General features: G+C 63.7%; 102 protein-coding genes and 1 other RNA gene (1 of these 103 only partly in view). 40 read left to right on the top strand and 63 right to left on the bottom strand.

All coding sequences use genetic code 11. The annotated features are described in order from the left end of the window. Together NR193_RS12880 and NR193_RS12875 are read right to left on the bottom strand one after the other, a co-directional pair. Positions 1-1,472, bottom strand: a 1,472-nt coding sequence (locus NR193_RS12880) for a potassium transporter Kup (RefSeq protein ID WP_256751206.1), incomplete at its 3' end; no start/stop codon positions are given. Between the two features lie 99 nt (positions 1,473-1,571). Continuing rightward, positions 1,572-2,312 (bottom strand): pyridoxine 5'-phosphate synthase, encoded by a 741-nt coding sequence (locus NR193_RS12875; protein WP_256751205.1) that lies wholly within the window; start codon positions 2,310-2,312, stop codon positions 1,572-1,574. Positions 2,313-2,424: 112 nt separating this feature from the next. Between NR193_RS12875 and NR193_RS12870 the strand changes: the two genes are divergently transcribed. Continuing rightward, a complete protein-coding gene (locus tag NR193_RS12870) occupies positions 2,425-2,829 on the top strand; it encodes an STAS/SEC14 domain-containing protein (protein ID WP_256751204.1) in 405 nt (134 codons plus the stop codon). Positions 2,830-2,888: 59 nt separating this feature from the next. On the opposite strand, the gene NR193_RS12865 is transcribed toward NR193_RS12870, so the two are convergent. The 9 genes from NR193_RS12865 to NR193_RS12825 all read right to left on the bottom strand — a co-directional run bounded on the left by NR193_RS12865 (position 2,889) and on the right by NR193_RS12825 (position 13,635). Continuing rightward, a complete protein-coding gene (locus tag NR193_RS12865; RefSeq protein ID WP_256751316.1) occupies positions 2,889-4,016 on the bottom strand; it encodes an ATP-dependent RecD-like DNA helicase in 1,128 nt (375 codons plus the stop codon). A 141-nt stretch (positions 4,017-4,157) separates the two neighbouring features. Beyond that, complete coding sequence (locus NR193_RS12860) at positions 4,158-4,523, bottom strand: nitrile hydratase accessory protein (RefSeq protein WP_256751203.1); 366 nt, start codon at positions 4,521-4,523, stop codon at positions 4,158-4,160. Continuing rightward, positions 4,510-5,169 (bottom strand): nitrile hydratase subunit beta, encoded by a 660-nt coding sequence (gene nthB, locus NR193_RS12855; RefSeq protein ID WP_256751202.1) that lies wholly within the window; start codon positions 5,167-5,169, stop codon positions 4,510-4,512. The genes NR193_RS12860 and nthB overlap by 14 nt, the downstream gene beginning before the upstream one ends. Beyond that, positions 5,166-5,771: a nitrile hydratase subunit alpha gene (gene nthA, locus NR193_RS12850; protein ID WP_256751201.1), complete on the bottom strand. Its 606-nt coding sequence runs from the start codon at positions 5,769-5,771 to the stop codon at positions 5,166-5,168. The genes nthB and nthA overlap by 4 nt, the downstream gene beginning before the upstream one ends. Before the next feature lie 76 nt (positions 5,772-5,847). After that, positions 5,848-9,012, bottom strand: a complete 3,165-nt coding sequence (locus NR193_RS12845) for an efflux RND transporter permease subunit (RefSeq protein WP_256751200.1) — start codon at positions 9,010-9,012, stop codon at positions 5,848-5,850. Next, entirely contained in the window at positions 9,009-10,274 is a 1,266-nt protein-coding gene (locus NR193_RS12840; RefSeq protein ID WP_256751199.1) for an efflux RND transporter periplasmic adaptor subunit, read from the bottom strand. Before NR193_RS12840 ends, NR193_RS12845 begins: the two co-directional genes overlap by 4 nt. Positions 10,275-10,477: 203 nt before the next feature. Further along, positions 10,478-11,074: a LysE family translocator gene (locus NR193_RS12835; protein ID WP_256751198.1), complete on the bottom strand. Its 597-nt coding sequence runs from the start codon at positions 11,072-11,074 to the stop codon at positions 10,478-10,480. A 121-nt stretch (positions 11,075-11,195) separates the two neighbouring features. Continuing rightward, positions 11,196-11,768, bottom strand: coding sequence for an acetolactate synthase small subunit (gene ilvN, locus NR193_RS12830; RefSeq protein WP_091580555.1), 573 nt, complete (start codon positions 11,766-11,768; stop codon positions 11,196-11,198). Between the two features lie 85 nt (positions 11,769-11,853). Next, positions 11,854-13,635: an acetolactate synthase 3 large subunit gene (locus tag NR193_RS12825; protein ID WP_256751197.1), complete on the bottom strand. Its 1,782-nt coding sequence runs from the start codon at positions 13,633-13,635 to the stop codon at positions 11,854-11,856. A gap of 547 nt (positions 13,636-14,182) precedes the next feature. Here NR193_RS12825 and NR193_RS12820 point away from each other — a divergent pair. Next, positions 14,183-15,985, top strand: coding sequence for an NAD(P)/FAD-dependent oxidoreductase (locus NR193_RS12820; protein ID WP_256751196.1), 1,803 nt, complete (start codon positions 14,183-14,185; stop codon positions 15,983-15,985). An 82-nt stretch (positions 15,986-16,067) separates the two neighbouring features. Here the strand turns inward: NR193_RS12820 and NR193_RS12815 are convergent, their stop codons facing one another. Then, complete coding sequence (locus NR193_RS12815) at positions 16,068-16,658, bottom strand: HD domain-containing protein (RefSeq protein ID WP_256751195.1); 591 nt, start codon at positions 16,656-16,658, stop codon at positions 16,068-16,070. Then, positions 16,655-17,806: a gamma-butyrobetaine dioxygenase gene (locus NR193_RS12810; RefSeq protein ID WP_256751194.1), complete on the bottom strand. Its 1,152-nt coding sequence runs from the start codon at positions 17,804-17,806 to the stop codon at positions 16,655-16,657. Before NR193_RS12810 ends, NR193_RS12815 begins: the two co-directional genes overlap by 4 nt. A gap of 121 nt (positions 17,807-17,927) precedes the next feature. On the opposite strand from NR193_RS12810, the gene NR193_RS12805 reads away from it, so the two are divergent. Further along, positions 17,928-18,815, top strand: coding sequence for a LysR family transcriptional regulator (locus NR193_RS12805; protein ID WP_256751193.1), 888 nt, complete (start codon positions 17,928-17,930; stop codon positions 18,813-18,815). 14 nt (positions 18,816-18,829) lie between these two features. Here NR193_RS12805 and NR193_RS12800 read toward each other — a convergent pair whose 3' ends face one another. The 3 genes from NR193_RS12800 to NR193_RS12790 are packed head-to-tail and all read right to left on the bottom strand — an operon-like array spanning position 18,830 to position 20,287. After that, positions 18,830-19,360, bottom strand: a complete 531-nt coding sequence (locus tag NR193_RS12800) for a GNAT family N-acetyltransferase (RefSeq protein ID WP_256751192.1) — start codon at positions 19,358-19,360, stop codon at positions 18,830-18,832. Between the two features lie 50 nt (positions 19,361-19,410). Then, on the bottom strand, positions 19,411-19,719 hold the full coding sequence (locus NR193_RS12795) for a hypothetical protein (RefSeq protein WP_256751191.1): 309 nt from the start codon (positions 19,717-19,719) through the stop codon (positions 19,411-19,413). A gap of 4 nt (positions 19,720-19,723) precedes the next feature. Then, positions 19,724-20,287: a helix-turn-helix domain-containing protein gene (locus NR193_RS12790; protein WP_256751190.1), complete on the bottom strand. Its 564-nt coding sequence runs from the start codon at positions 20,285-20,287 to the stop codon at positions 19,724-19,726. 153 nt (positions 20,288-20,440) lie between these two features. Between NR193_RS12790 and NR193_RS12785 the strand changes: the two genes are divergently transcribed. Further along, positions 20,441-22,273, top strand: coding sequence for an ATP-binding protein (locus tag NR193_RS12785; protein ID WP_256751189.1), 1,833 nt, complete (start codon positions 20,441-20,443; stop codon positions 22,271-22,273). 227 nt (positions 22,274-22,500) lie between these two features. On the opposite strand, the gene NR193_RS12780 is transcribed toward NR193_RS12785, so the two are convergent. Both NR193_RS12780 and miaA read right to left on the bottom strand, forming a co-directional pair. Continuing rightward, on the bottom strand, positions 22,501-23,292 hold the full coding sequence (locus NR193_RS12780; RefSeq protein ID WP_256751188.1) for a GGDEF domain-containing protein: 792 nt from the start codon (positions 23,290-23,292) through the stop codon (positions 22,501-22,503). Positions 23,293-23,397: 105 nt separating this feature from the next. Further along, a complete protein-coding gene (miaA, locus tag NR193_RS12775; RefSeq protein WP_256751187.1) occupies positions 23,398-24,381 on the bottom strand; it encodes a tRNA (adenosine(37)-N6)-dimethylallyltransferase MiaA in 984 nt (327 codons plus the stop codon). On the opposite strand from miaA, the gene serB reads away from it, so the two are divergent. Next, on the top strand, positions 24,380-25,267 hold the full coding sequence (gene serB, locus NR193_RS12770; protein WP_256751186.1) for a phosphoserine phosphatase SerB: 888 nt from the start codon (positions 24,380-24,382) through the stop codon (positions 25,265-25,267). The genes miaA and serB overlap by 2 nt on opposite strands. Further along, positions 25,264-25,842 carry a GNAT family N-acetyltransferase gene (locus tag NR193_RS12765; RefSeq protein ID WP_256751185.1) on the top strand — a complete coding sequence of 193 codons (579 nt, stop codon included), beginning with the start codon at positions 25,264-25,266 and terminating at the stop codon, positions 25,840-25,842. The genes serB and NR193_RS12765 overlap by 4 nt, the downstream gene beginning before the upstream one ends. Positions 25,843-25,888: 46 nt before the next feature. Here NR193_RS12765 and NR193_RS12760 read toward each other — a convergent pair whose 3' ends face one another. The 6 genes from NR193_RS12760 to NR193_RS12735 all read right to left on the bottom strand — a co-directional run bounded on the left by NR193_RS12760 (position 25,889) and on the right by NR193_RS12735 (position 31,562). Continuing rightward, the gene (locus NR193_RS12760; protein ID WP_256751184.1) at positions 25,889-27,406 is read right to left on the bottom strand and encodes a DegQ family serine endoprotease; all 1,518 of its coding nucleotides are present in this window, start codon (positions 27,404-27,406) and stop codon (positions 25,889-25,891) included. A 212-nt stretch (positions 27,407-27,618) separates the two neighbouring features. After that, positions 27,619-27,807, bottom strand: coding sequence for a DUF2065 domain-containing protein (locus tag NR193_RS12755; protein ID WP_256751183.1), 189 nt, complete (start codon positions 27,805-27,807; stop codon positions 27,619-27,621). 6 nt (positions 27,808-27,813) lie between these two features. Further along, entirely contained in the window at positions 27,814-28,767 is a 954-nt protein-coding gene (gene hflC / locus NR193_RS12750) for a protease modulator HflC (RefSeq protein WP_256751182.1), read from the bottom strand. Then, a complete protein-coding gene (gene hflK, locus NR193_RS12745) occupies positions 28,767-29,879 on the bottom strand; it encodes an FtsH protease activity modulator HflK (RefSeq protein ID WP_256751181.1) in 1,113 nt (370 codons plus the stop codon). The genes hflC and hflK overlap by 1 nt, the downstream gene beginning before the upstream one ends. A gap of 151 nt (positions 29,880-30,030) precedes the next feature. Then, complete coding sequence (locus NR193_RS12740; RefSeq protein ID WP_256751180.1) at positions 30,031-30,549, bottom strand: dihydrofolate reductase; 519 nt, start codon at positions 30,547-30,549, stop codon at positions 30,031-30,033. Then, complete coding sequence (locus NR193_RS12735) at positions 30,549-31,562, bottom strand: DUF4424 domain-containing protein (protein ID WP_256751179.1); 1,014 nt, start codon at positions 31,560-31,562, stop codon at positions 30,549-30,551. The genes NR193_RS12740 and NR193_RS12735 overlap by 1 nt, the downstream gene beginning before the upstream one ends. 142 nt (positions 31,563-31,704) lie before the next feature. Between NR193_RS12735 and cobF the strand changes: the two genes are divergently transcribed. Further along, complete coding sequence (gene cobF, locus NR193_RS12730) at positions 31,705-32,481, top strand: precorrin-6A synthase (deacetylating) (protein ID WP_256751178.1); 777 nt, start codon at positions 31,705-31,707, stop codon at positions 32,479-32,481. Positions 32,482-32,655: 174 nt separating this feature from the next. On the opposite strand, the gene NR193_RS12725 is transcribed toward cobF, so the two are convergent. The 4 genes from NR193_RS12725 to modA form a co-directional block, all read right to left on the bottom strand. Continuing rightward, a complete protein-coding gene (locus NR193_RS12725; RefSeq protein ID WP_256751177.1) occupies positions 32,656-32,997 on the bottom strand; it encodes a winged helix-turn-helix domain-containing protein in 342 nt (113 codons plus the stop codon). 81 nt (positions 32,998-33,078) lie between these two features. Next, on the bottom strand, positions 33,079-34,191 hold the full coding sequence (gene modC / locus NR193_RS12720) for a molybdenum ABC transporter ATP-binding protein (protein WP_256751176.1): 1,113 nt from the start codon (positions 34,189-34,191) through the stop codon (positions 33,079-33,081). Then, positions 34,188-34,892: a molybdate ABC transporter permease subunit gene (modB, locus tag NR193_RS12715; RefSeq protein ID WP_256751175.1), complete on the bottom strand. Its 705-nt coding sequence runs from the start codon at positions 34,890-34,892 to the stop codon at positions 34,188-34,190. The genes modC and modB overlap by 4 nt, the downstream gene beginning before the upstream one ends. Before the next feature lie 26 nt (positions 34,893-34,918). Then, a complete protein-coding gene (modA, locus tag NR193_RS12710; RefSeq protein ID WP_256751174.1) occupies positions 34,919-35,716 on the bottom strand; it encodes a molybdate ABC transporter substrate-binding protein in 798 nt (265 codons plus the stop codon). 169 nt (positions 35,717-35,885) lie between these two features. Here modA and NR193_RS12705 point away from each other — a divergent pair, with 169 nt between their 5' ends. Further along, the gene (locus NR193_RS12705; RefSeq protein WP_256751173.1) at positions 35,886-36,092 is read left to right on the top strand and encodes a molybdopterin-binding protein; all 207 of its coding nucleotides are present in this window, start codon (positions 35,886-35,888) and stop codon (positions 36,090-36,092) included. Positions 36,093-36,131: 39 nt separating this feature from the next. Here NR193_RS12705 and NR193_RS12700 read toward each other — a convergent pair whose 3' ends face one another. Together NR193_RS12700 and NR193_RS12695 are read right to left on the bottom strand one after the other, a co-directional pair. After that, on the bottom strand, positions 36,132-36,926 hold the full coding sequence (locus NR193_RS12700) for a thymidylate synthase (RefSeq protein ID WP_256751172.1): 795 nt from the start codon (positions 36,924-36,926) through the stop codon (positions 36,132-36,134). 158 nt (positions 36,927-37,084) lie between these two features. After that, positions 37,085-37,396, bottom strand: coding sequence for a DUF2853 family protein (locus tag NR193_RS12695; protein ID WP_256751171.1), 312 nt, complete (start codon positions 37,394-37,396; stop codon positions 37,085-37,087). A 170-nt stretch (positions 37,397-37,566) separates the two neighbouring features. Between NR193_RS12695 and ssrA the strand changes: the two genes are divergently transcribed. Both ssrA and NR193_RS12685 read left to right on the top strand, forming a co-directional pair. After that, positions 37,567-37,926: a transfer-messenger RNA gene (ssrA, locus tag NR193_RS12690) on the top strand. Positions 37,927-38,039: 113 nt separating this feature from the next. After that, complete coding sequence (locus NR193_RS12685; RefSeq protein ID WP_256751170.1) at positions 38,040-38,597, top strand: AAA family ATPase; 558 nt, start codon at positions 38,040-38,042, stop codon at positions 38,595-38,597. A gap of 46 nt (positions 38,598-38,643) precedes the next feature. Here the strand turns inward: NR193_RS12685 and NR193_RS12680 are convergent, their stop codons facing one another. Continuing rightward, positions 38,644-39,849, bottom strand: a complete 1,206-nt coding sequence (locus tag NR193_RS12680; RefSeq protein WP_256751169.1) for a multidrug effflux MFS transporter — start codon at positions 39,847-39,849, stop codon at positions 38,644-38,646. 189 nt (positions 39,850-40,038) lie between these two features. Here NR193_RS12680 and NR193_RS12675 point away from each other — a divergent pair, with 189 nt between their 5' ends. The 4 genes from NR193_RS12675 (at position 40,039) to NR193_RS12660 (ending at position 41,829) form a co-directional block, all read left to right on the top strand. Beyond that, positions 40,039-40,728 (top strand): TetR/AcrR family transcriptional regulator, encoded by a 690-nt coding sequence (locus NR193_RS12675; RefSeq protein ID WP_256751168.1) that lies wholly within the window; start codon positions 40,039-40,041, stop codon positions 40,726-40,728. A gap of 119 nt (positions 40,729-40,847) precedes the next feature. Further along, positions 40,848-41,387 (top strand): SspB family protein, encoded by a 540-nt coding sequence (locus NR193_RS12670; protein WP_256751167.1) that lies wholly within the window; start codon positions 40,848-40,850, stop codon positions 41,385-41,387. A gap of 17 nt (positions 41,388-41,404) precedes the next feature. Beyond that, positions 41,405-41,602: a DUF4169 family protein gene (locus NR193_RS12665; RefSeq protein WP_256751166.1), complete on the top strand. Its 198-nt coding sequence runs from the start codon at positions 41,405-41,407 to the stop codon at positions 41,600-41,602. Beyond that, on the top strand, positions 41,599-41,829 hold the full coding sequence (locus tag NR193_RS12660) for a ribbon-helix-helix domain-containing protein (protein ID WP_256751165.1): 231 nt from the start codon (positions 41,599-41,601) through the stop codon (positions 41,827-41,829). Before NR193_RS12665 ends, NR193_RS12660 begins: the two co-directional genes overlap by 4 nt. A 97-nt stretch (positions 41,830-41,926) precedes the next feature. Here the strand turns inward: NR193_RS12660 and NR193_RS12655 are convergent, their stop codons facing one another. Then, positions 41,927-43,729 (bottom strand): chloride channel protein, encoded by a 1,803-nt coding sequence (locus NR193_RS12655; protein ID WP_256751164.1) that lies wholly within the window; start codon positions 43,727-43,729, stop codon positions 41,927-41,929. Between the two features lie 152 nt (positions 43,730-43,881). On the opposite strand from NR193_RS12655, the gene NR193_RS12650 reads away from it, so the two are divergent. The 3 genes from NR193_RS12650 (at position 43,882) to NR193_RS12640 (ending at position 45,634) form a co-directional block, all read left to right on the top strand. Continuing rightward, the gene (locus tag NR193_RS12650) at positions 43,882-44,313 is read left to right on the top strand and encodes a MarR family winged helix-turn-helix transcriptional regulator (RefSeq protein WP_256751163.1); all 432 of its coding nucleotides are present in this window, start codon (positions 43,882-43,884) and stop codon (positions 44,311-44,313) included. 98 nt (positions 44,314-44,411) lie between these two features. Continuing rightward, positions 44,412-44,717, top strand: a complete 306-nt coding sequence (locus NR193_RS12645) for a hypothetical protein (protein WP_256751162.1) — start codon at positions 44,412-44,414, stop codon at positions 44,715-44,717. Positions 44,718-44,752: 35 nt separating this feature from the next. Then, positions 44,753-45,634 (top strand): sigma-70 family RNA polymerase sigma factor, encoded by an 882-nt coding sequence (locus tag NR193_RS12640; RefSeq protein WP_256751161.1) that lies wholly within the window; start codon positions 44,753-44,755, stop codon positions 45,632-45,634. 29 nt (positions 45,635-45,663) lie between these two features. Here the strand turns inward: NR193_RS12640 and NR193_RS12635 are convergent, their stop codons facing one another. Beyond that, entirely contained in the window at positions 45,664-49,620 is a 3,957-nt protein-coding gene (locus NR193_RS12635) for an AsmA-like C-terminal region-containing protein (protein WP_256751160.1), read from the bottom strand. A 133-nt stretch (positions 49,621-49,753) separates the two neighbouring features. On the opposite strand from NR193_RS12635, the gene NR193_RS12630 reads away from it, so the two are divergent. Next, entirely contained in the window at positions 49,754-50,740 is a 987-nt protein-coding gene (locus tag NR193_RS12630; protein ID WP_256751159.1) for a Dyp-type peroxidase, read from the top strand. 76 nt (positions 50,741-50,816) lie between these two features. Here NR193_RS12630 and NR193_RS12625 read toward each other — a convergent pair whose 3' ends face one another. Further along, positions 50,817-52,232: an FAD-binding oxidoreductase gene (locus NR193_RS12625; RefSeq protein WP_256751158.1), complete on the bottom strand. Its 1,416-nt coding sequence runs from the start codon at positions 52,230-52,232 to the stop codon at positions 50,817-50,819. Positions 52,233-52,421: 189 nt separating this feature from the next. Here NR193_RS12625 and NR193_RS12620 point away from each other — a divergent pair, with 189 nt between their 5' ends. Continuing rightward, positions 52,422-52,901, top strand: coding sequence for a thioesterase family protein (locus NR193_RS12620; RefSeq protein WP_256751157.1), 480 nt, complete (start codon positions 52,422-52,424; stop codon positions 52,899-52,901). Between the two features lie 252 nt (positions 52,902-53,153). Beyond that, positions 53,154-53,351: a hypothetical protein gene (locus tag NR193_RS12615; RefSeq protein WP_256751156.1), complete on the top strand. Its 198-nt coding sequence runs from the start codon at positions 53,154-53,156 to the stop codon at positions 53,349-53,351. An 85-nt stretch (positions 53,352-53,436) separates the two neighbouring features. On the opposite strand, the gene NR193_RS12610 is transcribed toward NR193_RS12615, so the two are convergent. Next, positions 53,437-53,916, bottom strand: coding sequence for an Lrp/AsnC family transcriptional regulator (locus tag NR193_RS12610; RefSeq protein ID WP_256751155.1), 480 nt, complete (start codon positions 53,914-53,916; stop codon positions 53,437-53,439). An 89-nt stretch (positions 53,917-54,005) separates the two neighbouring features. On the opposite strand from NR193_RS12610, the gene NR193_RS12605 reads away from it, so the two are divergent. The 3 genes from NR193_RS12605 to NR193_RS12595 all read left to right on the top strand — a co-directional run bounded on the left by NR193_RS12605 (position 54,006) and on the right by NR193_RS12595 (position 56,648). Then, positions 54,006-54,914, top strand: coding sequence for a DMT family transporter (locus NR193_RS12605; RefSeq protein ID WP_256751154.1), 909 nt, complete (start codon positions 54,006-54,008; stop codon positions 54,912-54,914). 142 nt (positions 54,915-55,056) lie between these two features. Beyond that, positions 55,057-56,205, top strand: coding sequence for a histidine kinase dimerization/phosphoacceptor domain -containing protein (locus NR193_RS12600; protein ID WP_306280058.1), 1,149 nt, complete (start codon positions 55,057-55,059; stop codon positions 56,203-56,205). Further along, complete coding sequence (locus tag NR193_RS12595; protein WP_256751153.1) at positions 56,202-56,648, top strand: response regulator; 447 nt, start codon at positions 56,202-56,204, stop codon at positions 56,646-56,648. The genes NR193_RS12600 and NR193_RS12595 overlap by 4 nt, the downstream gene beginning before the upstream one ends. Before the next feature lie 9 nt (positions 56,649-56,657). Here NR193_RS12595 and NR193_RS12590 read toward each other — a convergent pair whose 3' ends face one another. Then, positions 56,658-57,557, bottom strand: a complete 900-nt coding sequence (locus NR193_RS12590) for a dienelactone hydrolase family protein (protein WP_256751152.1) — start codon at positions 57,555-57,557, stop codon at positions 56,658-56,660. Between the two features lie 278 nt (positions 57,558-57,835). Here NR193_RS12590 and NR193_RS12585 point away from each other — a divergent pair, with 278 nt between their 5' ends. Both NR193_RS12585 and NR193_RS12580 read left to right on the top strand, forming a co-directional pair. Beyond that, positions 57,836-57,991, top strand: a complete 156-nt coding sequence (locus NR193_RS12585; RefSeq protein WP_256751151.1) for a hypothetical protein — start codon at positions 57,836-57,838, stop codon at positions 57,989-57,991. Between the two features lie 9 nt (positions 57,992-58,000). Further along, positions 58,001-58,435, top strand: coding sequence for a hypothetical protein (locus NR193_RS12580; protein WP_256751150.1), 435 nt, complete (start codon positions 58,001-58,003; stop codon positions 58,433-58,435). A 302-nt stretch (positions 58,436-58,737) separates the two neighbouring features. On the opposite strand, the gene NR193_RS12575 is transcribed toward NR193_RS12580, so the two are convergent. After that, positions 58,738-61,056 carry a glucose/quinate/shikimate family membrane-bound PQQ-dependent dehydrogenase gene (locus NR193_RS12575; protein WP_256751149.1) on the bottom strand — a complete coding sequence of 773 codons (2,319 nt, stop codon included), beginning with the start codon at positions 61,054-61,056 and terminating at the stop codon, positions 58,738-58,740. Positions 61,057-61,311: 255 nt separating this feature from the next. Here NR193_RS12575 and NR193_RS33465 point away from each other — a divergent pair, with 255 nt between their 5' ends. The 4 genes from NR193_RS33465 (at position 61,312) to NR193_RS12555 (ending at position 68,245) form a co-directional block, all read left to right on the top strand. Next, complete coding sequence (locus NR193_RS33465) at positions 61,312-62,952, top strand: helix-turn-helix transcriptional regulator (protein WP_306280067.1); 1,641 nt, start codon at positions 61,312-61,314, stop codon at positions 62,950-62,952. Between the two features lie 125 nt (positions 62,953-63,077). Then, positions 63,078-64,364: an NAD(P)/FAD-dependent oxidoreductase gene (locus NR193_RS12565; RefSeq protein WP_256751148.1), complete on the top strand. Its 1,287-nt coding sequence runs from the start codon at positions 63,078-63,080 to the stop codon at positions 64,362-64,364. 141 nt (positions 64,365-64,505) lie between these two features. Beyond that, positions 64,506-67,181 (top strand): ATP-dependent helicase, encoded by a 2,676-nt coding sequence (locus NR193_RS12560; protein WP_256751147.1) that lies wholly within the window; start codon positions 64,506-64,508, stop codon positions 67,179-67,181. Positions 67,182-67,273: 92 nt separating this feature from the next. Next, a complete protein-coding gene (locus tag NR193_RS12555; RefSeq protein WP_256751146.1) occupies positions 67,274-68,245 on the top strand; it encodes an endo-1,4-beta-xylanase in 972 nt (323 codons plus the stop codon). A gap of 122 nt (positions 68,246-68,367) precedes the next feature. Here NR193_RS12555 and NR193_RS12550 read toward each other — a convergent pair whose 3' ends face one another. Then, the gene (locus tag NR193_RS12550) at positions 68,368-69,717 is read right to left on the bottom strand and encodes a nucleotide sugar dehydrogenase (protein WP_256751145.1); all 1,350 of its coding nucleotides are present in this window, start codon (positions 69,715-69,717) and stop codon (positions 68,368-68,370) included. Positions 69,718-70,163: 446 nt separating this feature from the next. Here NR193_RS12550 and NR193_RS12545 point away from each other — a divergent pair, with 446 nt between their 5' ends. Genes NR193_RS12545 through NR193_RS12535 form a run of 3 tightly spaced genes read left to right on the top strand, consistent with a single transcriptional unit; the run spans position 70,164 to position 75,306 of the window. Continuing rightward, positions 70,164-71,222, top strand: coding sequence for an NAD-dependent epimerase/dehydratase family protein (locus NR193_RS12545; protein WP_256751144.1), 1,059 nt, complete (start codon positions 70,164-70,166; stop codon positions 71,220-71,222). Continuing rightward, positions 71,219-72,490: a glycosyltransferase family 2 protein gene (locus tag NR193_RS12540; RefSeq protein WP_256751143.1), complete on the top strand. Its 1,272-nt coding sequence runs from the start codon at positions 71,219-71,221 to the stop codon at positions 72,488-72,490. The genes NR193_RS12545 and NR193_RS12540 overlap by 4 nt, the downstream gene beginning before the upstream one ends. Positions 72,491-72,492: 2 nt before the next feature. Beyond that, on the top strand, positions 72,493-75,306 hold the full coding sequence (locus NR193_RS12535) for a DUF3131 domain-containing protein (protein WP_256751142.1): 2,814 nt from the start codon (positions 72,493-72,495) through the stop codon (positions 75,304-75,306). A 25-nt stretch (positions 75,307-75,331) separates the two neighbouring features. Here the strand turns inward: NR193_RS12535 and NR193_RS12530 are convergent, their stop codons facing one another. The 5 genes from NR193_RS12530 to NR193_RS12510 all read right to left on the bottom strand — a co-directional run bounded on the left by NR193_RS12530 (position 75,332) and on the right by NR193_RS12510 (position 80,313). Next, entirely contained in the window at positions 75,332-76,381 is a 1,050-nt protein-coding gene (locus tag NR193_RS12530; protein WP_256751141.1) for an ABC transporter permease, read from the bottom strand. Continuing rightward, positions 76,378-77,175 (bottom strand): ATP-binding cassette domain-containing protein, encoded by a 798-nt coding sequence (locus tag NR193_RS12525; protein WP_256751140.1) that lies wholly within the window; start codon positions 77,173-77,175, stop codon positions 76,378-76,380. Before NR193_RS12525 ends, NR193_RS12530 begins: the two co-directional genes overlap by 4 nt. Positions 77,176-77,263: 88 nt before the next feature. Further along, complete coding sequence (locus NR193_RS12520; protein ID WP_306280057.1) at positions 77,264-78,271, bottom strand: substrate-binding domain-containing protein; 1,008 nt, start codon at positions 78,269-78,271, stop codon at positions 77,264-77,266. A 102-nt stretch (positions 78,272-78,373) separates the two neighbouring features. Next, entirely contained in the window at positions 78,374-79,279 is a 906-nt protein-coding gene (locus NR193_RS12515; RefSeq protein WP_256751138.1) for a sugar phosphate isomerase/epimerase, read from the bottom strand. Next, positions 79,279-80,313, bottom strand: coding sequence for a Gfo/Idh/MocA family protein (locus NR193_RS12510; RefSeq protein ID WP_256751137.1), 1,035 nt, complete (start codon positions 80,311-80,313; stop codon positions 79,279-79,281). Before NR193_RS12510 ends, NR193_RS12515 begins: the two co-directional genes overlap by 1 nt. A 195-nt stretch (positions 80,314-80,508) precedes the next feature. Between NR193_RS12510 and NR193_RS12505 the strand changes: the two genes are divergently transcribed. Then, positions 80,509-81,534 (top strand): LacI family DNA-binding transcriptional regulator, encoded by a 1,026-nt coding sequence (locus NR193_RS12505; protein ID WP_091580602.1) that lies wholly within the window; start codon positions 80,509-80,511, stop codon positions 81,532-81,534. 26 nt (positions 81,535-81,560) lie between these two features. On the opposite strand, the gene NR193_RS12500 is transcribed toward NR193_RS12505, so the two are convergent. The 4 genes from NR193_RS12500 to NR193_RS12485 all read right to left on the bottom strand — a co-directional run bounded on the left by NR193_RS12500 (position 81,561) and on the right by NR193_RS12485 (position 86,769). After that, entirely contained in the window at positions 81,561-81,875 is a 315-nt protein-coding gene (locus NR193_RS12500) for a hypothetical protein (RefSeq protein WP_256751136.1), read from the bottom strand. Between the two features lie 55 nt (positions 81,876-81,930). After that, positions 81,931-82,686 (bottom strand): hypothetical protein, encoded by a 756-nt coding sequence (locus NR193_RS12495; RefSeq protein WP_375162701.1) that lies wholly within the window; start codon positions 82,684-82,686, stop codon positions 81,931-81,933. Between the two features lie 102 nt (positions 82,687-82,788). Beyond that, complete coding sequence (locus NR193_RS12490; RefSeq protein ID WP_256751134.1) at positions 82,789-84,342, bottom strand: trimethylamine methyltransferase family protein; 1,554 nt, start codon at positions 84,340-84,342, stop codon at positions 82,789-82,791. Between the two features lie 12 nt (positions 84,343-84,354). Beyond that, positions 84,355-86,769 (bottom strand): FAD-dependent oxidoreductase, encoded by a 2,415-nt coding sequence (locus NR193_RS12485; protein ID WP_256751133.1) that lies wholly within the window; start codon positions 86,767-86,769, stop codon positions 84,355-84,357. A gap of 302 nt (positions 86,770-87,071) precedes the next feature. Between NR193_RS12485 and NR193_RS12480 the strand changes: the two genes are divergently transcribed. After that, positions 87,072-88,544, top strand: coding sequence for an esterase-like activity of phytase family protein (locus tag NR193_RS12480; RefSeq protein WP_256751132.1), 1,473 nt, complete (start codon positions 87,072-87,074; stop codon positions 88,542-88,544). Between the two features lie 53 nt (positions 88,545-88,597). On the opposite strand, the gene NR193_RS12475 is transcribed toward NR193_RS12480, so the two are convergent. Next, complete coding sequence (locus NR193_RS12475) at positions 88,598-89,389, bottom strand: L,D-transpeptidase (protein ID WP_256751131.1); 792 nt, start codon at positions 89,387-89,389, stop codon at positions 88,598-88,600. A 263-nt stretch (positions 89,390-89,652) separates the two neighbouring features. Here NR193_RS12475 and NR193_RS12470 point away from each other — a divergent pair, with 263 nt between their 5' ends. Together NR193_RS12470 and NR193_RS12465 are read left to right on the top strand one after the other, a co-directional pair. Beyond that, a complete protein-coding gene (locus tag NR193_RS12470; RefSeq protein WP_375162700.1) occupies positions 89,653-91,125 on the top strand; it encodes an MATE family efflux transporter in 1,473 nt (490 codons plus the stop codon). A gap of 74 nt (positions 91,126-91,199) precedes the next feature. Further along, positions 91,200-91,775: a TMEM175 family protein gene (locus NR193_RS12465; protein WP_256751129.1), complete on the top strand. Its 576-nt coding sequence runs from the start codon at positions 91,200-91,202 to the stop codon at positions 91,773-91,775. A gap of 82 nt (positions 91,776-91,857) precedes the next feature. Here the strand turns inward: NR193_RS12465 and NR193_RS12460 are convergent, their stop codons facing one another. Further along, complete coding sequence (locus NR193_RS12460; protein WP_091580374.1) at positions 91,858-92,139, bottom strand: hypothetical protein; 282 nt, start codon at positions 92,137-92,139, stop codon at positions 91,858-91,860. A gap of 156 nt (positions 92,140-92,295) precedes the next feature. On the opposite strand from NR193_RS12460, the gene NR193_RS12455 reads away from it, so the two are divergent. Continuing rightward, a complete protein-coding gene (locus tag NR193_RS12455) occupies positions 92,296-93,162 on the top strand; it encodes an SDR family NAD(P)-dependent oxidoreductase (RefSeq protein ID WP_256751128.1) in 867 nt (288 codons plus the stop codon). 86 nt (positions 93,163-93,248) lie between these two features. Here the strand turns inward: NR193_RS12455 and NR193_RS12450 are convergent, their stop codons facing one another. The 3 genes from NR193_RS12450 to NR193_RS12440 form a co-directional block, all read right to left on the bottom strand. After that, on the bottom strand, positions 93,249-93,674 hold the full coding sequence (locus tag NR193_RS12450; protein WP_256751127.1) for a low affinity iron permease family protein: 426 nt from the start codon (positions 93,672-93,674) through the stop codon (positions 93,249-93,251). A gap of 303 nt (positions 93,675-93,977) precedes the next feature. After that, positions 93,978-94,619, bottom strand: a complete 642-nt coding sequence (locus tag NR193_RS12445; protein ID WP_256751126.1) for a DapH/DapD/GlmU-related protein — start codon at positions 94,617-94,619, stop codon at positions 93,978-93,980. Positions 94,620-94,704: 85 nt separating this feature from the next. Beyond that, positions 94,705-95,193, bottom strand: a complete 489-nt coding sequence (locus NR193_RS12440) for a CreA family protein (protein WP_256751125.1) — start codon at positions 95,191-95,193, stop codon at positions 94,705-94,707. Positions 95,194-95,387: 194 nt separating this feature from the next. On the opposite strand from NR193_RS12440, the gene NR193_RS12435 reads away from it, so the two are divergent. The 3 genes from NR193_RS12435 (at position 95,388) to NR193_RS12425 (ending at position 98,900) form a co-directional block, all read left to right on the top strand. Further along, positions 95,388-95,966: an SCO family protein gene (locus NR193_RS12435; protein ID WP_256751124.1), complete on the top strand. Its 579-nt coding sequence runs from the start codon at positions 95,388-95,390 to the stop codon at positions 95,964-95,966. 86 nt (positions 95,967-96,052) lie between these two features. Then, positions 96,053-96,925, top strand: coding sequence for a 50S ribosomal protein L11 methyltransferase (locus NR193_RS12430; RefSeq protein WP_256751123.1), 873 nt, complete (start codon positions 96,053-96,055; stop codon positions 96,923-96,925). A 130-nt stretch (positions 96,926-97,055) separates the two neighbouring features. Beyond that, positions 97,056-98,900: an aminopeptidase P family protein gene (locus NR193_RS12425; protein WP_256751122.1), complete on the top strand. Its 1,845-nt coding sequence runs from the start codon at positions 97,056-97,058 to the stop codon at positions 98,898-98,900. A gap of 171 nt (positions 98,901-99,071) precedes the next feature. On the opposite strand, the gene NR193_RS12420 is transcribed toward NR193_RS12425, so the two are convergent. From NR193_RS12420 to NR193_RS12370, 11 genes are all read right to left on the bottom strand, one after another. Next, positions 99,072-99,368 carry an AzlD family protein gene (locus tag NR193_RS12420; protein ID WP_256751121.1) on the bottom strand — a complete coding sequence of 99 codons (297 nt, stop codon included), beginning with the start codon at positions 99,366-99,368 and terminating at the stop codon, positions 99,072-99,074. Beyond that, positions 99,365-100,093 (bottom strand): AzlC family ABC transporter permease, encoded by a 729-nt coding sequence (locus NR193_RS12415; protein ID WP_256751120.1) that lies wholly within the window; start codon positions 100,091-100,093, stop codon positions 99,365-99,367. The genes NR193_RS12420 and NR193_RS12415 overlap by 4 nt, the downstream gene beginning before the upstream one ends. A 112-nt stretch (positions 100,094-100,205) precedes the next feature. Further along, positions 100,206-100,898 (bottom strand): DUF2461 domain-containing protein, encoded by a 693-nt coding sequence (locus NR193_RS12410; RefSeq protein ID WP_256751119.1) that lies wholly within the window; start codon positions 100,896-100,898, stop codon positions 100,206-100,208. Further along, positions 100,898-103,102: an NAD-dependent DNA ligase LigA gene (ligA, locus tag NR193_RS12405; protein WP_256751118.1), complete on the bottom strand. Its 2,205-nt coding sequence runs from the start codon at positions 103,100-103,102 to the stop codon at positions 100,898-100,900. The genes NR193_RS12410 and ligA overlap by 1 nt, the downstream gene beginning before the upstream one ends. Positions 103,103-103,359: 257 nt before the next feature. Next, a complete protein-coding gene (gene recN, locus NR193_RS12400) occupies positions 103,360-105,033 on the bottom strand; it encodes a DNA repair protein RecN (protein ID WP_256751117.1) in 1,674 nt (557 codons plus the stop codon). Between the two features lie 120 nt (positions 105,034-105,153). Then, on the bottom strand, positions 105,154-106,023 hold the full coding sequence (locus NR193_RS12395; RefSeq protein WP_256751116.1) for an outer membrane protein assembly factor BamD: 870 nt from the start codon (positions 106,021-106,023) through the stop codon (positions 105,154-105,156). Between the two features lie 262 nt (positions 106,024-106,285). Further along, complete coding sequence (gene lpxC / locus NR193_RS12390; RefSeq protein WP_256751115.1) at positions 106,286-107,236, bottom strand: UDP-3-O-acyl-N-acetylglucosamine deacetylase; 951 nt, start codon at positions 107,234-107,236, stop codon at positions 106,286-106,288. 282 nt (positions 107,237-107,518) lie between these two features. Beyond that, on the bottom strand, positions 107,519-109,198 hold the full coding sequence (gene ftsZ / locus NR193_RS12385; RefSeq protein ID WP_256751114.1) for a cell division protein FtsZ: 1,680 nt from the start codon (positions 109,196-109,198) through the stop codon (positions 107,519-107,521). Between the two features lie 67 nt (positions 109,199-109,265). Beyond that, positions 109,266-110,573, bottom strand: a complete 1,308-nt coding sequence (gene ftsA / locus NR193_RS12380) for a cell division protein FtsA (RefSeq protein WP_256751113.1) — start codon at positions 110,571-110,573, stop codon at positions 109,266-109,268. Next, the gene (locus NR193_RS12375; RefSeq protein WP_256751112.1) at positions 110,570-111,511 is read right to left on the bottom strand and encodes a cell division protein FtsQ/DivIB; all 942 of its coding nucleotides are present in this window, start codon (positions 111,509-111,511) and stop codon (positions 110,570-110,572) included. Before NR193_RS12375 ends, ftsA begins: the two co-directional genes overlap by 4 nt. After that, positions 111,499-112,083: the 3' portion of a D-alanine--D-alanine ligase gene (locus NR193_RS12370; protein WP_256751111.1), read on the bottom strand. The gene runs 342 nt beyond the window's last position; 585 of the gene's 927 nt are visible here — the last part of the coding sequence; the start codon falls outside the window, past its right edge — the gene reads right to left on this strand; the stop codon is at positions 111,499-111,501. Before NR193_RS12370 ends, NR193_RS12375 begins: the two co-directional genes overlap by 13 nt.

Below are 112,083 nucleotides of genomic sequence, written 5' to 3'. Positions count from 1 at the left end.
GTGCCCGACACCAGCTGCGGCTTCTTCTTCAACAGATTGCCGGCGAGGAAATCGAGCGGGATCTCGTTGCGGCGGGTCTTGTCGAACAGATAGCGGCTGCCGCGGATCCATGTCGACATGATCAGTCCCATGAGGCAGGCAACTGTGATCGAGACCCATCCGCCTTCGACGATCTTCACGACATTGGCCAGGAAGAAGCCGCTGTCGATGGTCCCAAACAGCAGGGCCAGGGCCAGTGCGAGCGCCAGCTTCCATTTCCACAGCTTGCGCATCACCACGAACAGCAGGATCGTCGTCATCAGCATTTCGCCGGTCACGGAAATTCCGTAGGCGGAAGCCAGCGAACTCGAGCTGCCGAAACCGACAACCAGCACCATCACCCCCATCGCGATAAGCAGGTTGACACGCGGCATGTAGATCTGACCGAGCTGCATTTCGGACGTATGCTGCACCTCGATGCGCGGCAAAAGGTTGAGTTGCACCGCCTGGCGGGTCAACGAAAAAGCGCCTGAGATAACAGCCTGGCTGGCGATAACGGTCGCTGCCGTTGCCAGGCCCACCATCGGCATGAGCGCCCAGTCCGGCAGCATCTGAAAGAATGGATTGGTCGGTCTGCCGCCATTGGCAAGGACAAAGGCGCCCTGCCCGAAATAGTTGAGCAGCAGGCACGGAAATACCACGGAAAACCACGCCAACACGATTGGCTTGCGCCCAAAATGGCCGAGGTCGACATAGAGCGCTTCGGCACCTGTCACGGCCAAGAACACGGCGCCGACGGTGACGAAAGCAGCGGTCGGCGTGCTGACAAGATAGGCGACGGCATAATAGGGATTGATCGCCAGCAGGACCGAAGGATCGTCCATCAGGTGATAGAGTCCGGCGACGCCGATCGCCAGGAACCACAGAGCCGTCACCGGTCCGAATACGGCCGCCACCTTGCCGGTGCCGAAGCGCTGCACCGAGAACAAAAAGGCAAGGATGATCAGCGTGATGGGGACGACAAAGGCGTCCAATGTTGGCGTCACCACCTCAAGGCCTTCGACCGCGGAAAGCACGGAGATGGCCGGGGTTATGATCGCATCGCCGAAGAACAATGCCGCGCCGCACAGCCCGATCGCCAGGATCAGGGGGGCGCCTTTGGGATAGGCGGTGCGTGCAAGCGACATCAGCGACAGCGTGCCGCCCTCGCCCTTGTTGTCGGCACGAAGCACGAAGGCAACATACTTTATGGTCACGATGATCGTCAGCGCCCAGACGATCAGCGACAACACGCCCAGCACATCGGTGCGCGTATCGGTGCCGGGCGAAGCATGAAGCGCCTCGCGGAAGGCGTAGATCGGACTGGTGCCGATATCGCCATAGACGACGCCAAGTGCACCGAGCATCAGGACCTTGATGCTGTGCTGTTCGACGGCTGAATGACTCGATGGTTCGACGGTTTCAGCCTCGCTACCGCTGCTGGCAAGGGCCATCGACCAATCCCCGATAAGCGAGCGACGCTTTATACATGCTGCGATACGATATCAATTGCACACGACGGCTGCCATACCTGCAACGCGAGGCGTCTCACTCTACCACCCGGAAGCCTTCAGAAATCGCCCCACCGTGCCGGCCATGCCATACTCCAACGCGTCGGCTGTCAACCCATGTCCGATCGACACTTCGGCCAATGCCGGAATGCGTTTGACCAGCGCGGGTAGATTGCTGACCACCAGGTCGTGTCCGGCATTGACCTGAAGGCCGGCAGCGATGGCGGCGTCGGCGGTTTTTCCCAGTCTTTCCAGTTCCTTGGCCGCCCTGGCTGGATCGGAATGATAGCTGCCATAGGGACCCGTATAGAGCTCGATACGGTCGGCGCCGGTGTCACGCGCGGCGGTCACACAATCGGGGTCCGGATCGGAAAACAACGACACGCGGAAGCCCCCCTTTTTCAGGCGTTTGACGATCGGTGTCAGGAACGCGGCTTCGGCGGCAAAGTTCCAGCCATGGTCGGAGGTCGCCTGGGCGGGGTCGTCGGGCACCAGCGTCACCTGTTCGGGCTGATGCTTTTCCACAAGCACCAGGAAATCCTCGGTCGGATAGCCCTCGATGTTGAATTCCGCGCGCGGGAACTCGTCATCGATCAGGGACCGTATCTCGGGCAGATCTGAGTGTCTTGTGTGCCGCTCGTCGGGGCGCGGATGCACGGTCAAGCCGTGCGCCCCGGCTGCGAGCGCGATGCGGCCGAGACCGGTCACGCTCGGCCACGGCAGGTCGCGCCGGTTGCGCAGCATGGCGATGGCGTTGAGATTGACGGAGAGCTTTGCGGGCATGGAGCGGCCTCGGAATTCATTCGACGCGCCACCTATAATGCCTTTGGCGGGAACAGACAGGGGGTTTCGGGTGTTCCAGGAAGACGAACTGGTCCCGCGAAAGGAAGCGTCCATGAATTTTCTCGACACAGTCCCGGCGATCCGCCGCATCGACACCGATCGCGACGACCTTTTTGCCATCGATGTCGTCGGCTATGTTTCAGCCGCGGACGCCGAAAACCTGTTCGGCCTGCTGGAGGCGGCCTATGCCCTCCACCCGCGAATCGATGTGGCCGTGCGCCTGATCGACCACGAGGGCGTCGACTGGGCCGACATTTCGGACGACACGCTGAAACAGGGCACGATCCGTGCGCTGGAGCATGTCGGCCGTTGCGCGGCGATCGGCGAACCGGACTGGACGGCGGACGCACGGCGTTTGATGCCGGTTCCAGCTCCTGTCGAACTCAGGCACTTCAGCGCCGAAGAGGAACCCATGGCCTGGCAATGGCTCGCCGCCGAACCGATCGGGGAGCAATAGCGCAGGGCGGAAAAGGCTGACCGTCGAACGGAACACTGTCCGAAAGTCCCGGCGGACACTTACCTGACGATCGTCAGCCGTTCGGCCGCGCGGGTGATCGCGGTATAGAGCCAGCGCTGGCGGGTTTCCTTGAAGGCCCAGCTTTCGTCGAACAGCACGATCTCGTTCCACTGCGAGCCCTGCGCCTTGTGCACGGTCAGCGCGTAGCCATAGTCGAAATCATCGAAGCGTTTCTTCTGCTGCCAGGGAATATCGGCGTCCGGATCCTCGAATGCCGCCTTGAGCAGCTTGATCTTGGCGACGCCGCGATCAGGATCGTCCTCTTCCGGCGAGACCAGGAGGTTGATGCCCGGCTTCACCGTCTCGCGCGACGCGGTCATCACCTTCCACAGCGAGCCGTTGAGCAGCCCCTTGGCCGGATCGTTGCGCAGGCAGACCAGCTTGTCGCCCGCCTGCGGGTAGTCGGCATTGAACCCTTTCAGCTCGCGCAGACGCTGGTTGTAGCGGCGCCTTGTACGGTTGGTGCCGACCAGCACCTGATCCGCCTTCAGCACCAGCTCCTGGGTGACGTCTTCCTTGCCGATCACCTGCGCCGTGCCGTAATCGCCACGCATGAATTCGCGGCCCTCGCGCACATCGAGCGCCAGCCGCAGGATCGGATTGTCGCGCGCCTGCCGATGGATTTCGGTCAGCAGGAAATCCGGCTCGTGGTCGGTGAAGAAGCCGCCGCCCGAGATCGGCGGCAGCTGGCCGGGGTCGCCGAGCACCAGGATCGGCGTGCCGAAGCTCATCAGGTCGCGGCCAAGCTGCTCGTCGACCATCGAGCATTCGTCGATGACGACGAGCTTGGCGCGCGAGATCGGGCTCTGCCGGTTGAGCGAAAAGGTCGGCGACATCGAGGTCTTGCCGGTGACCTCGTCGGCAACCGATTCCTCGCCCTTTGGCCGGTAGATCAGCGAATGGATGGTGCGGGCGTTGACCGCGCCCTTCGAGCGCAGCACCTGCGCGGCCTTGCCGGTAAAGGCGGCGAACTGAACCTGGCCGTCGACATGCTCGGCGAAATAGCGCGCCAGCGTCGTCTTGCCGGTGCCGGCATAACCGAACAGCCGGAACAGCTGCGGCTTGCCGGTCTTTAGCCAGCGGGCGACCGCTTGCAGCGCCTCGTCCTGTTGGGGGGAGAATTCCATCAGTGCGACAGACCGGATTCGCGAGGGAAAGACAAGCTCGGCGACCGCCACGATCAATCCTTGGCGGCAAGGCTCAGACTATCAGGCCCAACCCGGAACGTAAAGTGAACACGCGGAACAGGTGGGCCAAGCCGCCATGACTTATTCGGTTCGCCCGGGATCGTTCTCCAGCAGGATCGGCTTGCCATGTGGCGTAGCGTGTGCCGCGCGCTCCCAGGCCTCAGCCATCGCGTCAACATCGGACTTTCCGGCCAGCCCCTTGGACGCAAGCAAGCCTTCCAGCGCCGCCAGCCAATGCTCATAATAATCATGGCCGTCAGCCGCGGCGCCCGGCTTCTTCACTTGGTCCGACAGCGCCTCCGCCCACTCGCTCCACGAAAACAGACCCTTGTCGTGCAGCGCGACCGTCATCGCGAAGGCTTGCGCCTGCCAAGGCTCGGCAAAGATCGGCGCCTCGACCCCCGCCGGCAGATCGGCGGCGTGTTCGTTTGCCTCATGCCAGTTCAAGATAGCTCTCCCAGGCGTCGATCGACACGGTTAGCGTCGGGTCGGCCCCCTCGCCCCAAATCTCGGCCCCTTCGAAAGCCACGGTATAGACCCATTGCGGGTTCTCACCCTGGCCATGCGCGTTGCTGTCGGGAAACACGAAGCCGTCGCGCACAGCCTCGATCGTTCCATGCTTGCCGCGTGCGTAGCGCGGCAGCCGCGTGTGGCCGGTCGGGTTGAAGTTCCTGGTCCGCACGAGGTCGCCCGCCTTGAACCGCGCCGGCGTGGCAACCGGCCGGTCGCAGGGACCGCCCTTGGCCAGCACCGCCGGCACGTTCTCAGCCTTCAGCACTCTTTTGGGGGTTGCAGCCGGATCAACCGCCGTGCCTGCCGCCAGATCGCGCTCGCTGACGAAGCCATGCCGCTTGAGCAGCACCTCCAGCGCCTTGATCCAGATCTGGTAATAGCTGGAGGCATAATAGTCCGCCGGATGCAGCGATTCCCGCGCATGCCGGCTCTCGTCTATAGTCCAGGCACCCATGGCTCCGGCGCATAAGGTCACGCCAAGCGCCCGCTTTTCCCATTCGGCATGAAAATACGGTTCGTCTGTTTCCGGCGCCACCGGCCCGAAGCCCATCTGCCCGCCGAGATCCTGCGGCCCGTTCATGCTGGCTCCCGTGCCAGGGCAGTGCCGATCATCGCATCGCGCGTCACCAGGTCGGCCAGCCGCTCCTCGCTCCAGCCCTCGGCGCCCTCGGGTCGCATCGGCACCACGAGATAACGCAGTTCGGCGGTCGAATCCCAGACGCGGATCTTCTTGGTCGCCGGCAGCGTCAGCCCGAATTCCTCCAGCACGCCGCGCGGATCGATGACCGCGCGCGAACGATAGGGCGGCGCCTTGTACCAGACCGGCGGCAGGCCGAGCACCGACCACGGGTAACAGGAGCACAAGGTGCAGACGACGAGGTTGTGGGTGTCCTTGGTGTTGAACACCGCCTGCATGTGTTCGCCTTGACGGCCGGTATAGCCGAGCGAGCCTATCGCCGCCGTCGCGTCGCGCTTCAGCCACGCCGCGAATTCCGGGTCCGCCCACGCCTTGGCCACCACCCTGGCGCCGTTGCGCGGGCCGATCTTGGTCTCGTAGGTGTCGACGATGACGTCGATCGCGGCCGGGTCGATCAGCCCCTTGCGGGTGAGGATCGTCTCCAGAGCGCGCACGCGCGCGGCAAAAGGATCGAGTTCGTTGTCGTGGTCATGATCGTGTGACATGACGGCAAATTACGATCGCAGATAAGAGGCCGCAAGCGCGACGGCTTGGGCCAGCACGTTCGCGGGTCGGTCGGCTCTATTCGGCCGCCGCCTTCTGCGGCTCGATCAGCGGCTCCTCATCGACATCGAACAGTGACGGCTGGGCAAGCGCCTCGGTTGGGCGCGGTTCGTCCTCGCGCTTCGGCCACAGCCCGATAAGCCAGCCGGAGAAACGCTCCATGTAGACATAGATGACCGGCGTCACGAACAGCGTCAGCGCCTGCGAGGCGACGAGGCCGCCGACCACAGCCACGCCGAGCGGCTGGCGCAGTTCGGCGCTGGCGCCGGTGCCGAGCGCGATCGGGATGGTGCCCATCAGCGCCGCCAGTGTCGTCATCATGATCGGGCGGAAACGCATGATGCAGGCCTTGTGGATGGACTCGACCGGCGACATGCCTTCTCGTCGCAATTCGAGCGCGACGTCGATCATCATGATGCCGTTCTTCTTGACGATGCCGATCAGCATCAGGATGCCGATGACGGCAATGACCGACAGGTCCATCCCCGCAAGCCTGAGCGCAACCAGTGCGCCCAGCACCGCCGAAGGCAGGCCGGTCAGGATGGTGAGCGGATGGATGAAGCTTTCGTAGAGGATGCCAAGCACGATATAGATGGTGAGGATCGCACCTCCGATCAGCAGTCCCTGGTTTGCGAGTGAATCCTGGAATGTCTTGGCCGTGCCGGCGAAGGTGGTCGAGATCGCCTTCGGCATGCCGATCTGTTCTTTCAGCGCGTCGATGCGGGTCACGCTATCGCCGAGCGCCACACCTTGCGGCAGGTTGTAGGAGATCGTCACCGCCGGAAGCTGGCCAAGCTGATTGACGGTCAAGGCGCCGGCGGTCCGGTCGACACGGGCGAAGGCGCCGAGCGGCACCAGACTGCCGCTGGCCGTCCTCACCTGGATGGCCAGCATCCGCTCGGGCGACCACTCGATCTTCGGATCGAGCTCCATGACGACCTCGTAGCTGTCGGCAGAGCCGAAGATGGTCGAGACCTGCTGGGTGCCGAAACCGCCATAGAGGCTCGAGCGCAGCGTGTCGGTATCGATGCCGAGCGTCGCCGCCTTGTCGCGGTCGACCACCAACGTCGCCTGCAGGGCATTGTTCTGCAGATCATCGGTGACGTCGGTGAAGGTCGTGTGATCGGCCGCCATGGCGTCGTTCAGCTTCTGCGCCCAGATGTCGGTCTGGCCCGTATCGAGGCCCTGCACCACCAGCTGATAGGCGCTTGCCGAAGAGCGCGAGCCGAGCCTGAGGTTCTGCACCGGCTGCATATAGGTCTCGATGCCTGGCACATTGGCCAGTTGCTTGCGCAGGTCCGACAGCACCTTGTCGATATCGGGGCGCTGGCCCTTGTCCTTCAGCTGGACATAGAGCCGACCCTGGTTCAGCGCATTGCCGCCACCGCCCGCCGAATAGGCGACATGCGAGACATAGGGCGAATGCGAAAAGACATTTGCCACTTGCCCCTGCAGCTTCACCATCGCATCGAACGAGATGTCCTGGCGCGCAATGGTCGTCACCGAGACCTGGCCGATGTCCTCCTGCGGGAAGAAGCCCTTCGGCGAAATCTGGATGAGCCAGACGGACGCCGCCGCCGTTCCGATGAAGACCAGGAAAACCAGGAATGTATGGCGCAGACAGAAGGTCAGCAGCCAGTCATAGCCGCGCATGAAGAAATTATGCTTCTGGCCCTCGCCGTGCGCGGCTTCCCGCTCGGCCTTCGACACCGACAGCAGCCTGGAGCAAAGCATCGGAGTGAGCGTCAGCGACACGAACATCGACGCCAGGATGGCAACCGTGACCACCACCGCGAACTCGTTGAAGATGCGTCCGATGACGCCCCCCATCAGGAGCACGGGGATGAACACGGCGACCAGCGAGATCGAGATCGAGATGATGGTGAAGCCGATCTCGCGCGCGCCTTTCAGCGATGCCTCGAAGGCCGAGAGCCCGTCCTCCTCCATGTGGCGGAAGATGTTCTCCAGCATGACGATGGCGTCGTCGACGACGAGGCCGACAGCCAGCGTCAGGCCCATCAGCGAGATGTTGTCGATCGAGAAGCCGAACAGGAACATCACGCCGAGCGTGGCGATCAGCGAGATCGGCACCGCCACCGCCGGGATGATCGTCGCCGTCACCCGGCGCAGGAACAGGAAGATCACCATGATCACCAGGGCGATGGTGAGCAGCAGGGTGAACTGCACGTCGTCGACGGCGGCGCGGATCGAGGTCGAGCGGTCGTTGAGCAGCTTGATGCTGGCCGCCGCCGGCATCTGGTCCTGGAACGACGGCAGCATCGCCTTGACGCGGTCGACGACGTCGACGGTGTTGGCGTCGGGCTGACGCTGCACCGCCAGAATGATGGCGCGCGTGCCGTCATACCAGCTCGCCGTCGTCGAGGTCTCGACCGAGTCGATGACGCGGGTCACCTCCCCCAGCCGTACCGGATGCCCGTTCTTGGTGGCGATGATGAGATCGGAGAATCCCGCCGCATTGGTCAGCTGCGTGTTGGCCGTGATGGTCAGCTGCTGCTTGTCGTTCTGCAGCACGCCGAGTGGCGTGTTGCTGTTGGCCGAGGCAATCGCCGTCTGCAACTGGTCGATCGAGATGCCACGTGCGGCAAGCGCCGTCGGATCGATCTGGACGCGCACGGCGTATTTCTGCTGGCCGAAGATCGAGACCTGCGCCACGCCGTCGATTGTCGACAGCGACGGCGAGATGACATTCTCGGCAAAGGCATCGAGATCGGTCAGCGGAACCGTGTCGCTGACCAGGGACATCAACAGGATCGGCGCGTCGGCCGGATTGACTTTGCGGTAGCTCGGCGGCGCCGTCATCTCCGGCGGCAACTGGCGCTGCGTGCGCGCGATGGCCGCCTGCACGTCGGCCGCTGCCGCGTCGATATCCCGGTTGAGCACGAACTGGATGGCGATGGAGGTCGAGCCGAGCGAGTTGGTCGTCGAGATCGAGTCGATGCCGGCAATGGTGGCGAACTGCTTGATCAGCGGCGTCGCCACCGAGGTCGCCATGGTTTCCGGCGAAGCGCCCGGCAGCGAAGCCGAGACATTGACGACTGGAAACTCGGCGCTCGGCAGTGCGGCCACCGGCAGGAATTTGTAGGCAAAAAGCCCGCCCAGCACGAGGGCGAACGACATGAGCAGTGTGGCGACCGGCCTGCGGATGCAGAATTCGGAAATCATGGGCGTGCCTCGCCGGCCTTGTCGGCCTCGGCCACCTTGGGAGCGGCCTGGCCATCGGCACCGGCTGAAGCCTTGCCTTCACGCACTGCGGCACCCTCCTTCAGCCTTGTCTGGCCTTCGACGACAACTTTCTCGCCACTTTTCAGACCTTCGCTGATGGCACTGTTTTCACCCTCGGTCAGCGCCACCTGCACCGGCCGCATCTCGACCGTGTTGTCCTGCTTGACCACATAGACGAACGGCCCCTTCTGGCTGGGCTGCACCGCGACCGTGGGAACCGATGTCATTTGCGGCATGATGCCGGCATCGAGCACGACGTTGACATATTGCCCCGGCCACAAGGAGAGATCGGAATTCGGCACGCTCGCCCGCGTCGCGATCGTGCCCGAGGCGGTATCGACGCTGGAATCGACGAAATCGAGCGTGCCCTTGCCGACCGGCGTCGGATCGCCGTCCTTGATCAGCGTCACGGCACCTTGCTGCGGCGTCGCCAACGCCTTGTGCAGGAGGGCCAGATTGCTTTCGGGAAGGTTGAAGTTGACCTGCAGCGGATCCATCTGGGTGATCGTCACCAGCGGGGTCGCCGTGCTGCTGCTGCCATTGCTGGTGGTGACGAGATCGCCGACCGCGACATTGACGGCGCCCAGTCTGCCGGAAATCGGCGCCCTGATCGCGGCGAAGCCAAGCTGGACGTTGTCGGCGTCGATCGTCGCCTTGTCGGCATCGACGGTCGCCGCCGCAGCCTTTTGTGCCGCCATCGCCTGATCATAGGTTTGCTGCGTGCCGGCCTGCTTGGCGACCAGGTCCTTGGCGCGCTGAAGATCGGACTGCGAACTGGCGAGCATCGCCTGGTCCTTGGCGAGCGTCGCCTGGTCCTTGGCGAGCTGCGCCTTCAGCGCGCGGTCATCGAGCGAGAGCAGAAGATCGCCGGCCTTCACCATCTGCCCGTCCTTGACGTCGATCGACACGATCTGGCTGGATACGCGCGCATTGATGTTGACCACGGCCGGAGAGGAGACGAAGCCGATCGCATAGCGCCGGATCGGGAAGTCAGCCGTCGTTGCTGTGGCGGAAACGATCGAGGCCGAGCGGGCGCCATTGCCGCCGCCGGCCTGCTTGCCGGCCGCCGCCTTGTCCGACGCCGCGACCGGCTTTCCGCCGATGATCTGCTGAACCTTGCCCATCGTGTCGGGCGAAAGATAAAGCCAGGCGGCGCCTGCGCAAGCGACCGCAAGCAATGAAAGGATGGCTTTTCCACGCATGATCAAAAGGCCCTCTCCATCCGACACGTCGTGGCCTGATGGTCTTATTCTAGCGCAAATCACGGCCTCTTGCCGCGATTTCGCCGAATAGATAGGACACGCCTTGGGCGGAAAAGGGCCAAAACACGGCATTACGAAGATTTAATGTGCACTGCACAATGGCTGTGCATCCCGGCCTTCCTTCCCGACAGGACAGCCAGCGCCTATCGCAGCATCGGCCAAAGCGTCGCCGCCAGCAGCACGCCCATGGCGATGTTGAACCACTTGAGCCGCACCGGGTCCGACAGGAAACCGCGCAGCGCGGTGCCGAAACCCGCCCACACCGAGACGCTCGGCAAATTGACGATGGTGAAGGCCACCGAGATCAGCACTACCGACAGGAACGGATGCTGCGGATTGGTATAGACGGCCATGGCGGTGATCGCCATTACCCAGGCTTTGGGGTTGACCCACTGGAACGCCGCCGCATCGATGAAGCGCATCGGCTGGCCCTTCGCCTCGCCCTTGCCGGCAAGCGAACGCGACATGGCGATCTTCCAGGCAAGGTAGAGCAGATAGGCGCCGCCGGCGATCTTGAGCGCGGTATGCAGTGCCGGAAACGCCGTCAGCACCGCGCCAAGGCCAAGCCCGACGGCCACCAGCAGCACCAGGAAACCGATGCTGATGCCGAACATGTGTGGCACGGTCCTGGCGATGCCGAAATTCACGCCTGATGCCAGGAGCATGAGGTTGTTCGGCCCCGGCGTGATCGAAGTCACGAAGGCGTAGACCAGCAAGGCGAGGAATGCGTCAAGCGACATGATATCCTCCCAGATACGTCAGTACTATTGTCTCTTTCCGGCGGCCGCACAAAGGCCAGTAGCGGCCTATGGCCGAGCCAGACTTTACGCTTGTGGAATATCTGGACCGGCTTGGTCGGCCCTACATGCCCTGCGGACCACGGTTCAGTGCCGCCACGCCGGTGCGGCAGATTTCGACCAGGCCGAGCGGCTTCATGATGGCGATGAACTGGTCGATCTTGGAGCCCTTGCCGGTGATCTCGAAGATGAAATGCTCGGTGTTGGCGTCGATCACGCTGGCGCGGAAGGCATCGGCCAGCCGCAGCGCCTCGACGCGGGCCTCGCCGGTGCCGGCAACCTTGACCAGCGCCAGCTCCCGCTCCAGCGGCCGCTCCTGGCCGAACTCATGCGAGCGCACGGTGAGATCGACCACGCGGTGCACCGGCACGATGCGCTCGAGCTGATGCTTGATCTGCTCCAGCACATGCGGCGTGCCGCGCGTCACGATGGTGATGCGCGACAGATGCTTCTCGTGCTCAGTTTCGGAAACGGTCAGGCTCTCGATGTTGTAGCCGCGCCCGGAAAACAGACCGATGACCCGGGCAAGCACGCCCGGCTCGTTGTCGACCAGCACGGAGAGCGTGTGATTCTCGGGCTTTTCCGTTTCCTTGGCGATGAAGTAGGCGGAGCCGGTCGGTTGTAGCTGTGCGTTCATGACATGAATCTCGATTTCAAATTCTTGATCTAATTCTCTGTTTGCGCATGGCTTCTCGCGACAGCCCTGCCTCGGCTCGGCCGGACTACACCAGTTCCCTGCCCTTGGCGTCGATGGCGTTGGCCACCGCCTCGTCGGTCGCCTCGTCGGGCAGCAGCATCTCGTTGTGCGCCTTGCCAGACGGGATCATCGGGAAGCAGTTGGCGAGCGTCGCCACGCGGCAGTCGAACAGCACCGGCTTCCTGACCGAGATCATCTCCTTGATTGCGTCGTCCAGCTCGTCCGGCTTCTCGCAGCGAATGCCGTGGCCGCCATAGGCCTCGGCCAGCTTGACGAAGTCGGGCATCGCCTCGGTATAGGAATGCGACAGCCGGTTGCCGTGCAGCAGCTGCTGCCACTGCCGCACCATGCCCATATACTGGTTGTTCAGGATGAAGATCTTGATCGGCGCGTCGTGCTGCACGGCAGCGCTCATCTCCTGCATCGTCATCTGCACCGACGCGTCGCCGGCAATGTCGACGACCAGCGCGTCGGGATGCGCGATCTGCACGCCGAGTGCCGCCGGCAGGCCGTAGCCCATCGTGCCCAGCCCGCCGGAGGTCATCCAGCGGTTCGGCTTCTCGAAATGATAGTGCTGCGCCGCCCACATCTGGTGCTGGCCGACCTCGGTGGTGATGTAGGTGTCCATGCCCTTGGTCAGTTCGTACAGCCGTTGGATGGCGTATTGCGGCATGATCACGTCGTTGTTCATCTTGTAGGCGAGCGAGTCGCGCGCGCGCCATTTGGCGATCTGCTCCCACCAGGGATAGAGCGCCTTCTTGTCGGCCTTGGCGGTCGCCCGCCACAGCCGCACCATATCCTCCAGCACCCGGCCGACATCGCCGATGATCGGCACCTCGGTGTGGACGTTCTTGTTGATCGACGACGGGTCGATGTCGATGTGGATCTTCTTCGAGTTCGGCGAGAAGGCGGTCAGCCTGCCGGTGATGCGGTCGTCGAAGCGCGCGCCGATGCAGATCATCACGTCGCAATCATGCATGGCCATGTTGGCTTCGTAGGTGCCGTGCATGCCGAGCATGCCCAGCCAGTTCTTGCCCGATGCCGGATAGGCGCCGAGCCCCATCAGCGTCGAGGTGATCGGGAAACCGGTGAGATCGACCAGTTCGCGCAGCAGATGGCTCGCCTCGGGGCCGGAATTGATCACGCCGCCGCCCGAATAGATGATCGGCTTCTTGGCACCGGCCATCAGCTCGACCGCCGCCTTGATCCTTTCCAGATCGCCCTGGACCTTGGGCTGGTAGCTGGTGCGCGGCGCCATCTGTGGCGGGACGTAGAAGCCCTTGGCAAACTGCACGTCCTTCGGGATGTCGACGACCACCGGACCGGGACGACCGGTCGTCGCGACATGGAAGGCCTCGTGAATGGTCGCGGCGAGTTCGTTGACGTCCTTCACCAGCCAGTTGTGCTTGGTGCAGGGGCGCGTGATGCCGACCGTATCGCATTCCTGGAACGCGTCCGAACCAATCAGCGAGGTCGGCACCTGCCCGGTCAGGCAGACCAGCGGGATCGAATCCATCAGCGCGTCCTGCAATGGCGTCACCGCGTTGGTGGCGCCCGGGCCTGAGGTCACCAGCATGACGCCGGCCTTGCCGGTCGAGCGTGCATAGCCCTCGGCCGCGTGGCCGGCGCCCTGCTCGTGGCGCACCAGGATGTGCTCGACCTCGTCCTGCTGGAAGATCTCGTCGTAGATCGGAAGGACGGCGCCGCCCGGATAGCCGAAGACATGCTTGACGCCATTGTCCTTCAGCGCCTGCACCACCATTTCGGCGCCCGTCATTTCGCGCCGCTCACTCTGTCCGTTGCTCATCGGTCTGGTCCCGTACTGTCCGCCGTCTGGCGATTGCTGGTCGTTTAGTCGTGTTTCAGGCAATAAAAAAGGCCCCCGAGGGAGCCTGTGTGTCGCGCATGGGAGGTTTTCGCCCGGCGGTTACACCGCCTTGCCCACGCGCCTTCCTACGAGAATGAGTGCCGTTTTCATGGTGGCGGACACTAAGGGCGGGAAAGGCAGCCTGTCAACGGGAAAAATCGAGCCGGCAATCGGCGCGCGGGTGCGTTGCCTGGCCCGGCCAAGCGGCCCGCGCCGCTCACCCGGACTCCGTTTGGTCTCCGCGCCGGTCAGCCCGGCACCTTGCAGCGGGGAAACGTGCGGATCGCATTCGGAATCTTCTTCGCATGCATCGTTGCCGGCCGACGGCGAACGGCTGCCCCTCGACATGTTTTGGGCAAGCCGTTGAAATCACTGGAAACTATGGTGGGGCGTGACGAAGGCCGCCATCTCTGCCGATACTTGATCGTCCGGCTTGCAAGTCGGGAGGAGCCACCATGACGATTTGGATTTTACGGGAGGAACGCTGATGCTCGACAAGGCCCCAAACAAGAAAATGTCCGACCTGCTCGATCAATTCGGCGCCGCCCTCGCCGCCAACGACATTGAGAAAGCCGTCAGTTGCTTTCAGGAGGATTGTTACTGGCGCGACCTCGTCACCTTCACCTGGAACATCAAGACCATGGAAGGCCGCGATCAGGTCCGCGACATGCTGAAAAGCCAGCTGTCGAAGACCAAGCCGTCACATTTTGCGATCGCCAAGGGTGAGGACGCGACAGAAAGCGGCGGGCTGATCGAAAGCTGGATCAGTTTCGAGACCGGGGTGGCGCGCGGCTTTGGCCATATCAGGCTGAAGGACGGCAAGATCTGGACGCTGCTGACCACCATGGTCGAATTGAAAGGCCACGAGGAGCCGGCGGGCTTCGCCCGGCCGATGGGCGCCAAGCATGGTTCTGGCAAGAACCGCCTGACATGGAAGGAGGAGCGCGAAAAGGAAGCCGCCGAACTCGGCTTCAAGACGCAGCCCTACACGCTGATCATCGGCGGCGGCCAGGGCGGCATCGCGCTCGGCGCGCGGCTGCGGCAGCTCGGCGTGCCGACCATCATCGTCGAGAAGAACGAGCGGGCCGGCGACAGCTGGCGCAAGCGCTACAAGTCGCTCTGCCTGCACGATCCCGTCTGGTACGATCATCTGCCCTATATCGATTTCCCGAAGAACTGGCCGGTCTTCTCGCCGAAGGACAAGATCGGCGACTGGCTGGAAATGTACACCAAGGTCATGGAGCTGAACTACTGGTCCTCGACCGAGGCCAAGAGCGCCTCCTACGACGACAAGAAGAAGGAGTGGACCGTCGTGGTCCACCGCGACGGCAAGGACATCACCCTGAAGCCGAAGCAGTTGGTGCTGGCCACGGGCATGTCGGGGCGGCCCAATCTGCCCAAGTTCAAGGGCATGGAGAACTTCAAGGGTGAGCAGCACCATTCCTCGAAACATCCCGGTCCCGATAAATATGCCGGCAAGAAGGTGGTCGTCATCGGCTCGAACAATTCCGCCCACGACATCTGTGCCGCGCTCTGGGAAGCTGGCGTCGACGTCACCATGGTGCAGCGCTCCACCACACACATCGTCAAGTCCGACACGCTGATGGATATCGGCCTTGGCGCGCTTTATTCGGAACAGGCGGTGCAGAACGGCATGACGACGGCCAAGGCCGACCTCATCTTCGCCTCCCTGCCCTACAAGATCCTGCACGAGTTCCAGATCCCGCTCTACGAAAAGATGAAGAAGCGCGATGCCGAGTTCTACAAGGGGCTGGAAAAGGCTGGCTTCATGCTCGACTGGGGCGATGACGGTTCGGGCCTGTTCATGAAGTATCTCAGGCGCGGCTCCGGCTACTACATCGATATCGGCGCCTCGCAGTTGATCATCGACGGCGCCATCAAGCTGAAGAGCGGCGTCGACGTGAAGGAGATCAAGGAACATTCCGTCCTGCTCAGCGACGGCACTGAACTGCCGGCCGATGTCATCGTCTACGCCACCGGCTACGGCTCGATGAATGGCTGGGCGGCGGAGCTGATCTCGCAAGAGGTCGCCGACAAGGTCGGCAAATGCTGGGGCCTCGGCTCGAACACCACCAAGGATCCCGGCCCCTGGGAAGGCGAACAGCGCAACATGTGGAAACCGACGCAGCAGGAGGCGCTGTGGTTCCATGGCGGCAATCTGCACCAGTCACGCCACTATTCGCAGTTCCTGGCGTTGCAATTGAAGGCCCGGCAGGTCGGCCTGCCGACACCGATCTACGGGCTGCAACAGGTCCATCACAAGGGATAGTCGTAAGGCCATCCGGCGAAGCCAAAAAAGAAGGAAGGCACGGCCAGCATCGTGCCCTCCCTCTTTGTTCGATCGCGAATGGCTACGCCGCCTTGTCAGCGGCGAACCTGGTCACCACCTGCTGCAGCAGCGGGACATAGTCACGAAACGTTCGTGTCTTCATGTTGGCGATCTTGCCACTCTCATCCCAGATGCGGACCCGGACCGCTTCCTCGTGGAAGGGATTCTTGCGGAACTCCGCCACCTCCTCGGCGCTCATCGGTCCACCCTGAAGCGACAGCGTGTGGACCGAGGCCGGCGAAAGCTTGCCGAAATAGGTCGGGTCCGTGGCGCAGAGATAGCGCTTGGCCGCGACATGCAGCCTGACGCATTCGACGATGACGGGCGGAAAGAACGGCGCCAGCACCTCGCCGCCGGCCTCGTCATGATGCTTGTCTTCGACATCGTCGGGCGAATAGGTGCCGAACTCGCTGGTATAGTGGCCGATGTCATGCAGCAGGGCCGCCGCCACCAGTTCGTCCGGTGCGCCGTCCTGCTCGGCGAACCACGCGCCCTGCAGCATGTGCTCGGACATGGTGACGGGTTCGCCGAGATAGGATTCCGCGCCCCGGCGTTCAAAGATGTCGGCGATGAATTCGACGATGTTGTCCGCGTTCAAGTCCTGGCCGCTCATTCCGCCGCCTCCTTGAACCCGTGTTCGATCGCCGCCAGCGTCGACAGCAGGCCGTCCTTGTCGGCATAGCAACCCTGCAGCCAGCGCTTGCCGGTACCGGAAAACGCCTTGCGCGCATGCATGACGCGCGTGTTGTCGACAATGAAGGCCTGGCCCGCTTCGAGCTTGAACGTGACTTCGAAGGAGGGATCCTCGATCAGTTCGGCGAACCGGCGATAGGCGGCGTAGTAGGCGTCCATGTCGGCGAACGGCACGTCGACCGTCGGCGCCAGCGAGCGGTTGTTGAAGCGGATGCAGATCAGCTCACCATCGGGCCCGAGTTCGATCATCGGCCGCTTCGCCTGAAGTCGCACGCCCGACGAGCCGGCATATTCGAAGCGTGCCGGCCATGAACTCAGGAGCCGGAAGCCTTCGGGGTTTTCGGCCTGCAGTGCGGCCGCGACGGCAAAACCATCGACGACGCTCGACTCGCCACCCTCTACCGTATTCTCGATGCAGGACAGGATCTGTAGCGTCGGCACCGGATCGCGATAGGGATTGTCGGTGTGCGCCTGGAGGCCGAGATTGGTGTAGGCGAGATTGCTCGGATTGACCTCGGCGCGCACTTCGAACCAGCGGCCGTAATTGGTTTCCCTGATATAGCCGAACAGGTCCGACACTTTGCACAGGGCACCGGATTCGGCCGGCAAGCCATCCATCACGGCAAAGCCATAGGCTCGCACCGCAGACAGCCACTGTCGCAGGACGTCGCGGTCGCGGCTGGCGGTTGCATAGTCGGCGCGCGGCACGGAACCCTGCATCGTTGCCCCGGTCCAACGCTTGATCCCGACAGCCGTCCAGCCGGCTTGGCGCGCCTCGCCACGATCATAGGCGTTGGCGTTCAGCCATGCGGCCGGAAAGCGGACCGTCTTCTGCTCGGGCACGAAGCTGATCTCGAGGGCGCTTCCCTTGATCAGTGCGGCACTGATCCGCGTTTCGGCCGGAATGTCGAGGATGGTGATCAGCCGCTGACCGTTGCCGGCGCTGCGCGTCTTGTCGTCCAGCGCGTTGTCGCGCAGCCACATCGCATGAAAGCGGGTGCGCGTACCGTCCTTCCAGCCAAGTTCGATCGTTCTGCCTTCGTCGCCGATCAGCGCGTGGGTAAGCATCGAAATCCGTTCCTGTCCGCTACGCCCCCGCGGCCCGATCCGCAGGGTTTCGGTTGCATGTTGAGGACGCGAATGGCATAACTCAAATTATCATTTTTTGGCCAATGACCGCATCCAACTAATGGCTCGAAGAACCATCCCGGCCTTGCCTCCCCTCGACTGGCTGCGCAGTTTCGAGGCTGCGGCGCGGCTGTCGAATTTCACCGCTGCGGCAGCCGAGCTTGGCCTGACACAGGCGGCCGTCAGCCAGCATATCCGGCATCTCGAGGAACGGCTGAAGACCCGTCTGTTCTTGCGGCTGGCGCGCGGCGTCGCGCTGTCGCCGGAAGGCGCGGCCTACCTGCCGCACATCCAGTCGGCCTTTGCCACCATCGGCAACAGCACCGCCGAACTGTTCGAGCCGCGCGCCGTCCAGACTGTTTCCATCCGGGCGCCGATCTCCTTTGCCTTGCTGATGCTGGTGCCGGCGTTGCCCGATCTTGCGAAAGCGCTGCCGCGCGTCCAGCTCGACCTGGTGACGATCCATCGCCCCACCGACTACGACTTGCCGGGCTCGGTGCTCGACATCCGTTTCGGCAATGGATCCTTTCCCGCCCGCGAAGCCGACAGGCTGACCGCCGAGCGGCTGGTGCCGGTGGCGGCGCCGGCCCTGGCCGGCGGTGCCGACTGGACATCCCTGCCGTTGCTTCTGGTTGCCGGCGCGCGCGAGATGTGGGCGGAATGGTTTGCGGCCGCAGGCTTGGCCGGCCATCCCAGGCGATCGCACCGCTTCGACAGTTTCGTCGCCGCCATGGAAGCGGCGAGCGCCGGCGCCGGCGTGCTGCTGGGCTCGCGGCCGCTCATTGATGCTGCCCTCGACAGCAAGGCGCTGGTCAGGCTTTCAGATTTCGAACTTTCCAGCACCTCGGGGCATTTTCTGACCAGGGCGTCGACCGCGCGCCTGACCAGCGCCGAGCAGGATTTCCGCGACTGGCTGCTGTCGCGCCTCTCCGGTGCGGCGCCGACGTGACGGGGCTCCATGAGTTACGGGGATGGCGTGCCGATACGCTTCCAGTAGATCAGCGTACCGGTCAGCCCGCCATGCGGCTTGAAGGCATAGTCCGGTATTTCGCCGGCCAGCGTGAAACCGAGTTTTTCGTAGAGACCTGAAGCGCCCTCCTCAGTCGCCGTATCCAGAACCAGCAGCGTGCGCCCCTTCTCGACGGCAAGGCTTTCGGCGGCGCGCATCAGGTGCGTTCCAACGCCCCTGCCCCGATGATCGACGCGTGTCATCAGCTTGGCGATCTCGGCCCGGTGCGGCTGGTTGGGTGGGCAGTCGAGCAGCAGGGTCACCGTGCCGACCAAAACCTCGCCGTCCCAGGCGCCGAGCACCGCTCTTTCCCCACTTGCCGTCGCAGCCAGCGACTTCTCCCAGAATGCGCTTGCCGCTTCCGGCGCCAGCGGATGCATGAAGCTCACCGAACCGCCGGCAGCAACCGTTTCGATCAGCAGATCCGCCAGCCTATCCCGCGTTTCCATCGTCGGGGTCAGGGCTCTGATTTCGAGGAAACTCATCCATGCGTCCTGTAATTGTGATGAAATGCGTCGATGCGGACTCACCGGCGTCAATCGAGATGGCGCGCGCGGCGGCGCTTGCGTGCCGCCTTGATTTCGGCAATGCGTTCGGTGTCTTCTTCACGAAGATGCCGCCCCCGCTCCAGAATCTCGAGCGTGTACTCCTCATAGGTCAGGCCCAGCCGTTCGGCCTTGTCCATGCGCAGCAGCATGACCTCGCGGCTCGGCGCCTTCCACGCCTTGGCGTGGGCGGCCTGCCAGGCAAGGAAGATGTAGGGATCACCCTTGCCCCATGGCGGCCCCTTGTACTCATCAAGAGGCGGCCCCCCATTGTGGGAGCGCTTTGGTCGTTTCGCCATGATGTCAGCCCCTGACCAGCGCGACGAGATAGTCGGCGCCCGGCCCCAAGGCATGGAAGGTGCAGTCCGCTGGCGCACCAAGCGCCAGGCAGTCACCGGGCTCGAGCCTGTGCACCACATCGCCTTCGACGAATTCGAGCCGCCCGGAGATCAGCCATATCTGTTGCTTGATGAAGGCATAGGACGCGGCGGGGAAACTGACCTTGGCGCCAGCCGGCAGTTGCACCCTGATCAGTTCGAGCGGCATGTCGCAAGATGGCGACAGATGCCGCCTGACATAGCCGGTATCGGGATCGCGCCACACCGGTTGATCGCTCTCGCGCAGCAACCCGCCGCCTTGCAATTCGGCCCGCGCGATGAGGGTCGACAGTGTCATGCCGAAGGCCGACGCGATCCGCACCAGAAGGGCCGCCGTCGGGCTGGTCTTGCCGCGCTCGATCGTGCTCAGCATCGCTTTCGACACGCCAGACCGCTCCGCCAGCTCGGCCAGGGACCAGTCCCGAATGACCCTCTCGGCATGAATCCTTCTGCCGATGGTCGAGGAAATATCGTTCGCTATATCATCCATACGTCCATTATAGCGAAATATCGAGACTGGAGAAGAGCCGCCTCGCGACAATTTGCACGGACCGCTTAATCCTCTCTACACCATCCGACCTCATCCCGCCTTAACCCCATTCCTGTAGGGTCGATGCTTCAGGGAAATGGGATTGGCCTGTCCATGTTTGTCGAACGCGAAGCTTCCGGCGGAGAACCGACATCGCAGGAGCGCCGCAACGCAGAGCAGAACGACAGGCGCGTCCTGGGCAACGTCGTGCAATGCGACGGCGCGCGCGCCACCATCAGCGCCTATGCGGACGATATCGACGGCGCGGTGACCGGCCTGTGGACGGTCGGCAAGATGATTTCCATCAACCTCGGATCCACGCGAACCGTCGGCCTGGTCTACGGGATCGGCAAGTCGGATCGCGCCTGGAGCAACGAGGGTCAGAACCCGATCGAGGTCAGCATCGAACTGATCGGCGAAGTGCGTGACGGGGCTGACCCGAACGCCAAGCCGATCTTCGATCGCGGCATCACCACCTATCCGCATATCGGCGCCATTGCCCACCGCATCCGCACCCGTGACCTGCAGGCGGTCTATGATCTCGCCGGGCGTCATTCGATCACCATCGGCACGCTCTCGCAGGACGAGTCGATCGCCGCCAACATCGCCATCGACGATACGCTTGCGCGCCACTTCGCCATTGTCGGCACCACCGGCGTCGGCAAATCCACCGCCGTCTCGCTGCTGCTGCGCAAGTCGATTGCGGCGCGGCCCGACCTGCGCATCCTGATCCTCGATCCGCACAACGAGTTCGCGGCGTCGCTGCCCGAATATTGCGTCAGGGTCGATTCCAAGACGCTCGATCTTCCGTTCTGGATGTTCCGGCTGGAGGAATTCGCCGAGGTGCTTTTCCGCGGGCGCGAGACCGTGCCGGAAGAAATCGACGCCTTGCGCGACCTCATTCCGGCCGCCAAGAATCTGTACCGCAACCCGAATTCGGGAACCTATCTGCGGCGCGGCAGCGATGCGCTGACCGCCGATACGCCGGTGCCTTACCGCATCGCCGACCTCATCAAGCAGATCGACGAACGCATGGGCATGCTCGAGAGCAAGAACGATCGCCCGACGCTCAAATCGCTGAAGACGCGCATCGAATCGGCGGCGGCCGATCCGCGTTACCGTTTCATGTTCAACTCGCGCCTGATCGAGGACACCATCCACGAGACGATCGGCAACATCTTCCGCGTGCCGCATCACGGCCGCCCGGTGACCTGTTTCGAGATGGCCGGCATGCCGTCCGAAGTGGTCAATTCCGTCTGTTCGGTGCTGGCGCGCCTGGCCTTCGACCTCGCATTGTGGAGCGAGGGCAAGCTGCAACTTCTGTTGCTGTGCGAAGAAGCGCATCGCTATATGCCGGCCGACGCCCGCCTCGGCTTCGCCCCGACCAGGCACGCGCTGTCGCGCATCGCCAAGGAAGGCCGCAAGTATGGCTGCTATCTCGGCGTCGTCACCCAGCGCCCGGGCGAGCTCGATCCGACCATTCTGTCGCAATGCTCGACCTTCTTTGCCATGCGTCTTGCCAATGAGCAGGACCAGGCGATCATCCGCTCGGCAATTGCCGACTCCTCAGCATCGACACTTGCCTTCCTGTCGTCCATGGGCCAGCGCGAAGCCATTGCCTTTGGCGAAGGCGTGGCGACGACCATGCGACTGAAGTTCGAAAAACTGCCCGCGGAATTGATCCCGGGCACGACCAAGCGCGAAGACGCCGCATCGTCGAAAACCGGCGATGACGTCGATCTGGTGACGATCGTCGAGCGGCTGCGCAACGTGCCGAAACCACAGCAGCAGGCGATGGCCTTCGCAGAAGTCGTCGACTCGGGCCGCCAGGCCGGCGACCCGGACTACCGCAAGCCGCCGGCCGCGCGCGCGCAGTCGGACGACGATTTCGACATGCGCTACGGCCTCAAGCCAGCGACATTCGGCCTGCGCCCGCAAAACGATTGAGCCTGCGCATACGTCCTTCTGTCGACAGTCCTGAGAACTCGCGTCAAGCAATCCAAGGGCCCCGCTTCGTCGGCCCGCTTGGGTAAATCCCGAAAGGGAATTCGTCAGGCCGGATTGAATGACGTGGCTTTCGAGAAGCCGGAGCGGAGCGGACATTCAGTCCGTGAGCACCGGAAGTCGAGAAAGCCGCGTCAGGCAACCGGCCTGATGAATTCTTCTTCGGGATTTTAGGCGCAGACGCGGTTGCGGCCTTGCCTCTTCGCCTCATAGAGCTGGCGGTCGGCGCGGCGGTAAAACTCCTCCGCTGTCTCCTTGCGGTCCCAGACGGCAAGCCCGACGCTGGTGGTGATCTTGAGACGGACATTGCCCGAGAGCACCGACATGTTGGCGATCGCCTTGCGGATGCGCTCGGCAAACTTGCCCAGAAGTGCCGCGTCCATATTGGGTGTGACCACGGCGAACTCCTCGCCGCCCAACCGCGCCACCACGTCGTGATAGCGCGTCATGTCCTTGAGGCAATTGGCGACGGCCTTGAGCACCTCGTCGCCGACATCATGGCCATGAGTGTCGTTGACCTGCTTGAAATGGTCGAGGTCGAGGATCATTAGCCCGACGGGCTTTTCGATGCGCCTGAACTCCTCGAGATATTCCTTCAGCGCATCGTCGAAATAGCGCCGGTTCTGCATGCCGGTCAGACCATCGGTCAGGGCGGCGTGCTCGAGCGTTTCCGAACGGGCGCTGAGCGAAACCGTCATGGCGCGCAGCTTGCCTTCTTCCGTCGCCTGTTTTCGGATCAGCGGATAGATGAAGAAGATGCCGAAAAACAACGCCGTGGCCAGAAGCACGCCCGTCGCGAACAAGAGCTTGTTGAGGTAGATGATCTTCTCTTGGCCGGAAGCCGTGTGCAGATCGGTGGCGAAGGCTTGCAAAAGCCCATAGGCGTGCAGCGTCACCAGACCGGCGGCCAGGATCACGAAAATAAAGACGAAAAATGCTGATTCCGCCTTGTGGAAACGCATCTGCTCCCCGTTGGAAAAATGCCCACTGACCTTATGGCATGGCGGGCCTTACGGAGGGTTAATTTGGACAACCGCAACGGGAACCTTTCGTTGCAGGTCAACTTTTCAGGTTGTAGTGGAGACAAGCTGTCGGATCGTGGTTTCCAGATCATCACCAGGACGTAATCTTTGCCATTCCGGCCCCAGTTGATTCCTGAACCAGGTCGCTTGCCGCTTGGCATATTGCCGGGTCGCGATCTTGGCGAGCTCGATCGCCTCGGGAAAGCCGATCTTTCCCGCCATCGCCGCCTGTAGTTCGCGAACGCCGATCGCCTTCATCGCCGGCAAGTCTGGATTGAGGTTGAGCGCCACAAGTCGCTTGACCTCATCCAGCGCGCCCATGTCCAGCATGCTGTCGAAGCGCGCTTCGATGCGGCGGACCAAAGCTGCCCGGTCCGGCTCGATCACGAAGAAACGCGCGCTCTCCCTGTCGATGAGCGGCCAGCCGCGTTGCGCCTGCCATTCCAGGATCGAGCGGCCCGACGCGTCGAGTACCTCCAGCGCCCGCACGATACGTTGGCTGTCGGTCGGCCTCAGCGTCATGGCGGCAGCGGAATCCTCGCGCATGAGCAGGCTGTGCAGCTTGACGGCGCCCTGCTCCTTCAATTCGTAGCGCCAGCGGTCGCGGATCCGCGGTGGAATGTCGGGTATTTCCGAAATGCCCTCGGCAAGCGCGCGAAAGTAGAGCCCGGTGCCGCCGACGAAAATCACAGGCCGCGCGGAGAGCGTGCCGTCAGGCCGCGCAGAGAGCGTGCCGTCGTCGATCAGCTTCATCACGTCGCGCAGCCAGGCGCCGGTGGAATAGGCGGTGGCCGGGTGGACGTGCCCGTAGAGGAAATGCGGGACGCGGGCCAGATCGGCTGCCCCTGGCCGGGCCGTCAGCACGTCGAGTACTGAATAGCCCTGCATGGAATCGGTGTTGACGATAACGCCGTCCTTGCGCTCGGCCAGATCGAGTGCGAAGGCCGACTTGCCGCTCGCGGTCGGCCCGGCTATCAGGATCGCGTTCTTCACGCGGCCCTCGCCCGCTTGTCCGTCGGAATGTTCCATGCCGCTCGTCGCCACGCTTGTTTCCCGTCCCGCCGACCGCGCTCTGTCGCTGTCGCTTGCGAATATGGCGTCACGGTCGGTCGGCGCAAGCGCTGTTGTCTGGCTGGCCGAAGGGATTGCCTGCGATCTTGTCCTGCCGAGCCAAGCTGACGCCGCCGATGCGACAGCGGCCTTGCGCGCCGGCCTTGCCGGCGAACCGCTCGACGTGATCGTCCAGCAGGTTGAAACGCGCCGCAAGAAGATCCTCATCGCCGACATGGATTCAACCATGATCGACCAGGAATGCATCGACGAACTGGCCGACGAGATCGGCGTCAAGGATCGCGTTGCCACTATCACGGCGCGTTCGATGAACGGCGAGATCGCTTTCGAGCCGGCCTTGCGCGAGCGGGTGGCGCTGCTGAAAGGTCTCGACGCCGCCGTGGTTGACCGCATCGTCGCCAATCGCCTGACTTTGGCCTCCGGTGGCCGCGCCTTGGTCCAGACCATGCGGGCCAATGGCGCCTGCACGGCGCTGGTGTCCGGCGGGTTCGAGGTTTTCACCACACGCATCGCGGCCATGCTAGGCTTCCAGGAGCACCGCGCCAACCGCCTGCTCGAGCAGGACGGCCGCTTCACCGGGCTGGTCGGCGAACCAATCCTCGGCCGCGCCGCCAAGGCCGACGCGTTGATCGAAATTTCAGCGCGCCTCGGCCTGACGCCCGCCGACGCCATCGCGGTTGGCGACGGCGCCAATGATCTCGACATGATCCGCCTGGCCGGGACGGGTGTCGCGCTTCACGCCAAGCCGACCGTGGCGGCGCAGGCAAAGGTTCGCATCGACCATGGCGACCTGACCGCGTTGCTCTATTTGCAGGGCTACAGGCAGGAAGAGTTTGCGCAATGAAACCAATGCGTACCGAGCGCCTGATCCTGCGCAACTGGGAGGATCGAGACCGCGAGCTGTTCCACCGGATCAATTCCGACGAACGGGTCATGGAGTTCTTCCCGTTCCGCCGCGACCGCGTCCAGGCGGATGCCAAGATGCACGAGTTGCGAGGCGTGATCGACCGCGACGGCTTCGGCTTTGCGGCGGCCGAGATCGCCGCCACCGGCCAATGCATCGGCTTTGTCGGCATCACGCGAACCGACCATCTGCCGTTCCTGCCGGCCGGCACCGTCGAGATCGGCTGGCGGCTGGCACCCGAATTCTGGGGCAAGGGCTATGTCACCGAAGCCTCGGAAGCCTGGCTGGCCTTCGGCTTTGAAACACTCGGCCTTGGCGAGATCGTCTCCTTTGCCGTCGAGAACAACCGGCGCTCCACTGCCGTCATGGAACGCCTCGGCATGACCGCCGACCCATCAGCCGACTTCGATCACCCCGACATTCCCGACAGCCACGCCGCGCTCAAGCGGCACGTCTTCTACAGGCTCTGGCGCGCCGACTGGGAGCAACAGAAACAGAAAAGGGCGGCTCGCTAGCCGCTCTCTTTCTTTCAGATCGGAGTGTTGCCGGATTTTCCGGACTTCAATCCATACGGATCGTCACGAACCTCAACTCGCCGGTCTTGGACGCCAGCATCAAAAGCGCGTTCTTGCGCCCTTGCTCCTTCAGCGCGCCGATCCGGTCCATGACGTCCTTGGGCGTGGCGACCGATTCCTGCGCGATCTCGGTGATCACCTCGCCGGGCTGAATGCCGCGTTCGGCGGCGGCCGAGTCCTTGGTGACGTCGGTGATGACGACGCCGGAAACATCGGCGGCGATGCTGAACTTCTTGCGTGTCTCGTCGTTGAGTTCGCCGACGGTCATGCCGAGCACCGAAGCGGTCGAAACGGCCGGAGCCTTGTCACCCTTGTCCTGGTCGGTGTTGCCACCCTCCTCGCCGCTGGCTAGCTTCTCGCCATCCTCGAGCCGGCCGAGCGTCACCTTCACCGTCTGTTCGACACCCTTGCGCACGATCAGCACATCGACCGCCTTGCCGACCGGGCTTTCGGCGACGACACGCGGCAGGTCGCGCATTTCATGGATGTCCTTGCCGTCGAATTTGAGGATGACGTCGCCAGCCTGGATGGTGCCATTGTCGACAGGACCGCCCTTGATGACGCCGGCGACCAGCGCGCCCTTGGCAGTCGCCATGCCGAGGCTCTCGGCGATGTCGTCCGTCACTGGCTGGATGCGCACGCCGAGCCAGCCGCGCCGCGTCTCGCCGAACTGGCGCAACTGGTCGACGACGCCCGAGGCGAGCTGCGAGGGGATGGAGAAGCCGATGCCGATGGAGCCGCCGGACGGTGAAATGATCGCCGTGTTGATGCCGATGACCTCGCCTGAGCTGTTGAACAGCGGACCACCGGAATTGCCGCGGTTGATCGCGGCATCGGTCTGGATGAAATCGTCATAGGGGCCGGAATTGATGTCGCGGTTGCGGGCCGAGACGATGCCGACCGTCACCGTCCCGCCGAGGCCGAATGGATTGCCGATCGCCATCACCCAGTCGCCGACGCGCATCTTGGTGGAATCGCCGAACTTCACCGCCGTCAGCTTGTGACCCTTCGGATCGACCTTGAGCACGGCAACGTCGGTCTTGGTGTCGGTGCCGACAAGCGTCGCCTTCAGCGTCACGCCGTCCGAGAAATTGACTTCGATGTCGTCGGCGTCGGCGATGACGTGGTTGTTGGTGACGACGATGCCTTGCTCGGCGTCGATGACGAAGCCGGATCCCAGCGACTGCACTTTCTGCGCGCCATTGTCCTTGTCGCCACCACGGTTCTTGAAGAAATCGTCGAAGAAATCCTGGAAGGGCGAGCCCTCTGGCAACTGCGGCATCGGCACCGCGCCCGGACCTTCCGTGCCCTTGACCGTCTGCGAGGTCGAGATGTTGACCACCGCGCCGAGCAGGCCTTCCGCCAGATCGGCGACCGAAGCAGGCCCGTCAGCGGCAATTGTCGGCGTCACGAAGGATGGGACAGCGACGGCGCCGACAAGAAGCGCTGCGGCGCCGGCGATCAACGTCCGCCGAGCCACGCGCAAAAGGGTATTGGATGTCATCGAGAAGCCTCCCGGTATTTCTGAAAGAGAAACGCGCTTCGACGAAAACGTCGCGTCGCGCCATGTTGGCAAAAAATACGGCACGTTTGCGGCTATGACCATCGGCAGAGGATAAATCATCCGTTATCCCGGGATCGAAGCTCGTATCCCCAGGATCGAAGCTCGTATCCCAGGGATCGACTCTCGTATCCCAAAACCGAAGCCGGCCGCCTTCATCCGCCTCGCACCAGCCAGACGATGCCGACCCCAATGGCTATCGCTGCCAGCCCCGCGATCCGCAACGCGTTCTCGGGCATCGATAGCACTTCGGTGGCTAACTTCCTGGCAAGGCCGGGAAAGCCGCCATAGACCAGACCTTCTATCACGAGGACGAGGCCCATGGCGGCGAAAAAATCCTGCACCGGCCGTTACTGGGCGGTGCTGGGCTGTGCCGCCGGCGCGGCAGGTGCCGTCGGCGGCGAAGCCGGCTTCGCCGGCCCCTCCTTGCCGTCGGGATCGCGGAAGAAGCGGAAGAACTCCGAATTCGGCGACAGCACCATCGTCGTCCCGGTGTTGTCCAGCGCCGTGCCATAGGCATTCATCGACCGGTAGAAGTCGAAGAAGGCCGGGTCGCGTTTGTAAGCGTCGGCGAAGGTGGCGCTGCGCTGGGCTTCGCCCTCGCCGCGCAGGATCTCGGACTCCTTCTGCGCTTCGGCAACGATCTCGACCACTTCACGATCGGCGCGGGCCGTGATGCGTTGTGCCGCTTCGTTGCCGCGTGCCCGCAGCCGAGCGGCTTCGGCCAGGCGTTCCGCCTTCATGCGGTCGTAGGTCTGCTGCGAGACCTCCGCCGTAAGATCCGTGCGACGGATACGGACATCCTCGATCTGCAGGCCGAGCGACGTGGCGTCTGGCCTGAGCTGATCGCGGACTTCGCGCATCATCACGGCACGTTGTTCGGAGAGCGCGGCCTCAAAATCGCGCAGACCGTAGACGCGGCGCAAGGCAGCGTCGAGACGTGTCCTCAGCCGGGCTTCGGCCAGTTCGATCTGGCCGGACACGGCGGCGCGGAAGACGCGCGGATCCGAGATGCGATAGGCGATGAAGGCGTCGACCTCATAGAACTTGCCGCCCGACACCTGGACGCGGATGTTGTCGAGGTCGAAGCGCAGCACCCTGTTCTCGATCAGCTGCACCGTATCGGCGTCGAAGAACGAGAACGGCGCCTTGAAATAGATGCCGGGCTCGCTCTTGACGTCGACGATCTCGCCGAACCTCAACACCAGCGCCTGCTGGCGCGCATTGACCACGAAGACCGAGGAATAGATCAGGAACAGGATGACCGCCGCGATGACGACGAAGATGGGAAGACGGTTGGCCATCACTGGGTACCTCCCGTGTTCGCGGCAGGCGCGGCCGGTGCCGGTGGTTTCGCCTGCAATGCCGGAAGCGGCAGATAGGGGACGACCCCTTGCCCATTGCCCTGTTCGACGATGACCTTGCTCGAGTCCTTCAGAACCTTCTCCATGGTTTCAAGATAGAGGCGCTTGCGGGTCACATCCGGCGCCTTGGCGTATTCGTCATAGACGGAGATGAAGCGCTGGGCTTCACCTTCGGCTTCCTGCACCACACGGTTCTTGTAGGCGGCCGCGTCTTCGCGGACCTGAGCGGCCTCGCCGCGTGCCTGGCCGAGCTTCTGGTTGGAATACTGGTTGGCCTGCTCGACGAACTTGTCCTCGTCCTGCTCGGCACGCTGCACCTCGTCGAACGCATCGGCCACCTCACGCGGCGGTGCCGCGTCCTCGATCGAGACGGCGTTGACGTTGAGGCCGGCCTTGTAGCCGTCCAGCGTCGTCTGGATGATTTCGCGAACCGAGGCCGCGATGCCCTGGCGGTCATCGCGGAAGATGTCCTGCGCCGGCCTGCGGCCGACGGCTTCACGCATGGCGCTTTCGGCAACCTGCCGCAGCATGCCGTCGGGATCGGACACGTCGAACAGATAGGCCCTGGGGTCGGAGACCTGATAGGCCACCGAGAACTGGACGTTGACGATGTTCTGGTCGCCCGAAAGCATCAGGCCGTTGCCGCTGGTGTTGCCGCCGCCAATGTCGACGAGCTGCTCGGAAATCTTGGCCGTCTCGACGGTTTCGAGCGGCCACCAATGGAAGTGCAGGCCGGGCTGCGACAGCTCGGCCTTCGGCTTGCCGAAGCGCAGTTCAACCGCGACCTCGTCTGGTTGCACCGTATAAACCGCCTGGAACGCCCACAGCACGACAAGGGCTGCCGCGATCAACCCGAACACGGCCGGGCTGGCGCCGCCGCCGCCCGGCAGGGCGCGCCGCAGCCGATCCTGGCCGCGGCGGATGATATCTTCGAGATCGGGAGGCGAGCCCTGCGGACCGCTCGGTCCCTTTGGTCCCTGCCCCCAGGGTCCCTGATTGTTGCCGCCGCCGCCCCATGGGCCGCCGCCGCCGCTCTTGTCGTTCCAGGGCATGAATGTCCTTTCGCTTGGAATTCCCTCGAGCGCCGGTATTACGGCGCAAAAATCCAGTGTTGTTCTTCTATAGGGACGCCACGAGGCGCTTTCAACGCGATGCGTTGCCGACTTCGTCCGATTTGGTCCGGTCGCGACCCTTTGTCTTCCTTCAATGCACGTCGCGGCGTCGCTCGTAAACCGAATAGCGCGTGGCGTGGCTGTCCTTCTCCCCGGCCGGAACCTCCTGTGAACTGACGACGCGCCAGGAATTCGGATCGATCGGCGGGAAATGCGCATCGCCGTCGACCGTAGCCAGCACGTGGGTCACATGCAGCCGGTCGGCCAGCGGCAGCGCCTGGGCGTAAATTTCGCCGCCGCCGACGACACAGACCTCGTCCACGCCAACCATGCAGCGTCCGCGCACCGTCGCCAGCTGGATCGCGGCTTCGAGCGTATGGGCGACTTCCATGCCCTCGGCGCGCCAGGCCTTGTCGCGGGTGACGACGATGTTCAGCCTGCCCGGCAGCGGCCGGCCAATGCCTTCATAGGTCTTGCGGCCCATGATGATGGGCTTGCCCATGGTGTCGGCCTTGAACCGCTTGAGGTCGGTGGACAAGCGCCAGGGCAGCCCGCCGTCCCGCCCGATGACGCCGTTCTCGGCGATGGCGACGTAGATCGCGACGTGCATCAGTTCGCGTCCCCGCCATTGTCCGACGGATCGAGGATCAGGATGTCGATGTCGTGCTCGGGATAGAAATCGTCCGCGCTCATCTCGAAGGTCGTCGGCCCGACCTTCTTGACATTGTCGCCGCAGAACGAAACCAGGGCCTTCGGATTGCCTTTGTCGACGGTCAGCTTGAACTTGCCGATGCTGCCCGCCGCCCAGTTGCCACCGGTGGTCAGGATATAGGCGATCCGGCTTTCATAATATTTCGGATAGCCGTCGGGATTGTCCTTGGCCGCCTTGAGCACCGCATTCTCGAACGTGCCGTCCATGCAGTAGCGGGTCTTGTAGGCGGCATACTGCCCCTGGAACTGGCCGTCATAGAAGAAGCTGACCGATGAAGTGCCGCCGACGCTGGGCTTGTAGCGGTGGGAAACGTGAACGTCCTTATTGGCCGGAAAGGTCGAGCGCCACCAATAGGTCGAGCGCAATTGCCAGAACGGCACATAGGTGGATTTCATGCCGCTGCCGTCATCGGCGGTGTCCTCGATGATGATGCCGCGGTTGACCCAGTCGTCGGCCACCGCCTGCGGCAGCTTCGCCAGTGCCGCCTTGGCCGCGTCGCCGAACGGGTTGAACGGCACATTCTGCGCCTTGAGGTCGGCACCGATGTCGATGCCGAGCGCAAACACCTTCTGCTCGAGCTGCGGCTTTGCCGCGACACCGTCGATCGTCACCTCGAAGCCGAGGAAATTGTCGCTCTGATTTTCAGGGATCGCCGGTATCTCTTCGGGATCGCCCGAAATGTCGGGCATCGGGAAGGCGACGATCGCGTCGACATCCTTGTCGGTGTTGTTGTGGAAGACGTAGTCGACCGTCACCTTTTCCGGCGAGATGGTGAGATCCTCGCTTTGCATCGCCACGGCATCGCTGCGCGACAGGATCAGGCCGCCAGTGCCGAGCTCAGCGATCGAATCATTGGCAAGCGCCGGTGCGGCGCACAGCGTCAGCGCGGCAATCAGGACGTGTCGGAACATGGAAGCCCCCTCGGCGACAATATCGGCATGACCCTAGCGGTTTCAATGTGGCGTTTCAAAGCCCTTCAACACGCGCCTCGACGCTTGCCCACATGCCACGCTTGTCTGGACAGCGACGTTCCGATCGGGCAGGAGTCCGCGCATGCGCAAGCTTCTCGTCATCGGCATCGGCGCCGGCAATCCCGACCACATGACCGTGCAGGCCATATCAGGCCTGAACCGTGCCGACGTGCTGTTCATCCCCGACAAGGGCGAGAAGAAGAACGATCTTGCCGAACTGCGACGCCAGATCTGCGACCGCTTCGTCACCAACCCGAAATCACGCCGCGTCGAATTCGACGTGCCGGTGCGCGCCGAGCCGGCGCCCTCCTACCGCTCGACGGTCGACGACTGGCACGACGCGATCGCCGCCATATATGAGAGCCTGATCCGCGACGAGATTGCGGAGGACGGCTGCGGCGCCTTCCTGATCTGGGGCGATCCTTCGCTTTACGATAGCGCGCTGCGTATCCTCGAGCGCGTACGCCAGCGCGGCAATGTCGCCTTCGAGCTTGAAGTGATACCCGGCATCACCGCTGTCCAGGCGCTTGCCGCCAGCCACAAAATGGCGCTGAACCGCATCGGCGATTCCATCTTGATCACCACCGGCCGCAGGCTTGCCGAGAAGGGCTTGGCTGGAAATGCCGGCAGCACAGTCGTCATGCTGGATGGCAAATGCGCCTTCAACACGCTGGATGACAAGGATGTCGTCATCCATTGGGGCGCCTATCTCGGAACGCCGGATGAGATCATCGTCTCCGGCCGCGTGGGCGATGTCGGCGCCGAGATCGCAAAGGTTCGCGAGGAAGCCCGTCGAACCAACGGCTGGATCATGGACACCTATCTGCTGCGCAAGCCCGGCGAGCCGGAAGACAGTTAGTCCCTTTCTGTTTGCGGCATCGCCGGGCTCGGCTCGAAACTCGCCCTGACGCGGTGAATGGCGTGAATTTCGGGTTCGCCCATGGCGACGAGTGGAGCGGACATTCAGGTCCGCGAGCACCGGAAGCGCGGAAATCGCGTCAGGCATCGGGCGCAGTGGAGTTGCACAGGCCTCTTACCCGGCGTCGATTTCGGCCTGCAATGCCTCCATATGCGTCGCAGCCGCCGATGCCGCGGCCCGTTCTATGGCCCTGAAACGGCTGACCACCGCCAGGCCGACCGCCGTCAGTTGCGCGCCGCCACCCTTGCGGCCGCCGGTCTGCGCCGCGACCAGCGGCTTGCCGAACACCCGGTTCATGTCCTCGACCAGGTCCCAGGCGTGCTTGTAGGACATCTCCATGCCGCGCGCGGCTGCCGAGATCGAGCCGAAGGCGGCGATCTGCTCCAGCAACTCGATCTTGCCCGGTCCGATGCGCCCGTCGGGATCGAGATTTATCCGCAAGCTCAGCGACGGCATTCTTGCTCCTCCGCGGTCACGCCCGATCCCATACTAGAAGCTCCACGGCAATACCGCTATTCCAAAAAGACATAGCGATGATCATCCATCCGCCTCGGCGGGCAGGCCGGCGCCGGTATTCGCCCGGTCGAAGCTCACCGTCTTGATCACGGCGAAGACATGCCCCCCGAGCCGCAGCTTCAGTGCATGCCGTGATTGTTCGGTGATGCGGGCCAGCACGGTCGCGCCGTTGCAGTCGATGCCGACCTCGACCGCCGGCCCCTCGCCTGGGCTGATCGCAACAATGGTGCCGGGCAGGATGTTGAGCGCGCTGAGGCCCGCCGGCTGTTCGGTGGCGATCATTACGTCCCGGGCGCGGATGCGAATGCGGATCGGCGCTCCCGCCGGCGCCGCCAGCCGCGGCACCCGGATCTCACCGGCGGCCGATCCAAGCACGGTCATGCCGAAAGTCTCGTCGTGACGCAGCACCCTGGTGTCCAGCACGGCGCCGCCCTCGCCGCGCTCTTCCGCCGGCAACAGGTCGAGCCTTTGCATCACCGCCTCCGTCGGTCCGCTGGCGATGACATTGCCTTGCGCCAGCATCACCACGTCGCTCGCCAGCCGCGCCACCTCGGCGACCGAATGGCTGACATAGACGATCGGGATCTTCGTCTCGTCGCGCAGCCGCTCGATATAGGGCAGGATCTCGGCCTTGCGCGCCTCGTCCAGCGAGGCCAGCGGCTCGTCCATCAGCAGCAGCCGAGGACTGGCAAGCAGCGCCCGGCCGATGGCCACGCGCTGCCTTTCGCCGCCCGAGAGCTTTGCCGGTCGCCTGTCCAGCAGCGGGCCGATGCCGAGCAATTCGACCACGGCGTCCATGTCCGCATAGCGCTCCGCAGCCGGCGTGAACCAGCGACCGTAACGCAGATTGCCGGCCACGCTCATATGCGGAAACAGGCGCGCATCCTGGAACACCATGCCGATGCGGCGCTTGTGCTTCGGCACGAAAATGCCCGCGCCGGTGTCTACGAGCACGCGGCCATCGACCTCGATGCGGCCCTTGCTGGGCCGGATCAGCCCGGCGATCATGTTGATCAGCGTCGTCTTGCCCGATCCCGAGGGTCCGAACAGCGCCGTCAGCCGCCCTGCGCTCTCGAAGCGAACGTCGAGGCTGAAGTCGCCGAGGCTATGCCTGATGTCGACGAGGACCGTCATTCCATGTCCATTCGCCGGCCGACACGCCGCGCCAGCACTTCCGAGGCGACTAGCGCGGCCATCGAGATGACAATGGAGATCAGCGTCAGCCGCAGCGCGCCTTCATCGCCCCCCGGCACCTGCGTGAAGGTGTAGATCGCCGACGGCAAAGTCTGTGTCTCGTTGGGGATGTTGGAAACGAAGGTGATCGTCGCGCCGAACTCGCCCATCGCCTTGGCGAAGGACAGGATGGCGCCGGCGATCAGGCCGGGCATGATCAGTGGCAGCGTGATGGTGGCGAACACCCACAGCGGGTTGGCGCCCAGCGTTCCGGCCGCCGCCTCCATCCTGCGGTCCACCGCTTCGATCGACAGCCGGATTGCCCGCACCATCAGGGGAAAACCCATGACGCCGCAAGCGAGAGCAGCACCTGTCCAGCGAAACGAGAAGACGATGCCGAAATGCTCGGCCAGGAAGGCGCCGGCCGGGCCACGTTTGCCGAAAGTGAGCAGCAGCAGATAGCCGGTGACCACCGGCGGGAGGATCAGTGGCAGATGCACCAGTCCATTGAGCAGCGTCTTGCCCCAGAATTTTGCTCGGGCAAGCAGCAGCGCGATCAGGATGCCCGGCGGCAGGCTGAAAAGCATTGCCACCGTCGCCACCTTGATGGACAGCCGGACCGCATTCCATTCGTCGGGAGTGAGGTCCAGCAGCCAGTTCATATTGCGGTATCAGGCCCTTCTCGAACTCAGTTGCTTGGCGTGAGCACGGTGAAACCCTGATCCTTGAACAGCGCAACGGCCTTGGCCGACTGCAGGCATTTCAGGAAGGCCAGCGTATCCTTGTCCTTCGAATCGGCGATCTGGGCAACCGGATAGATGATCGGCGGATGCGAATCCTCCGGGAAGGTGCCGACCACCTTGACGCCCTTGTCGGCATGCGCGTCGGTGGCATAGACGATGCCGAATGGGGCTTCGCCTGTCGAAACCAGCTTCAGCGCCGCGCGCACATTCTCGGCTTGCGCCACCTTGCCCTCGACCGAGGACCAGACGCCGAGCGATTCCAGCGCGGCCTTGCCGTATTTGCCGGCCGGCACTGCCTTGACGTCGCCCATGGCGAGCTTGCCGTCGCCGATCAGCTTGGCCAGATCGAAGCCCTTCTCGATCCTGGTTTCAACTGTCGAGTCCTTCGGCGCCACCAGCACGATCTCGTTGCCGAGCAGCTTCACCTCGGTGTCCGGCTTGGTCAGCTTCTTGTCGGAGAGATATTTCATCCAGTCGAGGTCGGCCGAGATGAAGACGTCGGCCGGTGCCCCGCCCTCGATCTGCTTGGCCAGCGCCGAGCTTGCGGCGTAGGAAACGGTCGCGGCCTCGCCGACATCGGCCTCGCATGCCTTGTTCACCGCATCGAGCGCATCCTTGAGGCTGGCCGCGGCGAACACGACCACCTTGTCTTGCGCATGCGCGGCCGGCATCACGGCCATCAGCGTCGCCGCAAGACCACCGATCGCAATCGCCCTCAATCCGAAACCTTTGCGCATCAGCATGAAATTCTCCCTGGGTTTGAAATCCGATCGGCTCGAAGCCTGTCAACCGATATATCCGCATGAACATAACAAGGGAAGGCTTTTTGCCCGGCACCTGCATTGTACCGGGATGCCGTCGCGGCCTACGATGGACCGGGTTGGATACAGCGAAAGCAAAGGGAACCGTCCAGTGAAGATCAGCGCCCGCAACATCCTGAAAGGCACCATCGTCGAGATCGTCAAGGGAGCCACCACCTCCCATGTCAGGATCGATATCGGTGGCGCCGTCGTCACCGCCTCGATCACCAACGAGGCCGTCACCGATCTCAAGCTCGAAAAGGGCAAGCAGGCCTATGCCGTGGTCAAGGCCTCGGACGTGATGGTGGGCATCGATTGATCGGTGCCCGATTTCGAGGAGTGAGCCAACCCTGCGGGTTCAGACGGCGATCGGCGCCTTGATTGATGCGTCGGCGACGTAGTTTTCCAGCCGGAAGTCCTCGAAGCGGAAGGCGAACAGGTCCTTCACCGCCGGGTTGATCCACATCGTCGGCAACGTCCTCGGCGTGCGTTGCAGCTGTTCGCGCGCCTGTTCGAAATGGTTTGAGTAGAGATGCGCGTCGCCAAGCGTATGGACGAAATCACCGGGCTTCAGTCCTGTCACTTGCGCCACCATCAGTGTCAGCAAAGCGTAGGAGGCAATGTTGAATGGCACGCCGAGGAAGATATCGGCCGAACGCTGGTAGAGCTGGCACGAAAGCCGGCCCTCGGAGACGTAGAACTGGAACAGGCAGTGGCACGGCGGCAGCGCCATGGCTTCCACCTCGGCCGGGTTCCATGCCGAAACGATCAGTCGGCGCGATTGAGGATTGCGGCGTATCTCCTTGAGAAGGCCCGCGATCTGATCGATCGAGCCGCCATGGCCATCGGGCCAGGAGCGCCACTGCCTGCCATAGACCGGGCCGAGATCGCCATTTTCGTCCGCCCATTCGTCCCAGATCGAAACGCCATGGTCGGTGAGATATTTGATGTTGGTGTCGCCGGCCAGGAACCACAGAAGCTCATGGATGATCGACTTGAGATGCAGCTTCTTGGTGGTCGTGACCGGAAAGCCGCGCCCAAGGTCGAAACGCATCTGGTAGCCGAACACCGAGCGCGTGCCGGTGCCGGTGCGGTCGCCGCGATCGGCGCCGTTTTCCAGCACATGTTGCAAGAGGTCGAGATATTGGCGCATCGGTTCAGGCTCGATTCGGTTGTCCAGCTATCATAGCCGACGGACAGGCTGCGCAACACAATAAAGCAGCGCAAGCCTAGCCCGAAGGCTGCCGGTCCCCAACAACATCATGGGTTGGCGCATTAGCCGCGCCAGCCTCCAGATGTTGACGCGCGATGTCAGAGGGAGCCGAGCTTGCCCAGATCCTTTGCAACCAGATAGTAGAAGGTCACCCGGTTCTTGGTGTTGTCGGCGGCCATCGCCTTGCAGACCTTCTCGATCGCCGCATCGGCCTTCTTGTCGTCTGATATGCCGAGCTTCTTCGATACCCAGCCTGCCTTGACGCGCTCGAGTTCCTTCGGGTCCGTGCAGGACACCAGCGAGGAATCGCGGTTCCTGAGCGCAATGCCCAGATGCTTCACGATCTTGTCGACCACGTCGGCGCTTGCCGCGGCGTCGTATTTCTTCACGTCTGCAAGATAGTCGGCCATCAAAATTCCCCTCGTCGGCGCCACGAATCCGATCGATGAGGGCTGTGGCGCGCTGCTGCAACTTGTGCGCTAGGTCATAACTCCTCACCGCCCGCAAAGCTTCGGTTGAGACCGCGCCCGAGTCAACCCTTTGGAGCAGCGGTTTTGACACGGGGACAAAGTGCCATTGCGGCCTTTCATTTCTTGCGATGCCCCCCTATATTCGGTCTGTCGGCTTGACCGACTATGGCGATAAATGGGCGATGAAATAAGCCGTTCGGACCCGGGGGCGGTACCCGGCGCCTCCACCAAAAGCCGCTGTTCGCGACAGAGCGGTTTTTGCTGGGGGCGAAATAGGATCGACGAAGGTGTAAAGATCGTACTTTTGCCCGGCATGGTACCACCGTTATCGGGCTAAACCTGTAGTTGCAAATGACAACTATGCGGAAGCACGTCTCGCCGCGTAAGCGGTGCGATAGCTTCAATTCAAGCCCTAGAGGTTCGCACTTCTAGGCGGGGTTCGGAGGTACCTGGCAACAGAAACCTCCACTTCTCTCCCTCTCCAATATGCGTCACGCGATGGCAGCTCCCGCTTGCCAGACCTTTGCATCCCCGTGGGCAGCGAAGGCGTTGCGCCGCGTGGCCCCCTTTCCATGGACAAGAGATGCAAAACGATTCCGATCGGTTCTTCGTGCTGACCGGCGGCCCCGGCTCCGGCAAGACCACGTTGCTCGAAGCCTTGCGTCAGGCGGGCTTCGCCACCTCGCTCGAAGCCGGGCGCGGCATCATCCGCGACCAGTCCGCCATAGGCGGGAGCGCCCTGCCCTGGCGCGATCGCGCGCTGTTCGCCGAACTGATGCTGTCGTGGGAGATGCGCTCGTACCAGGTCGCGCGCGGCCTGCCGGGGCCTGTCTTTTTCGACCGCGGCGTGCCGGACACGCTTGGTTATCTCAGGCTGAGCGGACTGCTGGCGCCCCAGCATGTCAGCTCCGCCGCCGGGCGTTTCCGCTACAACCCTCGCGTCTTCGTCGCCCCACCCTGGCCTGACATCTTCGCACAGGACGAGGAGCGCAGGCAGACACTCGACGAGGCCGAGCGCACCTACCACGCGCTGGCCGGCGTCTACACCGAACTGGGATATGAATTGGTCCCGCTGCCATTGGCGCCGGTCGAGGCACGGCTGCGTTTCGTGCTGGCCGAGGCAGGATTGGCCCAGGCATGAAAAAGGCCGGGCATGCCCGGCCTTTTGGTGTCCATGTGGCGATTGCCTACTCCGCCGGCGCTTCGACGGCTTCGCGCGAACGGCCGAGCGTGACCTTGGCCAGCGTGAACGAGATCACCGCGCAGAGCGTGATGCCCGCCACCATCGGCAGCGGCGTGCCGTCGAAGAACACGCCGGCGACGCCCATGGCGACCGCGCCGATGGCAAAGTGCAGCGTGCCCATCAGCGCCGAAGCCGTACCGGCGATCTCGCCATGCTCTTCCATCGCCAGCACCGAGGTCGTCGGAATGACCAGACCGAGGAAGCCGTAGCCGATGAACAGCAATGCCGCCATCACGTCGAGCCGGTCGACGCCGGTCGCCATCACCGCGAACAGCACCACCATCGTCGTCGCGTAGCCGGTCACCGCCACGCGCACCACGCGCCGCAGCCCGAACCGCTCGGCCAGCAGTCCCGTCAACTGCGACATGCCGATGAAGGCCACCGCATTGATCGAGAAGAACACGCTGTAGACCGAAGGCGACAGCCCGTAATGGTCGATCAGGATGAAGGATGAACTCGACAGGTAGACGAAGAAGCTGGCAATGCCGAAACCGGCGATCGCCACCAGACCGAGGAAGTTGCGGTCGCCCATCAGCAAGCGGTAGCCGGACAGCGCGGTGCCGAAGGAGGAACCGACACGGTCCTCGACCGGCCGTGTCTCCCTGAGCGAGGTCGCCAGAAGGATGGTGGCCAGTGCCGCCCCACCCGTCACCGTCCAGAACACGGCGCGCCAGCCGAAATTCTCGATGATCTGGCTGCCGGTCAGCGGCGCCAGGATCGGCGACACCGAAAACACCAGCATCAAGAGCGACATCAGCTTGGCGGCCTCGGTGCCGGTGTGCAGGTCACGCACGATGGCGCGCGGAACGGCCATACCGGCGCTGGCGCCAAGGCCTTGCAGGAAGCGGAAAGCGATCAGCCATTCGATGGTCGGCGCCATTGCCGAACCGATGCCGCCAGCCATGAACAGCGCAAGACCGCCATAGAGCGGCAGCTTGCGGCCGACCATGTCAGAGATCGGCCCGACGACGATCTGGCCGAAGCCCATCGACAGGAAGAAGATCAACAGGCTCATCTGCACGGCAGCGGTGCCGGCGTGCAGATCCGCGCCGATCGATGGCAATGCGGGAAGATACATGTCGATTGCGAATGGGCCGATGGCGGACAACAGGCCGAGCACGACCGCAATGCGGAGGAATTTGGGACTCATGATAAAGGCTTCTTTCGAATCTGGTTGCCGCCGCCAGGCGACGTCTAACCCTAGGACGTTCCATCCCGTGAGTTCCCGACTCTCCAGGAGCGAATTCCATTCGTCTCTCCGGGCCGAAATCTCTTTGTATCGTGTCCACAAATTTAGACACTCTTGTCTAAATCGTCAATCACCTCTATATAGCTTTTCATGAGATTGAGCGTTTCTCCTGACACTTTCCCGCCACGCGGCCACGAGGCCAAGCGCCTGTCGATCGTCGATGCCGCCGCCGGGGTATTCTGCCGCGAAGGCTTCGCCGGCGCCAACATCGACCTGATCGCCGCCGAAGCCGGGGTCTCGCGCCAGACCATCTATAATCATCATGGCGACAAGGAAAAACTGTTCGTTGCCGTGGTGCGCGACCTCACCGAGCGCTGCAATGCCGGCATCTTCGCCACCATCGCCACCTTCCCCGACCAGCCGAAGGATTTCGAGGCTGATCTCATCGGCTTTGCCGTGCGTCTGAACCAGAACTGCATCTGCAACCGCGATGGAAAATTCCTGCGCAAGCTGATCCAGACCGAAGGCGAACGCTACCCCGAACTGTTTGCCGAGTGGCGCGAACAGGGCCCTGGCCGGACATGGCCGGCAATGGCCGCCCGCTTCGCCCGCCTCGCCTATGGTGGGTACCTCGCGATCGAGGATCCAGACGTGGCGGCGCGCCAGTTCCTCGGCCTCGTCAATGCCGAACTGCAGACCACCTTCATGCTCGGCGGCACGCCGCGCGAGGAGGAAGTGCTGCAATCCGCGACAAATGGCGTGCGCACTTTCCTGCGCGCCTTTGGCAAGCGCCGGTCTGCCGCCTCGGTGGAAAAGCAAAGCGCTCTTGCCAGCGCCTGAGCGATCAAAATCGTCGGCAATAGTCCTCGCTTCGGCGCGACGGTGATCTATATCAGGTTTACGCCGCCCTCAAGCTTGATTACAGCTATGCGGACGATTCAACGGAACCCGACCGCCACATGGCCGACGACCACATCCGCTACGACATTCTGGCCCAGGAGGCGTTGCGCGGCGTCATGCGCAAGGTCTTGGCCGAGGTCGCGCGCACCGGCCTCCCCGGCAACCATCACTTCTTCATCACCTTTCTGACCGGCGCACCGGGCGTGCGCGTGTCTTCGCGGCTGCGCGAGCGTTACCCGGAGCAGATGACCATCGTCATCCAGTTCCAGTATTGGGACCTCAAGGTGACCGACACCGGATTCGAAGTCGGCCTGTCCTTCTCCGACGTGCCGGAGAAACTCGAAATCCCGTTCTCGGCCGTGCGCGGTTTCTACGATCCGTCGGTCAATTTCGAGCTCGAGTTCGACGTCAAGACCGATGTCGTGGCGGCCGACGAGCCAGCCGCCCAAGCCTCGCCTGAGCCGTTGACCATCGTTTCCGAGAAAAAGCCGAAAGCCGAGAAGAAGGCCACCGCCGAGTCGGAGAAGAAACCCGCGACCGCCGACGCCGCCACCAAGGGCGCCGATGTGGTCTCGCTCGACGCCTTCCGCAAGAAATAGGCCCGCGGGTTCGCGCTGTGGCCGACATCGTCAATCTCCGCCAGGCCCGCAAGCAGAAGGCGCGGGACGAGAAGGTGCGCGTCGCCGAGCAGAACCGGGCATTGCATGGCCGTTCCAAGGCAGAGAAGCAACGCGACCGCCTGATCGCCGACAAGAGCGACAAATTCGTTGCCGGCCACCGCCGGGAAAAGCCCGGCGAACCGAGCCAACGGTGAGCGCGGTGGGAAAGCGCTCGGTGACCATTCGCGGCCACCGCACCAGCTATTCGCTCGAAAAACCCTTCTATGACGATCTCGTGGCGATCGCGGCGACCAGAAAGCTGACGCTCGCCGCTCTTGTCGCCGAAGTGGACGAGACGCGGCCCCGCGACACCAACCTGTCCTCGGCTCTCCGGCTCCACGTCCTGGAGTGGGCGAAGCGCGGAACCGCTTCCTGGAGCTAGAGCATCATCCCGAAAAGTGGAATCCGGTTTTCGGGAAAGATCATGCTCAAACAAAGACATAGAGCCCCATCCCGATTCCATCGGGATGGAACAGGCTCTAGAGGCTCTCGGCCGCCTCTTGCTTTTTCCTGCGTCTGGTGCCGAAGCCAAGCAAGGCCGCGCGGTCGCGCTCCTCGGCCTGTTTCCTGGACCGCACGCGCATCAGATCCTTCCAGCCGACATAGCCGACCAGTTGCAAGCCTTCACGGGTGACGACGGGCAGATGAGACACGTTGGCCATCAGCAATTTGTCTGAGAGACCTTCCAGATACTCATCCGGATAGGCCAGCGTGACCTTGCTGCCGGCCAGCAACGCGCCAAGCGTCGTGGTGCGGTGCGTGCCGGCGCGTCGCCAGCGCAGGATCGCCGGCGGATCGATGAGGCCGAGCACATGCCCGTTCTCGTCGACCACGGGAAAGCTCGGATGCCGCGTTTCCGGCGCGGTCAGGAATGCCGCGGCGCCATGCAGCGTCATCGCCGCCGGCACACTCTCGACCTCGGAGGTCATCACCTCGCGCACCCTGGTCAGAGCGAAGGGATCGACGCGATACTCGCGAACCAGATGGTGTCCCCTTCTGGCGATCTTCTCGGTCAGGATCGAACGCTTCATCAAGAGCACTGTGACCGCGTGCGCCGCGGCACAGGCAGCGATCAGCGGCACCAGCATGTGCGTATTGCCGGTCAGTTCGACGGCAAAGAAGGTTGCGGTCAGCGGCGCCCGCATGGTGCCGCCCATCGTGGCGGCCATCGCCAGCAGCGCCCAGAAGCCCGGATCCGCCGCCGGCAGAACGCCAGCGAGCACCGCCCCCATCGCACCGCCCATGATCAGCAGCGGCGCCAGCACGCCTCCGGATGTTCCCGAGCCGAGCGCAACCGACCAGATGATGGCCTTCACCACCAAGAGGATGAGTGCCGCGGTGGCGACCGTGCGGCCATCCAGCATGTCGGCGATGTTGTCATAGCCGACGCCGAGCGCCTGCGGTTCGATCAGCCCGCCTATGCCGACCACCAGACCGCCAATCATTGGCCACCACATCCAGTGGATGGGCAGCTTCTGGAAGCCGTCCTCGCAGGCATAGACCATCTGCGTCAGCAGCCCCGACAACAGGCCGGCCGCAACGCCGATCGCCACCCAGCCGGCAAGGCCGACAAAGGAAACTTCCATGCCACCCTGAAACGGAAAGATCGGGCCAGGCAGATGCAGCATGGTGCGCTCCACCTCGGCAATGATCGCCGCCACCGCCACGGGGATGAAGCTGCGCGGCGTCCATTCGAAGAGCAGCAGTTCGACCGCCAGCATGATGGCGGCGATCGGTGTCCCGAACACGGTGGTCATGCCCGCCGCCGCACCCGCCACCAGAAGCGTCTTGCGTTCATTGTCGCTGACCGGCAGCATCTGCGCAATCAGCGAGCCGATCGCCCCGCCGGTCATGATGATCGGGCCCTCGGCGCCGAATGGGCCGCCGGAGCCGATCGAGATCGCCGACGACAGCGGCTTCAGGATCGCAACCTTGGCGTCGAGCTTGGAACGCCCGAGCAGGATCGCCTCGATGGCCTCGGGAATGCCGTGGCCGCGTATTTTCTCGCTGCCGAAGCGCGCCATCAGGCCGATGATCAGCGCGCCGATCACCGGGACGATGACGGCGGCAAGCCCGAGCGGTGTGTCCCGCAGCTTCAGATCGGCGAGCGAAAACTGGCCGAAATAAGCAATGTTGGTGGCCAGACGGATCAGCTTCAAAAGCGCGATGCCGGCAAACAGCCCCGCCGTGGCGACCACGACGGCTATTGCCGCGATGAACAACACCCTGGCGTCCGTGGTGAAATCCCTGAGATGACCGGGATTGGAATGATGGGTCTTCATGGGGGTGGCTTTCTGGCGGCGGCCGGATCTCGGATCTGCGGCACGGCGGAAGCGGCCAGCCGGGTTGTCGGTGGCTATGTATCGTAACACGATATAAATATTCAAGCAGGTTTCGCTCGAAATCCGTTTGAGCTTTCGCGGAAAACGAACAAATGTCAGGTATGACGCAGCCGCACAAACCACGCCCCGCCATCAGGCAGTCCGACTACCAGCGGCTGTCCGAGTTTCGCTACCTGATCCGCCGTTTCCTCGAATTCAGCCAGTTGCAGGCGGAAGATGCCGGCCTGACGCCGCGCCAGCATCAGGCGCTGCTGGCGATCAAGGGTTTCCCGGGCGGCGGACCGGTGGCGATTGGCGATCTGGCGGAGCGCCTGCGCATCCGCCATCACAGCGCCGTCGAGCTGGTCAACCGTCTCGGCGAGGCAGGACTGGTCGCGCGGGATCAGGACAAGGACGACCATCGCCGTGTGCTGCTGCGGCTGACCGAGCGCGCCGACGATTGCCTGGCCGAATTGTCGGCCGCGCATCTCGACGAGCTTTCACGCATCGAACCCATGCTGAAGCGCCTGCTCGTCCACGAGTGACACGAATTATTTCCCGGTGCCCGAATCCTTTGGCCTCACGATAACGTCTCGAAGATGAGCAGCCTCCAAGGCGCAGGACACCCAAAGGAACAACTGAGATGAAACGCCACCTGATACGCTACAAGACGAAGCCGGAGCGGGCCGACGAGAACGAGCGGCTGGTCAAGGCCGTCTTCCAGGAGCTGCGGGACAAATCGCCGGACGGCGTTCGCTATATGACTTGGCGATCCGACGACGGCACTTTTGTGCACCTGGTCGAGACGGAAACCGAGGCCCATGCCGACATCATCACCGGGCTGGCGGCATTCGAGGCCTTTCAGAACGGCATCAGGGATCGCTGCAGCGAACGTCCGCATCGCGAGGAGATGACCGTGGTGGGCCATTATCGGATGCTGGACGAGTAGTCGCGGGTAGAACGACGTCACGAAACGGCAGGCGCATGAACATCCCTGGCGAAATCCGCGAGCCTTTTGATCGTCTGTTCGGCGAAATGCGCCCCAAATTGCACCGCTACTGCGCCCGCATGACGGGCTCGGTCGTCGATGGCGAGGACGTGTTGCAGGAGGCGCTGGCCAAGGCGGTCGAGGCTTTGCCCGACGCCGGCCCGATCGCCAACCCGGAAGGCTGGCTGTTCCGCATCGCGCACAATGCGGCGCTCGATTTCCTGCGTCGTCGCGCCCGTGAAAAGGCCTTTTCCGATGAGGACCTGGACATGATCGTCGATCCGGTAAACCCCACCGTCGACCGTCAGGCCGCGGCCGCCGGCCTGCATACCTTCATGCGCCTTCCCGTCGCGCAGCGAAGCAGCGTCATCATGATGGACGTTCTGGGCTATTCGCTGCAGGAGATCGGCACTGTGCTCGACACCAGCATTCCCGCCATCAAGGCGGCGCTGCACCGAGGCCGCGGCCGGCTGCGCCAGCTCGCCGATGAACCCGACGACCGCCCTCCTCCCAGGCTCAGTGCGGCTGAACGTCTGCTGCTCGACGCCTATGTCGATCGCTTCAACGCCCGCGACTTCGACGCGGTGCGCGACATGCTAGCGGATGAAGTGCGACTGGAACTGGTGGCCCGGACGCGGCTCGCCGGGCGCAAGGAGGTCGGCACCTACTTCCACAATTATTCCAGGGTCCAGGATTGGCGTTTCGTGCCGGGTTTTGTCGAGGACAGGCCGGCGGTCCTTGTCCGCGATCGCGACGATCCGGCGGCGCGGCCATCCTATTTCGTACTGCTGGGATGGCAGGCCGGCAAGCTCTTGACCATCCGCGATTTTCGACACGCCCGCTACGTCGCGGACGGCGCCGAAATGTCCATCCTCTGAAGCGTTCTGCCCGATGGCAGCAGTCCGCGCTACTGCAACGACTTCAACAGATTGTCGATCGTGAACGGATTGGGCTTCGGCTTGGCCGGCGGCGGATTATCGTTGGCCTCCGGCAGCGGCGCTCGCTCGACTTTCGGTGCCTGTTCCGCCGCCTTGCGCTCAGCCTCGAGCCTGGCCTTCTCTTGCGAGGCAGTGCGCATCGCCTCTTCCGCCTTCTGGCGCTCCTGCTCGGCTTGCGCCTTGGCCGCTTCGTCGGCGGCTTGTTGCTCGGCCGCGGCCTTCGCGTCAGCATCCGCCAATGCTTTGGCTTCCGCATCGGCCTTCGCCTTTGCATCCGCTTCTGCCTGGGCCTTTGCCTCCGCTTCAGCCTTCGCCTTGGCGTCGGCTTCGGCCTTCGCCTTGGCGTCGGCTTCGGCTTTCAGGCGCGCTGCTTCCTCCTGCCTGCGCAGTTCCTCGGCCGCCTTGTCGCGCGCGTCCTGCAGCGCCGCGTAGTAGCGCACTTCGCGCCGAAGCCGCTGCTTTTCGAGCAATGCTGCCTGCATCGCTTCGACGCGTTGTTGCTCCTTTTCCAGCGCGCGCTGGGTCAGGAACTGCGCCAGCGGCTCGCTGTCGAACTGCCGTTTCACGGCGCCGATCGGGCCTTCGGCGGTGAAATTCACGATTGGTTCGGAGCCGACCAGCGCCTCGTCGCCGGGCCGATAGGTGACTGCTCCCTTGGCCGAAACAGTATTGGTGTTGAGATCCGCCGTGATGTCGGCGGACAAGGTCGCCGCCGGATTCTCCAGGCTGATCGGCGGCACCCTCAGCGTGCCGCCGGCAACCGTGAAGGCGACGTCGATATCCTTCGCGGCAAAGCTGCCATCGGCGGCGATCTGCGGCGCGAAGCCGGCGGTCTTGGCCGCGTCGATGTCGCGCCCGATCGCATCGGCCTTGGCAAGGAACGCGCTGAACGCATCTGGATTGACGCCGGCGACCCGCAAGCTCTTCAGCGTCGCCGTGCCGGAACCGGACAGGGCCGCCACCATCGCATCGACTGACTTGCCGCTGGTCGACAGCGCCGTCGAAAAATCACCATTGCCTGTGATGCCGGCATCCGGCAGCACGGTCGCGAGATCGGCGCCCGCCAGTTTCATCTGGCCGGTGAAAAGTCCGGTGCCATCAGTGTTCTTCAGTTCGAACAGGCCGGTCAGCGCACCGCCAAGGAATTTCGCCTTCAGATCCGAAACGCGGATGCCTTCCTGGTCGAGCTTGAGCGAAAACGCGGCATCGTAGGCAGCGGCGAACGGCCCGGCGGCAAGCGCCGCCGTCGTCAGATCGAGTTCGGCGGTGAACGGCAGGCTGGATTTCTGGCTGAAGGGGGCGGCCGGCCACGCGCCACCCTTGTCACTGGCACCCTTGTCGACGAGGAAAGCCGAATCGCCGAACAGCGCCACCGCCATCGGATCGAAGTCGAGTTCGTCGAGCGCCAGTGCGCCGGCCAGATGCGGCACGCCATCCTTGACATCGACATTGACGTCGCCGGACACCGCCGCCTCGTTGATGGCGCCGCTGAGGCCGTCCAGCACCAGCAGGCCGTTGCCATAGTCACCCTGCGCCGCCAGTGATGTCGACATGCCCGCCCCCATGCCGGGAAGCCCGATGCCGGTCGTCATCAGCCACGGCTCGATGTCGGCGGCATCGAGGCTGAGCTTGCCCTTGGCGACCGGTCCTTGCGCCGTATCGGCGATCGTCCCCTCGAAACCGGCCTTGAAGTCGTTGCCGGAGAGGCTGAAACTCGTCGCAAGGCCGCCGCCAAGCGTACCCTTGGCCGAAATATCCGTGCTGGCCTCACCCAGCATGCCGAGCGGCAGCGCCGGCAGGCCGTAGAGCGCCAGCAGCGCGGTTGCGTCGGGATTCCTGGCATTGAAGGTCAGCGCCATCGGCGCTTCGAGAAGCCTGTCCAGCGCTCCCTTTCCCGAAAGCGACGCCGAAAATGCCGAGCCGCCGGCCTTGCCCTGGCCACTCACCGCCAGGCCCGTGGTGCCATCGCCATTGTCGGCGGCACTCGCCACGAGATCGACGCGCGCATCCTGGAACAGTTCTGGATAGGCGGAAGCCCGGCTCGCCAGCCCCTTCAGCACGGCATTGTCGGGATAGTGCTGGGCGGCAACGTCGATCAGCGGCTTCAGATCGACGGCGACCACCGATGCGTCGAGCTTGCCGGTCGGGCTCGCCGGAAAGTCCTTGACCCTGCCAGTGGCGCTGATCGAGGCACCGGCCAGCCCGCCCACCGAAAGCCGGTCGATTTCGAGCAGCCCGTCGCGCAGCCTGAGCGCCGTGTCGACCGTGTCGGCGGTCAGGCCACCGGCGCTGACCGGCCCTGCCCTGATCTGGAAGTCGAGGTCGCGGTCGGAAAAGCGGTTGGCGCCCTTGTCGCTGACGAAGATCGAGGCGAAGGCCGCCAGCCCGTCGACATCGAGTTCGCCGCCTTCGAGCCGCATCAGCACGGACGGCTTGGCGTCGTCGGGCTGGCTGGAATCAATGCGGCCGGAGAACTTCGCCTTGCCGAGGATCAGCTCGAGATCGCTGAAGGCCTGACGCTTTTCCGAAAGGTCGACCTTGGCCTTGAAGCCGGCGGCGGGCAAACGGCGGATCGCCTCGTCGACATCCTTCGACAGCCAGGCGGCAAAGCCGGAAGGTTGCGCCACCGCCAGCAGCAGCGAGCCGGTGAAACCGAAATGATCCTCGACGCTGAGCATGCCGTTGGCTTCCAGCGTGGTTCGCCCGGGCAAGGTCGCGGCGAGTGATTTCACCGACCAGCCGCCATCGGTCGGCTCGGCGGAAAGATGCACGTCGCGCACCGTGGTGTCGCCGGCCACCACCGCCGGCAGCTTGACCTCGACAGTGCCGGGTATGGTCGGCTTCGGCAGGTCGCGCAATGCTTGCTCCAGCCCGGCAATGCGCTGATCCAGTGTCAGCCCTGCGCCGGCCTCGGCCCCCACGGCCTCGTCGAACTGCACCTGCGCGCCACTGGCCTCGATGGCGAAGCTCGGCTTCAGCCCGAGATCGATCGAAGCCTTGCCATCGGCGGTGTAGGGATTGTCCAGCGGTCCCGTCTCGAAACGGAATTCATCGACACCGAGCTTCTGGTGGTCGAGCGAAAACTTGCCGTTCAGCCGAAAGCCCGGATCGGGCTTGCCGGCGCTGACCTTCACCGTCGCGCCATCGGTGCCGCGCAGCTCCGCGCTGGTCTTGTCGGCGCTGTTCTTGTCGGCGCCGGAGATTTTGAACTGGCCGGAATAGACGGCAGCGCCGTTGACGATGCCGGCATTGCCGTCGGTCTCGATCACCAGCGGATAGGCATCTGGATCGGCTTTCAGCCGAAGCCGCATCTGCCCGCTGCCTTCGGCCTTGCCGGTGGAAGCGGCAATGGCCGTGCGCAACCCGTCCAGCCGTAATGTGCCGTCCATGCGCCATGGCCCGGCCAACGACTTGGCCGAGATGGTCGAATTGATCTCCGACATGAGATGGCTACGCCCGCCCGCGGCATGGCGCAGTTCGATCTGCCCTTCCGTCACCGTCAGCTTCTCGATCGAGATCTGGTTGAGGTCGAAGGGCGAGGACGGCCGCATCGCCCAGTCGACGGTGCCGTCATTGGCGATGTCGATGGTCGCTTTCGGCCGCACCAGCCGCATGTCGAAGATCAGCACCTCGCCGCGCAGGAAGGGTGCCAGCTCGGCATCCATCGAAAACGTCTCGACGGTCATCGCCGGCTGGCCTTCGGGGCCGCCGGCGACGGCGACGTTGGAGAAGGTCACCGAGGGGAACGGCAACAGCCGCGCCGTTGCATCCCCCTGCACGGTCACCTTGCGGCCGAGAATGGCGCTCGCCTCGCGCTCGAACTCGGCGCGGTAGCCGGTCCAGTCGATAAAGTACGGCCCCACCAGCGCCGCACACAGCACCAGCACGAACAGGCCACCAAAGATCACGAACAGGCGTGCGAGCATCAGCTCCGAACGGGTTGATTGAAATTCAGCCGCACTCTACCCGCATCCGCGTGTCGATAAAGAGGCAATTCATCCGCTGTTGCGTCATCTCTGATGATCTGAAACAAATCCTGGAAAATGCGGAGAATTTCGGATGTCGGGCAAGAATTGGGACCGGGTGCCGATTGATGCGCAGAGCGTCGACGCCCCGCTGTCGCTGTCGGCGGTCTTTCTGGTTGTCACCGTCGCCGGCGGACAGAACGCTCTCGCCAGGGTCGCCTCGGTGCTCGGCGGGCTTGACGATCTCGTCAAGACTGTCGGGTTCCGCGATCTTTCCGGCCGGCTGTCATGCATTGCAGGCATCGGCCGCGACTTCTGGGATCGTCTCTCATCCGGCCGGCGGCCATTGGAGCTGAAACCGTTCGCGCCGATCAAGGGAGCGGTTCATTCGGCCCCCTCGACGGCGGGCGACCTTCTCTTCCACATCCGCTCCGAACGTCCCGACATGTGCTTCGAGTTCGAGCGCATTCTGCTCGACAACCTCGGGGACGCCGTGACGGTCGTCGACGAAGTCTCGGGCTTTCGCTATTTCGATGCCCGCGACCTGCTCGGCTTTGTCGACGGCACGGCCAACCCGACCGGCCTCGATCTGCCCGCCTCGGCGCTCGTCGGCGATGAAGATGCCGACTTCGCCGGCGGCAGCTATGTCGTCGTCCAGAAATATCTGCACGATCTCAATGCGTGGGCGCGCATTCCAACGCCGCTGCAGGAGGCGATCATCGGCCGCACCAAGATCGACAACATCGAGATCGACGATGACGACGCCCCGCGCAAATCGCACAAGTCGCTGGCCACCATCGAGGATGCCGACGGCAATGAATACGACATTTTGCGAGACAACATGCCGTTCGGCAGGCCCGGGCAGAATGAGTTCGGCACCTACTTCATCGGCTATAGCAGGTATCTCTGGGTGATCGAGAAGATGCTGCAGCGCATGTATGTCGGCGACCCGCCGGGCGCCTACGACCGGCTGCTCGATGTCTCGACGCCGCAGACCGGCACGACGTTCTTCGCTCCGACCCGCCCAATGTTGCAGACACTTGCTAAGGGCGTGCAGGAAGAGCCTGCGGCCGCGAGGTAGAAAGCCGAGATGGTCAGCCTGCGAACCGGCTGCGCGGATGGGTGCAGACCAGTTCGATAAGTCCCGCTCGCGATCCCTATCCCGCTGCAGGCAATATCTTGCCAGGGTTCATGATGTTCTGCGGATCGAGCGCCTGCTTGATCGTGCGCATGATGTCGACGCCGTGGCCGAGTTCATGGCGCATGAAGCCGATCTTGCCCTGGCCGATGCCGTGCTCGCCGGTGCAGGTGCCATCCATGGCGATCGCCCGCATGTTCAGCCGCGAGACGAATTTCTCCGACAGCGCGATCTCCTTTGGATCGTTCACATCCATCAGCACCAGCACATGAAAATTGCCGTCGCCGGCATGACCGACGATCGGCGCGATCAAGCCCATCTCGGCGATGTCGGCTTCGGTTTCGGTGACGCATTCGGCAAAGCGGGAGATCGGCACGCAGACATCGGTCGACAGGCCCTTGGCGCCCGGCCGCAGCGTCAGCGAAGACCAGTACGCATCGTGCCTGGCCTTCCACAGTTTTGTCCGTTCCTCGGCGACGCTGGTCCACAGGAATGGCCCGCCGCCATTCTCTTCGGCGATCATGCCGAAGGTCTCGGCCTGCTCGGCAACGCCTGCATCGCTGCCGTGGAATTCGACGAACAGGCACGGGCTCTCCGGATAGTCGAGCTTCGAATAGTTCTTCATCGCCCGCATCTGCAGCGCGTTGACCAACTCGATGCGCGCCACCGGGATGCCCATCTGGATCGTCGCGATGACCGCGTTGCAAGCGGCCTCGACGCTCGGAAACGGACAAACGCCGCCGGAGATCGCCTGCGGAATGCCCTGCAGCTTCAGTGTCAGCGAGGTGATGATGCCGAGCGTGCCTTCCGAGCCGATCAGCAGTCGCGTCAAATCGTAGCCGGCCGAGCTCTTTTTCGCGCGCTTGCCGGTCGTCACCGTCTCGCCATCGGCCATGACGGCCGTCAGCGACAGCACGTTCTCGCGCATCGTGCCATAGCGCACCGCGTTGGTGCCGGATGCCCGTGTCGCCGCCATGCCGCCGAGCGAGGCATTGGCGCCGGGGTCGATCGGAAAGAACAGACCGGTGTCGCGCAGATGCCGGTTCAAGTCCTCGCGGGTGACGCCGGGTTCGACCGTGCAGTCGAGATCCTGCGGATTGACCGCGAGGATGCGGTTCATGCGCGAGGTATCGACCGATATGCCACCGCCGGGTGCGTTGGTGTGCCCTTCGAGCGAGGAGCCGACGCCGAAGGCGATCACCGGCACGCGGTGCGCGGCGCAGGCACGCACGATTTCCTGCACCTCGGCCGTGGTCTCCGGGAAAGCGACGCCGTCCGGCGCCTGCGTCGGAATATAGGTGGTGGTGTGCGCGTGCTGGGAGCGGATGGCCTGACCGGTCTGGAAGCGCTCGCCCAGACGCTGTTTGAGGATGCCGAGCACGGCGGCGATGCCTTCCTCGTTGCGTTCGACCGGATTGAGGTCGCTCAGAGCCATGAATTCCTCCGCGAATGGACCAGCGCCAATCCTTGTTATGCGATTATGGATGATGCCTAAAGCAATTCCAGGAAAAGTGTGAAGCGGTTTTCCCGGGAAAAGCGACAGCGCTTTCCCTTGGGAATTGCGTCAGAATAAAAAGAACCTCACCAGCCACGCTCTGTCCAGCGCCAGAACAAGGAAGTTTCGATGCCCATACCCGCCCCCTTCGTCTCCAAGCCCATGGACATCGAGAAGGACTGGATCGACTACAACGGCCATCTCAACATGGCCTACTACAACGTGCTGTTCGACCGCTGCTCGGACGAAGCCTTCGAGGCGATGGGCATGGGGCTGGACTACGTCAAGCAGCGGCGGCTCACCATCTACACGGCCGAAGTCCATGTCTGCTACGTGCAAGAGCTGCATCTCGACCACAAGGTTGTCGTCTCCTTCCAGCTGATCGACCATGACGAGAAGCGGCTGCGGGCCTACCAGGAAATCCGCCATGTCGACGGCTGGCTCGCCGCCACATCCGAAACCCTGTCACTGCATGTCGACATGTCCGGGCCGAAAGTGGCGCCCTTCCCCGCCGATGTGCTGGCCAAGGTCGAAGCCATGCGCGCCGCCCATTCGGTACTGCCGATGCCGGAGCGTGCCGGCCGTTCGATCGGTATCAAACGCAAATAGCGCGAAGCCGACCCCATCTCGTCTCCGAACAGGGCGACCGGGCTTCAAAGCCACACCGGCAGTCCAAAATCGCAAAACCCTGGAATCGGCCGGCACCAGCGCTTGAAGCGGCCCGGCGCGCGCGTTAACCTTACCGAGTTTTTAACGGGAACAAGCCAATTGAGCCGTTGAACGACTCAGCGGAGCGGTCGAAAACGATCCGCACGGGGTTTTGATACGGGCGGCGGGGCGAAGCCGGTTCGAGGGACGTGCATGAAAACCGACATCAAGGTCGAGGTGGACAGGCTGGCTGCCGATCCGCGCATCACCGACTATGATTTCTGGCGTTCGCTCAAGAACGTCAACAACGAGATATTCCACATCGCCAACAACAACGAGCCGATCCCGTTCGACATGATTCGCTGGCGCGCCATCCTGAAGCGGGCCCGCCTGAAGCGTGGTCACGCCTAGCGCCGGCGAGTCGGCCTGTGGCCGATACCGCCCTCTTTCCGGAGGGGCGGCACAAAGACACAGACCAAGTGTATCGAGTTGCGCTTCACGGCCGGCGCTTGATCGCCGCCAACGGCGAGCGCGCCGTCACCGGCGATGACTGGATGATGGCCGTGTTGGTCATCGCATAGGGGATGATCCGGTCGATCACCCGTTCAAGCTCGGCAACAGAGCCGACATGCGCCAGCGCGATGAAACAGTCCTCGCCGGTCACCCGGTCGCATTGCGCGATCTCCGGCAGCTCGCGGATGATTTCGGCCACGACTGCCAGTTGCCCCGGCACCGGCCGAATGCGCAGCCATGCCGACAACGGCAGCCCAAGCGCCGCGGGGTTGATCCGGACCGAATAGGCTTCGATCACGCCGCTTTCCTGCAGCCGTTTGATGCGTTCGGCCACGCTCGGCGCCGACAGGCCGACCGAGCGCGCCAGTTCCGCCGTGCTGGTGCGCGCATCCTTCTCCAGCAGGCGCAGGATCTTCATATCCGACGCGTCGAGATCGGTTTTTTCTGTTCGAAGGCGTTTCATGGAAAACTCCTTTGTTCTGGGTGCAAGATGGCCAGTTACGCCAATCATCTTCCATATAAATCGGAAAAATCGCCTGCGATACTGATCCGATGGCCAATCAGACACAAGCCCCTGCTACCAGCCCTGCCCTTGCCGGCGCTGCCTTCGGCAGGCTGTCGACAAAACTGCCGCCACATGTCTGGTTCGGCGTCAGCGCCGTCTTCCACTATCTTGGGCCGGCATTCGCCGTGCTGCTGTTCCCACATGTCGGCGTGCTCGGCATGGCATGGCTGCGCATCGCCACCGCCGCGCTGATCTTCATGCCGTTGACTCGCCCGTGGCGAACCTTCGCCCGCGCCAATCGCCCAACGGCTCTGTTGTTGCTGGCCTTCGGCGCCTGTCTGGCGGTGATGAACTGTTCCTTCTACCTGGCGCTCGACCGCTTGCCGATCTCGCTGGTGGCGGCAATCGAGTTCGTCGGCACCATTGGCGTAGCGGTGATTGGGCTCAGGAGCCTTCGCAATCTCGCCGCCCTTGCCGTTGCCGTCATCGGCACCTTGCTGCTTATCGACGTCAAATGGGCCGATGATCCCGTCGGACTGTTCTGGGCCTTCCTCAACGGCGCACTGTTCGTCGGTTACATCGTGCTCGGCCACCGCGTCGCTCGCTCGGGCGCGGGCGACGGCATCGCCGGCCTTGGCGCGGCGATGGCGGTCGCCTTCATCGTCGTGCTGCCGTTCGGCTTCACCGATGCGCTGCCCGCCTTTTTCTCACCGCCGCTGTTGCTCGCGGCCATCGGCGTCGGCATCTGCTCGTCGGTCATTCCCTACATTTGCGACCAGCTCGCCATGTCGCGGCTGCCGCGCTCGAGCTTTGCGCTGATGCTGTCGCTGCTGCCAGTCACCGCGACGCTGATCGGCGTCGTCGTGCTCCACCAGATCCCAAGCCTGACCGATTGCCTCGGCATTGCCCTGGTGGTTGCCGGCGTCGCCTTCCACAAGCCGGCATCCGCCAACTGAGCGTCAAAAATAGAATAACTTCAAATGCTTGCAGAAGTCACGATCTGGTTCCCGGCTACGACGGACTGCGACAACAAGCTCAAGATTGAACCAATCCCGCATCTGAGCCGTTGTCCCCACGAACACGGCTTGGAGTGACAAGATGGACTGGAAACGGACCAGGGAACCTGCCGACGCATGGCACATGACGGACGACCTTCATGTCGAGCACGGCAAGGGCGACCCTTTCGCGGCAGCTATCCGCGCCACACGCATGTCGATGATCATCACCGATCCGCGGCAGGCCGACAACCCGATCGTCTTCGTCAACGACGCCTTCCTGCGTCTGTCCGGCTATGAGCGGCAGGAGGTGCTGGGCAAGAACTGTCGATTCCTGCAGGGCCCGAAAACCGACAAGGCAACGGTCGACCAACTGCGTGAAGCGATTGCTGAGAAGATCGATGTCAGCGTCGACATCCTGAACTATCGCAAGGACGGCTCGACCTTCTGGAACGCGCTCTACATCAGCCCGGTCTCGAATGATCGCGGTGAACTCCTGTTCTTCTTTGCCTCGCAGCTCGACGTCTCGGACCGCAAGCGGTCTGAGCATCGCATCACGGCGGACAAGGAACGGTTCGAAAAGGCGGTGAAGGAGCGCACCAGGGAACTCGAAGCCGCGCTCGAAGCGCAGACGACCCTGCTGCACGAAGTCGATCATCGCGTGAAGAACAACCTGCAGATGATCTCCTCGCTTATCGTCATGCAGAGCCGCACAATAAAGGATGCAGCGACGAAGAAATCGCTGGCCACCATGCTGGAGCGCATCGAGGCGTTGAGCACCGTGCACCGCCGGCTCTACCAGTCGAAGGACGTCAGCAGGTTCGATGTCGCCGATTTCGCCAGGGATCTCGTAACCGATTTGTTGACGGCTTCGGGACGCGCCGAAATCAAGTCGACGCTTGATCTCGAACCGATCGTCATTTCGGCGGAAAAGGCGACGCCGGTCGCCCTGATGGTCAACGAGCTTGTCACCAACGCCTTGAAGCATGCCTTCAAGGAAAAGCCCGACGGCACCACGGCGGGCCGCATCGGCATCAAGATGAGCCAGCCCGACGGCCACTTCAACATCGAGGTGTCCGACGATGGTGTCGGCATGGCCGATGCCAGTGGCGACGCCTCTTTCGGCATGCGGCTGATCAAGTCGCTTGCCCGACAGTTGCATGCCGATATCGAATGGCGCGACGCCGGCCCCGGCACCAAGGTCGTCATCTCGATGCCGAACGAACCGCAGCAAAAAGGGAATGTGTCATGATTGAACCGCTCAAGGTCCTGATCGTCGAGGACGAAGCGCTGCTGGCAATGGAACTGGAAAGCCTTGTCGAGGAAGCCGGCCACAGCGTCGTGGGCTGGGCAACCTCCTCGGCCGAAGCCAAGGCCATGGTGGACTCGACGGAAGCCGACATCGCCTTTGTCGACATCCACCTGACCGATGGTCCGACCGGCGTCGAGGTCGCCGAATATATCGGCGAGAAGAAGAACTCGATGGTCGTTTTCATGACCGCGAACCCGAAACGGATTCCCGACCATTTCGCCGGCGCGATCGGCGTCATCGCCAAGCCCTATACGATGAACGGGCTGATGTCCGCGCTGCGCTATCTGCAGGAAGGCGTGCGCCGCCCGCCCCCGAAATCCGTGCTGCCGGCCGGCTTCACCCTGTCGCCAGCCTTCGAGACGGTCTGGGCGCCCGCGGCCTGATGCTGGCCGCTACGCCAGCTTCTGCTTGAGGAAAGCGATGGTCCTGCCCCAGGCAAGGTCGGCCGCCTTCTTGTCGTAGCGCGCCGCCGAGGTGTCGTTGTTGAAGGCATGGTTTGCGCCTTCATAGACGTAGACCTCGTATTCGACATGCGCCGCGTCGAGTTCTTTCTTGAAGGCATCGATGCCGGCGTTGGTGCGCTCATCGAGCCCGGCATAGTGCAGCAGCAACGCCGCCTTGATCTTCGATACGTCGGCGGCCTTCGGCTGCATGCCGTAATAGGCAACGGAGGCGCTGAGATCGGGCGCGTTGACGGCCAGCATGTTTGCGGTGCCGCCACCCCAGCAGAAGCCGACAGCACCGACCTTGCCGTTGCCGTCCTTGTCGGCCTTCAGGAAGGCGACGGTCGCCACGCCGTCGGCGACCGTCTGCGTGGAGTCCAGTTTGGCGAACATGTCGCGCGCCTTGTCTTCATCACTCGGCGTGCCACCCAGCGGCGACAGGAAATCGGGGGCGAGCGCTACGAAACCCTCCAACGCCACGCGCCGCGCCACGTCACGAATATGCGGGTTCAGCCCTCTGTTCTCATGGATGACGATGACGGTGCCGAGCTTGCCCGACTGGTCAGCCGGCTTGACCAGATAGCCCTTCATCTCGCCGCTGCCGCCGGGATAGGTGATGTCCTCGCCCTTCACGCGGGCATCGTTCTCGGCGACGATAGCCGCCTGGGCGGAGTTCGCCGCCAAAAGCGGCGCGATCGCCGCCGCCGCCGCGCCCGATCCGGCAAGCCGGGTCAGCTGCTCCATGAAGCGGCGGCGATCGAGCGTCAGATGCGTGTATTCGTCATAGGCATCGATCATCGCCTGGGTGATGGCGGGCTTTGCTTGTGTCGTGTCGGCTGATTTCGTCATGGGGCATTCCTCGGCTTCGAGCTTCGATACAGAGGCTACATAGGGATCAAGCCGGCACGGTCCAGTCGAGCATTCACCCGGCCGTCGATCGCCTCGCGGCGTCGCCGGCGGCGTTGCGGCGCGGCCAGCAAAGCCAGCGCCACAGGCGCTCCGTCATCACTTTTTGGTCATCGGCGACAAATCCTGCTGGCGCTGCCACAATAGTGAGGGAAGCTGCCTGCTATCGATGGCATCTTGGCGTGTGCCTTCACGTCCCGGCCCCAGAAGGAGCGACACCGATGACCTTGCCTTCCCCGATGCTCGCCAGCGCGTTCGTTCTTGCCGTGGCTGCCGCCATGGCACTGCGCTCGATGGTTGTGAATGCAGGCAGGCGATCGCTGGTCAGGGTCCGCAGTGACCGGAACCGCCGCACAGACACGAAAATCCAAGGTTGAGGTGAGACCATGAACGTCCAGGATATCGTCAACACCGTCTCGCAAAGAGCGGGTCTCGACCAGGCGACGACCGAGAAGGTCGTCGGCACCATTTTCTCGGTGCTCGAGCACGAGGCCGAAGGCACCAGCGCCTCGTCGTTCTTCGCCAAGATCCCCGGCGCGGACGACCTTGCCCACCAGTATGACGTGATGGCCGCCGCCCCAGCCAGTGGCGGCGGCTTCCTGTCATCGCTGCAGGGCGCGCTGGGCGGCGTTCTCGGCGAGAAGGCCGGCGCGCTGGTCAACGGCCTCGCCGCGCTCAAGGCATCCGGGCTCGATTTTGCCCAGATCCAGAAGGCTGGCGAGACGCTGGTCCAGCAAGCCGAAGCGGCCGCCGGCCCCGACCTGACCAACCAGGTGCTCGGCTCGGTGCCCAGCCTGAAGAGCCATCTCGGGCTTGGCTAGAAGGGCACGGCCGACAATCGCTGGCGGGAGGGCGTGCCGCATTGCGACGCTTTTGCTGACCATGGTTAGCGCCGCACCTCATCCGGCTGCCGCCACCTTCTCCCCGTATAGGACGGGAAGAAGAGGCAACTTCAGCGCTGCGCCATTCCTGCAACGCCGTCGATTGGCGAAACCATCGATGAGGGCGTCCTTCTCCCCGTCCCTATACGGGGAGAAGTGCCCGGCAGGGCGATGAGGGGCGGCGCCAAAGTTGCCGGAATTGCAAAACCTAGCGGATCACTCATCCAGCCAGAATCCCGCCCCTATTTCGGCAGCGCGTAAGCCATCACATAATCTCCCGGCTTGGTGCCGACCGAGCCGTGGCCGCCGGCGACGATGACCACGAACTGGCGTCCGTCGGCCACCGCATAGGTCATCGGCGTCGATTGCCCGCCGGCCGGCAGCCGGGCGCGCCACAGCTGCTTGCCCGATGTCAGGTCGTAGGCGCGCAGATAGTCGTCGACCGCGGCACCCAGGAAGGCGACGCCGCCGGCGGTGATCATCGGCCCGCCAATGCCCGGCACGCCGACCTTCAACGGCAGCGGCAGCGGCGTCATGTCATAGACGGTGCCGTTGCGATGCTTGTATGCGATTGCGCCAGTCCTCAGATCCACGCCAGCGACATAGCCCCAGGGCGGCGCCTGGCAGGGAACGCCGAGCGGCGACAGGAACGGGCCCATCACCACCGCGTAGGGAGCGCCCTCATTGCGGTTGAGCCCCTGCTCGCTGCCCTTGGTGTTGTCACCCGGCGGCGGCACGTCAGCGCGGGGAATAAGCCTGGACGTGAAGGCGAGATAGGTCGGCATACCGAACAGCACCTGCCGCACTGGATCGACCGCCACGCCGCCCCAGTTGAAGACGCCGAAATTGCCGGGATAGATCAGAGATCCTTGCAGCGACGGCGGGGTATAGCGTCCCTCATAACGCAGCTTGTGGAAGGCGATCCGGCAGGCCAGCTGGTCGAACATGGTGATGCCCCACATGTCGGCATCGGTCAGCGGCCTGGGGTTGAAACTGAGGTCGGACGACGGCTGCGTCGGTGAAGCCTTGTCCCCCTCGATCGCGCCGCCCGGCGCCGGCACGTCCTTGACCGCAATCACCGGCTCGCCGGTGCGCCGGTCAAGCACATAGAGGTCGCCCTGCTTGGTCGGCCCAACCAGCGCCGGCACGACGGTGCCGTCGGCCCTGGTGATGTCGATCAGGCTCGGCTGCGCCGGCACATCCATGTCCCAGAGGTCGTGGTGCACCGTCTGCCGCACCCATTTCAACTGCCCGGTGTTGAGGTCGAGCACGGTGATCGAGGAGGAGAACTTCTCCACATTGGCGCTGCGTCCCGCGCCGAGCTGGTCCGGCGTCTGGTTGCCAAGCGGCACGTAGAGCAATCCGAGCTTTTCGTCGGCGCTCGGCGTCGACCACATGTTGGGCGAGTTGGCGGTGTAGGTCTGCCCGGCCGGCAGCGGCGTCGTCTGGTCCGGATTGCCGGAATCCCAGTTCCACAGCAGCTTGCCGGTGGCGGCGTCATACGCGCGGATGACGCCGGACGGCTCCTGCGTCGAGTAATTGTCGTTGACCGCGCCGCCGACGATGATCTTGCCACCCACGATCAGCGGCGCCGAGGTCGAGTAATAATAGCCCGACTTCGGATAGGGCATGTTGGTCAAGAGGTTCAGCGTGCCGCCCTCGGCAAAGGCGGGACAGACCTGCCCGTTGGCGGCGTCCAGCGCGATCAGCCGCGCGTCCGAGGTCGGCAGGTAGACACGGTTTCCGCAGGGCTGGCCTGCGGCGATGGCAGCATCGGCATAGTAGGAAACGCCGCGGCAGGTCTGGTGCTGGCGGTCCTTGTCGAGCTTGATCTTGGGGTCGTAGCGCCATTTCTCCTTGCCGGTCGCGGCGTCGATGGCGATGGCGAAATTGTGCGGCGTGCAGATATAGAGCGTGTCGCCGATCTTGAGCGGCGTCACCTGATAGGTGGTCTCGCCAATGTCGTCGGGCCCCTTCACATCGCCGGTGCGGTAGGTCCAGGCTGGCTGCAGGCTGGCGACATTGTCCGGCGTGATCTGGCCGAGCGGCGAGTAGCGCTGCCCGAACGGCGTGCGGCCGTAGAAGTGCCACTCGCCGGCCGGCACATCGCCGCCAAGATTGGCGTTGGGGATCACCTTGTCGGTGTCGAGTTCGCCGGCAATGTCCTTTGGGTCCGTCGTCATCGAATAGCCGGCCACCGCCAGTGACGCCAGCACGGCAAGGATGAGCGGCGCCCGGCCGTCGGGCCCGGCAAGGCCCCGCCTCGCCCATGGCGTCAACAGCCACAGCGCCACCAGCACGATGATGCCGCCGCGTGGACCCAGCTCCCACCAGTCGAAGCCCGTTTCCCACACTGCCCAGCAAAGCGTGCCGAGCACGATCGCCGCGTAAAGCCACAGTGCGGTCGACCGGCGCCGGTAAAGCAGCCAGGCGGCGACCAGGAAGGCGACACCGACGATGATGTAGTACCAGCTGCCGCCCAGCGAAGCCAACCAGATACCGCCGCCGCCAAGTATCAGACCGATGAGGAAAAGGATCACGGCGGTAAGGACGGTTGCCACAACGACACTCCTTCAAGCCCAGCGGGCGGGCGGCCGAAAACCGCCGTCACGAAATGGAAACTAGCCCGCTTTCGATTCTGTTTCATCTCGTTGCGGCAGTTTTCCGCCCGCCCGTGCACGGTGTCAAATCAGGGGGCGCTTGGATAAAGTACGTGTCATTCCTCCATCTGGTCCTGGGGCCGCTCATTCCGAACCGAAGGGGCGCTGGCATTCGCCATTCTTCTGCCGGCCATCAGGAAATGCTATGCTTTGCCCATGAAAGCCGATGCCGCTTCCTTGCTCGAACAGGCTCGTCACGCCTACGATCGGCGGGCGTGGGCAGATGCATTCGAGCTGCTGCGGGCAACGGACGAAATCACGTCGCTGGGTCCGGAAGACCTGGAACGGTTGCTCTGGTCGGCCGGCATGCTTGACCGCGATCAGGAAATCTTCGCCACCGGCGAGCGTCTCTTCAACATCCATCTCGACGCGGGCCGTGACGACCAGGCTGCGTATTGGGCATTCTTCGGTGGTTTCCGGCTTCTGGCGTTGCGCGAGGAAGGACGCGCAACAGCCTGGTTACAGCGGGCGCAGCGCCTGGCGGACGGCTTTGGCCGCGAATGCGCCGCACAAGGCTATCTGGTGTTGTTGGCGGCCCAGAAGGAACTCTTGACCGGTAACGATCCGGCATCGGAGGGGCTGGCAAGGCAGGCGCTGGCGATCGGCGAACGCTGTTGCGATATCGACCTGATCGCCTTCGCCAGATGCTATCTCGGCCGCGCATTGGTGCGGCAAGGCAGGATCGAGGAAGGCATCGCTTTACTCGACGAGGCCATGCTGCCAGCCGCCGACGGCAAGCTTTCGCCGATCATCACTGGCCTCATCTATTGCAACCTCATCGCCGCCTGCCGGCAAGTCTATGCGCTCGACCGCTCGCGCGAGTGGACCGAGGCGCTGTCGAACTGGTGCGGGTCGCAGCCACAGCTGGTCCAGTTCAACGGCATTTGTCTGCTGCACCGCGCTGAAATCATGGAATTGAACGGCGCCTGGCAGGAGTCAATTGCCGAAGCCCGGCGCGCGACCCAGTCACTGGCCCACGTGATCGGCAACGAGGCGACGGCCGGCGCGGCCTATCAGGAAGCCGAAATCCATCGGCTGCGCGGTGAGTTCGCCGCCGCCGAGGAGCTTTACCGCGCCGCCAGCCGGCTCGGGCTCGAACCGCAGCCCGGCATGGCCTTGCTGCGTCTCATGCAAGGCCGGGCCGAACAGGCGGCGGCAACCATTCGCCGCGTGCTTGCCACGACCAACACTCCGCTGAGCCGCGCCCGCCTGCTACCGGCGCTGATAGAGATCATGATCGCTGCGGGTGCGGTCGAGGAGGCGCGCGACGCCTGCGAGGAATTGCAGGCGATCGCCGATCGTTTCGCCACCGACACTCTTGCTGCGATGGCATCCCAGGCGAGAGGGGAAATCGAACTGAGTGAAGACAATCCGGCGGCAGCGCTAGGCCACTTCCGTGCCGCGCTGACGACCTGGCAGCACGCTGGCGCTCCCTATCTGGAAGCGCGGCTGCGCGTCCTGGCCGGGCAGGCCTGCCGAAAGCTTGGCGACGAGGACAGCGCCGAGCTTGAATTCGATGCCGCCCGGGCGGTCTTCACGGAACTTGGCGCCGCGCCCGACCGCGACCGTGTCACTGCGCTGATCGCGCCGACAAATTCACGTCCGCACGGCCTGACCCGGCGCGAGATCGAAGTTCTTGGCCTTGTCGCCACCGGCAAGACCAACAGGCTGATAGCGACTGAGTTGGGTCTCAGCGAAAAGACCGTGGACCGGCATGTCAGCAACATATTCGACAAGCTGGCGGTCAACTCTCGCGCTGCGGCGACAGCTTACGCTTTCCAGAACGGCCTGCTCTAGACAACGCAGCGACATGGGTAAAAATCCCCATGCCATTTCTTTTGCCTGATGGGGTGTCTCCCCGAAGCGTCCGTGTGCCGATTCGCTATTTTGCTCCGCGGTTGACGAAAACCATGGAGACGATCATGAATCCAACTTCGACACTTGGCCCGACTTCAATGCACGCAATGAAGCCACGTGGCAGCCGCGATATCGGTATCGCCGAGACCAAGGCACGTGCCGGCTCACTGCTGGAGCAAGGGGCCGCGTTCACGCAACTTGAGGCTGGCGCGCTGCAGGCAGCAGGTAGCCAGGCGCCATCAGGTGACGAAACGCGGCCAGCGCTCGGGGAAGAACATGTCGATGTCGTCGTCATCGGCGCCGGCCAGAACGGCCTGTCCGTCGGCTACCATCTCGCCCGCAAGGGCCTGAAGTTCGTCATCCTGGAGGCACGCGAACGCGTCGGCGACATCTGGCGTTCACGCTGGGATTCGCTGCGCCTGTTCACGCCGGCACGCTTTGACGGGCTGATCGGCATGCCCTTCCCCAGTGACCGCTATTCCTTCCCGAGCAAGGACGACATGGCCGATTATCTCGAGGCCTATGCGAAAAAATTCGCCCTGCCGGTGCGCACCGGCGTCAAGGTCGACGAGGTGACCCGTTCCGGCAACCGCTACATCGTCACATCCGGTCGGACCCGTTACGTCGCGAGCCATGTCGTGGCCGCGGCCTCGAGCTACCAGAAACCGAAGATCCCCGATTTTGCCGCACTGCTCGATCCGTCGATCCGGCAATTGCCTTCGAGCGCCTACAAGAATCCTTCTCAGCTCAACCCGGGCGGTGTGCTGCTGGTCGGAGCCGGCAATTCCGGGGCGGAAATCGCCATGGATCTCGCGCCTACGCACCAGGTCTGGCTGGCTGGCCGGCATCCGGGCAACATCCCGGTCGCCTACAATGGCTATTTCGCCATGCGTCTGGTCCTCCCGGTCGTCTTCCGCATTGTTTTCCACCGACTGCTCACCGTCGATACGCCAATGGGCCGAAAGGCCAAACCTGAGCAACTCTCGCATGGCCTGCCGCTGATCCGGGTCAAGCCGCAGGACCTGGACGCTGCCGGCGTCCGCCGGGTGTCCCGCGTCGCCGGCGTCCAGGATGGCAAGCCGATGCTCGACGACGGCCAGGTTCTCGATGTCGCCAACATCATCTGGTGCACGGGTTTCCGGGCGGGGCTGGATTGGATCAGGCTGCCGGTATTCGACGAAACCGGCCGGGTGAAACAGTATCGCGGTGCTGTTGAAGGCGAACCCGGCCTCTATGTCTGCGGCCTGCATTTCCAGCACTCGACGTCCTCGACGATGATCCATGGTGCGGCACGGGATGCGGGCTATGTGGTCGACAAGATCGGCGAAAGGCTGCGGGCAGCGGCCAGGTAAAGCCTGGCAGAGCGCATTTGGGCCAACTGTCGAGCGCTGGGGCGATAATATTCGGACGCCGATCGGCAATCTGGCTGCTAAAGCGGAACAAACCGTAGACACTTCTGGCCTTTCGTCGCCGAATCACTACATTCGGGGGAGATGTCCGGCTTTTCCGAAGACATGCCCTTTTTCGACGAACCCAATGCGCGGCCCGCAGCCCCGTCGGGCATTGCCGCGCGCGCCATGGCTGCCCGCAGCGGCCACAACAACGCGCCGGACTATCTGAAGGGGCTGAACCCCGAGCAGCGGCTGGCGGTGGAAACCACCGAAGGCCCGGTTCTGGTGCTGGCAGGCGCCGGCACCGGCAAGACCCGTGTCTTGACGACCCGCATCGCCCACATTCTCGCCACCGGCAAGGCCTTCCCGTCACAGATCCTCGCGGTGACCTTCACCAACAAGGCCGCGCGCGAAATGAAGACCCGCATCGGTCATCTGGTCGGCGAAGCGGTCGAAGGCATGCCTTGGCTCGGCACCTTCCACTCGATCGGCGTCAAGCTACTGCGCCGCCACGCGGAGCTGGCGGGCTTGAGATCCGACTTCACCATCCTCGACACCGACGACGTCGTGCGGCTGATCAAGCAGCTGATCCAGGCCGAAGGTCTGGACGACAAGCGCTGGCCGGCCAAGCAGTTCGCCCAGATGATCGACGGCTGGAAAAACAAGGGGCAAGGGCCGGCCGATATCGCCGAGGGCGACGCCCGCGCCTTCGCCAACGGCAAGGGCCGCGAACTCTACAAGGCCTATCAGGCCCGGCTGCAGACGCTGAACGCCTGCGACTTCGGCGATCTGCTCTGCCACCCGATCCGCATCTTCCGCGCCAATCCCGATGTGCTGAAAGAGTACCACAAGCGTTTCAAATACATCCTCGTCGACGAGTATCAGGACACCAACACCGCCCAGTATATGTGGCTGCGCCTGCTGGCGCAGCGGCCCGATGCCGGACGCGCTTCGACATCAAATGATCTGCGACCGGCCGAAGGCCGCAAGCCCGACCGGGCGTCGGCCGGCCAGGCCGCACCCGCGGAGGCCAGCGAGCGAAGCTCGCGTGCGGCCGTAAGCGATAACAAGGTCAATATCTGCTGCGTCGGCGACGACGATCAATCGATCTATGGCTGGCGCGGCGCGGAGATCGACAACATCCTGCGCTTCGACAAGGATTTTCCCGGCGCCACCATCATCCGCCTGGAACGCAACTACCGCTCGACCGCGCACATACTGGGTGCCGCCTCGCATCTCATCGCCCACAATGAGGGCCGCTTCGGCAAGACGCTGTTCACCGACCGCGACGAGCCCGAGGACGGCAAGGTGCACGTCCACGCCGCCTGGGATTCCGAGGAGGAAGCCCGCGCCGTCGGCGAGACCATCGAGGCTTACCAGCGGCAGAAGCACAATCTCAACGACATGGCCATCCTGGTGCGCGCGTCCTTCCAGATGCGCGAGTTCGAGGACCGCTTCGTCACACTCGGCCTCAACTACCGCGTCATTGGCGGTCCGCGCTTCTATGAGCGCCTCGAAATCCGCGACGCGCTGGCCTTCTTCCGCGTCGTCGCGCAAGGCGCCGACGACCTTGCCTTCGAGCGTATCGTCAATGTGCCCAAGCGCGGGCTGGGCGAAGCCACCATCCGCCAGATCCACGACACGGCCCGCGCGCTTCGCGTGCCGATGCTTGAAGCCGCCACCAAGCTGGCTGAAAGCGACGAATTGAAGCCGAAGCCGCGCGCCGCATTGCGCGAGGTGTCGGCCAATTTCGAGCGCTGGCAGAAGGCGCTGGAGACCACGCCGCACACCGAGCTTGCCGAGACCATCCTCGAAGAGAGCGGCTACACCGACATGTGGAAGAACGACCGCTCCGTCGAAGCCCCGGGCCGGCTGGAGAACCTCAAGGAGCTGATCCGCTCCATGGAGGAATACGAATCGCTGCGCTCCTTCCTCGAGCATGTCGCGCTGGTCATGGACGCCGAGCAGAATGCCGAGCTCGACGCCGTCAACATCATGACGCTGCATTCGGCCAAGGGCCTCGAATTCGAGACCGTCTTCCTGCCTGGCTGGGAGGAAGGCCTGTTCCCGCATCAGCGCGCGCTCGATGAAGGTGGCCGTTCCGGGCTGGAGGAAGAGCGCAGGCTGGCCTATGTCGGCCTGACCCGCGCCAAGAAGAACCTGCATCTGTGGTTCGTCTCCAACCGCCGCATCCATGGCCTGTGGCAATCGACCATACCGTCGCGCTTCCTCGACGAACTGCCGGAAGCCCATGTCGAGGTCGCCGAAAGCGGCAATTCCTATGGCGGCTACGGCAATTCCTATGGCGGCGGCTCGTTCGCCCCGGGCCGTGGCGGCCAGGGTGCAGGCAGGCAGAACCCCTACGGCGCCTCGCGCTTCGACAGCGTCGGCGCCAACAATGGCGGCGCGGAAAAGTCCGGCGCCTTCTCCAACACCTACGCAACGCCGGGCTGGCAGCGCGCGCAGGCCAACCGCACCGAGGCGACCGACCGCAATTGGGGCTCGCGCTCCGGCCACCAGGTCGAACGCATCGGCTATGGCGAAACCGATTCCGGCTATGGTGCCGGCCGCACCTCGGTCAAGGGCCGCACCATCGACGGCGAGCTGGTCGCCAAATCCGTCTCCGACACGCCGTCCGCCTTCAGCGTCGGCGACCGCGTCTTCCACCAGAAATTCGGCAACGGCAACATTTCCGCCATCGAAGGCAACAAGCTGACCATCGACTTCGACAAGGCCGGCCAGAAACGCGTGCTGGACGGGTTCGTGGCGGCGGTGTGAAACGGGCGGTGCTCCATGTTGCTTCCCCGCCCCCAGATATCGAAACCCAGCGGACAACGGCTCTGGATTGTTCCGGCCTATCGCTCGGCGAATTGGGAAAATCCCGCGGACTGGAGATCGGCTGCGCGTTTTCCGGACATGCCGATCCGCTATATCGCCGGCTGCTTGCGCACCACTGCCGGCTGATCGTGCCCGAATGGCAGTTGAAGCCGCGATTTCTGCGCCCGCGCCGTGCCGCGCCGTACAATTTCGGTCCGGCGGATGCGATCGCCGGCTTCGCGGCTTCCAACGACATGGCATTCCACGGCCATACGCTGTTCTGGCATGAAGAGCCGATCCGCTGGGCGCGAAGTGAAAACTTCGAACGGGTGAAGCGCAGCTATGGCGGCTTCATCGGCGATGTCATGCAGCACTACCCCCAGGCGGTCTCGTGGGATGTCTTCAACGAGATCGTCGGGGAGCAGGCACCGTTGCGCGACGAATTCTTCGTCCAGACTTTCGGGCTGCAGTTCATCGATTACTGCCTGCGCCTCGCCGGGGACTGTGCCCCTGTCGCGCGCCTCGCCCTCAACGATTACAATCTGGAATGCGCCACCGACTGGTCCCAGACCAAGCGGGACAACATGTTGCGGCTGATCGAGCAGATCAAGGTCATGGGCAGCCCGCTGCATGCGATCGGCATCCAGAGCCATCTGTCGTCGATGCACAAGGCGTCGGCTGACTCCACGGTGCGCTTCATCGACCGGTTGGCGGATCTCGGTCTCGACGTCTTCATTTCGGAACTCGACGTCAACGACTCCACCATGCCCGCCGACATTGCGGTTCGCGACATTGAAGTCGCGGCCTACTACGAAGAGTTCCTGACAGCGGTATTGAGCCGACCGGCCGTCAAGCGCCTGGTGTTCTGGGGTATCTCGGATTTCGACAATTGGGTGGTTCGGCGCCAGACCCGGGAAAGGCGCCGATCCGGCAAGGCACGCCCAGCCCTCTTCGACGAACGGCTTCAGCCGAAGCCGGCTTTTGACGCGGTGGTGCGCGCATTGCTGAACGCACCACCACGCTGAGAGGGTTTAGCCGCCGCAGGACTAGAGCATGATCCCGAAAAGTGGAATCCGGTTTTCGGGAAAGATCATGCTCAAACAAAGAGATAGAGCCCCATCCCGATTCCATCGGGATGGAACAGGCTCTAGGCCTTGACCACCCGATCGCAGACAATGCCGTTGCGCTGCATGGCGTTGCGCGTGTCGATGATCAGCCGCGAATGGTTGGCCAACAAGCCGTAATCGAGCCCGTCATGATCGGTGACGATGACCACGGCGTCATAGGCGCCGATGGAATCACGGCTGAGCCGGATGCAGTTCTTGCCGGCAAGTGTCGGGTGCTTGCGTGTCTTTGGGATGCGCGCAACGTGCGGGTCGTGATAGGCGATGTCGGCAGCGCGCGTTTCCAGCAACTCGATCAGCTTCAGCGCCGGGCTTTCGCGAACGTCGGAAACGTTCTTCTTGTAGGCGACGCCGACGATGAGGATGGACGCCTGGCTGAGCGGCAGGCCAAGATGCGTGTCGAGTGCTTCCGTCAGCTTCGACATCACGTAATGCGGCATGGAGACATTGATCTCGCCGGCGAGCTCGATGAATTTCGTCGACACTTCGAATTCACGCGACTTCCATGTCAAATAGAACGGGTCGATCGGTATGCAGTGGCCGCCAAGCCCAGGCCCGGGGTAGAAAGGCATGTAGCCGAACGGCTTGGTCTTTGCCGCCTCGATCACTTCCCAGATGTCGATGCCCATGGCGCCGTAAATCACCTTGAGCTCATTGACCAGGGCGATATTGACCGCCCGGAAGATGTTCTCGGTGAGCTTCACCACTTCGGCGACCTTGATGCTTGAAACAGGAACGACCTTGTCGACGATCGCGCCATAGAATTGCGCGACCAGCGCGGCCGCGACCGGACCATCGCCGGCGACAACCTTGGGAATGGTCGTGGTTTCGAATCCGGCGCTGCCCGGATCCTCGCGTTCGGGAGAATAGCCGAGAAAGAAGTCCCGCCCCGATCGATAGCCCCCCGCTTCGAGGATCGGCTTCATCACCTCATCCGTGGTTCCAGGATAGGTGGTGGATTCAAGAACGATCAGCTGGTCCTTTCTCAAATGCGCGGCGATGGCGCGGGTCGTGTTCTCGACAAAGGATAGGTCGGGCTCGCGCTGCTTGGTCAGTGGCGTCGGCACGCATATGGAAATGACATCGCATTCAGCGAAAGCCGCAAAGTCGGATGTCGGCCTGAACGATCCGTCCGACATGACAGACTGTAGCGTCTCGTCGGTGACCGCGCCGATATAGGAGCGGCCGGTCCTCAGCTTTTCGACCTTGCTGTTGTCGACGTCGAAGCCGATCACCTTGAAGCCGGCACGCGCCGTCGCCGTCGCCAACGGCAAGCCGACATAGCCGAGACCCACGACGCCGATCGTGGCTGTACGCATTTCCAGTTTTGAAAGGAGCATCGCTCCTCGCGATTGCCCGACCAGTACGGTCATGTCACGCCTCCTGCTCTTACAGCGACGTGTTTCGACGCTGTATCCTGAATTTGCGAGCCGTGATGCCGGGGAAGCTGGACAAGCTGCCTGGCGTCGCGGTTCGCACCCACAGGGCAAAGCGCAACGTTTGTGCCAGTTTGATTTCCGGGACGGATTCGCGCCTTGGGAACGGCGCAGGAGGTGGGAAAACGAGCTTTTCGGCTGCTACGGACGCATCGGCTTGTCAAGCTTCATCGGTGTTCCATTTTCGGACACCTTTGTTGCAAGATAGCTCATGTAATGCCGGCTACTCAAAAAAACATAATGATTACAGAGGCGTAATTAACCAAAGCCGTTGACCATATCGTTAACGATTAGTTGCATTGCCTGTGGAAATGTTCATTCCATGTGAAAAGCGCACAACGACTAGGTGCGATTTCCCCTGCACTCAATGCTGGATTGCTCATATGAACAAGACCAAAGAGCTCAAGTGCCTGATCGCTGGCGGAGCCGGGTTTGTGGGAACCAACCTTGCCCGCCGCCTTCTCGAACAGGGCGCCTCCGTCGACTGTGCCGACAACTTTTCGACTGGTCGAAAATCCAATGTCGCGGATCTCGCGCGGTATCCGAAATTCCGTTTCCTGAAGCTCGACATCGCCGATGCCGCTTCATGCAGTCGCCTGCTGCGTCGACGCTACAGCCATGTCTACAACCTGGCCTGTCCGACGGGCGTTCCCAACATCGCGCTGCTCGGCGAAGAAATGCTGATGGCCTCGTCCCTCGGTGCGCTGAACCTGTTGAAGGTGGCTCGCCGGTCGAAGGCCAAATATCTCTTTGCCAGCACGGCGGAGGCCTATGGCGACCCCGAGGTTTTCCCGCAGCCGGAAAGCTATGTCGGGAGGGTCGATCCGGTCGGGCCGCGCAGTCCCTATGAGGAGGGAAAACGCTTCGGCGAAGCGCTGACCCGCTTCTGGGGGCGCAAGCACAATGTCGACGTTCGCATCGTGCGCATCTTCAACACCTACGGTCCCGCAATGTCGCCGGACGACCAGCGTGTCGTCCCGCAGATGCTGTCGCGGCTGATCGCCGGCAAGCCGGTGCCGATCTATGGCGATGGCAGCCAGACCCGTACCTTCCTGCATGTCGACGATCTCGTACGCGGCCTGCTGACGGTGATGGAAAAGGGCGAAAATGCCGAGGTCTACAACATCGGCGGCGCCACGCAGATCACCATCCGCGAGCTGTTCGAGCTGGTGAAAACAGCAACCGGTCTTCTCGGCAACCCCGTCTTCGAAAAGCACTTCATTGCCGATCATCGTGGCCGCTGGCCCGACACCACCAAGATACAGGCGCTGGGCTGGCGCCAGCAGGTGGCGCTCGCGGACGGCATCCGCCAAAGTCACCGGGATTTGCTGGCGTCCATCGAGGCCCGTCGGGTCACGAAAACCGCCCCCCAGGTCAAACGCCCCGCCTTGGTCGAACGTCGCCCCTCCGGTCCCGATCAGCAGTGGCAGACCTTGCCATGACCGACGTCGCCGCGGCCAACGTCCTGATGATGGTGCTGAGCGCGTCGCTGGGCATCAACATCGCATTCTGGTGCGCGGTCGGCCTCGCCAGGTTTGTCGCCGAGATCGGCTCGGGAAGGCGTATCGAAAATCCGACCGCCATCGGCATTGCCGATGTCGCCGTCGTCATCCCCGCCCACAACGAGGAAATTGCGCTGCCGAAATGCATTGCGGCCCTGACGGCGATCATTCCGGCAAGACAGATCTTCGTCGCCAGCGACGGGTCTCGTGACGCCACCGTCGCCATCGCGCGCGCCGCCGGCTGCAGGGCGCTCGACATCCAGCCGAATGGCGGCAAGGCCAAGGCGATCGACAAGGCGATCAACCACTATCGCCTGTGCGATCGTTACCAGGCCGTGCTGATCCAGGACGCGGATTCGGAAATCGACCGGCACTATTTCGAACATGCCTTGCCGTTGTTCGATGATCCGAACGTGGCGGCAGTGGCGGGCCACGTGCTGTCGCGCTGGCGCGAACAGCGCTGGCCGAGCATGGATATGCTCTATGCGGCGTACAGGACGCGCCTCTACCGGATCCTGCAGACGGCGTTCCAGTACGGGCAGTCCTGGAAATGGACGAATGTCAGCTACATCGCGCCCGGCTTCGCCAGCATGTACCGCGCGAGCGCGCTGCGCCAGATCGACATCACGGCGCCCGGCCTCGTCATCGAGGATTTCAACATGACCTTCGAGGTCCAGCGTAAAGGGCTGGGTCGCGTCGCCTATTCGCCCAAGGCGCGGTGTTCGTCGGAAGATCCGTTCACCCTCAACGATTACCGCAAGCAGGTTCAGCGCTGGTATCTCGGTTTCTGGCAGACTGTGCGGCGCCACGGGGTCTGGCCGAGCCGCTTCTGGCTGTCGCTGGGCGGTCTGCTTGCGGAACTGCTCGTCATTTCGCTGTTTGCCCTGGCACTGCCGGTGGCCGCTGTCGTCTATCTGGCGACGGGCATCGAAGCGCCGGCTCTCTCGCTAAGCGAACTCGCCGTGCACCCCGTATCGCCGCTTGGCCTTCTGGCGCTGTTCCTCGCCGTCGATTACGCGCTCACCTTTGTTGTGGCGGTCATCGAATGCCGGCCGAGCATGCTGCTCTACGGCATCGCGTTCCCGGTCATTCGGCTTCTCGACGCAGCGCTCTTCCTGCGCGCGCTGTTCAAGTCATTCTCCGCGCAATCCGATGGCCGTTGGGTCAGTCCGGAACGATACGCGGCGGCCGTTCCCGCAGGGAGGTAGAGATGAACATAACCCGACGCACCGCTGTTCTTGGTGGCCTGGCGATGCCGCTGCTGGCATTGGCGGGCAAGGGCATTTCGCGAACCGAGGCCGCCGAGAAATTGCCCAACCCGCTGATCGTGACGATCAGCGGGCTCGATGCCACGGCAAAGCCTGCCCGGCTCGCTGCGCTTGCCGATGCGTTCCTGACCCGCAAGGTGCCGATCCTTGTCACGGTCGCGCCCATCGATCCTGCGGGCAATTTGCTCGATTACAATTCCGAAGTGGCCAAATGGCTGCGCCAGACCGCCCTGCTCAATACGGACGGTATCGAATTCGGCGCGCACACAAACACCATCACGTCGGACGATCCGTACTTCCAGGCACGGCAGGCCAGCGACATCCAGGCCGCGTTTTCCTATCTGATCAACGAATACCAGAGATATCAGTCGAAGGCCGTGATCACGGCTTTGACGATGACAACCAATTCGCCGCTGCGCTCGCACCAGGACGCGTCGTCGCTGCGCGCGGCCGGGATCCGTTCGCTCATCAGGCTGCGTGGCGGGGTCGAGGACAAGGTCAGGCTGCAGCCAGACGATGGCGGCTACTGGAGCACCACCACCGACCTGGTCAACGTCTTCGCCTCCGCCCTGACCTCGACCAGACCGGCGGTCGCGGGTGCAGCACCAATGGCCGTGCCAACCCTCGGCGCGAACATCGCCGGCCTGGCTGCCGGCGGCAATCCGATCGTTGTCGATATCCCGTTCGCTGCGCTGGCAGGCCTCGGCGACGGCGATCTCGCGGATTACGCAGCCAATGTCGCACAAGCAGTTCTTTCCGCCATATCGACGGGCAAGGTGCGCGGCATTCTGCCGAAGAAACTCTACGTCCAGAGCAAGCAGACCAGCCGCCTCGTCGTCGTCCGGGTCGATGATCTCAGGCTGGACACCGACACCGACCCGAGCCACATGGCTTTTGTCTACGGGCTGATCGAGGACGGTTACCCCGTTACCGATGCGATCATCCCGTCGCCGCGGTCGGGCCTCTTGTCCAAGGATGAAAAGAGCAAGGCCTTTCTGCGCGCCATGCTGCCGGAAAAGCACTACGACATCGCCGCGCATGGCTGGAACCACACGCCGCAGGAACTGCTCGGCAATTCGTCGCAAAGGGATTTCGACCTGATCAGGGACGGCATAAGCGAGGTCTATCGCTCGACGGGCAAGTTCCCGACCTCCTACATCCCGCCCAACGACGCCTTCGACGACAACACGCTGAATGCGCTGGCTGCCACCGGGACGTCTGTTTTCAGCGCCGAAAAAGGCGATCTGCGCCGGTTCAGCGGCCTCGACAAACGCGGCATCCTGCATGTCTCGAACACGATGAAATTCGAGAAAGCCTGGACCCCCGACCTTCCCTATTTCACCAAGCAGCAGGTGCTCGACTATTTTGGCACCGAGAACGATGCGGTGTTCTGCATCCATCCCGGCACCGCCAACACGCCTGAAAAGCAGGCATTGATCCTGGACATGCTGGCCGAGCTTTCCAGCCAGCGCGGCACGAAACTCGTGAACTTCGACGAATATTACCGCACCGTCAGTCCGGCGATGCCCAAGGTCGATCTCATTCGAAGCGCGCGCGCCGATGTATCAGTGCGCGACTGGAAGAGACCGGATCCGTATCCGCTGGACGACGGCGTGCTGAAGGCGGACGCGGCCCTGGCCTGGAGCTATTTCGACTGGGGCGCGAAGAACTACAACGGCATGGTCCCGGCCACGTCATGGATCGAATTCGGCAAGCAGACGGGTTATCCGTTCACAACGATGTGGGACGTGGGATCGCACATCCTCGCCGCCTTGTCCGCCGAACGCCTGGGCATCATCGGCCAAGCGGAATTCGAGACGACCATCAGCCGCATCATTGCGTTCCTGGGAGAGACGAATTTCCGTTATGCCGGCGGAAAATTGCCGCACACCGAGCGGGCGCTGAAACCGCAAGACGGCCAGCGCGAGGGCTTCGATAGCGCCGACACCGGACGCTTGCTGATTGCCCTCAAGATTCTCGACAACTACACAGCCGGAGCATTCCCTGTTTTCGATCTCGTGTCCGGCTGGTCCTTCAAGCCCGTGCTCAAGGGCGGCGAAATGCATGTCGTCAATGACAACGGCCGGATCTCGTCGGTCCATGCGAACAGCTATGCCGGCTATGCCGGTCGCGGCTACAGACTCTGGGGCGAAGAGATCAAGCCTGTCTTCGGCACGACGGATCCCGGCCACAGCATGGACGACGCGGTTCTTGCACTGACGGAAATCCAGCGTCGGGGCCGCATCGCCACCGAACCGCATGTCACCGAGGAGATCGAGCTCGGCGGTTCGCCGCATGGCCGCCTGATGGCCGATATCCTCTATGCGGCCCAGCTCAAGCGCTACCGCGAAACCGGAATAGCCACCTGCGTCACCGAATCCGCCATGGCCGGCGCGCCCTACTTCACCTACCAAGGCTATCAGTTGACCGACAATGGAGGGACCTTCACCGTCGATACGCAGAAAACCTCGGCGCCCGACAAGGCAGCCAAACTTGCGGATTCATTGCGCCTGGTCAGCGCCAAGGGTGCATATCTCTGGCATGCGGCGCGTCCCGGTGACTATTCGAGCACCCTCGTCGACCTGATCAGGAACAAGGCGAAAATGCCCGGCATGGGATTCTCCTCCGGCATTTCGGAAAAGACGGGCAAAGCCGTCCCCGTGACCGACATCAACACCAACGGCATCATCCTCGAGGCCGTCGCCTATATCCTTGGTGGCCGAAAGCCGCTCCTGCTTTCCGAAGGGGCAGCCTAGGGGCCGGTGCCTTCCGAGCAGCTGTTCACCGATAACGCGCCTGGTTCCACTTATGGCCGAGCAGCGACAGGATGATGATCAGCCCGTTGAAGAACTGGACGTAGAAGCCGCTCAGGCCTGCCGCGACGACGCCCGTCTGGATGAACGACACGGTAACCGCACCTATGGCACCGCCTGCAACCGTGCCGATGCCGCCCCAGGTCGGCGTGCCGCCGACGAACACCGATGCCAGCACCGGCAGGAGATAGCCGTCGCCGGCGGTCGGCCACCAGGTGAAGTTGATCATCACCGAAAAGGTGCCGGCGATCGCAGCGCCGATGCCGACGAAGACGAACACCTTGACCCGGACGCGCTTGACGTCGATGCCCATCTGCTGGGCGCTGTCGGGATTGTCGCCCACCACCCTCACCTGCGCGCCGAAGCGGTGGCGGTTGTAGAGCATCGCCGACAGCACGACGAAGGCGATGGCCCAGAAGATCTGCACCGGGATGCCGTAAACCTGGCTGGAGAAGATCTTGTAGGCCCAGCTGTCAGCGAGGCTGGTCAGCGCCATCGACTTGCCCTCGTTGATGATCTGGATCAGGCCGCGCAGCAGGAAATTCATGCCGAGCGTGGCGATCAGCGATGACAGCCCGCCATAGACGACCAGCGATCCGACCAGGAAACCGAGAAGCATGCCGGTGACGAGCGCGGCGGCGATGCCGAGAAACGGATCGTAGCCGGCCTGCACCACCAGCGCGAAAACCCAGGAAGCAAAACCCATCGTCGCCGGAAACGACAGGTCGATCTCGCCGCAGGTGACGACGAAGACCAGCGGCACCACCACGAACAGCGCAACGGGGAGCGTCGTCAGCACGGAACTGTAGAGATACCAGGTGGTGAAGACGGTCGGATTGGCGACCATGAACACCGCCATCATGACGACGAACACGGCAAGCGTGCCGAGCGAGGCGCGGTTGTCGAGGACGAAGCCACGCAGCCAGTGATCGGATGGGTGCTTCCACTGCGCCCGGGCCGGTTCGTCGCGCGAGAGGCCGAGAGGGTTTTGCAGATCGGGTTCCATGGCCTTGCTCATCGCGCTCTCTGCTCCGTTTCGCCGCCATCGTGCAGTCCGGGCAGCCCGCCGGGATGCGCCACGTCTTCCATGAAGTTGATGAGATCCTCGGCCGACTTGACCTCGCTGCGGTCGGCGGTGAGCGCCACCTTGCCGCGGTCCATCACCACGAAGCGGTCGGCAATGTCGAAGACGTGGTGGATGTTGTGGCCGATGAACAGGATCGAGCGGCCGCTCGCCCGCACCTGGCGCACGAAATGGAAGACCTTGGCGGTCTCGGTCAGCGACAGCGCCGTCGTCGGCTCGTCGAGGATGATCAGTTCGGCCTGCTTGTAGATGGCGCGCGCGATCGCCACACCCTGGCGTTCGCCGCCCGACAGCTGGCCCACGATCGAGTGCGGCGTGAACACTTTCGAGGTGAAGCCGATCTCGCGCATCAGCCGGCTGGCCTCCTCGATCTCCTTGTTGACCTTCAGCCAGCCCATGAAGCCGGTCAGCTCGCGGCCCATGAAGATGTTGCGCACGATGGTCTGCTGCACGGCCAGCGCCCGGTCCTGGAACACCGTCTCGATGCCGGCCTCGCGCGAGCGTGCCGCACTCCATCCGCTCACCGGCTTGCCGCGCACGAGAATCTCGCCGCTGGTCGGCTTGACGACGCCGGACAGGATCTTGATCAGCGTCGATTTGCCGGCGCCATTGTCGCCGATCAGGCCGACCACCTCGCCGCGGTCGACACTGAGGTTGACCCCGCCCAGCGCATAGACCTGACCATAGGACTTCTTGATATCGCGCAGTTCGATGATGCGTTCGGCCATCGGATCCTCGCTTCTCATTGTTGGTTGCCGGACATCTTCACCGGCGGTCCTGCCGGCCGGGCTCGGCCCGGCCGGCAGCCTTGGGAGGTCAGCGCAGCGCCTGTTTGGCGAGCTCTGAGACGATCTCATAGTTCTGCGGCGTGACGAAGCCGGCACCGGTGTCGACATTCATCGGCGCCAGCCCCAGCACCACTTGCTGGCAAAGGCTGAGGATCGGCAGATAGCCCTGCATGAACGGCTGCTGGTCGGCTGTCAGCTGCACCCAGCCGCCCTTGAAGCCCTCGACGATCTGCGGGCTGGTGTCGAAGCCGAAATTGAAGATATCGCCCGGCTTCCGCCCTGCGGCCTGCATGTAGGTCGGCACATTGCCGAGCATCTGCCCGCCGGGATAGCCGACCGCCTTCACGGTGGGATTGTTGAGCAGTGCCGCGGTGATCACCGGGATGGCGAGATTCGGATCGGCTGCCCACTCGGGTACAGAATTGATTTGAACGACATCGACGCCGGCCTCTTTCAGCGCGGCCACCGTTCCACGCTCGCGTGCGCCCCGGCTCTCATTGTCGAACGGGCCGATCATGATCGCCTTGTCACCAGACTTCAGCCCGGCCAGCTTGAACGCCTCGGCACCGAGCGCGCGGCCTTGCTGCTCCTGCTGGGCGCCGACATAGCCGCCGCCGAACGCCGCCGTCACCTTCGGCACCGGCACGTTCTGGTACATCATCTTGATGCCGTCCTTATGCGCCTGTTCGGCAAGCGGCATGATCGCGTCATCACCGGGATGGCCCATCATGGCGATACCGCCGGGCTTGACCGCGACGGCCTCGCGCAATTGCTGCACCATCTTTTCGACGTCCCAGCCGGAGAAGATGTAGTCGACCTTCGGCCCGAGATCGGCGGCCGCCTGCTTGGCGCCATTGTAGACGATGGTGCCGAAGGCGTCGCCCTCGGCACCGCCGACGAAGAAGCGGATGTGGACATCCTTGCACCATTGGGCGTCGAGCGCCTGCGCCGGCAAGGTGGAGATTGCGGCGGCAAGCATCGTGGCAGCCGCCACGACGGTCGAGCGCGGAAGTGTCCTTCTCATCGTCATGCTCATGCACTTATCCTCCCTTTGTTTCCTCGCTAGCCGAGGGTTTTGGACGATCGCTTCGGCAATGCGCCGCAATCTTCGCTGGCCGGCCCTCCCGCCGGCCCGCACTCACGCCGGATTCTGCAGGTAGCTGGCACCTCCCCGGCATTGCTTGAGATAATCCAGCGCCCGTGCCTGACCGGTAATTTCGAGGTCGCCGCGATAAACCGGATCGTGCCAGCCCTCGATGTCGATGGCGCCCTTGTACCCGGCCAGCCGCAATTCGCTGATCACCCGCGTCCAGTCGCTGTCGCCAAAGCCCGGTGTGCGCATCTGGACGAACGGCAGGCGGCCGAACACGCCGTGCTCGCGGATCACGTCCCAGCGCACCGTCGCGTCCTTGCCGTGGACATGGAAGATGCGCGGCGCCCATTTGCGGATCTGCGGGATCGGGTCGATCAGGTAGACGAGCTGGTGGCAGGGCTCCCATTCCAGCCCGAGATTTTCATCGGGCAATTCGTTGAACATCAGCTCCCAGGCGTCCGGGTTGTGGGCGATGTTCCAGTCTCCACCAGCCCAGTTGCCGTCCATGGCGCAGTTCTCGAAAGCGATGCGCACGCCCTTGTCGGCGGCGCGCTTTGCCAGCGGCCCCCACACTTCCTTGAAGCGCCGCAGGCTCTCCGGCAGCGGCTTGCCGCGGAGGCGGCCGGTGAAGCCGCTGACCGTCGAGGCGCCGAACAGATGCGCGTTGTCGATCACTGTTTCCCAGGCCTTGAGCACGCCGCGATCGACATCGCCACTTTCCAGCGGATTACCGAAAACGCCGAGCGAGGACATTGTGACGTCGGCATCGCCGATCGCTTCGCGGATCTGGCCGGCCAGCCGCGGCAGGTCCTTGCCGCCCAGCGTCTGCCAGAAGAATGGCTGGATGCTCTCGAATCCCAGCGGCAGGATCGCCTTGATGTAGGCGGCCGGATCGTCGAGGTTGGCCCGCACCATGGTACCGATCCGGATGTCGAGAAGCGGGTTTGACATCATTGTCCTTCCTGTGTGGGGATCGCGACCCGGCGCCCGGTTTCGGCGCTCTCGATGGCGCCGAAGACCATGGCCAGGCTCTTGATGTTGTCGGTGCCGCGCGTCTCCGGCTCGATGCCGGTCTCGATCGCGCGCATGAAATCCTGGATGATGCCGAGATGACCGCCGACGCGGTCGGCCGGATCGAGCGGCGGCACGTCGATCGCCTGCGTTTTGTCGATAATCCCGTCGCGGCCCGGCACTACCACTTCCGCCTTCAGCGCGTCACTGCCGTCCCAGATCAGGCTGCCGCGCTCGGCGACGATGCGCCAACTGCCTTCCCAGCTGGTGCGGAAGCCGTCGGCGCACCAGGACCCGGCATAGGTAAAAACCTTACCGTCGCCGAGATCGAAGACCGCGCTGGCCGACGAGCCCTGCCGGTACCAGGAATTGGCCGGCTCCCATTCCTGGCAATAGACGCCGGCGGGATCGCCGCTGACCATGTAGCGGGCGGCGTCGAATGTGTGGATCGCCATGTCGAGCAAGAGCACATGCGCCATCTCCTCGCGAAAGCCGCCGAAATGCGGCGCGATGAAGAAATCGGCATGGATGCTGGTCGGCTTACCGATGGCGCCGGAGTCGAGAAACCGCCTGATGCGCCGGACATTGGCGACATAGCGCCGGTTCTGGACGACGGCATGGACACGTCCGGCCCGGCGCGCGGCCTCGACGATGGCGCGGGCATTTTCCGGACTGTCGGCCAGCGGCTTTTCGGTCAGCAAATGGCAATTGCGGGCAAAGGCGGCAAAGGCGACGTCACGACGCGCGGCGGGCACCACGACGTCGAACACCGCGTCAGGCTTCGTTTGGTCGAGTACAGCATCGAGGCTGGTGCCGATGACGGCGCCGTCGAGCCCATATTCGCGCGCCCTCGCCTTCGCCCGTTCGGCGTCGAGATCGACAAGGCCGACAATGGCGAGCCCGTCGATTTGCCTTGCGGCATCGAGCCAGGCCTTGCTCATCGCACCGCAGCCGACGAGGACGGCGTTCATCATCCGGCATTCCTCCCGTCCGGTCCCTCCAGACCGAATGTCACGGCATTGACGGCATCACCGTAAACGTTTTTCCGTAAACGTTTACGAGAACACACCCGATGGCGTAGAATGTCAATCGGCTGCCTGCAAAAATCATCCCGAAGCCTTGGCCTGAGCGGCAGCCGGTGCTAGCCAAGGGTCGGGGGAGAACTGTCCTTGGCGTCCAGCATCCACGACCTTGCGCGTCACCTGAACATTTCGATCGGCACCGTGTCGCGGGCGCTGAATGGCCGCGCCGACGTCAATGCCGACACCCGCCAGCGCGTGCTCGAAGCGGCCAAAAAGCTCAACTATTCGCCGAACCAATCCGGCCGCAGCCTGCGCCAGGGCGCCACCCGTTCGATCGCCTTCATGCTGCAGCCGCATCCCGGCGACCAGCAATATGGCGAACCGTTCTTCATCCCGTTCCTGACCGGTCTGCAGGCGCGGCTCGCCGACTATGACCTGGATCTGATGGTCGTCATGGGTGAGCCCGGCCAATATCAGCAGGAGAGGCTGCGCCGTGTGGTTGAGACGCGCCGAGCCGACGCGGTTGTGTTGGCCAACACACGGCGGGAAGACGATCGGATCGATTATCTCAGCAAGGCCGGCTTTCCTTTTGCAACGCTTGGCCGAAGTCAATCCGGCGGCGACACCTATCCTTCGCTCGATATCGATTTCGAGAGGGCGGGTGATGAAGCCGTCGACCGGCTAGTCGCGCGCGGCCATCGCCGCATCGCTGCCATCCGCCCTTCGCATGATCTCAACTTCGGCTACCTGTTCCTGGACGGCTATCGCAAGGCGCTGGAGCGGCACGGCATTGAAGTCGACCCTGGCCTGATCGCCGACGGCTTCATCAACGAGGCCGGCGGCTATCAGGTGACGGCGGACGTAATGCTCTCCAAGGATCGGCCCACCGCCATCATCTTCAACAATGACGCCATGGCGCTCGGCGGCTGCAAGGCGCTGGCCGAGATGGGCATCCGGCCCGGCCATGATATTGCAGTGATCGTCATCGTCGACACGCCGCTTTGCCGCTATTTTTCCCCGGCGCTGACCGCCTTCCGTCCGTCGCTGGAGCCGATGGGACAGCGGCTGGCCGAAATGCTGCTGGCTTCGATCCCGGCCTTCGCCGGTCCGGAAGGTCCCCGCATCATCCGCGAGGTCTGGCCGCTGGAACTGGTGGCGCGCGACAGCGATTGATCACTGCCGATGTAGGCCGGTCGGCCTCAATCCACCTTCTTCTCGCCCTTCTCGCCGGCCTTGACGATGTCGCCCGTGGTGAACAGGATTTCCTTCAGCTCCGCCCGCCAGTCCTTCTTCTGGCGCAGCAGGAATTCGAGGTCCATGCCGAAATGCTTGAACTCCTCGCCCTGCGCGTTCTTCATGATGGCGCGCGCCTGCGGGTCCTTCTCCACCGAAATGCGCTGTTCGTACCAGCCGATCGCTTCCGCCTCCTCGATCAGCGAGGTGATCATGCGGGCAAAGGTCCGCACCTTCTGCGACAGTTCTTCAGGCGGTTCATGATACTGGTCGAAACCCATGACGTCCTCCGTGGTTCATCCCCATGAATGCCTGGGAAGGACGCCGGGTTCCGCATCACCGCTGCAATTCCGCCAACGCCCTTTCCAGCGGCATTGGTGAAATCTGGATCGGGCCGGAGAACGGCACGTCCATGTCGAGGATCAGGTAGAGTGCCCCGGCGATCAGCACGGCCGAAACAACGTAGGTTGCGACAGTGATCGCATTCTTCGGTGCCCTGAACCCGAAACTGGCGAAGATCAGCGCCAGCCACGCAACCAGCATGGCAATCAGCGGCCAGGGGATCGCGCCTTCCGACTGCTCGACCAGAATCCAGCGCAATTCCAGCACCTTCTGCAGGCGCTGGCGTCCATCCTGCAGAAGGGAACCCCGGACAGCGTCGGGCGGCGTCAGCGCATTCAGCCGTGAGCCGATCTCCGTCAACAGACGTTCGGACAGCTGGTTGGCGACGATAGGCGTTTCGCTGGTTTGTGACGCGGTGGCCACCACCCTCTGTACGTAGGCGACCAACGGCTGGCGCACCGCGTCTGTTTCCGGGCCATACTGGCGCAAGGTCCTGTCGAGCAGGATCAGCTCCGTCGCATAGGCGTGCACATTGTGATCGACCGATTCGAAGGTGTTCTTGGCCGAGTTGATCATCAGGCCGAGCACCAGCGAGGTCATCACCCCGAACAGGTTGGCGGCAAGCCGGACCACATTGTTCGTATCGTCGTCGCGATGTCTGGCCGGCAGCTTGGGCCAGACCGCCATGCTGACCAGCGGCGCCGCCGCCAGGCCCAGGAAAATCATCACTGCGATCAAGGCTTCGCGCATGCCGCTCATTTCTGCACGGCATGCGCCAATTGCCAATGGCGATGCACCCATCGTACCGCGAAAGGGGCAGCAGGCGCAGGGGTCTTGGCGACTACTCGGACCTCACGACACCGGTGCTGCCCCACCCTCTGCAGTGCGCCGCGCGATGAACTCGTCGAGCACGCCTGATGTGGCGACAGCCGTTGCCGGCGGCACGAAATCGGCAAGTGTGCGTCTCCAGACACCGGTGGCGCGCTCGCTTGCCGTCTTCGACCCGCTTTGCGTCCAGTTGCCGAAGTTCGACCAGTCGGCCACCAGCGGCTCGTAGAAGGCGGTGCGGTAGCGCGCCATCGTGTGGCCGGCCGAGAAGAAATGGCCGCCCGGCTGCACCTCTGCGATCGCCTCGAAGCCGATCGTATCGGTATCGCCGGGCGTCGCGGTGCACAGTTCAGCCACCGTCTGCAGCGCCTCGATGTCGGTGATCAGCTTCTCGAAGGAGACACTCAGGCCGCCCTCCAGCCAGCCCGCGGCATGAATGCACATCGTCGCTCCGGCCAGCACCGAACCCCACAGCGCGAACTGCGTCTCGTGCGCCGCCTGCGCATCCGAGATGTTGGCCGCGCTGCCGCCGCCCGACCGCCACGGCAGGCCGGTGAAGCGCGCCAGCTGGCCGGCCCCCAGTGTCGCCTTGACGTGCTCCGGCGTGCCGAACGCGGGCGCACCCGATTTCATGTCGACATTGGAGGAGAAGGAGCCGTAGACGACCGGCGCACCGGGCCGCACGATCTGCGCCAGCGCCAGCCCGGCCAGCGCTTCGGCATGCTGCAGCGTCAGCGCGCCGGCGACCGTGATCGGCGCCATGGCGCCCGCCAGGCAAAACGGGGTGATGACGGAGACCTGCCCGGCCCTGGCGAAATCGATGATGCCTTGCGCCATCGGAATGTCGAGCTGGCGCGGCGAGTTGGTGTTGATGACGGTGTAGCAATGGGCATTTGCCAGGAACTCGTCCTCCGACAGGCCACGCGCCAGCCGCAGCATCTCGAAGCCGTCCTCGACCTGCGGCGTGCCGCGCGCGAAGACGAACGGGAACTTGTCGGACAGCGTCAGCTGCGCGCGGTTGACAGCATAGTGGCGAAAGCGGTTGTCGACATCCTGCGGCTCGATGCAGGGTCCCAGCATATGCAGCACGTCGAAATGCTGCACCAGCCGGATCAGGTCCTCGAAATCGGCCAGCGTTCCCGGCCGCCGGCCGCGCTCGAGATCGGTGACGTTCGGCGCCCCGCATCCGGCCAGGAAGGTCATCGAGCCGAGTTCGAGACTGAGGTCGCGCGGGCGAGAACCGGCATGAGCGAGGATCGACTTCGGCGCCGAGGCCAGTGCCGCCGTCACCATGTCGCGGCCGATGCGCACCATGTCGGTGTCGGGGTCGATCAGGGCGCCGGCGCCGGCGAAATACTCCCGCGCTTGCGGCAGCAGCACCTTGATGCCGAGCTCTTCCAGCACGCGCAATGCCGTGTCGTGAATCGCGGCGACCTGATCGTCCGAAAAGATCGGCTGCGGGAGGAAGGGGTTCTTCAGCGAGCGGTAATTGGGCCGGCGGCTGGTTTCCGATCCGGCCTCGCCGGTCCGTCCGCGCCGGCGTTCGCGCCTGCCGTCACGTGCCGCGTCATCGACCATCGGAAATCCTCCTCATTGCCGCATCACCTTACCCGAGGGATCGTAGGGCGAGGCCGCGATGACGCGCGCCGGCCGCTCTATGCCAACGATGTGCGCCGAAAGCGCGCTGCCCTCGCCCGCGAAATCGCGGTCGACGAGCGCCAGCGCCAGGCTTTTGCCAACCGTATAGCCATAGCCGCCCGAGGTGACGAAGCCGACACGCCGGCCCTGATGCCAGACCGGCTCGAAGCCGCTGGCATCGGCGTCGATCGCATCGATCTCCAAAGTCACCACGCATCGGCGAGCATCGCCGCCATCACGCTCCTTCAATGCCGCCGCGTGGCCGATGAAGTCGCCCTTGTCGAAAGCGATGAAGCGGTCGAGACCGGTCTGGCCGGGCGTGTAGCCCTGCGTGAATTCGCGCGACCAGATGCCGAAGCTCTTCTCCAACCGCAGCGCATTGAGCGCATAGTAGCCGACTTCGGCCAAACCGAGATCTTCGCCGGCGGCCAGCAGTGTCTCGCGCAGGCTGGCATGCATGGTCACCGGGCAACTGATCTCGAAGCCGATCTCGCCGGCGATCGACAGCCGTGCCACGCGAGCCTGCACCATGCCGATGTCGAATGCGCCGCAGGCCATGAAGTGCAGTGCCGCGCCGGACACATCCTGATGCGTCGTGCGTTCCAGGATCCTGCGCGCATTCGGTCCAGTCAGCAGGAAACCGCTCATCGTGTCGGAAAGGTCGGTGACGGTGACGCCCGCCGCCGCGTGGCTCTCGAACCAGCGCATGTGAAACTCGCGCAGATAGTAGGAGCCCATCAGCCAGTAGTCGCCGCCACCCCAGTTGAAGACGGTGAGGTCGCCCTTGAGCCGCCCATCACGGCCCAGCATCGGCGCCAGCCGCGCCTGCCCCGGCTTCGGCAGCCTGCAGGCGAGCAGCCGGTCGAGCCATGCCGCGGCGCCGGGCCCGGACACGGCATAGCGCGAATAGGCCGAGATATCGACGAGGCCGGCGGCGCGCCGCACCTGCAGCGCCTCGTCGCCGACAATGTCGAAGGCGTTGGAGCGCCGCAACGTCGTGTTCTCGGCAAACCCCATCGGCGCGAAATAGGCCGGCACTTCCAGCCCCCACGACGCCGTCCATTCGCAGCCCGCCGCCGTCATGCCGTCATAGGCGCCGGGGCGTTTCAACGGCCGGCCGGCGGGCAGCCGCTCATTGGGAAAGGTCATGACGAAACGGCGCGAATAGAATTGCCGCGTCGTCTGCTTGAGATAACAGCGGTTGGCGGCGAAGGCGCCGTAGCGGGCAATATCCATGCCGAAGATGTCAGCCTGCGGCTCGCCGAAAATCATCCATTCGGCCAGCGACTTGCCGACGCCGCCGCCCTGGCTGAAGCCGGCCATGACGCCACAGGCGACCCAGTAGTTCCTGAGGCCACGCACTGGCCCGACGATCGGATTGCCGTCCGGGGTGAAGGTGAAGGCGCCGTTGACCCATTTGCGAATGCCGGCCGATGCCAGGCAAGGGAAGCGCTCATGCGCCCTGGCGAGTTCCGGGCTGATGCGGTCGATGTCTTCCGGGATCAGTTCCATGCCGTAATCCCACGGCGCGCCATCCATGTTCCAGTGTTTTGGATTCTGCTCATAGACGCCGAGCAGCACACCCTTGCGCTCTTGCCGCAGGTAGGAGAAGCCGTCGAGGTCGACGGCGATGCCGATCTCCCGGTCGAGCGCCGCGATCTCCGGAATGTCCTCGGTGACGAAATAATGGTGCTCCATCGGGGTCACCGGCAGGTCGACCCCGGCCATGCGGCCGAGCTGCTTTGCCCACAGCCCACCCGCATTGACGACATGCTCGGCGACGATGGTGCCCTGTTCGGTAACGACGTCCCAGCTTCCGTCGGCGCGCGCCTTCAGCTCGACGACCCGGTTGCGCAGGATGATGTCGGCGCCGCGCTTCTTCGCGGCGCCCGCATAGGCATGAGTCGTTCCGTAGGGATCGAGATGACCTTCGTTGGAATCATGCAGGCCGCCGAGCACACCCGTAACATCGACGATCGGGCAGATTTCCTTGATCTCTTCCGGCGTGACCAGGCGGGCTGTCTCGATGCCGACTGACTGGAACACCGCCCATGCCGATTTCAGCCACTCCCAGCGCGCAAGATCGCTGGCTATGTTGACGCCGCCGGTCATGTGCAGGCCGATGTCCTGGCCGGACTCGGCCTCGATCTGGCGGTAGAGGTTGATGGTGTAGTCCTGCAGCGCCGCGACGTTGGGGTCGGCGTTGAGCGCGTGGAAACCGGCCGCGGCGTGCCAGGTCGAACCGGCCGTCAGCTCCGCACGCTCGATCAGCGCCACATCGCTCCAGCCGAACCGCGTCAGATGATAGAGCACCGAGGCGCCGACCACGCCACCTCCGATGACGACTGCACGGTAGCGCGACTTCAAGGCATCTCCCTCCCTGTCAGAAGCCGCACCATACATGCACTGTACATAAGTGTCCAGTGCAACCCGTACGCATCATGACTGGTCGAACCGATGCGTGACCGGTGACCAGTTCTGCCGCGCCAGCGCACGGCTTTGTCGGCGCGTAAGCAAACCGGCGGGCATGCGTAGCGCGCTGTCACGCAAGCATCATGTTCGCGCCGTAGACCGCTTTTGGAGAGGCGCGCGCGGCATCGTCGATGTGGCGCCTCTTTCAGCTTTCATCCTTCGGCCGCTCCGGCTCGCTTGTCACAAGAGGATCATCCATGAAACACCTGTACCGAACCGCGTCGCTTGGCGTCGCGCTGGCATTGTTCACCGCCCTGACGCCGGCGCTCGCCGACAGCACCGTCGGCGGCCTCGTCAACAAGGGCCTGGTCGGCGTCGGCCGCATCCCGGCCGATCAGCGCGACAAGTTCGGCGAGACGTTCGGCTCGGGCTCCGGCATGGCGATCGACGCATCAGGCTGGACGCATGACGCGGCTGGCTACAAGGGTTCGCTCTGGCTGCTGCCGGATCGCGGCTACAATGTCGCCGGCACCACCGACTACCGGCCGCGCCTCAACGCCATCGCCATCGAGCTCTCCCCCGTCGCGCCGGGTGCCGCTCCTCCTGCCGGCCAGGAGCAGACAGGCGTCAAGGCGACGCTCGCCGACAGCCTGCTTCTCACCGACGACAAGGGCGCGGACGCCACCGGGCTCGATCCGTTGTCGGATGTTCGTCCGGCCGCCGGCGACATGCCGATGCTGCCGGCCGCCACCAATGGCAAGCTCGCCCTCGACAACGAGGCGATCGCGCGGCTGCCCGACGGCTCGATGTTCATCTCCGACGAATATGGCCCCAACATCTACCGGTTTTCCGCCGGAGGTCGTCTGATGTCGGCGACCCAGCCGCCGGCGGCACTGGTGCCGATGCGCAAGGGAGCGGCGAACTTCTCCTCGGACAACCCCGGCCCCGGCGCTGCCGACCCCGATCCCAAGGATCCCGACACCGGCCGCCAGAACAACCAGGGCCTCGAAGGCATGGCGATGACACCGGACGGCAAGTTCCTGATCGCCGTGCTGCAATCGGCGGCGAGGCAGGATGGCGGCGATTCCGGGGCAACCCGCCAGAACACCAGGGCGCTGGTCTATGACGCTTCAGACCTCGCCCATCTCAAGCTGGCGCACGAATATGTCGTGCCGCTGCCAGTGTTCAAGGATGCCAAGGGCAAGACCAAGGTCGCCGCGCAAAGCGAGATCGTGGCGCTGTCGGACACGGCGTTCCTGATGCTGGCGCGCGACAGCGGCAATGGCCAGGGCCTGAAGGGCGACACGTCGCTCTACCGCGAGATCAACATCGTCGATCTGTCCGGCGCTACCGACATCGCCGGCGGTCCTTTCGACGCCGCCGACAAGCCGGTCGCGCCCAAAGGCGTTGTCGACCCGTCTGTGACACCGGCCAGGCTGACGCCGTTCATCGACATCAACGACAATGCCGAGCTTGGCCGCTTCGGCTTGCACAATGGCGCGCCGAACGACCACAACAACCTGTCCGAGAAATGGGAGGCGATGTCGCTCGCAAGCGTGCTCGATCCGAAGCTGCCGGACGACTATTTCCTGTTCGTCGCCAACGACAACGACTTCCTGACCCAGGACGGTTTCCAGGTCGGCGCGCCTTACAAGGCCGACGACGGCGCCAATGTCGACACCATGTTCCTGGTCTATCAGGTCACGCTTCCCGGCCTCGCCAGGAAGTAGCGATCACTGCAGGGCGGGCGCGCCTGGCGCGTCCGCCTGCAGATCGTGAAGGCTTACTTCAAGAACTCGGCGTCCTTCGGCACGCCCGCATCGATGGGCTCGGCCGTCCTGCTCGACACGGCCATGATCTTGCCGGCAGCCGACAGGTTGGGACGCACGAAGACCGGCGCGGGTCCGTTGACGCGGCTGTAGAGGTCGATGATGTCCTGGTTCATGAAGCGCACACAGCCGGACGAAGCGTTCTTGCCGATGGAATCCCACTCCGGCGTGCCGTGCAGCCGGTACATCGTGTCCTTGCCGTCACGGAACAGATAGAGCGCACGAGCGCCTAACGGGCTCTGCGGGCCGGGCGGCATGCCGTCCTTGTATTTGGCCAGTTCCGGCCGGCGCTGGATCATTTCCGGCGGCGGCGTCCAGACCGGCCACTTCTTCCTCGCCTGAACCACGGCGCTGCCGGTCCATCCGAAGCCGGCCTTGCCGAGGCTGACGCCATAGCGGATGGCCTTGCCGCCGTCGCGCACCAGATACAGGAAGTGCTCGGAGACATCGACGACGATCGTGCCGGGCTTTTCCCCGGTCGGGTCGGACACGATCTGGCGCACGAACTTCGGATCGAGCTTGGCCACCGGGATTGCCGGCAGTTGATAGCCCTCGTCGACGCGCGCCGCATACATGCTTGCGGCATCGCTGAATGCCGTATCCGGTGGCGCCGCGGCCACTGGCGGCGGCGTCGCCACATCCGTCGTGGTGCACGCCGAAAGAGCCACGGAGGCCGCACCCAAAGCAGAGGCACCCAGAAACGCGCGCCGGCTCAGGCGCTCGGAAAGAAGCGGAATATCGGACATGAACCCCCCGGTCTATCCATAAGATTTTAGAGCATGACCCCGAAAAGTGGAAACCGGTTTTCGGAAAAGATCATGCTCGAACAATGATATGCGGCCCCATGCGGCAATGATCAATATCCCATTCCGGAGGCTTTGAGAACATGATTGGATCAAGGCACGCCAGAACATCTCAGGCCAAACTTTCCGATACCGCATCGACCTGTCCCGTTGAATCGGCGATCATCGCGAACCGGACTCACGGAAGCTTCGCCGAGTTGCCAGCTATGGACGAAAAAATGCCCACGCGCCGGCGCACCGGCGACCTGACCAGCGGCCCGATCCCGCGCACACTCTTGGTGTTCGCCTTGCCAGTGCTCGGCTCCAACGTGCTGCAGTCGCTCAACGGTTCGATCAACGCCGTCTGGGTCGGCCGTTTCCTCGGTGAAGCGGCGCTGACCGCCACCTCCAATGCCAACCTCGTGCTGTTCCTGATCCTCGGCACGGTGTTCGGCATCGGCATGGCGGCGACCATCCTGGTGGCACAGTCGGTCGGTGCCCGCGACCTGCCCGAAGCCCGCCGCATCGTCGGCACCAGCGCCACCTTCTTCTTCCTCGTCTCGGTCATCTTCGCCGTCTGCGGCTGGATCTGGGTCGACGGCATTCTCAATACGCTCGGCACGCCGGCCGACGCCTTGCCGCTCGCCCGCTCCTACCTGCGCATCATCTTCGTCGCCGTGCCGATGATGAACCTTCTGTCCTTCGTCATGACCGTGCTGCGCGGCGCCGGTGATTCGCGCACACCCTTCATCTTCATGGCGCTCGCCGTCGTCTTCGACATCGTGCTCAACCCGCTTCTCATCCGCGGCATCGGCCCGTTTCCCGAACTCGGCATCGCCGGATCGGCCACCGCGACGCTGATCGGCCAGACGGTGAGCGTGATCGCCATCCTCGTCGTGCTCTATGCGCGCAAGCATCCGCTGCGGCTGGCCGGCGCCAATCTCGCCTTGCTGCGGCCCGACCCTGCATTGCTGCGCATCGTCGTCTTCAAGGGCGTGCCGATGGGCCTGCAGATGATCGTCATCTCGGCGGCAGCGCTAACCGTGATGGGCATCGTCAATTCCTACGGTTCGCAGGTCGCCGCCGCCTATGGCATCGCCGCCCAGCTATGGACCTACATCCAGATGCCGGCGCTCGCCATTGGCGCGGCAGTCTCCTCCATGGCAGCGCAGAATGTCGGCGCCAAGCGCTGGGACCGGATCGGCCGCATCGCCGCCTCCGGCGTTGGCTTCAACCTTGTCCTGACCGGCGCTCTCGTCGCGCTGCTATGGGTCTTCGACCGCTCGATCCTCAGCCTGTTCCTGAGCAGCGACAGCACGGCGATCGACATCGCCGCCCACATCAACAAGGTCGCCTCCTGGTCGTTCATCCTGTTCGGCATCACCATCGTGCTGTTCGCCACGGTGCGCGCTACGGGTGCTGTGATGCCGCCGCTGATCATCCTTGTGATCTCTGTGCTGATCGTGCGCACCGGCTTTGCCTATTTCATGCGCGGCGTGATCGGCGAGGAAGCGTTGTGGTGGAGTTTTCCAGCCGGTTCGATCACGTCGTTGATGCTGGCCGCCGCCTACTACCACTTCGGCCGCTGGCGCACCATGCACATGATCGAGGACAGGCCGGCCGCCGGCGAGCCGCCGGACACCGGACTTGGCGTGCCACGCCAGCGCGCGCATATGGCGCCCGAGACGCCGAACGGTTGAAAACCGACTTCCAGGCCTTTCCCGATGCGGTTCAGCTCATCTAGACTGGCGACCCAGCGGCAGGGAGAATCCATGTGGGCAAAGGCCGGGTCGAGGCATTCACCGACGGCGTGGTGGCCATCATCATCACCATCATGGTGCTTGAACTGAAAGTGCCGCATGGCGAGGACCTATCGGCCCTGGTGCCGCTATGGCCGATTTTCTTCTGCTACGTACTGTCCTTCATCAATGTCGGCCTCTACTGGAACAATCTGCACAACATGTTCCACACCGTGCAGCGCGTCGACGGCCGCGTGCTGTGGGCGAATCTCAATCTGTTGTTCTGGCTGTCGCTGATGCCGGTAACGACGGCCTTCATGGGCGAGAATCATTTCGCGCCGGTGCCGGTCGCCGTCTACGGCGCCGACCTCGCGCTGTGTGCTGTTGGCTTCAACATCCTGACCAGCGCCCTGCACCGGCTTCACGGCAGCGACAGCGCCTTCGCCAGGGCTCTGGGCCGCGACCGCAAGGGCAAGATCTCGCTCGCCTTCTACCTCGCGGCGATCCCGCTCACCTTTGTCAGCCAATGGATTGGCGTCGCGATCTATGTGATGGTCGCGGCCGTATGGCTCGTGCCGGATACGCGTTTCGCTCGGGTAGTCGAAAAATAGCTCTTTTGTTGACGCAATTCCCAAGGGAAAGCGTTACGCGCTTTTCCCGGGAAAACCGCTCCACACTTTTCCTCGAATTGCTCTACGTGCGCATCGCTTTCAGCTTTTCCGCCACCGAAGCGGCAAGATCGGCATAGCGTTCCTCCAGCCGTTCCGCCGCCTTGATGATCGAGAAATCATGGCCGAACTTTTCCAGCGCCATGCGCAGCTTCTCGACGAATTCGGCTTGTTTCTCCAGGGCGGAAAACAGCGTCTTCACCTGTGCCTCGCTGATATCGGGGTTGGCCAGCATCTGCGGCACCTCGCGGCCCATCTGGTCGCCGGTGGCGGTCTGTTGCTTCAGAATTTCGACCCAGTCCGTCAATCAGGAAATCTCCATCTTTGCCAAGGCAGCATGCGCAGCCTCGGCCGGACTGGTCAACCCGGGCAACCGTGGAACCCGGACAAGGGCGCAGACGGGCTTGCGCAAGCCCATTCCAGCGCTAAGTTCGGCCTCACTGAAAGAAGGAACCGATAGCCCATGATCACCGACGCCGAGATCCAGACCGCCCTGCCCGCGCTTGGCCCGGGCAACACCGCCGTCATCACCGGCGCGGCCAGCGGTATTGGACTTGCTGCCGCCAAGCGGCTTGCGTTGATGGGCATGAAGATCGTGCTGGCCGATGTTGGCGGCGCGCGCCTTGACGATGCCGCGCGCACGGTGGCAGCCATTGCTGGCGATGATGCGGTGCTCGCTGTCGCCGCCGACGTTTCGAAGGCGGAAGAAGTGGACCGTCTCGCCGACAGGGCGTTCGGCGCCTTCGGCGACGTGTCGCTGCTGATGAACAATGCCGGCGTCGGCAACAACCCGGGAAAGCCCTGGGAAAACCGCGACGCCTGGAGGCGGCTGCTGGACATCAACTTCTGGGGCGTCGTGCATGGCGTCGAGGCCTTCGCGCCGCGCATGCTGGCATCGGCCAAGCCCGGGCTGATCATCAACACCGGCTCCAAGCAAGGCATCACCACGCCGCCCGGCAACCTTGCCTACAATGTTTCCAAGGCCGGGGTGAAGACTTTCACCGAAGGCCTGGCGCATGCCTTGCGCAACGAACCCGGCGCCCATGTCGCCGCCCATCTGCTCATCCCCGGCTTCACCTATACCGGCCTGACAGAAGGCGCGACGGAAAAGCCGGCCGGCGCCTGGACCGGCGAACAGGTTGTCGATTTCATGCTGGAATCCCTGACCAGGGGCGACTTCTACATCCTGTGCCCGGACAATGAGGCGGCACGGCCGCTGGATGAAAAGCGCATGGCATGGGCGATCGGCGACATCATCGAGAACCGGCCCGCTCTGTCACGCTGGCATCCGGACTACAAGGAGCCTTTCGCTGCGTTCATGAAGCAATGAACATGACCGCATTCACTAAATGCGGCGTGGAGAGGTCATGCTCAAACAAGAAACCGATGCTCGTTTCAAATTAAATCCCTGACGCTTCAGGCCGCCTGCTTTTTCGGCCCGCGCTTCCGCGCCACGGCCTTTTTTGCCGCCATCGTTGCGATCTTCTCGTCATGCCGCTTCGCCGCCCGCTCGCATTTGTCGCGGATTTCCTCGACCTCCGATTCGGTCAGGTGCTCGATACCGATAAAGCGGTTGTGGCCCTCGCTGACGCGGATCAACTCATCCAGCTTGGCCTGGATCGCCGCGCCATCGCGGTTCTGGGTGTTCTGGATGAGAAACACCATCAGGAAGGTGATGATGGTTGTGCCGGTGTTGATGACCAGTTGCCAGGTGTCTGAAAAGCCGAACAGCGGCCCACTCAGCGCCCAGACGATGACGATCAGGCAGCAGGCGGCAAATGTCGGCGGCAGGCCGGCAACACGGGCGACGGTGTTGGCGATCCTGGTGAAGAGCTTTTCCATTATCGAGATCCCTCAATGACTGCCGCGCGACGAGAAACAACTGGCGGCGCTTCAGGTTCCCGCCGGCAACAATACAACCGGCACAATTCGATGCACGCTTCGCGCGAATAAGCCGGAAAACACACCTTATGGGTTCAGTGCCACTGTAACCGCGCAGGCAGAGAGCCTGCTCCTCCGCTTCACGGCGGTTTGCCTCCAGCCCCTTCCGCCGCGCCACCCCCGCATGGCGGAAGGGGTTTCAGTCCGGAGAGTTCGGAGCACTGTCCCGTTGATGCCCTGGACGCCCAGGCGCTCCCGAGCGGGTTAGACTGCGCTGTCTTCCCAGCGATCGAGGAAGGCCTCGATCGGCATGGCCTGCATGTCAGGAACCGCCCTCGCGAGCTTCTCAACCGGCCAGTCCCACCAGGCGAGGCGCTCGATGCGCGCCGCGATGTCGGCGGCGAAACGTGGCCTGAGCGGTCCGGCCGGCACGCCGGTGACGATCGTGTAGGGCGGCACATCATGCGTCACCACCGCATTGGCACCGACGACGGCGCCATTGCTGATATGCAGGCCCGGCATGATCACCGCACCGTGGCCGATCCAGACGTCATGGCCGATGGTTACGGCTTGCGCCTGCCGTCGCTCGCGGAACGAGGCATCGACGCCCAGCCAGCGAAAATACTCGTTCGGCCGGTAGCTGACCTTGTGCTGGGTCAGCCGCTCGATGGGATGGTCCAGCGCGTTGACGCGGCTGTTGGCGGCGATCGAGCAGAATTTGCCGATCGTCGCATAGATCGCTTCCGAATGGCGCTCGAAATAGGAGAAATCGCCGACCGTCACTTCGCGCAGCACCACCCGCTCGCCGATCGAGGCATAGCGGCCGAGCTTGCACCCCTTCAATTCCGCGGTCGGATGGATGCGCGGCTCGGGGTCCTTCGGGACGAGATGTTCTGAACGATCCATGCCGGCGGCTTTACCCCCGAGCGATTGGTCCCGCAAGCGGGACCAATCGTCCGTCAGACCAGTTCCGGGAAAGAGTTAGATCCACCTACTTCGGTTTGCCGTTGGTCCACACAACGTTCTGGCCGTAGAGCGGCACGGTGGTGACCGACATTTTCGCCGAGCCGTTCTGCACCTGGCGCGAATGCGACAGATAGATCAGCGTCTCGTTGGCCTTGTCGTAGATACGGTTCACCACCTGCTTCTTCCAGATCAGGCTGATGCCTTGCTTGAACACTTCCTCGCCGGCCTCGCTCATGTCGATGTCGCCGATGGTTATCGGTCCGGTCTGGCGGCAGGAAATCGAGGAATCGGACGGATCCTCGAACCAGTTACCCTTGTGCAGGCGGTCGATGATGCCGCGATCGAAATAGGAGACGTGGCAGGTCACGCCCTCCACCTTCGGATCCTTGATCGCCTCGACGATGATGTCGTTGCCGAGCCAGTCGACACCGACCTTGCCGACTTCCTCGGCGACGGCCGCACCGGCGCCAAGGACAACACATGCGGCCAGCACGCCGCCGATCAGTTTTCGCAAGGGAGTCTCCCGCGGTTCGAGTTTGCCGGTCTCAGGTGGGGCGAACAGCTTGGCTTTGCAAGCAGATAGGTAAACGCCATATGCTGTTGCGGCAACGCGGCACTTTGCCTGTACGGGGTCGAACCGCTAAGACTGTCGCGCTGGCGCGGCACGAAGCCGGCGCCACCGATGATTTGTGCAGACGGACCTTACTGATGATGCGTTCTATTCTGGTCGGCATTCTCGTCCTGATGGCGGCCGGCATCGGCTGGCTGACCTTCGACTGGTACCGCGGCCATTATGGCGGCGAGCCTTTCGGCACCGCCTTTACCCTGGTCGACCAGAAGGGCGCGCCGATCACCGAAGCCGCTTTCAGGGGCCAGCCCAGCGCCGTCTTCTTCGGCTTCACCCATTGCCCCGAGGTCTGCCCGACGACGCTGTTCGAACTGGCCGGCTGGCTGAAGACGCTCGGCGACGACGGCAAGAACCTGCATGCCTATTTCGTCTCTGTCGATCCGGAGCGCGACACGCCGGAAGTGATGAACGCCTATGTCAGCAATTTTTCCGACCGCATCACCGGCATCACTGGCGACCCGGACAAGGTCCACGCCATGGCCAAGTCGTTCGGCATCTACTGGAAGAAGGTCGACACCGGCGACGGCGACTACACGATGGACCACACCGCCTCGGTGCTGCTGCTCAACGCCAAGGGTGAATTCGCCGGCACGATCGCCTATGGCGAAAGCGCGGATACGGCAATCGCCAAATTGAAGCGGCTGGCGGCGAAGGGCTAGGGCATGATCCCCGAAAGCGGGAACCGGCTTCCTCAGACAAACGGTTCCGTTTGTCCAGAGATCATGCTCAAACAAGAAACCCATTCATGACCCAGACGCGGCTTCATTTCATCACCCGGAAGATCGAGGCAGACCTCATTTTCGCGGCGTTCGAGGCGGCCTTCGAGGATGAAGGCCTGCCGATCGCGGTGCTCGAGGTCGATGAGGACCAGGACATCCACGAAGTGTCGCTCTATGCCGATGGCGATGTCGACGCGGTCGAGGCGCGGGTGAAGGACATTCTTGCCGGCCTCGCGCTGTCCAGGCCGGTCGAACGTGAGGCCCTGCCCGACATCGATTGGGTGGCCCGCTCGCTGGAAGGGTTGAAGCCGGTGCGTGCCGGGCGTTTCTTCGTCCACGGCGCCCATGACCGCAGAAAGCGCCACAGCGGCGAACTCGCCATCGAGATCGAGGCGGGCCTTGCCTTCGGCACCGGCCACCACGGCACCACCGCCGGCTGCCTGGAAATGCTGGAAAGGGTGGTGCGGCGAGAACATCCGCGCAATGCGCTTGATCTGGGCACCGGCAGCGCGGTGCTGGCCATTGCCGTCGCCAAGCTTGCGCATATTCCGGTGCTCGCGACCGACATCGATCCGGTGGCTGTGAGGGTCGCTGCCGCCAATGCGCGGCTCAATCACGTCAAGGCGCTGATCGAAACGGTGACCGCGCCGGGCTTTCACCACCCGATCTTCGGCAAGCGCGCACCTTTCGATCTCATCGTCGCCAACATTTTGGCGCGGCCGCTGATGCGGCTTGCGCCGCAAATGGCCGAGCACATCGCGCTTGGCGGCTCGATCGTGCTGTCAGGCATCCTCGAACGCCAGCGCGACGCCGTCGTCTCGGCCTACGTCGGCCAGAACTTCCGCCACGTGCGCACCTTGCACCGCGAAGGCTGGGTAACGATCCACCTCAAGCATTGAGACCGACCGGCCTGGACCAAGCCCAGCCGGTTGTCAGCCAACCGACGCTGTAGCAGTTTGCGCCGGCTGGAAATCGATTCCGCTTTCCAGGGCCATACGCTACGGTCGCGCGAGTACAAGGAGGCCCACCATGTTCCAGACCTTCGATTCCGCCGGCGACCCGGCAGTCGGCAAGCCGCGCGTGGCGCTGCTGCGCCAATGGCTGGCGGCCAACGGGCTGGATGGCTTCATCGTGCCGCGCGCCGACGAGCACCAAGGGGAATACGTCGCCGACCGTTCGGCGCGGCTGAAATGGCTTACCGGCTTCAGCGGCTCGGCCGGTGTCGCCATCGTTCTGCGCGACCGCGCCTTCGTCTTTGTCGACGGGCGCTACACGCTGCAGGTGCGGGGCGAGGTCGATCTAGACATCTTTTCGATCGAAAGCCTGGTCGACAACCCGCCGGCTGTCTGGCTCCGGGATAACGTCGGCAAGGGTGCGCGGCTCGGCTTCGATCCCTGGCTGCACACGATCGGCGAGATCAAGGCGTTGCAGGCCTCGGCCGACAAGTCCGGCGCGGTGCTGGTGCCGCTCGAGAAGAACCCGATCGACATCATCTGGGAGGATCAGCCCGAGGCGCCGGCGGCCCTCGTCGAGCTTCACCCGATCGGCTTTGCCGGCGAACTCGCCAAGGACAAGCTGGCGCGGCTGGCAACTGCGATCGGCAAGGACGGCGCCACCCATGCCGTGCTGACCGACCCCTCCTCCATCGCCTGGGCTTTCAACATCCGTGGCGGTGACGTGCCGCACACGCCGCTGGCGCTCGGCTTCGCCATACTTGCGACCGACGGATCGCACCAGCTTTTCATGGATCGGCGCAAGTTCTCGCGCCAGGTCGCGGCCTACCTCACCCAGCTCGCCGATCTGCACGAGCCCGGCGAATTCGAAGCGGCGATCGTGGCTCTCGCCAAGGGCGGCGCGAAAATCGCGCTCGACCCGGTGCTGGCGGCCGACAGGCTGCGCATGCTGGTCGAGGACAATGGCGGCACCGTGATTGCCGCGCCAGATCCCGCCCGCATCCCGCGCGCGACGAAGAACCAGGCCGAGATCAACGGTTCCCGCGCCGCGCATCGCCGCGATGGCGCCGCGGTGGCCAAGCTGTTGTGCTGGCTGGAGCGCCAGGAACCGGACTCGCTCGACGAGATATCGGTCGTCACCAGGCTGGAGGAGACGCGCCGGCGGACCGGCGAGGAAACCCAGATGCCGCTGCGCGATGTGTCCTTCGACACGATCTCCGGCGCCGGCCCGAACGGCGCCATCATGCATTACCGTGTGTCGCGCGCCACCAGCCGCAAGCTGCAGGCCGGCGAACTGTTCCTGCTCGATTCCGGCGGGCAATATCAGGACGGCACCACCGACATCACCCGCACCGTGCCGATCGGCCAGCCGACCGAGGAAATGCGCGAACGCTTCACGCTGGTGCTGAAAGGCATGATCGGCATTTCCACGCTGCGTTTCCCCGCCGGCACGCGCGGCTCGGAAATCGATGCCGTCGCGCGGATGGCGCTGTGGAAGCACGGCTGCGACTTCGCCCACGGTACCGGCCATGGCGTCGGCTCCTACCTTGCCGTGCATGAAGGCCCGCAGCGCATCGCCCGCACCGGAACCGAAAAGCTGCTCGAGGGCATGATGCTGTCCAACGAGCCGGGCTACTACAAGGAAGGCGCCTACGGCATCCGCATCGAGAACCTCATCCTGGTCACCCCGGCGGCGCAGGTCGAAGGCGGCGACATCGCCATGCACGGCTTCGAGACACTGACGCTGGCACCAATCGACATCAGGTTGGTGCGGTCAGACCTGTTGACACGCGAAGAACTGCATTGGCTCGACACCTACCATGCCCGCGTGCTGGCCGAGATCGGGCCGATGCTCGACGGTGAAACGCTGGCCTGGCTGGAGAAGGCGACAGCACCGCTGCCGCACGACGCGAAGATCTGAGGCAAGCCACTTTCTCCCCGTTCCACGGGGGTGAGGCGTGGTCCGCGCAGTGGACGAAAAGCCAACTGCTTGGCTTTTCGAACAACGAACGCCCGGAGCGACAGCGGAGGGCATGCCCGGCAGGGCAATGAGGGGCAGTGCCAATGCTCCGAAAAAGATCGCGCTTACAAACTACCCCACGAATTGCCGAGCGATGATCAGCACCGCCGCCCCGGCCAGGAACATCGACATCAGCCCGCCGCGCAGCGAAACCACGGCCGTGACGACCAGTGCCGCCCATTCCGCCGGCCCGGCGTTCAAAAGCTCCGGCGCCACCAGCGTCGTCAGCACCGCCGCCGGCACGGCGTTGAGGCCCGCCTCGACGCGCGGATGGATGGTGTCGAAGCGCGAGATGACCAGATGCCCGCCGATGCGCGTGAGATAGGTCGCGACCGCGCCGGCAATGATGATCCAGAACGTTGTACTCATGGCCGCTCTCCCACGCCGCTATGATGCGGTGGCAGGATGACGGCAAGCAGAACACCGGCAACGGCGCCGATCGAGACGTGCCAGGGCGAGCCCACTGTCTTGTAGGCGATGATGGAAGCGGCGGCACTGGCAATGACCACCGGCAGCCACAAGGGCCGCTTGCGAAAACCCATCACGAGGCCAAGAAAATAGATCGGCAGCAGGAAATCGATACCCAGCGCATGCGTGTCGGGGATGAGTTTGCCGAACACCGCGCCGAGCGCGCTTTCGATCACCCAGAACACATAGACCGGCAGGCCGAGCCCGAGATACCAAGCGAAGCCGACCGTCCGGCCGGACGCCGCCCTCGCCTCGGCCACCGCAAACTGCGGATCGGTGAGGATGAAATAGCCAAGCGCCTGCTGAATGACCGGCCAGTGCGCGATGCGCCGGCCGATGCCGGCGGAATAGAGCACATGGCGGAAGTTGACGGCAAAGATCGACAGCACGATCAGCCACGGCGCGACATGCTGGCCGAACAGCTGGATGCCAACCATCTGGCTGGCGCCGCCAAAGACCAGCGCGCTCATCAGAAAGGCTTCGATCACGGAAAACCCGTTGTCGACGGCAAGCGCCCCGAACAGCACCGCGAAGGGCGCCGACGCCACGACGACAGGCATCGAGAGCCGCACGCCCTGCCAGAAATCGCTCTTCGCGCGGCTTTCGGAAATTGCTTCTGCCGACATGACCACTCCCTAGGCAAGCGCCTGATGTAGGAAGCACCGCCTGCCTTGTCACACGAATTCGCTTGAGCCAAACGATCAGCGGAAATGATCGTCACGGCGCGCTGTCGAATGGCTAGCCCGCCAGGGCTCTGACCTCGATCGCCCTGCCCCAGTCGAGCAGCGGCTTGGCCCGCACGGTAAAATCGACGAGTTCGTCGACCAGTGCCGGACCATGGATTCCAGCCGGATCGATTGCGTGCCGAACGACAAAATGCCGATTGCGGATGGCGGCGACAAGATCCGCGTCGGTGACATGCTCGAAGCCGCGCGGCGTGCGCTTCATGCAGCCTTCGATGTCGAGTTCGAGCCCGTTTTTCTTCAACGCCTTCACCATGGCGCGAAACTTGTCGGGCTGCGTCGCGATGGCTCGGCGCATCGCCAACAGCAGTGCGGCCTCCGGCTGCCACCAGGCGACGCCGGCAAAGCAACCTTCAAGCCCGATATGCACGTAGAACACGCCCTGCTCCATCTTGGTGCCATCGGGCGAAAGGATCGCCGACAAATGCCTGTTATATGGCCGCTTGTCCTTGGCGAAGCGCACGTCGCGGTTGATCCGGAACAGCGACTTCTTGCGGTCGCCGCGCAGGCCGAGCCCAGCGGCTGTGAAACGCTCCGTCAGCGTTTCGACCAGATCGCCAAACGGCTCACGCAATTCCCTTTCGAACAGGTCGCGATTTTCCAGGAACCACTCCCGGCTCTGGTGAAAATCGAGCGCCTTCAGGAACGGAATGGCCTTTTGGCCGAACCCTTTGAATGCACTTTCCATCACGCCTTGCCGATCCGCACCAGCCAGGCGTCCTCGTCGATCACCTCGATGCCGAGCTCGCTGGCCAGCTTGAGCTTGGAGCCGGCGCCTGGCCCGGCCACGACAAGATCGGTCTTCGCCGAAACCGAGCCCGCCACCTTGGCGCCGAGACGTTCGGCCATCGCCTTGGCTTCGGAGCGCGTCATCTTTTCCAGCGAGCCCGTGAACACGATTGTCTTGCCGGCGACCACGCTGTCCGCCGAGACGTTCACGATATACGGCTTCGGCTTGACCTGCGCGAGCAGCGCTTCGAGCACATCGTCGTTGCGTTCATTGCCGAAGAAATCGCGCAGCGCGCCGATCACCGTGTCGCCGATGCCGTTGACCGACGGGAAAACGGTGTGTGGATCGGCCGCCGCCGCTGTCTCCTTGCCGACACGGATCAGTTCCTCGATGGTCGAAAAGGTTCGGGCAAGCACGGCGGCCGTCGTCTCGCCGATATGGCGGATGCCCAGCGCGAAGATGAAACGATCGAGTTCCGGCTCGCGGCGAGAGTCGATGGCGGCGAAGAGCTTGTCGAGGCCTTCGTAGTTGCGTTCCTCGACACTGCGCACATTCTTGCGCGTCTTGCCCGAGGCGGCCTCGCGCTGCCTGGCCTGCTCCTCGCGCCGCTCGGCCAGCGCCTTGGTGACGGCAGGGCGACGATCCCTGAGCGTGAAGATATCGGCGGCTGTCTTGATCAGTCCGGCATTGAAGAAGATATCGATGTTCTCGGCCCCCAGGCCTTCGATATCCATGGCGCCGCGCGATACGAAATGGCGCAAACCTTCCACGGCCTGCGCCGGACAGATCAGTTCACCGGTGCAGCGTCGGCGCGAATCTTCCTTGCCGGTCTTCTCGTTGATCTCGCGCGTGGCGGGTGAGCCGCAGATCGGACAGGTGTGCGGGAATTCGTAAGGCACGGCACCCGGCGGACGCTTGTCGATGACGACGCTGACGATCTGCGGAATGACGTCCCCCGCCCGCTGGATCACCACGGTGTCGCCGACGCGCACGTCAATGCCGTCGCGGATCGGCTGGCCGGTGCTGTCCAGGCCCTTGATATAGTCTTCGTTGTGAAGCGTGACATTTTCGACCACGACGCCGCCAACCGTGACCGGTGCAAGCCGCGCAACCGGGGCCAGCGTGCCGGTGCGGCCGACCTGGATGTCGATCTTCTGCACGATCGTCATCGCCTGTTCGGCCGGGAATTTGTGCGCGACGGCCCAGCGCGGTTCGCCGGTGACGAAACCCCACCTGCGCTGCAGTTCCAGCTGGTCGACCTTGTAGACGACGCCATCAATGTCATAACCCAGCGACGAGCGCTGTTGCTCGATCCGGTGATAGTGCTCGATCAACTCGTCGGCCGACTTCGCCCGCACCATCAGCGGACTGATCTTGAATCCCCAATCGGCGAATCTCTGCACCGATTCATATTGGGTCGGAGCGGGATCCTCCGTTGTATAGCCCCAGGCATAGGCAAAGAATTTGAGGTTGCGGCTGGCGGTGACGGATGGATCCTTCTGCCGCAGCGACCCTGCCGCCGTGTTGCGCGGATTGACGTAATCCTGACCGCCGGCCGCCGCCGAGCGTTCCTTCAGTGCCTCGAATTCCGCGTAGGTCATGTAGACCTCGCCACGTATCTCGATGACCTCCGGCCAGCCCGAGCCCTTCAAGGTCTTGGGGATGTCGGCGATGGTCCTGAGATTGGCGGTGATGTCCTCGCCGACCGTGCCGTCGCCGCGCGTTGCGCCCTGCACGAACACGCCGCCTTCATAGCGCAGCGAAGCCGACAGCCCGTCGATCTTCGGCTCGGCCGTGAAGGCGATGTCGAGATCCTTGTCGCGGTCGAAGAATCGCCGGCCACGTTCGATGAAATCGGCGACATCCTCATCGGTATAAGCCTTGGCGAGGCTGAGCATCGGCACCGCATGGCGCACCTTGGCGAAGCCTTCCGCCGGCGCAGCACCCACCCTGCGTGATGGCGAATCCTCGCGTACGAGCGCGGGGAAGCGCTGTTCGATGGCGAGGTTGCGCCGCGTCAGCGCATCATATTCCGCGTCCGTGATAACAGGCGCGTCCTCGGTATGGTAGTGCCGGTCGTGCTCGGCGATCTCCTCCGCCAGGCGCTTCAGCTCGGCTTCGGCCTCGCTTTCAGTCAGGGCATCGACTGGTTTTTCCGACATGGTTTCAGACCCGGCTCCCAGTGCATGTCGCCCAAAGTGGCTCCGGTTTTGGGAGAACGACATGCATAAAACAAAGACCCAAAGCGCGTCGCCCGAATCCGTTCGGACGCGACGCGCTTTGGTGGTCCGCGACCATAGATCAGCTTTCAGATTCAAGGGAGCCAAAATTCTGATAAAACCGCGCTGAAACAGCAGGATGGCGCCACAAGCTGACTCTGTGCCAAAGCCCGGATCATGCCAGCCCGGAGACCGTGCGGTCAGGAAGCGGCCGTGTTCTCGCGCAGCAAGCGCTCGGCCGCGGCGCGCGCCTCGTCGGTGATGGTGGCGCCGGCCAGCATGCGCGCGATCTCTTCCTGCCGCGCCGGTCGGTCCATCTCGGCAATGCCGGTCGCGACACGGTCGGCGCTGCCCGACTTGGAGATCAGGAAATGCGTCGCCGCGCGCGCCGCCACCTGTGGCGCGTGGGTCACCGAAAGCACCTGGACGCGCTTCGACAGTCGCGCCAGCCGCTGGCCGATGGCGTCCGCGACGGCGCCGCCCACGCCGGTGTCGATTTCATCGAACACCAGCGTCGGCGCCGAGCCACGATCGGCCAGCGCCACCTTCAGCGCCAAAAGGAAGCGCGAGAGCTCGCCGCCGGACGCCACTTTCATCATCGGCCCGGGCCGTGTGCCGGGATTGGTGCGCACCCAGAACTCGATCTGGTCGATGCCCTCTTCCATGCGGCTCTCGGGCTCGCTCTTCATCTCGACGATGAAGGCGGCACGTTCGAGTTTCAGCGCCGGCAGTTCGGCCATCACGGCCTTGGTCAGGCCGGCCGCGGCCGCATGACGAAGCGAGGAGAGCTGTGCGGCGGCAATGTCGTAGGTCTCGCGCGCCGCGGCGGCCTGCTTCTCCAGCCCGTGCAGGCGCTCCTCGCCGGCGTCGAGATCGGCGAGGTCGGCCGACATCGTGTCGCGCAATTGCGCCAGGTCGTCGACGGCGACGCTGTGCTTGCGGGAAGCAGCGCGCAGCGAAAACAGCCGCTCCTCGGCCTTCTCCAGCCGCTGTGGGTCATATTCGGTGGCACGAAGTGCTGCCTCGACGCCCGATTGCGCCGCGTCGAGCGACAGCATCGCCTCGTCGAGCGACTTGACCACGTCGTCCAGCAGGCCGGGCGCTTCCGTCACCTTGCGCTGCAGCCGGCGCAACAGGCTCGCCAGTTGCGGCAGGGGCGAAGACGGGCCGGAAAGCACATCCTGCGCATCATGGATTTCCGATGCGATCTTCTCGGCCCGCATCATCGACGCGCGCAGCTCGGCAAGATCGGTCTCCTCGCCCGGCTGCGGGTCGAGCTTCGTCAGTTCCGCGACCGCCGCGCGCAGATAATCGGCCTCGCGGGCAGCTGCCGCCACCTTGGCGCTGTGTCGGGAAAGCTCCTGCTCGCAGGCGCGCCAATGCCGCCACGCCTCGCCGGTTGAACGAACGGCGCCGAGATGGCCGCCAAAAGCATCGAGCACCTCGCGGTGGGCGCCGGGATCGACCAGGGCGCGTTCATCATGCTGGCCGTGGATTTCGACCAGCGCGCGTCCGACATCGCGCATCAAGGTTACGCTGGATGGCTGGTCGTTGACGAAGACGCGGGTGCGGCCGTCGGCCGTCTGCAGGCGGCGCAGGATGATGTCGCCGTCATCCTCGATTGCGTTGTCGGCAAGCAGCGCTCGGGCGGGATGATTGCGCGGCACGTCGAAGACGGCGATGACCTGGCCTTGCGCCGCGCCATGGCGAACCAGCGAGGCATCGCCGCGCGCGCCGAGCGCCAGCGACAAGGCATCGAGCAGGATGGATTTGCCGGCGCCGGTTTCGCCGGTCAGCACCGAAAGACCGGGCGCAAAATCAATGTCCAGCTTCTCGATCAGGACGATATCGCGGATCGACAGTCTGGAAAGCATCAGAACCTGGACCTAGAGCGGCACGCGACCAATTGGAATCGCAGCGCCGCACTATCTTTTTGTTTGAGCATCGGATCAATCCGGAAACCGCTGCGCACGCTTCGGTCCGATGCTCTGGGGTCAGGCGCCGGTGATCAGCTTCCCGGCCTTGGATATCCACGACCCGGCATTCTCGCGCGGCGCAAGCCCATTGCTCTGCAGCAGCTTGTAGGAATCCTTGTACCACGGGCTGTCGGGGTAGTTGGTGCCAAGCACGGCGGCGGCGGTCTGCGCCTCCGAGGTCAGCCCCATCGCGTAATAGCTTTCGGTCAGGCGAGCCAGCGCTTCCTCGACATGGCGGGTGTTGGAATAGTTCTCGACCACGTTACGGAAGCGCTTGACCGCGGCGATGTATTCGCGGCGCTCGAGATAGTAGCGGCCGATCTGCATTTCCTTGCCGGCCAGCTGATCGTTGGCGAAGCGGATCTTTTCCTTGGCGTCGTCGACATATTCCGATGTCGGCCAGCGCGTCACCAGATCCTGCATGGTCTGCATGGTCAGGCGCGCTTCCTTCTGGTCCTGCGTCACGTCCTTGATCTGGCGATAATAGCTCAGGCCGATGATGTACTGCGCGTAAGCCGCGTCATCGGTCGACGGATAAAGCGTGAGATAGCGCTTGGCCGAACCGATAGCCTCATCGTAGTTGCCCTGGCGATAGTCGGCGAAGGCGCCCATCACCATCGATTTGCGAGCGAATTCCGAATAGGGGTGCTGGCGGTCGACCGCGTCGAACTTGCGGCTCGCCTCTTGCAGGCGCCCGGCATTCAGATTGGCGAGGCCCTGATTGTAGAGAACATCGGCCGGTTCGGTCTGGTCGACATAGGTGGACAGGTCGATATCTTTCTCCGACGACATGCAGGCCGCCAGGAAGAGCGATGGAACAACCACCGAAAGCGCCAGGAAAACAGCCCGCTGCGGCGCTTTCGATTGACCAACTCGCTTGAAGAACATGATTGGATTCCGCCCTTTCGGCGTTACTTTGATGTGCTCTGCATGTCGTTGTCCCAAAACCGGCTCCCACTTTTGGGCGACATGCACCAGTCAACGGCAGCAGCCATAAACCATAATCGCCTTACCCGGCAACGCTATCTCCGGCCAATCGCACATTTTTGTGGCGGTCGGACGCAGCTTGAACATCCATGCTATTTCACCGGCAGGTGGTGCATTCATGCAACACCCGCTCCCCGCCTGGAATCCGAAAAAGTTGAAAAAATCAGATCATCCAGGGCGCATAGAGGGGCGCATTGACGGCGTTCATCTCAGCTGCGCGGCCACGCTCGCGGCGTGTCGTCTCGACGATCTCAAACGCAGCACGGTCCGATAGCAGACGGCGCAATGCGGCGGCATTCAGCCTGTGGCCGCCGCGATAGGAGCGGAAGCAGCCGATGAAGCGGGCGCCGGCCAAAGCCAGGTCGCCCATGGCGTCAAGCGTCTTGTGGCGCACGAATTCGTTGGGATAACGCAAGCCGCCCATGTTGATGACGCGGTTGTCGTCACCGATCACCAGCGAGTTCTCGAGCGACGAGCCAAGCGCGTAGCCGGCGGCCCACAACCGCTCGACATCCTTCATGAAACCGAAGGTGCGGGCGCGCGCGATGTCGCGGCGGAAAATGTCGGCATTGAGGTCGGAAGCGAACAGCTGACGACCGATTGCCGGGCTTTCGAAGTCGATCTCGATCTCGAAGCGGGTGCCGTCATAGGGCCTGAATTCCGCCCACGAGGCGCCGTTCTCGATGCGGACCGGCTTCATGACCCTGATGTAGCGCCGCTTGATCGGCAGCGTCTCGATCCCCGCCTGGTCGATGGCTTCGACAAACGCCATGGCGCTGCCGTCAAGGATGGGAACCTCGTGGCCGTCGATCTCGATGGCGACATTGTCGATGCCAAGCCCGAACAGCGCGGCCATGATGTGCTCGACCGTGGCGATGTGCTCGCCGGCGGGATCGCCAAGCATGGTGCACAGGTCGGTGGCGCCGACCTCGGAGACCAGGGCACGGAACTCGCGGCCCTGTTCACTACCCCTAAAAAGCTGGAAAACGATGCCGGTGTCGGCATCGGCTGGCACAAAGCTGATGGAAACTTCCTTGCCGCTGTGGACGCCGGTGCCGGTAAGCGACGCGCGCGTCTTCAATGTCGTCTGATAGTCGTGCAAGACAATCCCCATAAGCCCGTAATGCCTAGGTCCGCTTCTCCAGCCCGAGGGCGCGGCTCTTGTTTGAAATCGGCAGGCAGGGCTACTTCCCCCGAAATCCCGGCAAACCGACTATGGTAGGCAGCGAAGATAATGTCCCGGGAGGGAGACTCCAAATCACGGTTTCTTACCCTTTGTAACCGCGAACTGGAACGTGTACGACTTTATAACCGCTTGAAATCACAACATTTTAAACGTTAACAGGCAAGCAATTCCTTGCTTGCCTGTTAACAATTATTACAACCCGTTTACCAATCAGTTGGCTTGGCGGCGCAGGAACGCCGGAATCTCCAGCTGATCGTCTTCCTGAGTCGACCTGACCTGCGGAGTCAGGCGGCCTTGGTCATCCAGTTGACCACGGCGCGGCGCATAGAGCTGCGCGTCCTGGCTGGCGAGACGGCGCACTTCGGGTGCGGCCTGGCGCAGCTTGGGTTCACGCGGCTGCGCCGGCTGCAGCCTTGCTGGCTCTTCCTCGCGGCGGGTCAGGCCGTTGGTCAGGCGCTTCAGCAGGCCCATCGGTCCGCTGTTGTTCTCGTGGTCGGCCGGGCGGCTCTTGGCATCCACCTCGGCCTTCACGACGGGCGGGAAGTCCTCAACGCGAGGCATCCGCTGCGGTGCCATCGCAACCGGCTGCGGGGCTTCGCGCTGCAGCATCTCACGCGGCTGCGGAGACGGCTGCATCACCTGCTGGACCACCGGCTGCGGCTGTGCGGGCGGCGCCTGGAAGATCTTGCTCTGCGGGCGGAAATCGTCCGCTTGGGCGACGGGAGCCGGGCGGGCCTGGGCCATGGCCGCGGCATTGGCTTCGGCCAGATGGATGGCTTCGGCGACCGGGTCCATACCGCGCGGCTCGTACACTGCCTGCTGGACCGGCGCAGGGCGGCTTTCCACCGCGGCAACGGCCGGACGGCTGGCCTGCTTCGGCGGCGCCGTGCGGATCGAGATCGGCGCGGCGGCGATCTCAGCCGCCGTCTTGTCGATGCCGGTGGCGACCACCGAGACGCGGATGACACCTTCGAGCTCTTCGTCGAAGGTGGCGCCCAGGATGATGTTGGCGTCCTGGTCAACCTCCTCGCGGATGCGGGTCGCCGCCTCGTCGACTTCGAACAGCGTCAAGTCGCGGCCGCCGGTGATCGAGATCAGCAGGCCCTTGGCGCCCTTCATCGAGGTCTCGTCGAGCAGGGGGTTGGCAATCGCCGCTTCGGCGGCGGCCATCGCGCGGCCCTCGCCGGAAGCCTCGCCAGTGCCCATCATCGCCTTGCCCATCTCGCGCATGACCGAACGCACGTCGGCGAAGTCGAGATTGATCAGGCCTTCCTTGACCATCAGGTCGGTGATGCAGGCAACACCGGAATAGAGCACCTGGTCGGCCATGGCGAAGGCGTCGGCGAAGGTGGTCTTGTCATTGGCCAGCCGGAACAGGTTCTGGTTGGGGATGACGATCAGGGTATCGACGCATTTCTGCAGCTCCTCGATGCCCAAATCGGCCGTCTTCATGCGGCGCTGGCCTTCGAAGTGGAACGGCTTGGTGACGACGCCGACGGTGAGGATCCCCTTCTCACGGGCAGCGCGCGCCACGACCGGAGCAGCACCGGTGCCGGTGCCGCCGCCCATGCCGGCGGTGACGAAGCACATATGGGTGTTGGACAGATGATCGATGATCTCGTCGATGCATTCTTCCGCCGCCGCGCGGCCGACTTCGGGTTGCGACCCGGCGCCGAGGCCCTCGGTGACATGCGCGCCGAGCTGGATCAGCCGATCGGCCTTCGACATGGTCAGCGCCTGCGCGTCGGTGTTGGCCACCACGAACTCGACACCGCGCAAGCCGGCGGTGATCATGTTGTTGACGGCATTGCCGCCGCCGCCGCCGACACCGAACACGGTGATGCGCGGCTTAAGCTCGGTGATGTCCGGCTTCTGCAGATTGATGGTCATTGTCTCCGTCCTTTGCCTTTCACGCCGCTTCGCCGCCGCGGCCGCCTATTGGGGCTGTCCCCGTCAATTAGAAACTGTCTCTCAACCACTGACTCATGCGATGCAGTTTTCCGCCCGTTCCGGTCATCCTGAGACCGGAAATTCCTTTCGCCGGATGGCTCTCGAAGCTCGCCATCTGCGGATAGATCAGTAGCCCCACCGCGGCCGAGAAGGCCGGCCCCTTGGCCGCTTCCGGCAAGCCCGCCACGCCGAGCGGACGGCCGATGCGCACATTGCGTCCCAGGATGCGCCGCGCCGCCTCCGGCAGGCCGGCAAGCTGGCTGGCGCCGCCGGTGAGCACCACGCGCTTGCCGACCGCATTGCCGTAGCCGGACTTGTTCAGCCGGTCGCGCAACAGTTCGAGCGTCTCGTCGATGCGGGCGCGCACGATGCGCGTCATCACCGAACGCGGGATCTGCAGCGGCACATCACCATCGTCGCCGATCGGATGGATCGAAACCAGGTCGCGGTCGTCCGCGCTGCCCGGCAGCGCCGAACCATGCATCACCTTCAGCCGTTCGGCGGCATCGAGCGAGGTCGAAAGCCCCTTGGCCATATCCAGCGTGACATGGTTGCCGCCGATGGCAATGGCATCGCCATGGACGAACTTGCCTTCCGAAAACACCGAGATCGTCGTCGTGCCGCCGCCCATGTCGATGCAGGCAGCGCCCATTTCCAGCTCGTCGTCGACCAGGGCCGCCAGCCCGCTGGCATAAGGCGTCGCCACCATGCGCTCGACCGACAGGTGCGAACGGTTGATGGAAAGCTCCAGATTGCGCATCGGTGCTGCGTCACCCGTCAGCACATGCATGTCGACACCGAGCGCGTCGCCGACCATGCCGCGCGGGTCGCGCACGCCGCGTTCGGCATCCAGCGAGAAGCCCACGGGCAGCGAATGGACCACCTCGCGCTCGGCCTTCATCGCCTGCTTGGCGCCGGCGCCGAGCACGCGCTTGATATCGGCCTCGTCGGCCTCGTGGCCGCCAAGGTTGATGGTGGCGGCGAAGGCCTCGCTCTTCAGCCGGCCGGCCGTCATGTTGACGATCAGCGAATCGACCGTCAGCCCCGCCATGCGCTCGGCCGCGTCGACGGCAAGACGGATGGCATGCTCGGCCCGGTCGAGATCGACGACGACACCCGACTTCACGCCCTGCGACTTCTGATGGCCGATGCCGATCACCTGGATGCGGTGCGAACGGCCGCGCAGCAGCTTGCCGTCATCGCGCGGCTTCAGCTTCGCCACCATGCAGCAGACCTTGCTCGAACCGACATCCAGCACCGTCAGGGTGCCGGACCGGCGCGACGAGGCATCGCCATGACCGCCAAGCCAGCTCATATCTTCGTCTCCGGCTTGCGCTTCAGGCTCTTCGGTTTCTCGTTGAGTGCGGCTTCGCGCTGCGTCGCCGCCTCCGGCGTCAGCTGCACGACCAGCCGATCGGACAGGCGCATGTCGACGGCGGCGATGTCGCGCGACAACAGCCCCTTGTCATGATCCATGCTGACGAGTTCGGCGATCGCCTGATCCTCGCCATCCTCGGGCAGCTTGACGGTGATGCCGTTGTCCAGCTTCAGGTCCCAGCGCCGCTCGCCGACGCGGACATAGCCTTTGACCCGACTCGCGAGCTCGGGATATTTTTCGATCTTGGCCAGGAAGTCCGGCGCCTTGGCCGGTGCGCCGGCGCCGATCAGCAGCGGCAACAGCACCTGCTTGCCGCCCGAGAACGGCGCGATCACGGCGCCATCCTTCTCGATGACGGACAGATCATTGCCTTGCTGCCAGAGCGCGAAGGGCTCGCGCTCCTCGACGCGCACCTCCAGCGTATGCGGATAGACCTTGCGGACCGCGGCAACCTCGATCCACGGCAGGCCGGAGATCCGCTCGCGCGCCGCCTCGGCATTGAAGCCGATCAGCGACGTCCAGCCATCGAGTTCCAGCCTGTCGAGGATATCGATCTCGGAAGTCTGGCGATTGCCGACCACCTTGACCTGATCGACGGCGAATCCGGTGCGGGCCGTGATGCTCTGAACGATACCCTCGACGTCACCGCCGAGATAAGCGCCATAGGCACTGCTCGAGGCGATCAGCACGCCCGACAGAATCGCGGCGGAGAAGCGCGGTGCCTGGAATTCACCCACGCCCAGGCGCGCCAGAATGCGCACCGGGCGACGAAGCACGCGCGGCAGCACGAAATGGCCTGGCGACAACGGCAGGCCGAACAGCGACGGCCCGGCCGCGCCCTCCCCCTTGCCTTGTCCCCATTTCAACGCAGACACGAAGCGTCCTCCACCATCCAACTCAACAAATCGCCAAACGAGTGCCCTGCCTGGGCGGCGATTTCAGGCACCAAAGACGTCGGCGTCATGCCCGGCTGGGTGTTGACCTCGAGCCAGACAACCTCGCCATTTTCGGAGTGACGATCGTCATAACGGAAGTCCGACCGGGAAACGCCCCGACAGCCGATCGCTTGGTGAGCCTTGAGCGCCAGTGTTTGTATTTTTTGGTAAATATTCGGTGAAACTTTTGCGGGGCATTCGTGCTTTGATCCGCCAGCGACATATTTTGAATCATAGTCGTAGAAGGAATGGCCGGTCGGGATGATCTCGCAGACCCCGAGCGCCACATCGCCCATCACCGCGCAGGTCAGCTCCCGCCCATGGACGTAGCGCTCGACCATGACGGTATCGCCATATTTCCACTCCGACGAGCCGATGACCTGCGGCGGATGCGACTGCCCCTCATGCACGATGACGACGCCGAAGCTCGACCCCTCATTGACCGGCTTGACGACATAGGGCGGCTTCATCGGATGCTTGCTCTGGATGGCGAAGCGGCTGGCAACCTTCGA

This window comes from Mesorhizobium sp. Mes31, from assembly GCF_024519675.1.
GTDB lineage: Bacteria > Pseudomonadota > Alphaproteobacteria > Rhizobiales > Rhizobiaceae > Mesorhizobium.
The sequence above is the reverse complement of the archived record's forward strand: the minus strand, read 5'-3'. Positions and strand labels throughout refer to the sequence as shown.

Excerpts from the sequence above, each read along its gene's own strand:
- NR193_RS12680 (WP_256751169.1), bottom strand. The coding sequence starts at position 39,849 with ATGAGTCCCAAATTCCTCCGCATTGCGGTCGTGCTCGGCCTGTTGTCC.
- NR193_RS12640 (WP_256751161.1), top strand. The coding sequence starts at position 44,753 with ATGAACATCCCTGGCGAAATCCGCGAGCCTTTTGATCGTCTGTTCGGC.
- lpxC (WP_256751115.1), bottom strand. The coding sequence starts at position 107,236 with ATGGGGATTGTCTTGCACGACTATCAGACGACATTGAAGACGCGCGCG.
- NR193_RS12580 (WP_256751150.1), top strand. The coding sequence starts at position 58,001 with ATGAACGTCCAGGATATCGTCAACACCGTCTCGCAAAGAGCGGGTCTC.
- NR193_RS12420 (WP_256751121.1), bottom strand. The coding sequence starts at position 99,368 with ATGAGTACAACGTTCTGGATCATCATTGCCGGCGCGGTCGCGACCTAT.
- NR193_RS12845 (WP_256751200.1), bottom strand. The coding sequence starts at position 9,012 with ATGATTTCCGAATTCTGCATCCGCAGGCCGGTCGCCACACTGCTCATG.
- NR193_RS12540 (WP_256751143.1), top strand. The coding sequence starts at position 71,219 with ATGACCGACGTCGCCGCGGCCAACGTCCTGATGATGGTGCTGAGCGCG.
- NR193_RS12645 (WP_256751162.1), top strand. The coding sequence starts at position 44,412 with ATGAAACGCCACCTGATACGCTACAAGACGAAGCCGGAGCGGGCCGAC.
- NR193_RS12595 (WP_256751153.1), top strand. The coding sequence starts at position 56,202 with ATGATTGAACCGCTCAAGGTCCTGATCGTCGAGGACGAAGCGCTGCTG.
- NR193_RS12650 (WP_256751163.1), top strand. The coding sequence starts at position 43,882 with ATGTCAGGTATGACGCAGCCGCACAAACCACGCCCCGCCATCAGGCAG.
- hflC (WP_256751182.1), bottom strand. The coding sequence starts at position 28,767 with ATGGCCAACCGTCTTCCCATCTTCGTCGTCATCGCGGCGGTCATCCTG.
- NR193_RS12655 (WP_256751164.1), bottom strand. The coding sequence starts at position 43,729 with ATGAAGACCCATCATTCCAATCCCGGTCATCTCAGGGATTTCACCACG.
- NR193_RS12565 (WP_256751148.1), top strand. The coding sequence starts at position 63,078 with ATGAATCCAACTTCGACACTTGGCCCGACTTCAATGCACGCAATGAAG.
- NR193_RS12635 (WP_256751160.1), bottom strand. The coding sequence starts at position 49,620 with ATGCTCGCACGCCTGTTCGTGATCTTTGGTGGCCTGTTCGTGCTGGTG.
- NR193_RS12525 (WP_256751140.1), bottom strand. The coding sequence starts at position 77,175 with ATGGCCGAACGCATCATCGAACTGCGCGATATCAAGAAGTCCTATGGT.
- miaA (WP_256751187.1), bottom strand. The coding sequence starts at position 24,381 with ATGGAACATTCCGACGGACAAGCGGGCGAGGGCCGCGTGAAGAACGCG.
- NR193_RS12545 (WP_256751144.1), top strand. The coding sequence starts at position 70,164 with ATGAACAAGACCAAAGAGCTCAAGTGCCTGATCGCTGGCGGAGCCGGG.
- NR193_RS12725 (WP_256751177.1), bottom strand. The coding sequence starts at position 32,997 with ATGCCGTCGCTGAGCTTGCGGATAAATCTCGATCCCGACGGGCGCATC.
- NR193_RS12785 (WP_256751189.1), top strand. The coding sequence starts at position 20,441 with ATGTTTGTCGAACGCGAAGCTTCCGGCGGAGAACCGACATCGCAGGAG.
- NR193_RS12675 (WP_256751168.1), top strand. The coding sequence starts at position 40,039 with ATGAGATTGAGCGTTTCTCCTGACACTTTCCCGCCACGCGGCCACGAG.
- serB (WP_256751186.1), top strand. The coding sequence starts at position 24,380 with ATGCCGCTCGTCGCCACGCTTGTTTCCCGTCCCGCCGACCGCGCTCTG.
- nthB (WP_256751202.1), bottom strand. The coding sequence starts at position 5,169 with ATGAACGGGCCGCAGGATCTCGGCGGGCAGATGGGCTTCGGGCCGGTG.
- NR193_RS12625 (WP_256751158.1), bottom strand. The coding sequence starts at position 52,232 with ATGGCTCTGAGCGACCTCAATCCGGTCGAACGCAACGAGGAAGGCATC.
- NR193_RS12670 (WP_256751167.1), top strand. The coding sequence starts at position 40,848 with ATGGCCGACGACCACATCCGCTACGACATTCTGGCCCAGGAGGCGTTG.
- NR193_RS12825 (WP_256751197.1), bottom strand. The coding sequence starts at position 13,635 with ATGAGCAACGGACAGAGTGAGCGGCGCGAAATGACGGGCGCCGAAATG.
- NR193_RS12795 (WP_256751191.1), bottom strand. The coding sequence starts at position 19,719 with ATGGCGAAACGACCAAAGCGCTCCCACAATGGGGGGCCGCCTCTTGAT.
- NR193_RS33465 (WP_306280067.1), top strand. The coding sequence starts at position 61,312 with ATGAAAGCCGATGCCGCTTCCTTGCTCGAACAGGCTCGTCACGCCTAC.
- NR193_RS12450 (WP_256751127.1), bottom strand. The coding sequence starts at position 93,674 with ATGGAAAAGCTCTTCACCAGGATCGCCAACACCGTCGCCCGTGTTGCC.
- NR193_RS12800 (WP_256751192.1), bottom strand. The coding sequence starts at position 19,360 with ATGAGTTTCCTCGAAATCAGAGCCCTGACCCCGACGATGGAAACGCGG.
- NR193_RS12410 (WP_256751119.1), bottom strand. The coding sequence starts at position 100,898 with ATGGAAAGTGCATTCAAAGGGTTCGGCCAAAAGGCCATTCCGTTCCTG.
- modB (WP_256751175.1), bottom strand. The coding sequence starts at position 34,892 with ATGAACTGGCTGCTGGACCTCACTCCCGACGAATGGAATGCGGTCCGG.
- ilvN (WP_091580555.1), bottom strand. The coding sequence starts at position 11,768 with ATGAACGCACAGCTACAACCGACCGGCTCCGCCTACTTCATCGCCAAG.
- NR193_RS12870 (WP_256751204.1), top strand. The coding sequence starts at position 2,425 with ATGAATTTTCTCGACACAGTCCCGGCGATCCGCCGCATCGACACCGAT.
- NR193_RS12840 (WP_256751199.1), bottom strand. The coding sequence starts at position 10,274 with ATGCGTGGAAAAGCCATCCTTTCATTGCTTGCGGTCGCTTGCGCAGGC.
- NR193_RS12415 (WP_256751120.1), bottom strand. The coding sequence starts at position 100,093 with ATGTCGGCAGAAGCAATTTCCGAAAGCCGCGCGAAGAGCGATTTCTGG.
- NR193_RS12610 (WP_256751155.1), bottom strand. The coding sequence starts at position 53,916 with ATGAAACGCCTTCGAACAGAAAAAACCGATCTCGACGCGTCGGATATG.
- NR193_RS12515 (WP_256751138.1), bottom strand. The coding sequence starts at position 79,279 with ATGTCAAACCCGCTTCTCGACATCCGGATCGGTACCATGGTGCGGGCC.
- cobF (WP_256751178.1), top strand. The coding sequence starts at position 31,705 with ATGCGCAAGCTTCTCGTCATCGGCATCGGCGCCGGCAATCCCGACCAC.
- NR193_RS12585 (WP_256751151.1), top strand. The coding sequence starts at position 57,836 with ATGACCTTGCCTTCCCCGATGCTCGCCAGCGCGTTCGTTCTTGCCGTG.
- NR193_RS12760 (WP_256751184.1), bottom strand. The coding sequence starts at position 27,406 with ATGACATCCAATACCCTTTTGCGCGTGGCTCGGCGGACGTTGATCGCC.
- NR193_RS12630 (WP_256751159.1), top strand. The coding sequence starts at position 49,754 with ATGTCGGGCAAGAATTGGGACCGGGTGCCGATTGATGCGCAGAGCGTC.
- NR193_RS12470 (WP_375162700.1), top strand. The coding sequence starts at position 89,653 with ATGGACGAAAAAATGCCCACGCGCCGGCGCACCGGCGACCTGACCAGC.
- NR193_RS12535 (WP_256751142.1), top strand. The coding sequence starts at position 72,493 with ATGAACATAACCCGACGCACCGCTGTTCTTGGTGGCCTGGCGATGCCG.
- NR193_RS12480 (WP_256751132.1), top strand. The coding sequence starts at position 87,072 with ATGAAACACCTGTACCGAACCGCGTCGCTTGGCGTCGCGCTGGCATTG.
- NR193_RS12790 (WP_256751190.1), bottom strand. The coding sequence starts at position 20,287 with ATGGATGATATAGCGAACGATATTTCCTCGACCATCGGCAGAAGGATT.
- NR193_RS12835 (WP_256751198.1), bottom strand. The coding sequence starts at position 11,074 with ATGTCGCTTGACGCATTCCTCGCCTTGCTGGTCTACGCCTTCGTGACT.
- NR193_RS12875 (WP_256751205.1), bottom strand. The coding sequence starts at position 2,312 with ATGCCCGCAAAGCTCTCCGTCAATCTCAACGCCATCGCCATGCTGCGC.
- NR193_RS12605 (WP_256751154.1), top strand. The coding sequence starts at position 54,006 with ATGGCCAATCAGACACAAGCCCCTGCTACCAGCCCTGCCCTTGCCGGC.
- NR193_RS12495 (WP_375162701.1), bottom strand. The coding sequence starts at position 82,686 with ATGCGCGAAGCCTTGATCGCAGTGATGATTTTCCTGGGCCTGGCGGCG.
- NR193_RS12615 (WP_256751156.1), top strand. The coding sequence starts at position 53,154 with ATGAAAACCGACATCAAGGTCGAGGTGGACAGGCTGGCTGCCGATCCG.
- NR193_RS12550 (WP_256751145.1), bottom strand. The coding sequence starts at position 69,717 with ATGACCGTACTGGTCGGGCAATCGCGAGGAGCGATGCTCCTTTCAAAA.
- NR193_RS12815 (WP_256751195.1), bottom strand. The coding sequence starts at position 16,658 with ATGAGCGGCCAGGACTTGAACGCGGACAACATCGTCGAATTCATCGCC.
- hflK (WP_256751181.1), bottom strand. The coding sequence starts at position 29,879 with ATGCCCTGGAACGACAAGAGCGGCGGCGGCGGCCCATGGGGCGGCGGC.
- NR193_RS12700 (WP_256751172.1), bottom strand. The coding sequence starts at position 36,926 with ATGCGCCAATATCTCGACCTCTTGCAACATGTGCTGGAAAACGGCGCC.
- NR193_RS12435 (WP_256751124.1), top strand. The coding sequence starts at position 95,388 with ATGATGCGTTCTATTCTGGTCGGCATTCTCGTCCTGATGGCGGCCGGC.
- NR193_RS12530 (WP_256751141.1), bottom strand. The coding sequence starts at position 76,381 with ATGAGCAAGGCCATGGAACCCGATCTGCAAAACCCTCTCGGCCTCTCG.
- NR193_RS12490 (WP_256751134.1), bottom strand. The coding sequence starts at position 84,342 with ATGGTCGATGACGCGGCACGTGACGGCAGGCGCGAACGCCGGCGCGGA.
- NR193_RS12510 (WP_256751137.1), bottom strand. The coding sequence starts at position 80,313 with ATGATGAACGCCGTCCTCGTCGGCTGCGGTGCGATGAGCAAGGCCTGG.
- nthA (WP_256751201.1), bottom strand. The coding sequence starts at position 5,771 with ATGTCACACGATCATGACCACGACAACGAACTCGATCCTTTTGCCGCG.
- NR193_RS12805 (WP_256751193.1), top strand. The coding sequence starts at position 17,928 with ATGGCTCGAAGAACCATCCCGGCCTTGCCTCCCCTCGACTGGCTGCGC.
- ftsZ (WP_256751114.1), bottom strand. The coding sequence starts at position 109,198 with ATGACCATCAATCTGCAGAAGCCGGACATCACCGAGCTTAAGCCGCGC.
- NR193_RS12590 (WP_256751152.1), bottom strand. The coding sequence starts at position 57,557 with ATGACGAAATCAGCCGACACGACACAAGCAAAGCCCGCCATCACCCAG.
- ligA (WP_256751118.1), bottom strand. The coding sequence starts at position 103,102 with ATGTCGGAAAAACCAGTCGATGCCCTGACTGAAAGCGAGGCCGAAGCC.
- NR193_RS12560 (WP_256751147.1), top strand. The coding sequence starts at position 64,506 with ATGTCCGGCTTTTCCGAAGACATGCCCTTTTTCGACGAACCCAATGCG.
- NR193_RS12455 (WP_256751128.1), top strand. The coding sequence starts at position 92,296 with ATGATCACCGACGCCGAGATCCAGACCGCCCTGCCCGCGCTTGGCCCG.
- NR193_RS12620 (WP_256751157.1), top strand. The coding sequence starts at position 52,422 with ATGCCCATACCCGCCCCCTTCGTCTCCAAGCCCATGGACATCGAGAAG.
- NR193_RS12810 (WP_256751194.1), bottom strand. The coding sequence starts at position 17,806 with ATGCTTACCCACGCGCTGATCGGCGACGAAGGCAGAACGATCGAACTT.
- NR193_RS12765 (WP_256751185.1), top strand. The coding sequence starts at position 25,264 with ATGAAACCAATGCGTACCGAGCGCCTGATCCTGCGCAACTGGGAGGAT.
- NR193_RS12695 (WP_256751171.1), bottom strand. The coding sequence starts at position 37,396 with ATGGCCGACTATCTTGCAGACGTGAAGAAATACGACGCCGCGGCAAGC.
- NR193_RS12475 (WP_256751131.1), bottom strand. The coding sequence starts at position 89,389 with ATGTCCGATATTCCGCTTCTTTCCGAGCGCCTGAGCCGGCGCGCGTTT.
- recN (WP_256751117.1), bottom strand. The coding sequence starts at position 105,033 with ATGCTTTCCAGACTGTCGATCCGCGATATCGTCCTGATCGAGAAGCTG.
- NR193_RS12430 (WP_256751123.1), top strand. The coding sequence starts at position 96,053 with ATGACCCAGACGCGGCTTCATTTCATCACCCGGAAGATCGAGGCAGAC.
- modA (WP_256751174.1), bottom strand. The coding sequence starts at position 35,716 with ATGCTGATGCGCAAAGGTTTCGGATTGAGGGCGATTGCGATCGGTGGT.
- NR193_RS12600 (WP_306280058.1), top strand. The coding sequence starts at position 55,057 with ATGGACTGGAAACGGACCAGGGAACCTGCCGACGCATGGCACATGACG.
- NR193_RS12865 (WP_256751316.1), bottom strand. The coding sequence starts at position 4,016 with ATGGAATTCTCCCCCCAACAGGACGAGGCGCTGCAAGCGGTCGCCCGC.
- ftsA (WP_256751113.1), bottom strand. The coding sequence starts at position 110,573 with ATGAGCTGGCTTGGCGGTCATGGCGATGCCTCGTCGCGCCGGTCCGGC.
- NR193_RS12395 (WP_256751116.1), bottom strand. The coding sequence starts at position 106,023 with ATGTTCTTCAAGCGAGTTGGTCAATCGAAAGCGCCGCAGCGGGCTGTT.
- NR193_RS12685 (WP_256751170.1), top strand. The coding sequence starts at position 38,040 with ATGCAAAACGATTCCGATCGGTTCTTCGTGCTGACCGGCGGCCCCGGC.
- NR193_RS12735 (WP_256751179.1), bottom strand. The coding sequence starts at position 31,562 with ATGTTCCGACACGTCCTGATTGCCGCGCTGACGCTGTGCGCCGCACCG.
- NR193_RS12820 (WP_256751196.1), top strand. The coding sequence starts at position 14,183 with ATGCTCGACAAGGCCCCAAACAAGAAAATGTCCGACCTGCTCGATCAA.
- NR193_RS12445 (WP_256751126.1), bottom strand. The coding sequence starts at position 94,619 with ATGGATCGTTCAGAACATCTCGTCCCGAAGGACCCCGAGCCGCGCATC.
- NR193_RS12520 (WP_306280057.1), bottom strand. The coding sequence starts at position 78,271 with ATGAGCATGACGATGAGAAGGACACTTCCGCGCTCGACCGTCGTGGCG.
- NR193_RS12780 (WP_256751188.1), bottom strand. The coding sequence starts at position 23,292 with ATGCGTTTCCACAAGGCGGAATCAGCATTTTTCGTCTTTATTTTCGTG.
- modC (WP_256751176.1), bottom strand. The coding sequence starts at position 34,191 with ATGACGGTCCTCGTCGACATCAGGCATAGCCTCGGCGACTTCAGCCTC.
- NR193_RS12740 (WP_256751180.1), bottom strand. The coding sequence starts at position 30,549 with ATGCACGTCGCGATCTACGTCGCCATCGCCGAGAACGGCGTCATCGGG.
- NR193_RS12500 (WP_256751136.1), bottom strand. The coding sequence starts at position 81,875 with ATGGGTTTCGACCAGTATCATGAACCGCCTGAAGAACTGTCGCAGAAG.
- NR193_RS12425 (WP_256751122.1), top strand. The coding sequence starts at position 97,056 with ATGTTCCAGACCTTCGATTCCGCCGGCGACCCGGCAGTCGGCAAGCCG.